Source organism: Streptomyces sp. NPDC005878 (assembly GCF_040629815.1).
Classification (GTDB): Bacteria; Actinomycetota; Actinomycetes; order Streptomycetales; family Streptomycetaceae; genus Streptomyces.
The window spans coordinates 112,087-215,189 of the sequence record NZ_JBEXWK010000011.1 but is presented as its reverse complement, the minus strand read 5'-3'; the positions used below and the strand labels follow the sequence as shown (position 1 = coordinate 215,189).

Sequence of the window (103,103 nt, the reverse complement as noted above, 5' to 3'; positions counted from 1 at the left end):
CGTATCGCCGCTTCGAAGAAGACCCTCGCGGGTGCCGTCGTCGCCGTCGGTGCCGCCGGTTCCCTGCTCGCCACGGTTCCCGCTCAGGCCGCGGCCCCGACGAGCGCCAAGGCGATCGCCCAGCAGATGATCAAGGACCCGGCGCAGTTCGCCGCCTTCAACAACATCGTGTCCCACGAGAGTGGCTGGGACCACACCGCCACCAACACCTCCTCGGGTGCCTACGGCCTGGTCCAGGCCCTGCCGGGTTCGAAGATGGCCTCGGCCGGTGCGGACTGGAAGACCAACCCCGCCACCCAGATCAAGTGGGGCCTGGACTACATGAACGACCGCTACGGCAGCCCCGTGGGCGCCTGGAACTTCTGGCAGACCCACCACTGGTACTGAGCCACCTCCGGGTGAGCCGTTCTCGGTAGCAGACACACAAAGACGCTCGGCTGGGACTACCCCGCCGGGCGTCTTCGCGTATACGGGGCGGTGGAGTGCAGGGAGGCGGGAGGCGGGTGGTGTCCGACGTCTGCCCGTGACCGCGCGACAGCGGACGGGCAACCCTCCGGTCCGGTGCATGAGCATCCGGTTTGCCGGGTATGGCCTGGAGCGTAAGTGAGTGCTGTGCCCGCTGTGCCTCAGGGAGCTGCCCATGTCGACCGACGCGATCGTGATGCTGAGGGAAGGCCACAAGGAGATCAGGCGACTGATCCGCTCCTACCGGGTCGAAGGACGGACCGAGGCGGTGGAGCCCTTCCTGCGGGCACTGACCGTGTACACATTTATCGAGCGGGAGGGCATGTACCCGCGCGTCTGTGTGCTGCTTCCGGAGACCGAGCCCGACATCCTGGGCTTCGTCGAGGAGCATCACATCGCCGACGTGCTCGCCGCCGAGCTGTACGACATGCGTCCCGGCGAGGTCGCGTTCGACGCCAAGGCCCGTCTGCTGATGGACATCGTCGAGCGGCACATGGACGCGGAGGACCACCGGTGGTTCCCCCGCGTACGGGCCGGGGTCGGACGCAGGGAGTTGCAGGAGATCGGCGCCTGGATGACGCGGCTCGCCGAGCGTGCTCCCCACCGCCCGGTCCGTCCGTCCGCGCACGCCATGTGGGACGCCGTGGCCGCGTGAGGTGAGGGGCCGTGGCCGAGCGGTGCCGGTACTCAGCCGCCCGCAGCGGGCCACGGGTCCGGTGGCCGGTCAGCCGGCCGGGCGCAGGTCGGTGACGACCCGGAAACGCTCCAGTACCACCAGGGTCTCGTCGTTCACGGTGAATGCCGGGTCGTCCAGGGCCGCGCGCATCTCGGTGCTGTGCCAGAACGACTCGTGGTTGGCCCGCCACTCGGCGATGCTGGTGTCGCCCTCGCCCTCATCCACCACATGAGCGAAATCCACCTGGGCGAGCGGTACGACCCGCACATCGGTGACCTCGGTGACCGCCACCGGACGGCCGTCGGAGTCGATCACCACGGCGCGGCGCCCGATGGACGGCAGCGGCTCGCCCTCGTGCTCGTAATCGATCACGAGTCCGGTCGTGGAGGTCTTGGAGCCGTCGAGGACGGCCGCGACGAGCCGGTCGCGCAGCGGGCCGGGAAAGGCGAACTCGGCCCGGGGGAGCAGCGCGATGTCATCGGGGGCGTGCGGCGGCACGGCGTCGGTGGTCATGCGGTCACAGTAGCGACCCGCCCGCCAGGCTCGGTAAGCCTTTACGCGGGCTGATCGCCGCCGATGTTCCCCGGAAGTTCCGCACCTCCCCGGCGCCGAACTACCCGTGAACGCCCGGGCCCGCGGCCGGTCGGGTCGGCCCCCGCCCGGTGGGACGGGAGCCGCGGGCCCTCGCTACTCGCTCTTGCAGGCGGTGACGTTGTCGCTGGTGCCGGGTACGGCCGCGGCGCGTGCCGCCTGGAAGTTGGCCTCGAACGCGCTGTAGACGGAGGGCGTGGTGATCCGCAGCATCGCCTCGTCGTTCTCGCGCAGCGCCGGACCGCTCCAGTTGTGGCTGCCGGTCCACATCAGCTTCTGGACGGTCCCCGCGTACATGCCGTCCACCATCACGTTCTTGGAGTGCACGATGCGGTTGGGGGTGGTGCTGTCGGCGTCGTCATCGTGCTGGTAGCAGCGGTTGGTGATGCCGGAGACCCCGTGCAGGGCGTTCCACGTCCCCGTGTCCGTCTCGCTGTAGACGAGGTCCACCAGGCACCCCGCCCCGGCGAGCGCGCGCAGCTTGTCGGCCACGGCCTGGCGGCTGATCTTCAGCATGGCCGCGTGGACGGTCGTCCGGTGCGCACCGGCGTCGTCGGTCCAGCGGCAGGTGATGTTGTCCAGCACGTTCACGACGGTGTCCGTGGTGGCGTCGGTGCCCGCGCGCGGGAAGAAGTAGTACTTGTAGTCGCCGGCGTTGCCGTACGTGTACGTCCAGGCGGCGCGGTTCTGCGCGGGCAGCTTGTCGAAGTAGGAAAGGTAGCCGTTGTACAGCTCGGTGTTGCCCACGACGGTGACCGAACTGTTCCAGTAGCGGGAGTAGTTGGACGGCGTCAGGTTCGAGGTGAGCTGCACCACGACGTTCTTCTGGGCTCCGCCGCCGACGCTGCCGACCACCAGGAACTTGTTGTGGTTGATGCCGCTGCCCGCCGGGCCCAGACAGGAGCTGCCGGTGGCGCACAGCTTCACGTACGAGCTCTTCGTGGTGTCCGTACCGAGAGCGGCCTTCAGGATGTCGTACGCGGCCGGGTAGTCGCGGGTGCTCGCGTCCAGGACCACCTTGACGCTGACGCCCCGGTCCGTCTTCGCGGCGACCAGTTCGTTCGCGACGGTCTCGTCCCACAGGTGGTACATGGCCAGCCGCAGCGAGGTTCCGCTGTCGGCGTTGGTGACGACCGAGCGCACCTGGCTGCGGATGGCCTGCTGGGCGGCACTGTCACCAGTCGGATCGTTGAAGACCGGCCCGGTGGTGACCGTGGCGGCGCTCGCGGTGTCCACGGGCCCCACGAGCATCCCGGTGAGTACCCCCGTGGCGACGGCGAACGCGCCAAGAGCCGTACGCAGTCGGCCCGGTATACGGATGAGTTTCATGTCCCTCCCCAAGGTGAACGGCAAATCCCGCGCATCCTAGCGGCGCACGGCCATCGGCCCCGCTCCCGGCGGTGGCGGGGTGATTGCGGTGGCGGTGGTCGTCGCGGCACTCGGCCAACACATCCCGCGCTCGGCGCATCAACCGCCGCGCGCACGGTACACGTGAGGTGATGCGGGGCACGGTCCCGCCGCACGACGAGGAGGTGGCCGCGCCATGACGCAGCCGATGGGCCGGACGCTGGACGAACCCGGGGTGGATCCCCGGGTCCTCGAAAACCGGCGTCCCCAGCCGTCCGCGACACGATGAGCCCTACACAAGCCGCTCTGGCCGAGTCGCTGAGTATGAGCAGGGAAGTGACGGCCGGCCTGGTCCTCGCCGCACTCCTGCTCGTCGCGGCGGCCGTGGGGGCGGTTGTCCTGACCGTCCGGCTGGTCCGCGCCCGCAGACTGCTGCGGGACGCCGGTATCCCCCTCACCCACAAGGCCGCCTACTGGGGTGCGCTGCTGTACGTGATCAGCCCGGTCGACCTGCTCCCCGACCCTGTCTACCTGGACGACATCGGCGTCCTGCTCCTGGCGCTGCGCACCCTGCACAGTGCGGCCTCGCGGGGGAAAGGCGAACTGGACTAGGCGGTTGGGTGCCCCCGGGCCGGTCTCAGGCCGGCTTGCGCCATACGGAGATGTGCTTCGCGGAGTCCTGGGTGAACGGCGTCCCGTCCCAGTCCGCGACCCGGCGTTCTGGTTCGAGACCGGCGAGGCGTGCCATCAGGTCGAGCTCCGCCGGCCAGGCGTACCGGTGGCGGGAGTTGCCGCGGCGGTAGGTGCCGTCGTCGCCGTCGCGGGTGAAATGGTGGGAGACGAGGATCTGCTCGACCAGGTCGAAGGTGTCGAAGCCGAGATGCCGTTCGGACACGTCGAAGGGCACCGCGACCTGCCCGGGAGGCAGGAACCGCAGCGGCGGCACACCCAGCTCGATGACGAACCGGCCACCGGGAGCCAGATGACGGGCGGCGTTGCGGAAGCACGCGACCTGCTCGTCCTGGGTGAGCAGGTTCGTGATGGTGTTGTAGACGAGGTAGACCAGGCTGAACTCGCCGGGGACGACGGTGGTGGCCATGTCCCCGATGACCACCGGCAGCGTGGCCTCGTCCGTCTTGCGGCGCAGGACCGCCGCCATGTGCTCGGACAGCTCGATGCCCACGACCGGCACACCGCGTTCGCGCAGGGGAACCCCCACGCGTCCGGTGCCGATGGCGAACTCCAGAGCGCGGCCGTCCCCGGCGAGCTCGGCCAGGAAGACGAGGGTGGGTCCGAGAACGGCGGCCGAGGACATCTCGGTCTCTTCGGCGTCGTAGCGGTCGGCGGTCGCACGGGTCCAGAGTTCGCTGCTCGTCACGGGCGGCCACTCTGCCGGGCGCCCCGGGGTGCTGTCGACGCATTTACCTCCGCGCCCCGGGCCCGCGTTTCCAGCCGACTCGGTGCGCCGGAGGCTGGACCTTTCGGGTGTATCCCGTTCGCCCGGGAATGAGCGGGCACGTGCCGGTGTTCGAGCTGGTCATGAAGGCAATTGTGCTGGAGAAGTACGGTTCTGCTGACGACCTGCGCCTGGTGGACCTTCCCGATCCGAAGGTGGCGCCCGGCGAGGTCCTGATCAGGGTGAAGGCGGCAGCCATCAACCCCGTCGACTGGAAACTGGCCGCCGGGTATCTCGATCCCATCATGGAAGTCGCGTTTCCGATGATCCCGGGGTGGGACGTCTCGGGCGTGGTGGAAGCGGTCGGCCTGGACGTGCCCGAGTACCGGGTGGGCGACGAGGTGTTCGGCTATGTGCGCAAGGACTGGGTGGAGAAGGGCGCGTACGCCGAGCTCGTCGCCGCTCCCGTACGTTCCGTGGCGCGCAAGCCCGCCGCGTTGAGCTGGGAAGAGGCGGCCGGGGTGCCGCTGGCGGGGCTGACGGCCTACCAGTCGGTCCACCGGGCCGGGGTGAAGTCGGGCGAGACGGTGCTGGTGCACGCCGCCGCCGGTGGTGTCGGGGCGTTCGCCGTGCAGATCCTGGTGGCCCTCGGCGCCCGGGTGATCGGCACCGCGAGCGAGCGCAACCACGAGTTCCTGCGCGGCCTCGGCGCCGAGCCCGTGACGTACGGGGACGGCCTGGAGGACCGGGTGCGCGCGCTGGCCCCGGAGGGCGTGGACGCGGCGCTCGACTTCGTCGGGGGCGGTGTCGTCGATCTGTCGCAGGCCCTGCTCAAGCAGCGCGAACGCATCGTGTCCATCGCCGACCAGGCCGCCGTGGAGCAGGGCGGGCACTCGCTCTGGGTGCGTCCGGACAGCGAGGACCTCGCCGAACTCGCTCGGCTCGCCGACGCGGGGAAGCTCTCGGTGCACGTCGAGAAGACCTTCCCGCTGGCCGAGGTGGCGGACGCCTGGCGCCTGAACCAGGAGGGCCGCACCCGCGGCAAGATCGTCCTCACCGTCTGACATCGCGTCGCACCGTCTGACAGCGCGTCCGCTGCGGCAGGGCCGCCGTCCCGGGCCGACCGAGGCCGTCTTGACCGGTCGGCGGACAGGACGGCGGTCCTGTCCGCGTGCGCCCGGCGGCCCGGACCGCGCCCGGCGCCGGCCGCGGCGGGAACGGAACGGGCTGCTTCCCAGATCGTGATCATGCTCAGTAGGCTCGGGGCGGCGGCACCGCTCGGACGGCGGGCCGTCGCCGCCGCCGACGAGAGGGACCCGCGATGGACCGGACCGTGACGAAGCTGCCCAGCACCGGCCGGGGCGTCCTGGTCACCGGGGCCTCACGGGGCATCGGCCGGGCCGTGGCCGCCGCCTTCGCCCGGAGTGGCGACCGGGTGGCCGTCCACTGCTCCACCTCCGGGCCGGACGCCGAGAAGACCCTCGCCGCACTGGAGGGCGAGGGACACGTACTCCTCGCCGCCGACCTCGCGGACCCGGACGGCGTCGAGGAACTGGCGGCCCGGGCCGAGGAGGCGCTCGGCGGGGTGGACATCCTGGTCAACAACGCCGCCGTGATGGTGGCCCACCCGCTCGCCCGGACCTCGTACGAGCACTGGCAGCAGGCCTGGCGGCAGACCGTCGACGTGAACCTCCTCGGTCCCGCCCACCTCAGCCACCGGGTGGCGAGCCGGATGATCGAGGCGGGCCGCGAGGGGCGGATCGTCAACATCGGCTCGCGCGGCGCTTTCCGGGGCGAGCCCGACCATCCCGCCTACGGCGCCACCAAGGCCGCCCTGCACGCCCTGGGCCAGTCCCTCGCGGTCTCCCTCGCCCCGCACGGGATCGCCGTGGCGTCCGTCGCCCCCGGGTTCGTCGCCACCGAGCGGGTCGCGGACCGCCTGGAGGGACCCGAGGGAGAGGGCATCCGGGCCCAGAGCCCCTTCGGCCGCGTCGCCGATCCGGACGAGATCGCCGCGGCCGTGCTGTATCTGGCCTCCCCGCAGGCCATGTGGAGCTCGGGCACCGTTCTCGATGTCAACGGCGCCTCGTACTTGCGGACCTGACACCCACCCCGACCCGCGCCCGCCTTGGAGCCCACCCATGCACCCCTTCGATGTAGAGACGCTGCCCGCAGGTCCTTGGCGCAACGGCGGCGGCACGACCAGGGAGATCACCTCACGGCCCGCGGGCACCGATGCGTTCGGGTGGCGCGCGAGCGTCGCCGACATCGGCCGGGGAGGTCCGTTCTCGGCGTTCGCGGGGGTGGACCGGACCCTCACGCTGCTGGCGGGAGACGGGGTACGGCTGACCTCCGCCGGTGCGTTCGACCGGCTGCTGGTGCGCGCGGGGGAGCCGTTCGCGTTCTCCGGCGATCTCGCGCTCACCGCCGAACTGCCGGGTGGCCCCTGCCGGGTGCTCAACCTGATGGCGCGGCGCGGCCACTGGACGGCCCGGGTGGACCGCGTCACCGGGCCCGTCGCGCCCGGCCCGGGGCACTCCGGGGTGCTCCATGTGCTGAGCGGCCAGTGGCAGGCCCCGGGCCAGGCAGCGGCGGACGGCTTTGTCCTGACGACCGGTCAGGGCGTGTGGTGGGACGGCGACGACGACGCGGCGGGGCCGGTGGCACCGCTCTCGCCCGACGCCGCCGCCCTGTGGGCGGATGTCGTGCCGACCGGGTGACACCAGGTCAGACGTCCGCCCCTGCCCGCTCACCGCTCCCGGACGCGGCCGGGTGGACGGTCTGCGCGGGCGGGTTGGCCGTACGCCTCGCCCAGAGCCAGTACAGGGCAGAGGTGACGCCCAGACCGACGATCCACGAGATGTCGGCGCCGTCGAGCTTCTTGGTGATCGCGCCCGTGTACAACGTGGTGGCCAGGAACGGGACCTGCACGGCGACGCCGACGAGGTAGCAGGTCAGCGCCGTGACGTTCCACCGCCCGTAGCGGCCGTCCGGGTCGTACAGGGCCGGGATGTCGACGCGTTCGCGCGAGAGCAGGTAGTAGTCGACCAGGTTGATCGCGCTCCACGGCGTGAACACGGTCAGGAGCAGCAGCACGAAGTTCTTGAAGTTGGTCAGGAAGTCATCGCTGGCGGCGAGGGCGATGACCATCGACAGCGCGATGAAGCCGACGATGTACGCGGCGCGGACCGCGGCCGAGATGTGTGAGCGGCGGTCGAACGCCGTGACGGTGGTGAGGATCGACATGAAGCCGCCGTAGGCGTTGAGGCAGTTGACGGTCAGCTTGCCGACCACGATCACCAGGTAGATGAGGAACGCGAGGAACGCCGGCCCCGCCAGATCGCCGAGGAAGCCCACCTGGTCCGGCAGGAAGGCCTTTCCGGCGACGGCCGCGGTGAGCGCGCCCAGCGTCATGGCCCACTGGGACCCGATGACGGAGCCGAGGAAGGTGGACCAGAACGTCGCACGTGTGCTGGTGTCACGGGGCAGATAGCGCGAGTAGTCGGCGACGTAGGGGCCGAAGGTCAGCTGCCAACCGGCCCCGAGACCCACGGCGAGCAGGAACGTCGCCGCCTCGAACCCCTTGGTACCGACGTGCGCGCCCACGTCGTACCGCGTGAACAGCCGCAGCAGCAGATATCCCAGGCCGAGCGCGCCGACGACGGTGGCGACGCGGCCCGCGATGTGGATGAGGCGGTAGCCGGTGATGGCGACCACCGCGGTCAGCGCCCCGAAGACGAGGATCCCGGCGTCCGTCCCGATGTGCAGCATCTCGGACACCGCCTGCCCGGCCAGCACACTTCCGGTCGCGGCGAAGCCGAGATACATCAGGATCACCAACACCAGCGGCAGGACCGCCCCGTACACGCCGAACTGCGCCCGGCTGGAGATCATCTGCGGGACGCCGAGGCGCGGACCCTGGGCGGAGTGCAGGGCCATCACGGTGCCGCCGAGGGCGTTGCCGATCAGCAGCGCGGGTATCGCCCAGAGCGCGTCGGCACCGAAGACGACCGACAGCGCGCCGTCGACGATCGCCGTGATCTGCATATTGGCGCCGAACCAGAGGGTGAACTGGCTGCGCGGCGTGCCGTGCCGCTCGGTGTCGGGGACGGCCTCGATGGTGCGCCTCTCCACCGCGAACCGGTCCCCGGGGGCGTGCTGTACGGGCATGTCGGTGGCCTTTCCCCGCGGCTGTGACGGCGCGTCTCGATGAGCTCCGCCGTCGACCTGGTGGTGCTGCGCCGAATCTGGCATGGAGATGAACAAACATCAAGATCCTGAATGGCACATTTCACCTCGGGGGCGCGCGTGCGTTCCCTCAGCCCTGCCCGTACGGGGCCGCCGCCTGCCCGTACGGACTCACCGCGTGCGGGGGCGGGCCCTGCGAGCCCTCCGGGAACGCGCGGTTGACCGCGGCCATGCGGTTGGTGACGTGCAACCGCCGGTAGGCGTTCTCCAGGTGCTTGCGCACGGTCCCCTCGGACACGCCCAGCCGGCGGGCGATCTGGACGTTGGTGTGTCCCGCGGCGAGCAGGCGCAGCAGTTGCCATTGCCGGGGCGTGAGCCGGGGAGCGGGGTGCCGGAGCCGTTCGGCCTCCAGGTATGCCTGGTGCAGATGGGGCCGCAGCAGGGTGAGCACCGCGCGGTCGCGTTCGGAGAAGTCCCGGCCGGGCCCGCGGAACAGGAACAGCCGCAGGGTCCGGCCGGGGCCACGGGTCCCGGGCGTCCCGGCGGGCATGCAGAGCGTGAGTTCGTGCTCGATGCCCAGAGGGCGGTAGTAGTCGGTGTACATACCGGTGGCGTGCCACTGCCGGGCCGAGTAGAAGTCCGCGATCGTCAGGACACTGCGCAGGTCGGCGCTGCGGTCGGGGTAACTGCACGGCGCGCAGTCCCAGTAGTGCTCCCAGTGCGTCGAGTCGGCGTCCTCATCCGGTGCCTCGTCCTCGCCGGAGCCGGCCTGTGCCAGCCACCACGTGCGCCGGTGACTGTCGAACCCCGCCACGGTCAGTTCGTCACACGGGATCTGCCGCATCAGATCGTCGAGCAACGAGGGCGGCAGCCCCTGGGCCGGTATGTCCGTGCGGGTCTTGGTGACGATCCCCGCCAGGGCACGCAGATCCAGGTCGCTGAGCGACAGCGAGCTCCCCATGAGGTCCCCCTCGTCCGCGGGCCGGTCCCAGGCTACTCGGCCGCCCCGGGCCCCGGGCATACGCAGACCCTCGTATGGCGGCCGGTGTACGGATCCGCCGATGCTGGGCGCCACCGGCCGTGGCACGGTCCGACAGGGCCGGAGCCGACACCCGACGTGACCGGCCGGGGCCCAGGAGGGGAGACGATCATGCGAGTCCGCGACAAGATCTTCGGAGGCGTGCTGGCGGCGGTCCTGACCACCGTCGTGAACCTGGCGGGAGCGGGAGCGGCCGACGCACACCAGCTCGGACCGGCGCTCGTCGCACCGGTCGAGGCGGGCGCGCCCACGGGGGAGGGCGCCGCCGCCGCGGCCACACCCCTGGTGTTCGACGTCAACGGCACGTTCACCGACGGAGGCACGGCGAGACCGGTGATCTCGGACGTCAACGACATCCTGACGGTGGACATGTCCTCCCAGCACCGTCCGACGGCCTCCGGTGTCGTCATCACCAGTGACACCATCCTGGTCACCTTCCCCGACGACGCCACGTACAGCGCCAAGTTGCAGGCACCGGACCTCATCAGGTGGTCCAACGGTTCCACCTGGCAGAAGCTCACGCTCAGGGTGCCCGACGTGAGTGACGAGACCCGGACCGTGGCCACGTCGGTCCTGACCTCCGCGGGCTTCGTCCTCGGCACGGTGAGCACCGTCGTCGACACGACGTGCAACCACGACAGGACCGTCTCCGGTCAGAGTCCGGCCGCGGGCACGCCCGCCCTCCCCGGAACCGCGGTGAACCTCACGATCGGCGTGCTGCCGCCCAGGGGGACGTGCCGGTGAGACGTCCGTCGTGAAACCGCCGGGGAACCGGCTGCCCGCGCGGGCAGCCGGTTCCCCGCTGCCCGGCCCGGTGGCCCGTTCAGATCAGACTGCGGGCCTCGTACGAGGCGGCGGACCAGGCAGCACCGTTCGGTGCCGGGGTGAGCGTCACGGTGAGCAGGCTCCGGCCGCGGGTGTAGGCGGCGGGCAGTTGGTAGGTGTCGTCGAGCCAGCGCCGGTCGGTGTTGGCGAGAGGCTGGTACCAGTCGCCCAGCCGGTGCCCGTCGACGCTGATCTCCGCCTGCTGCGGGGCTTGTTGCTGGTCGGAGGTGCGCCGCAGCTCGACGCCTTTGTTGCGGGGGTCGATGGTCAGGGTGAAGGACACGGGTGTGCGGGTGGCCCGGGTCGGGGCGCGCAGCCGCGTGGGTGTACGGGCATCACCCTCGAAGGCGGAGTCGAGCACGGGGAGCGGGCTCGCGGCGTCGGAGGTGTACCGGTGAGCCGCTTCGCCGGCGAGATCTCCCAGGTGCAGCACATCGCTCGTGTACGAGGCGGTCGTGGAGGTGCCGTACCAGAACGCGGTGGAGGAGTAGTCGGCCTGACGGTCGTTCATCGGACCGTGCTCGATCGAGTAGTCGATCGACTCGGTGAAGGCCACCGAGTCGTGCAGCTGGAGGCGGTAGGCATCGGTGCAGTCACGCCCGGTCGCGCAGCCCGAGGAGGCGGTGAGGTGGGTGGGGTTCCCGTTGAAGGGCTGGGTGTAGGGGCCGCGGTTGAAGTACCAGCCGCTCTGGTAGAAGTCCTCGGTACCGGTGCCGTGGATCTGGGGGGTGCGTGCCCCGTCGACGTACACCCGTTCGTCGCCCTCCAGATAGGTACGGTCCGTGTCACCCCGCATGCTGTGGCTGACGCCGACGAACTTGCCCCGGCCCTGCGTGCGCAGGAACGACCAGCTCGTGCCGGCAACGGTCGGTCCGGCGTGGGACAGGGCGTGGAAGCGGCCCTCGGCTCTCGTACGCACGGCCTGGGCGTGGGCGGGGGAGGGGGCCGTGCTCACCGAGGCGCTGCCCGCGGTGACCGGGATGTCGGAGCCGTTGTAGAGCTGCACATGGGCCCGCGTCGAGAAGGGCATGGGCCACCAGGCGCGGAAGGTCCGCGTCTGGGGATCGGTGGCGAACATGAGGGCCCGCACCGGGGCCAGGGCCTGCCCCGCGCCGAAGAACTCGCCGAGCGGGGCGTCGACGGTGCGCTGACCGTCGAACGAGATCAGCAGGCGGAGCGCGGTGAGCAGCGTCCGGCCGGCCGCCGGCGCGGTGGGTTCGCCGCCCCCGGGGACACGGCCACGGCCCGCCACCCTCCGCGTGGCGGCGCCGGACACCTGCGGGAGGTGGATCTCCAGTGCGGTGAGGAGTCCGGGCGTCAGGGAGGTGGCGAGCGTCTGGGTGGCTCCGGGGGCGAGGCTCAGGGCCTGGGTGGTCGTACGGGTTCCCGGCAGCGCCGGTTTGGGGTCGCGGGTGCCGGCCGCTTGGATGAGGGCGACGACATCCTGGGCCGTGTCGTGGGGGTCGAAGGTGACGATCCCGTCGGCGTCGGCGAAGGAGCGGTACGACACGTGGTAGAAGAGGGGATTGTGCTGGGTAGTGATGCGCATGGACTCGCGGAACGGCATGGGCACTTCGATGAGCACGCCCCCCGATGACGCCGCGGCGTTGGCCACCAGGGGCGGTGCGAAGGGCGCGCCGAGCCGGCCGTTCACCACATCCTGAAGCGGCGCGTCCAGGACCTTCTTGCCGTCGAGCTCGATGGTGAGCGTGCCCGTGCGGGTCACATCGCCCTCGTCGCGGGTGAACCAGATGGACCCGATCTCGCCCGCTCCACGGTGCTCCGCGATCACGCAACCGCCGCCGCTGGAGCGCAGACACGAGTAGGTGCCGAAGAAGCCGTCCTGAGCGTTTCCCCCGGCGCGGTCGAAGCTGGAGAACTGCAAGGTGCGCACACCCGAGGGAAGAACCGGAAGACGGTCGAGACGGCGCAGACTCTCCCATCCCACGGGCCCCTTGGTACCGGGAGCCGGGGCGTTCACCGCGGCCGGCGCGTTGTCCGCGGTCGCTTCCGCCATCGCCTCCGCGTACGCCGGCAACAGTGCCAGGACGACGGTGACAGCCATCGCCGTCGCGCGGGAGAACCAACTGGCACACGTCATGCCGACCTCCAGAACAACATGGGCATGGAGCGTCCCGAGGTGCGCCCGCGTCAGGCGCGCCGGGAGCCACGGCCGCGTGACATGGCAGCGTGTGACAGTGTGCCCGGGGAAGGCACGGCGGCGGGTGACCTCACCACGGCGAGTCCTGGTGCGGCAGGGGTGACGGTCGGTCCGCTGGGCGCTGAACTCCTACGGGCTCGACCGGCTGGAGGAGGGCGGCCGGCGGACACGCGGACAGCGGTGGCCCGCCCGACAGGCGGGCCACCGCGTTCCCCCACCCAATCGGTCAGAGCTTCAGGCGGTGCACTCCTCCCTGGACCGTGCCCACGTACAGCCAGCCTCCGGAGGCGGCCAGGCTGGTGGCGTTGAGGTTCTGCAGGCCGGTGGAGACGTTCTGCCAGCTGTGGCCGCCGTCCGTGGACCGCAGGACGCCCCGGCCGCCGCGCGGCAGGGCGGAATCCCAGTAGCTGGTACTGGCCGCGTAGAGGGTGCCGCCCACCTCCTGGATGTCGTTGACGCGCAGCGGCAGTTTGCCGGTGTCGGCGGTGCGGAAGGTCCGGCCGCCGTCGGTCGAGACCCTGATGGCGTCGCCGCCGGTCAGCATCTTGGCGCCGGCGAACTCGATGGTGTCCACCCGGCCGTCGGCGATCCTGGTGATGTCGTCCCCCGCGTTGTCGGAGCGGTAGAGGCCGTCGGGGGTGCCGAGCCACAGCCGGTCCGGGTTCTTCGGGTCGCCCGCGACGGCGGTGAAGTACGTCTGGTCGTGCAGGAGGTTCTTCCAGGTGGAGCCGCCGTCCTCGGTGGAGAACAGGCCCTTGCCCAGGAGGTTCGCGTACGAGACGTACACGCGGTCGGGGTCGGCGGGGTGCACCGCGAGGGCCAGCACCGTGCCGTTGCTCTCGCCCTTCTGCTGCCAGGTGGCGCCCGCGTCGCCGCTGCGTTCCAGGTGGAAGTCGCCCCAGGCGCCGCTGCGCACCCGCCACACGGTCCGCGAGTCCTTGGCGGAGGCCTGGAGCAGCCGGGTCGCGACGCCGAGCCTGCCCTCACCGCCGGTGGTGCCCCACTCGGCGCCGGAGACCGGCAACCGCGAGCGGTGGGTGCCCTGCGGGCCGGCCGCCAGCAGGCGGTCCCCGCTCAGGGCGAGGGAGTTGACGGTGCCGCCCTGGACGCCGATGCGCCGGTAGTCCTCGCCGTCCGGTGTGCCCCGGTAGACACCGGCCGCGTCCGCGGACACGGTCAGTGAGCCGTCGGCCCAGCGGGTGAAGTCGGAGGTGGTGGAGGCGGGGTTGGCGGCCGGGATGGTGCTCCAGCGGCGGCCGTGGTCGTGGCCGACGCGGATGTCCTCGCCGTAGCCGACGTACAGGTCACCGCCGCTGAGGGTCAGACCCGTACCGCCGTATGCGCCGGTGTCCAGGGTGGCCCAGGTCCTGCCGCCGTCGAAGGAGCCGACGACGCCGGACCCCACCTCGTACATGGCCACGACCCGGCTGTCCGCGACGACGTCGACGGAGACCCGGTTGCCGGTGGGCTCGTACACCTTGGTGGCCCTGCCGAGGGTGCCCGAGGCCAGTCCGTCGCGCTTCCACAGCGACTTGCCCGTCGAGAAGTAGACGCTGTCGCCGCCGATCGCCACGTCGTAGACGCGGTCGGCGGGGATGCCGTGGGGTTCGGTGGCCCAGGTGTCGCCGCCGTCCCGGCTGATCAGCAGGTCGGTGGCGGTGACGGCGAGGAGCATGCTCCCCGTCTCGTCGGTGAGGAGGTCGATGACGCGCCCGTCGGGGGTGTCGAGGGTCTGCCAGGTGCGGCCGCCGTCCTGGGTGCGCAGGATCGAGCCGGTGCGCGGAATGCCGGACGCGCTGTTGGCCGCGTACCACCAGCGCTGGGGGTCGTGCGGGTCGATGACGGTGAAGGCCGGGCCGCTCGCGTCGCCGAGCGGCAGCCTGGTGTGCTGCTTCCAGGTCGCGCCGTTGTCCTCGGTCGACCAGGGGCCCGCCTTGTTGTACTGGGTGAGGACGGCGGCGCCCGGGGCGCTCGGCGCGGTGGTGACGTCGCCGCTCTCGGAGTTGGGGCCGACGGGCTGCCAGCGGGAGGTGCGGCTGCTCGTGGGAGTGACCTCGAAACCGTCGCGGTTGCCGGTCAGCGTCTTGCCGTCGGCGGTCACGCCTTCGGCGGACACCAGGTGGGCGCCCTCGCCCCGGCCGGTGATCTCCGCCTGGTAGACGTTCTCGGTGCGGAGCGTGGTGGTGACGGTGTAGGGCCTGCCGTGCGGCGGGGTGACGGTCAGGACCGGCGGCTTCGCGAGCGGGGCGGGGCTGAGGACGACGGCGGTGGACGTGCCGTCGCTCGGGTCGGGGCCGGTCTGGAGGAACATCTTCCGGACGACGAGGAGGTACGGGACGCGCAGGGCGGCACCGTGCTCGGGCGTGACCGTGACCGTACCGGTGATCTCGGCTTCGCCGTCCGGGCGGGCCGCCCGCAGGGTCACCGTCGCCGTCGCACTGGCGCCGGCCGGGATGCGCAGGGTGTCCAGGCTGATCCTCGCCGGGCCGCTCGCCTTCAGGCGGACCGTGCGCGTCCTGGTGCCGGAGTTGGTCACGGTGAGCTTCTTGGCGGCGCCGACCGTGTGCCGGGCGAGGTCGGCGAGGGCGTACGAGAGGGTCGCCGGGGTGGTGGTGATGCCGGTGTCGGCCGTGGCGGCGGCAGCGGCGACGTCGAGGCGGCCGGAGCCGACGGTACTCGTCCCGCCGTCCTTGAGCTGCCGGGTGGATCCCACCAGTTCGGAGGTGACCTTCGCCGGGGTCTCGCCCGGGTGCAGTTGCCGCAGCAGGGCGGCGGAGCCGGCGACGTGCGGTGCCGCCATGGACGTACCCGACATGCGGTAGTAGCCGGGGGCGTACAGGGACGCGGGGACGGTGGAGCGGATGTCGAAGCCCGGCGCGACGAGGTCCGGCTTCAGACCCCACCGCAGGTCGGGACCGCGCGAGGAGAACGAGGCGATCGCGTCGGTGGCGTCCGTGCCGCTGACCGTCACCTCGACCCTGCCCTGCGCCAGTCGGCGGCCGAGCTCGGCGTACTGGGTGGAGTCCATGCCCAGCATGACGATCGTGTCCATGCGCAGGGAGTCGCCCGAGTCCTTGAGGGAGGTCCGCGCGGCGAGCGGCACGGTTCCGTCGCCGGAGGGGGCCTGGGGCCGGTCGGGCAGGCCGGGCTGGGCCCGGGACTGCGGACCCGGTGCGGCGAGCACGGGGCCACCGCCCCCGGACGGTCCGCCGATGAGGGCGATCGCACCGCGGCGCTCGGCCTCGCGGGCCATCTCGATCTCGGTCATGTACAGGTCCTGCGAGGACTGGGCGACCAGCATGTCGACCCGGACGGCCTTGCCCTCGACATCACCGGCCCGCTCCCAGTCCTCCGCGGTGCCCCGCCCGGCATCGACGAGCGCGGCGGTGACCGGCTTGGCGGGCGGGTTCGCGGAGACCAGTCCGCGGTACGCCTGGATCTTCTCGCCGCCCCGGTACGCGGCGCTCGGTATGCGCAGCCCGCTGACGGAGGCGCCGACCGCGATGACGCCGTCGCCGGCGGCCGGGGTGCTCACCGTGCCCCTCCTCGGCCCGTCGTTGCCGGCGGAGGCGACCACGACAACTCCCGCCCGGGTGGCGGCGGTCGCCGCCGCGCCGAGCGGATCGGTGCCGTCGCCGTAGCCGCCGAGGCTCATGTTGATGACGTCGGCGCGGTGCGGATTCGCCGGGTCGACCGCGGCCTCGATACCGGCCACGATGTCCGAGGTGTAGCCCTCGCCCGCGTCGTCCATGACCTTGTACGCCAGGATGCTCGCGCCCGGCGCCACACCGGTCACCCCGCCCTTCTGGGCGGCCCGGCCCGCGATGATGCCGGCGACGTGCGTGCCGTGGCCGTTGTCGTCCATGGGATCGGTGTCGCCATTGGCGAAGTCGTAACCGGCGACGACCTTGTGGCCCTCGCCGAACCCGCCGCCGAGGTCGGGATGGGTGTAGTCGACCCCGCTGTCCAGGACGGCGACGGTGACGCCGTGGCCGTCGGCGCCCTTGCCCGCCGGGTCCTTGCGGCGCCACACCTGCGGGGCGTTGATCAGCGGCACGCTCGCGTCGGTGAGGAGGCGCATCCTGGTGTCGGGGACCACGGACACCACCCCGGGCAACCGCTTCAGCGCGGTGACCTCGGAGGCCTTCACGGTCACCGCGACCGCGTTGAGCAGCAGGTTCAGGGTGCGTGGCGAACCGGTGCGCACACCGGCGGCCTTGGCCCGGTCGAGGAACGACTTCTGCCGTCCCGCGACGGCGGCGCGGTCCGTGCCGACCGCCCGGGCGTCGCCGGCGCGCAGAGCGCCCTTCCCGGTAGCGGCGGCCGCCCCGGACAGCGTGACGATGACGCGCCGCTCCGGATCCTGGTGGGGGTCCGCCGTGGCGGACTGGGGTACCGCGGACAGCAGTCCGCCGAGGACAGCGACCGCGAGTGCGGCGGTGAGAGATCTTCGAGGGGTCATGCCAGACCAAGTAATCGGAATCCAGTGGTCCAGACAACGATTTGGCCTGGCCCATTGCTGCCCCTGGCACCTACGGGCCAGGATCCTGATCATGCCCCAGCTGACCGCCGCCGGGATCGATCCCTTCGACGAGAGCGTCTACCGAGCGATCCTGGTCCGCCACACGGCCGCTCCCGCGGAACTGGCCGAGGACCTGTTCTGCTCCACCGAGCGGGTGGCCCGCGCCCTCGACCGGTTGCGCGAGCACGGCCTGGTGGGCCGGCTCGCCGGAACGCGGCGCCGCTACGCGGCCATCGAGCCCGGCGCCGCCCTGGAGTCCCTGGTCCGCTCCCGTACCGCCGACCTCGACGGCGTACGGGCCGCGGCGGGCGAGCTCTCCCGGCTCTTCACCACGGCCCAGCAGGGCGGCTCCGAACAGGTGGAAGTCATCACCGGCGGCGAGGCGTTGGGCCGCTGGTTCGTCCAGCTCCAGCAGGAGGCCCGCGAGGAGGTCATCACGCTGGACCGCCCGCCGTACGCCCTCACCACCTCCAACCCGGTGGAGGCGACGGCCCTCACCCGTGGTGTCCGCTACCGCGCCGTGTACGCCCCGGAGGCCCTGGAGTGGCCCGGGGTGCTGGGCGACATCCGCGAGCTGGTCACCCATGGCGAGCAGGCCCGGGTCCTGCCCGGTCTGCGCATCAAACTGGCCATCGCGGACCGGCGCCTCGCCCTCATGCCCCTCTCCCTCGACTTCACGGCCGAGGTGCGCGCGGTGGTCATCCGCCCCTCCGCCCTCCTGGACGGGCTGATCGACTACTGGGAACTGTGCTGGCGCACGGCCACCCCGCTGGACGCGCCCGGCGAGGACCCTCTCGGCGAGGAGGACCGCCAGATGCTCACCCTGCTGGTCAGTGGCCTCAAGGACGAGGCGATCGCCCGCCAGCTGGGCTGGTCCGTGCGGACGATGCGACGCCGGATCAGTCGCCTCCACGAGGAGCTGGGCGCGGCCAACCGCTTCCAGGCGGGGGTGATCGCGGCTCGGCGGGGGTGGATATGAAGGCGGCGCGGCGCGGGGGAGCGCGTCGGACCGCGGAAACCCGCGGGACCACTGGCCGGGTTTGCCCGCGGGCCTGCGCGGTCATACGGCATGGCAGCCCCGGCCCGCCGTGACGCGCGGTGCCATCCGGGCTCACGACCGCCCCCCCGGGGCTCTCCCGCCGCCAGAAGAAAGCCCGAGCGCAGACGTGACCACGCAGACAGAGAAGCCGTCGGCCGACGCGACCGAAGCCCCGCTCAAGCGGGTCCTCGGCACACGCCTGCTGTACTTCTTCATCCTGGGCGACGTCCTGGGAGCGGGTGTCTATGTGCTCATCGGACAGGTGGCGGCGGAGTCCGGCGGCGCGGTGTGGGTCCCGCTGGCCGTGGCCCTCTGCCTCGCGCTGCTGACGGCGGCCTCCTACGCCGAGCTGGCGACGCGGTACCCCCGGGCGGGTGGCGCCTCGTACTACGCGACGCTCGCGTACGGTCCGTTCGTCGGCTTCTTCACCGGGTTCTGCATGCTGGCAGCGGGGATCGTCTCGGTCGCCGCACTGGCGCGAGGCTTCGGCGGCACCTATCTCACCGCCTTCGTGAACCTGCCCGTGGCGCTGGTCGCCGTCCTGTTCCTGGCGGCCCTCGCCCTGCTCAACGCGCGGGGCATCAGCGAGTCCACCCGGGCCAACGTGGTCGCCACGGTCATCGAGGCCAGCGGCCTGCTTCTCGTCATCGGGCTGGGCGTGTGGCTCGTCGTCGTCCGCGGCGAGGGGGACCCGGGACGGCTGGTGCAGCTCGGCACACCCGGGAGCGGCCCGGTGTCCGCCGCGCTCAGCGGGGCGGTGCTCGCCTACTACTCCTTCGTGGGTTTCGAGACGTCCGTGAACGTCGCCGAGGAGACCCGCGACGCCCGCCGCGCCTATCCGCGCGCTCTCTTCGGCGCCCTCGGCACGGCCGGGTTCGTGTACGCCGCGGTCGGCGCGGCGGCCTCCGCCGCCGTACCGACCAGCGTGCTGGCGGGTTCCGACGGCCCGCTCCTGGAAGTCGTGCGCGCGGCCGGCGCCGTACCGGAGTGGCTGTTCTCGGCCATCGCCCTGGTCGCGGTCGCCAATGGAGCGCTGCTCACCGGCATCATGTGCTCCCGCCTGGCCTTCGGCATGGCGCGGGAACGGCTGCTGCCGGCGTTCCTCACCCGGGTACTGCCCCGGCGCCGCACGCCGTGGGCCGCCATCGCCACCACGACGGCGCTGTCCCTGCTGCTCGCGCTCACGGGCGACATCGAGTCCCTGGCCGCGACCCTGGTCCTCCTGCTGCTGGTCGTGTTCTTCACGGTCAACACCGCGGTCCTGGTCCTGCGCCGCCGCGACCGGTCGGGCAACCCGGACCACTTCCGCGCCCCGGCCGCGATCCCCGTCCTGGCAGCGCTCTCCTGCGTCCTGCTGGCCACGCGGATCGAAAGCGGGGTGTGGCTGCGCGGGCTGGTCCTGCTGGCGGCGGGCGGAGCCCTGGGCCTCCTCTCCACCGCGCTCTCCCGCCGTACGGCCTCCGCGGTGCGTCGATCACGGTGATCAGGCAATGAACAGGTCAAGCGTCTCTCAACCGGGTCAAGTTTCGGGCTCCGGCGGAATTCCCGGGGGCTCATCGGAATAGTCGCCTCGGGAAACAGGTTCGAGTGACACGTACCCGGCCCGGGTGCCGCCGCCGACCTCGTCCCGCCACCGGAGGCCCCCCGCATGCCCCAGCCGACGACCGACCAGCAGGCCGCGCCGCGCGGCATACGCGGTGTCGTCCCCGTACTCGCTTTCGCCGGCATCACGGTCGCGGTGATGCAGACGCTGCTCGTGCCGGTCATCAAGGACCTGCCGGAGCTGCTCGGCACCTCCCCCTCCAACGCCACCTGGGTCATGACCTCGACCCTGCTCGCCGGCGCCGTGGCCACCCCGATCATGGGACGGCTCGGCGATCTGTACGGCAAGCGCCGCATGCTCCTGACCAGCCTCGCCATCATGGTCGTCGGCTCACTGATCGCCGGTTTCACCAGCGAACTCCTCGTGATGATCGTCGGCCGCGCCCTCCAGGGCTTCGCCATGGGCGCCATCCCGCTCGGCATCGGCCTGATGCGCGACGAGCTGCCCCGCGAGAAGCTCGGCTCGGCGATGGCCCTCATGAGCTCCTCCATCGGCGTCGGCGGCGGACTCGCGCTGCCGCTCGCGGCCCTGGTCGCCCAGCACACGAACTGGCACGCCCTGTTCTTCGGCTCCGCCGGCCTCGGCGTGGTGGCCATCGTGCTCACCCTCCTCGTCGTCCCGGAGAGCAAGGTCAAGGCGGAGGGCACCTTCGACGTGTTCGGCGCGCTCGGCCTCTCCGCGGGGCTGATCCTGCTGCTGCTCCCGATCACCAAGGGCAGCGACTGGGGATGGGGATCGGCCACCACGCTCGGCCTGCTCGGCGCGGCGGTCCTGGTCCTGGTCCTGTGGGGCGTGATGGAACTGCGCGTCAAGGCGCCCCTGGTGAACCTGCGCACCACCGCCCGGCGCGAAGTGCTGCTCACCAACCTCGCGTCCATGATGGTCGGCGTCGCCTTCTACGCCATCTCGCTCGTACTCCCGCAACTCCTCCAGCTGCCGTCGGCCACCGGCTACGGCCTCGGTCAGTCGATGGTCGTCGCCGGACTGTGCGTGGCGCCGCTCGGCCTGACGATGATGCTGACCGCGCCGGTCTATGCCCGCCTGTCCGCCAAGTACGGCCCCAAGACCACCCTCATCCTCGGCATGCTGATCATCGCGGTCGGGTACGGGGCGGGGCTCGGCCTGATGAGTGCGGCCTGGCAGACCATCGTCATCGCGGTCGTCGTAGGCGCGGGCATCGGCCTCGCCTACTCCTCGCTGCCCGCGCTCATCGTCGGTGCGGTCGACCCGTCCGAGACGGGCGCGGCCAACGGCCTCAACACCCTGATGCGCTCGATCGGTACGTCGGTGTCGAGCGCCGTCATCGGCATGGTCCTCGCCAATACGTCGCGGGACTTCGGCCCGGTCGCCCTGCCGACCATGCACGGCTTCCGCGTGTCCTTCCTGATCGCGACGGCCGCGGTCCTGGGCGGTCTGGTGTTCGCCGTCTTCCTGCCCAAGGGCCGTCCCGCCGCCAAGCCCCAGCTGCGGGCCAGCAGCGAGGAGGACGCGGCGCTCGAACGGGCCACCGAGGCGCTGGCCGCCTTCCACGGCCGCGTCGTCGGCGCGGGCGGAGCGCCCGTCGCCCACGCCAAGGTCACGCTGATCGACCGCCACGGCCGCCAGGCGGGCACCGCCCGCACCGATGAGAGCGGCCGGTACGCGGTGGCCGTCCCGCAGGGCGGCCCCTACGTCCTCGCCGCGACGGCCGCGGGCCACGAGCCCCTGGCGTCGTCGGCCACCCACCACGGGGGCGAAGGCCCGGTCACGGTGGACCTGTCCCTGGCCACGCCCGTCACGTAGACGGGGAGTGTGAGGGCCCGCGGGCGATCTCTTTGGTACGGAAGGGGAATGAGGGGCGGGAGTGCGGGCAAAAGGCTGGTGCTTGTACAGCCCACGTAGCAGCGACGAGGAGGCACTTCCCATGCTCATGGCGCACCCGGCCGTACTGAACAACCTGGTCGAGCAGTACCTGACGCTGCGAGCCCTGCACGCCGACAGCGGTACGGAGGCGGCGCGCCAGCGGATGAACGACGTCGCCTACACCCTGTGCATCGCGACCGGCACCCGCGACATCGACGCCGCCCTCATCGCCGCCCGCCACCGGCTCCCCGGGGCCCGCCCCACCGACGACTCCCTCCTCGCCGCCTGACGCTGCCCGGACCCGCCCGGGCAGCCGGGTGCTCAGTGGCCGCCGCGCGGCTCGAAACAGCCGGTCTCCCCGCGCAACCGGCGTCAGGAGACCGTGGCGGTCGGTGGCGTCCAACGCTGGTTGCGGGGTGCCGCGCTGGGAATGTCGTAGTCCTTCTTCAACGTGTCCGGGATGGCGTAGTGCATGACGCGTCCACGCGTGAGGGAGGACAGCTCGAGGACCGAGGTGAGGTGGCCGAGGCGGTCCAGGGCCCAGGCTCCGAGCGGGGAGCGGTCCTCGATGGTCTCCAGGACGCCGAGAAGGTGGGGAACGGCCTTCACGAGGGTGTCCCACCGAGTACGGGGCACCTGGAGCCAGTCGGCGCAGGTGTCGCCGACGAGGTGGCGGATGAGGGCCGAGACGATCGGGTCGAAGAGGGTGCCGGGCACGACCTCCTCGTAGAGGTCGATGAGCTGGCGGGTCAGGAGGGTGCCCTCCGGTGAGGGCCCCATGTGCTGGACCATGTACAGGTCGAGGAACCGGCGGGCCTCGTCGAGGGTCTTGGGCACGGCGTCCTGGTCGACGCCGAGCATGGCACCGACGACGCGCCAGGCGTAGTAGTACGCCTCCGCGCCCTGCGCCGACATGTGGATGCCGAGGCGGTGCAGGCTGTCCAGGACGAGCAGGGAGAAGAACATCTGCCCGCCGATCATGTCCTCCTGACAGATGGGCGTCCCGTAGGTGTTGGTGTCCCAGAGGTTCTCGCGGGCCAGGTGGTGGCGGATGGAGGCGTGCAGGAGGCGGACCTTCTGGGCGGCGGGGATGAACCGGCTGCCGGCCTCGAAGGCGTCGGGCTGCATCAGGTAGACGGTGAACTGCCCGGTCTCCGCCATCCGTTTGGACGGGTACTTCAGCCCATGCGTGGTCGACAGCAGTTTCGCCACGCGCGGTACGAGATAACACGCGGGCATGGAGGCGAAGGACAGCGCGGTGGAGATGTGCACGTTGTTGTCGATGAAGAACAGCCGGGCCTTCTCCATCTCCCCCCAGTCGACCCACGCCGGAACCGTTCGCGTGGCCTCCAGATATTCGCGCGCGACGTCGGGCAGGCCCTCGGGCAGGGGGGCGCCGACGGTGGAGACGTACCGCATCAGGGTGTTGAACTTGCCCACCTCCCCGCGCTCGAAGAGCGTCGCGACGGTGGCGTCGGCCAGCTCGTCACCCGCCTGCCGGAGGGCGGACATGGATGCCTCGGTGTACGTCATGGCGGGGTTCCTTCTTCCAGGAGGGGCGTCGACGAGGGGGCGGGAGGGGCCTGCCGGACTCACAAGGACAGGTGGCGGGGCGCCGGGAGTGCCGTGAGACGCGCGGACCGGGCGTTCAGGACAGTCGGACGGCCGCCGAATGCGCCAGGGCGGTGAGGGCCGTGACGGCGTGCGCCGGTACGTCCAGCTCGTGGAGGGCGTCGAGAGCCTCCTCGACGCGTGCGCCGATCATGTTCTCGATCTGCTCCGGGGCCCCCAGACGGCGCATGACCGCACGGACCGCGTCCAGATCCTGTCCGCCGAGGTCGGGTCGGCCCAACAGGGCGCACAGTCCCTCTCGTTCGCGCTCGTCGGCGAGGCGCCAGGTCTCCGCCAGCAAAGCCGTGGGGCGCCCGCCGCGCACGTCGTCGATGTTGGCCTTGCCGGTGCGCTCCGGGTCGCCGAACAGGCCGAGCAGGTCGTCCCGAAGCTGGAACGCCTCGCCCAGGGGCAGCCCGTACGTGGAGTAGCCCTCGCGCAGCCTGGTGCCCGCCCCGGCCAGGGCGCCGCCGATCAACAGGGGCTGCTCGACGGTGTACTTGGCGGTCTTGTAGCGGATCACCTTCAGCGACACCGCGGTGTCGGGAGGCTCCCCGGTACGCAGCAGCTCCAGGCACTCGCCCGCGATCAGCTCGCGGGCCATCACCGACCACAGCGGACGAGCCCGGGCGAGATACGCGGCGGGCAGACCGCAGGTGGCGAAGAGCTGTCCCGCCAGGGACATCAGCAGGTCCCCGACCAGCATGGCCAGCGACCGCGCGGTGGCATCCGCGTCCGGGCGCCGCGCCACGGCGTCGCGCAGGGCGGTGTGCACCGTGGCGCGCCCGTGGCGCAGCGGGCTGTCGTCGATGAGGTCGTCGTGCACGACCGCGGCGGCGTGCACCAGCTCCATAGAGGCCGCGGCCCGCACCAGCGCGTCGCTGTCCGGCTGCCCCACAGCGCGCCAGCCCCAGTAACAGAACGCCGCCCGTAGCCGTTTGCCCTCCGCGACCGCTGCCTCCACCTGCTGGGCCACCGGCGCGAGAGCCGGGTCGATGGCCGTGAAGTCGTCGGCCTCCTGCGCGACGAAGTGGTGCAGTACGTCGTCGACGCGGGCCTTGAACGTCGCCGGACCCCACTGCTCAGACGTCATCGACGCCCTTACCGGCCAGGACGTGGCGGGCCAGGATCTCCAGATGGGCGGGCGGTACGGATGCGTACCGGTCCAGCACCAGACGTCCCCGTGCGACCAGGTCGTGCTCGGCTTCCGCCGCCACCTCGGCGGCGTCCGAGCGGCGCAGCAGCCCCCGGACCGTCCCCAGGGCCGTGCCCAGCGTGCTCACGGCCAGATCGGCCAACCCGGCCGCCAGCAGCACCGCTTGACCGTCCAGGCCCTCGCGCCGTTGCGTTTCGTGCGACATACCGTCTCCCCAGCACCAGTCCGCGGCATATTCGGACGGCATGGTTCACGCGCCGCCCCCCAAAGGATCGCGTCACCCGGGCCGCGAAACCGGAAGAACTCACGATCGGGTGAGCGCATCGCTCGGCCGTACGGATCGGACCGCTCGGGCTGCGGCACGGCACTGGGGCGGAGAATTACTCGGATCCGAGTAGTCTGTTCCAAGTAAGCCACCGAGGCCGCCGACGCGACTGGAGCGCCCCATGAGCACCCGCCACCCGCCCGCTCCCGCCGAAGGACCGAAGCCCCCGAAACGCCCCGCCAACACGCTCGCTCTCGCCGTACTCGGCCTGCTGCTGGAGCAGCCCATGCACCCCCATGCCATGGCCCGCACGCTCCGCGAGCGCGGTATGGAGCGCGCGTTCAAGCTGACGACCGGATCGCTGTACGACACCGTCCGCGCGCTCACGCGGGACGGGTGGATCGAGGCCGACGGCACCGAGCAGGTCGGCAACCGCCCGGCTCGCACCGTCTACCGCCACACGCCCGCGGGGCGGCACGGCTTCACCGACTGGCTCGACGAGCTGATCCGCGAGCCCTCGCCCGAGTATCCGCGCTTTCTCTCCGCCGTCGGGTACCTCGGAGCGCTGGGCCGCGTCCGCGCCGCCGGGGGGCTACGGGCGCGGGCCGCCGCACTGAGGGCGCGGATCGCGGAGGGCGCCGAGGCCTACCGCGCGGCCCGCGAGGACCACCACGCGCCGCGCCTGTTCGTCATCGAGGCCGAATACGCCGCCGCCATGGCGGACGCCGAGCTGGCCTGGGTGGAACGCACCGCCGACGAGATCGAGCGCGGAACCCTGACGTGGCCGGAGGGGACGGACGATGAGTGACACCGTGGCGAAGGGCGGGGGAGCGGGAGAGGGGGGAGAGGGCGCGGCCGACGGTGTCGACGTCGACGTGGTGATCGTCGGCGCGGGACCCGCCGGGCTGACACTCGCCGGGGAGCTGGGACGCGGCGGGGTCCGGGCGCTGGTCCTGGAGCGGGAGCCCGAACCGCCGCGCTTCTGCCGGGGGTTCAACCTCAACGCCCGGAGCCTGGACCTGCTCGACCGCCGGGGTCTTGCCGCCCGTTTCCTCGCCGAGGGGCCGACGGTGTCCACGACCATGTTCGTCGGTGCTTCCCGCCTCGACCTCGCCGCCATGCGTACGCGGCACCCCTACGTCCTCGGCATTCCCCAGACCCGAGTCGAGGAGCTGCTCGCCGCGTGGGCCGTGGAGTCGGGAGCGCGTATCGTACGCGGCCGGCGCCTCACCGGGCTGCGGCCGGACGGTGACGGTGTGACGGTCGAGGCGGACGGCGCGGACGGCCCGTCCACGCTGCGCTGCCGTTGGCTCGTCGGGTGCGACGGCGGCCGCAGTACGGTACGGAAGGCCGCCGGAATCGGCTTTCCGGGAACGCCCGCACGGAAGTTCACCCTGCTCGGCGACGTGGTGCTCGCCGACCCGTCCACCGTCTCGTTCGGCCCCAACGCGGGCCCCGAGGGACGCTCGGTCTTCGCGATCCCGCGTCCCGGCTACGTCCGTCTGGTCACCGTCGACCCGGCACCGCCCGAGGACCCGCACGAGCCGGTACCGCTCGGCACCTTCCAGCGCGCGATCGACGCCGCGCTGGGCCACCGGGCCGAGATCGCCGAGGCACTGTGGCTGACCCGGTTCGGGGACGCGGCACGGCTCGCCGACCGGTTCCGGGCGGGCCGGGTGCTCCTCGCCGGGGACGCCGCCCACATCCACCCTCCGGCCGGCGCCGTCGGCGTCAACGCGGCGATCGACGACGCCGTCAACCTCGGCTGGAAGCTCGCCCTGGTGGCGCGCGGGCAGGCACCGGACACCCTGCTCGACACCTATCACGACGAACGCCACACGGCCGGTGCCCGCCTGCTCCGCAACACCCGCGCGCAGACGGTACTCGCCGAAGCGGATGGCGTGGACGACCGCCTGGCACCGGTCCGCGATCTGCTCTCCGAGCTGGCCGGGTCCGAGGACACGGCCGGGCCGCTGGCCGAAACGATCACCGCTGTCGGCACCCGTTACCCCGCCTCCGGAGACCCCCGGCACCCCTGGGCAGGACGGTTCGTGCCGGACATCCCGCTGGGCCCGGACGGCGAGGACAGCCTCATGGCGCTGCTGGCCCGTACAGCCGGGGGCGCCCTGCTGCTCGGCGGTACGTCAGCCGTGCACGCCCTCTCGGCCGCCGCCCGTCCCTGGGCGGACCGGGCCACCACCGCCCGTACCCGCCCGCGGGGACTGGAGCACGCTCAGGCGGTCCTCGTCCGTCCCGACGGGCACGCGGCGTGGATCGCGGCGATGTCCACGCCGGTGGAGGCGGCGGCACAGGAGTTGCGGGAGGCTCTGGCGTACTGGTTCGGGAGCCCGGTCGCAGCCTTGTGACGACGCAGGAAGGAGGTTCGGGTCGGAACGGACCAAGAGCGGTGCAGCGGCCGCTTCCCAGCGCGGCGCGTCGTTCACCCCCTGGTGTGGTGGACGCGCCGACCCGATGCCTTCCACCATCGCGGTAGGCCACCCTTCGTCGGATGAGTGGCCTTGTCCCCGGAGCGCGCGTGCGGCGCACCGGGATCGTGTACCTGACCCTGCTGGCCGTGGGCACCGGGGGAGCGCTTCTGGTCGCCCCGCGGATGGAGGACCCGGCGTCGGTACTCGTGGCGCTGCTGCCGACCTGGGCCGGTGCCTATCTGGCCTGGAGCGCCTACCGGGCCGACCGGGCCGAGGCGGTCGTGGCGTGCGGCGACGCCGAGGTCGCCGGGCGGCTCGCCGACGCCGTGCGGCGGCAGTGGGAGGCCGAGGCGGCGATACGGAGCCTGGCCGACCCGTACCCGCTGCCCGTCGCCTGGCGCGGTGCCGACGCGGATCTGGCCGATGCCTCGGACTGCGAAGCGCTCGTCGGGAGGGACGACGAGATCGCCGACGTCTTCACGCGGCGCGTCCCGTCCCGTCGGCTGCTCGTCCTCGGCGAACCGGGGTCGGGCAAGACCCTGCTGCTGGTGCGGCTGGTGCTGGCACTGATCGAACGACGGCGGGCCGACGACCCGGTGCCGGTGCTGTTCTCGCTGGCCTCCTGGGATCCGGCGGCGCTGGACCTGCGTACGTGGATGGGGCGCCGGCTCGTGCAGGACCACCCGGAACTGGGCGCTCGCGCGGCCGACGCGTACGGGGAGGTCAGCCTGGCCGACCTGCTGCTGGAGCGGCGCCTTGTCCTGCCGGTGCTCGACGGGTTCGACGAACTGCCGCCCGCGGCGGGAGCGTTGGCCCTGCACCGCATCAGCGAGGCCCTGCCGTACGGCTGCGGCCTGGTCCTGTCGAGCCGTCCCGCCGAATACCGGGCCGCCTTGCGGCCGTGCGGCGCGGTCCCCGCCCGGCTCGCGGAACTGGCCGGCATCCACCTCCAGCCGCTGCGCGCGGAGGAGGTCGCGGACTACCTGCGCCACGATTCCGGTGGACCACGTGCCCCGGCCGCCGAACGCTGGAGCGCGGTGACCGGGCGGCCGGGAGTCTCCACGCCCGTGGCACAGGCCCTGACCAGCCCGTTGATGGTGTCTCTCGCGCGCTTCGTCTACAACCCTCGCCCCGGGGAGCGGCACGAGAGGCTGCCGGACCCCGGCGAGCTGCTGCGGCTGGACTCCCGGACCGCCGTGGAGCACCACCTCCTCGACGCCTTCGTCGACGCCGCGTACCGGCCCCACACCCGCCGCCCCGCCCGGTGGAGCGCGGACCGGGCCCGCCCCGCGCTGCGCCACCTCGCCCGGTACATGGAGCGCGGACGCGACGGCACCGCCGAACTCGCCTGGTGGAAGCTGCGGCACGCCGCTCCCACCGGGCTGCCGTCCGTATTGGCCGGGGTGCTGCTGGGCACGGTGGCCTGGCTGCTGGAGGGCACCTGCATGGAACTGACCCACCACTTCACCCCGGACGGCGCGCCGGTGAGCTGGGACCAGCGCGGCGGTCTGGGGGTGATGGCGGCCGGGATCTGCGGCGGTCTGGCGTGCGGTCTCGCGGCGGCCCTGACCGCCATGGTGCTGTGCGTCCTCGCCGCCGCCCCGGAGGTGACCGCGGAGCTCGTGCTCAACCGCCTGGCCGACGGAGCCACCCTGGCCCTGGCCGGGGTGATCATCTCCGGTGTCGCCTCCGGCGGTCTGTCGCGCTTGCGACGGCCCGCCGACTGGGACCGACGGGCCCTGGCGACCGCGCTCGTGGGCGCCGTCTGTTACGCCGGGGCCTTCGGCAACGGCTGCGGCACGGTCCACGCCCTCCTCTACGGTGTGGCGGCGGCCGCGGTCGACATGGACGGTGGTCGCACCGAGCTCGCCTGTCCGGCCGCCCGGGTGCGCCGGCACTGGAGCGGGCAGAGCCTCGGCCGCGGACTCCAGGTCGGTCTTCTCATCGGCGGCAGCATCCTGCTGGAGGGCCTGCTCTCGGACGTCATGTCGGGCGGCGACGGCGTTCAGTACATCGCCCCGCCCGATCCGCACGCGGCGTTCTGGGCGGCCGTGCAGACGGGCACGGTGTTCGGTGTGGCCTGTGTACTCGTGCACGGCCTGCGTGCCGTCCCGGTGGACCTGGGCGCCTCGGTCGACGCCCGCGTCCTGCTCGCCAACGACCGCCGCACCCTGGTCACCTGCGTCCTGACCGCGACGGTCGTCGGCGCGACGAGCATCGGGATCCAGAGCTGGTGGGCCGTGCTGACGGGCTCGACACGCGTGTGGGGAGCCGAGGCGGCCGGCGGCCCCGTGTGGGGTTTCGTGGTCGGGCTCATCCCGGCCGTACTGACCGGCCTGGCCATCGGGATCCGGCAGGCCGCCTGGGGCCACTACACCGTCGCCCGCTGGTATCTGGCCCTGCGCCCGGGACTGCCGTACGACCTCATGGCGTTCCTCGCCGACGCCCACGACCGGGGCGTGCTCCGGCGGGTCGGCGCCGTCTACCAGTTCCGGCACATCGAGTTGCAGCACCGGCTCGCCGCCGAGGAAACCGTGGGCGAGCGGGGAGCGGTGAGGGGTGATCGGTGATCCGCAGAGCGGGCCGACGGGCTCACCGCCCCCCGGCGACTACCGGCCCGTACTCACACGCCCCGCGCCCGTTTGCGCTCCTCGCGGGCCTCACGCCAGTTCCGGCCGGCCCTCCGGGCGCGGCTGGTGGACCAGTCCCGGAACTTCCACAGGGCCACCACGAGGGGGGCCAGGATCACCCCGATGAGCAGGGAGCCGCCCCACCCCTTGTCGGAACGGAAGTGCAGATAGAGCACCTCCAGCACGAACGCCAGGAGGAGCAGGAGCGCCAACTTGACTGGTTTGGGAACGTTCATAGACGTCAACTGCCCCCGATCCAGGGGCATATGAGCACGACCGCACACACCGAGCAGTCCCGCCGGAGCGCCGCGCCCGGAGCGGACCGCGTGGCCGTGCTCGCCCCGCTCTGGACGGGAGCCAGTGGACCCGGCAAGGGCTGCTCTCCATGGTCGCGTTCGGCGAGTCGGTGATCCTGCATAAGGTGTGCGGCATGAAGAAGACCCGATCTCTGCTCGCCCTGGTGCTGGGGACGTCCGCCCTGGTCGTGGGCGCTCCCGCCGCCGCCGGCGCCGACCCGGTGCCGCTCGTCACCACCGGTGCGGTGTTCAACGACCCGACGGGGAACACGGCCGCCCAGGACGCGGTGTTCGGCCATATAGCCCGACTCGTCGACGGGGCCCCGAGGGGCTCGGACATCAAGATGTCGATGTACGTGCTCGGCTCGGACTACCTCGCCGCCCGGCTGACCGCCGCACACCGGCGTGGGGTGAACGTCCGGGTCGTCCTGGACAACGAGAGCCTGCTGCACTGGGCGGGCAAGGTCACGTATCCGAAGCTGGTCGAAGGCCTCAAGCCCGTCGCGGGGTCCGGCACTTCATGGGTGCGGGTCTGCGCGGAGAACCAGGCGTGCCTCGCCCAGGACCCCGCCCCGGCCGACTCCTTCCACGGTGTCAACCACAACAAGTTCGTGCTCTTCTCGCGCACCACCGGCAGCGGTGCGGGCACGGTCCCGGTCGACGACGTGGTCGTGCAGACGTCCGCCAACCAGACCCCGTGGGACCGCCAGCACGCCTTCAACGACGCGCTGACCGTGGCGGGCAACACCGCGCTGTACGCCGCGTACACCGGCTACTTCGACGACCTCGCCAGTGCCCAGGCCGGGACGAAGGCGCAGGTGGCCGACTACCCGACGGAGTATCCGGCGGGCAACGCGAAGGCGTACTTCTTCCCCCGGGCCGCCTCCGACCCGATCCTCAACATCCTCGACACCGTCGACAACCCGGTCAACGGGCAGCCCGCCTGCTACGGGAACTCCCCGGGCCACGGCACCGAGGACGGCCGCACCGTCATCCGGGTGGCCATGCACCAGATCACCCGGCCCGAGGTCGCCAAGAAGCTGTGGGAGCTCGACGACGCGGGCTGCTACGTCGACATCGTCTACCGCTACCTCGACGTCGCGGGAGCCGGCACGGCGATCGCCGACCAGCTCTCCAGGCCGACCAGATTCGGCGGGATCTCCCTGCACCGCCTGGACGACGCCGATGACGGCGACGGTGACCCGAACACGCGGAACGCGATGGCCACGCACTCCAAGTACCTTCTGATCGACGGGACGTATCTGGGCAAGCCCGACCAGAAGCTCGTCTTCACGGGCAGCCACCCGTACACGAAGAGCGCGTTGACGACGAACGACGAGGCGCTTCTCAAGTATGACGACGCGGCGGTGCACGACGCCTACCGCGAGAACTTCCGCACCCAGCGCGCGATGGCCGACCAGCAGACGGCCCGAGCCGGGTCCGCCGACTGACCGACGGATCTTGTCGGGAGATGCTGTCGCCTTTGTCTTCGAAAGTTTCGAATCCAGTGGTGATACCGTTGCCGACCCCGGAACCGGGCTGATGCTTGGTCAACCGTTCGGGGATGTCTTGTGCGGCGGAGCCGTACTGGAGCGTTCGACCAGGCTGGTGGCGAGGTCCACCCGGCGGCTGCCGGGGCGTGTGCCGCGGGCGAGGTCGATCACCATGCGGGCCGCGACCTCGGCCATCTCGGTCAGTGGCTGGCGGACGGTGGTGAGCGGCGGCCCGACCCAGCGGGCCAGCGGCAGGTCGTCGAAACCGACCACGCTGAGGTCCTCGGGGATGCGCAGCCCCAGCTCGCGGGCCGCCTCGTAGAGCCCGAGGGCCTGGAGGTCGTTTCCGGCGAACACGGCGGTCGGCCGGTCGGGCAGGTGCAGCAGCTCCCGTCCGATCCGGTGCCCGGCCTCGTGGTGGAAGTCGCCCTCGCGGACCAGCTCCGGGTCGTAGGCGATACCCGCCATGTCGAGGGCCGCGCGGTAGCCGTCGGCCCGCGCCCGGCTGCACATCATGTGGCCCGGGCCGCCGATCAGCCCGATCCGGCGGTGGCCGAGGTCGAGGAGGTGCCGGGTGGCCGCCAGGCCGCCGTCCCAGTTGGTGGTGCCGACGGCCGGCACCTCCTGGCCGGGGTCGCCGGCCGGGTCCAGCACCACGAACGGGATGTCGCGCCCGGCGAGTTGTTCCCGCTGGGAGCGGTCCAGGCCGGACAGGACGAGCAGCACGCCGGTGGGTCGGCGGGCGAGCACCCCGTCCACCCAGGACTGGCCGGGGGTGAGCCGTCCGGAGGATTCCGAGAGGACGATGCTCAGGCCTTCCACGCGGGCCACGTTCTCGACGCCGCGGATCACCTCCATCGCCCAGACGCTCTCCAGCTCATGGAAGACGAGTTCGAGCAGCGGGCTCGCCTGCGTGCCGCGCCGCCGCCGGTACCCGTGCCGACGCAGCAACTCCTCCACCCGCTCCCGGGTGGCCGGGGCGACGTCGGCCCGGCCGTTCAGGACCTTCGAAACAGTCGGAGCGGAGACACCCGCCTCCTGTGCGATCTCAGCGAGCGTCGCCGCTCTCTTCACGTCTTACCTCCTGCCCCGCCCCGCTGGGCGAGCCGCGCGGTGGATGGCCGACGGCACGGATGCTAGCCGCTCGGCCGCTGAGCCCGGATCCCGCCGGGACTCTTGACGGGCCGTGAGGTCGGCCCTAGGGTCCCCGCAACATTCGCTCATCATTGCGCAACATTCGAATGAGGGGTAGAGCATGGGACTGAGACTCGCCGCGATCGCCGCCACCACCGCACTCGTCCTGGGCACGACCGCCGCGTGCGGATCGGACGGCGGATCGTCCGGCGCCGGTTCGGGGACGATCCATGTGATGGTCTACGGCGACGCCGCCAACAAGGTCGAGAAACAGATGGCCGAGACCTTCAACAAGACCTCCAAGGTCAAGGTGGTGCTCGACACCGTCCCCGGCGCGGACTACCAGCAGAAGTTGCAGACCGTCATCAATACCTCGCACGCCCCGGATGTCTTCTTCAACTGGGGAGGCGGGTCCATCCAGCCCTTCGTCAAGGCCGGCCTGCTGCTTCCGCTGGACGACTTCATCGCCAAAGACCCGGGCCTGAAGAGCAACTTCCTGCCCTCGGTGTTCAACTCGGCCGTCGTGGACGGCAAACCGTACGGAATACCGATGCGCGGAACTCAGCCCGTGCTGCTGTTCCACAACAAGAAGGTGCTCGCCGACGCCGGTCTGACCCCGCCGCGGACCTGGGACGAGCTGATCGCCGCCAGCAAGGCGCTCAAGGCCAAGGGCGTCACCCCCATCGCGCTCGGCGGCGCCGACCAGTGGCCCACCCTGATGTGGTTCGAGTACCTGTACGACCGTATCGCCGGACCCGGCCTGTTCTCCCGGGCCCTGAACGGCGACCGGGCCGCCTGGGCGAGCGAGGACAGCCGCAAGGCACTGGCCACCCTCAGGCAACTGGCCGACTCGGGCGCGTTCGGCCGCACCTTCGACTCCGTGAAGTTCACCGACGGCGGCTCCGCGGCACTGGTGGCCAGGGGCCGGGCCGCCTTCGAGCTGATGGGCTCCTGGTACTACTCCACCCAGCAGGAGGCCAACCCGGACTTCGCCAGAACCGGCCTCGGCTACACCGGCTTCCCGAGTGTGAGCGGGGGCAAGGGTGACCCGGCCGACGTCGTGGGCAACACCAACAACTTCTACTCGATCCTGAAGAAGACCAAGCACCCGGAGGCCGCCGCCGCGTTCCTCAAACTGATGTACTCCAAGGAGTTCGTCCAGGCCCAGCTCGCCATCGGCAACCTGCCCACCACCGTCAACACAGTCGACTTCCTGGACAAGGCGGCCAGCCCCGCGTACTCGAAGTACCAGTACGAGCTGGTCAAGGCCGCGCCCGCGTTCCAGCTCTCCTGGGACCAGGCCTACCCGCCGAGCGCGTCCACCCCCCTGCGCACCGCCGTCCAGCGGTTCTTCTCCGGCAAGCTCGACGCCGACGGCTTCATCAAGGCCATGCAGGCCTTGCCCGCCTCATGAGGGCCGCCGCGAAGGCCGGTACGGGTGTGATCCGCCCCGGCTTCGTATGGGCGGCGCCCGCCGCGGTGTTCTTCCTGCTCTTCGCGATCCTGCCGCTCGTCCTGGTCGCTGTGCTCTCCTTCACCAGCTGGGACGGCATCAGCGAGCCGCACTTCAACGGCCTGGCCAACTGGACCGCGCTGATCCACGACCCGGTGATGACCCAGTCGGTCGGGACCACCCTGCTGCTCACCGGCCTCGGGGTGGTCACCCAGGCACCGGTCAGCCTGCTCCTCGGCGTCTGGGCCGCCGGACACCAGCGCAACCGGGCGGTGCTCTCCGCGATCTACTTCATACCGCTGCTGCTGTCGGCCACCGCCGTATCCGTGGTGTGGCGGGCCGTCCTGGACCCCAACTTCGGCGTGCCCTCCCAGCTGACCTGGCTCTTCGGCGACGGCAACCTGCTCGGCAGCCGCAGCGGCGCCCTCGCGGTCCTCACCTTCGTGGGCGTGTGGCAGTTCACCCCCCTGCACGCCCTGATCTACCAGGGCGGCGCCCGCGCCATCCCCCAGGTCCTCTACCAGGCCGCCGCCATCGACGGCGCGGGCACCGTACGGCAGTTCTTCCACATCACCCTGCCGCAGTTGCGCAACAGCATCATCACCTCGACGGTACTGATGGTCGTCGGCGGCCTCACCACCTTCGACACCGTCCTCATCATCACCCAGGGCGGCCCCGGCACCGACAGCACAGTGAGCGCCTACTACATGTACCAAAAGGCCTTCAAGAGCTACGACTTCGGCGCCGCGTCGGCCATCGCCCTCGTCCTGGTCGTCGTCGCCACCCTGATCTCGCTGGCCATGGTCAAGTTCTCCGGCTACGACCGGATGCGCGGCACGACGGAGGGCCTGTGATGCGCGGGCGCCCCAACTACCTCGCGGGCCTGGGCTCGCTGGTCTGGCTGCTGCTGGTCGGCCTGCCGCTGTACGTGCTGGTGCTCGCCACCCTGCGCACCCGCGCCGACTACTCCACCAAGGGCCCGCTCAGCCCACCCGCCGAGTGGACCGTCCACAACTACCTCACCGACCTGTCCAACGGCTTCGGCCGGGACTTCCTCAACACCCTCACCGTCACCGCCGGCGTGGTCGCGATCGTGCTCCTGGTCGTCCCGCCGCTCGCGTACGCCATCGTACGAGCGCGCGGCCGAGCCACCGGCTGGGTGTTCCGGCTGTTCCTGCTGGGCCTGGCGATCCCCGCGCAGGCGGTGATCGTGCCGATGTTCTACCTGATCAGCAAGGCCGGGCTGTACGACCACCTCATCGGCGTCATCCTGCCGACCGCCGCCTTCTGCCTCCCGGTCTGCACGCTGGTCCTCACCGGCGCGATGCGCGACATCAGCCCCGAGCTGTACGAGGCCATGGCCATGGACGGGGCCTCACCGGGCCGCGTCTTTCGGCAACTGGTGCTGCCGCTGTCCAGGGGCGGCCTTTCCTCCGTCGTGGTCTTCGCCGCCCTCCAGGCGTGGAACGGCTTCCTGTTCCCGCTGATCCTCACCCAGTCCGAGTCCACCAAGGTCATCACCCTCGGCCTGTACGACTTCCAGACCGAGCACGGCGTCGACGTACCCGGACTGCTCAGTGCCGTGGTGCTGTCCATGCTTCCCCTCTTCGTCGTCTACCTGTTCGCCCGCCGCGCCCTCGTCCAGGGCCTGACGGGAGTGGGAGGAAAATGAGCGGCACCCTGAACCCCGAGCCCGACACCACTCCGAACCCCGAGCCCGACACCACCCCGACCCCCGCCCCCGACGGTGTTCCCGCCTGGCGGGACACCACCCTCAGCCCGGAGACCCGCGCCGACGCGCTCATCGCGGAGATGACCCTGCGGGAGAAGGCGGCCCAGCTGTTCGGCGTCTGGGTGGGCGCCAGCGACGAGGGCGGCGACGTCGCCCCGCACCAGCACGAGATGGAGGAGCCGCCCGACCTCGACGCGTTGCTGCCGTACGGGCTCGGCCAGGTGACCCGGCCGTTCGGCACGGCACCGGTCGACCCGGCGCTGGGCGCGCTCTCGCTGCTGCGCTCCCAGCGCCGGATCGCCGCCGCCAACCGCTTCGGCATCCCCGCCCTCGCCCACGAGGAGTGCCTGGCGGGCTTCGCCGCCTGGGGCGCGACCGCCTACCCCGTGCCCCTCTCCTGGGGCGCCGCCTTCAACCCGGCGCTGGTGCGCCGGATGGCCGCCGCGATCGGCCGCGACCTGCGGGCCGTCGGCGTGCACCAGGGCCTCGCACCCGTCCTCGACGTGGTGCGCGACGCCCGCTGGGGCCGGGTGGAGGAGACCATCGGCGAGGACCCGTATCTGGTCGGTACCATCGCCACCGCCTATGTGCGGGGCCTGGAGTCGGCCGGCGTCATCGCGACCCTCAAGCACTTCGCCGGGTACTCCGCCTCCCGCGCCGGACGCAACCTCGCCCCCGTCGGCATGGGCCCGCGCGAGCGCGCCGACGTCATCCTGCCGCCGTTCGAGATGGTGCTGCGCGAGGGCCGCCCCGGCTCGGTCATGCACGCCTACACCGACACCGACGGCATCCCCGCCGCCGCCGACGAGGCACTGCTGACCGGACTGCTCCGGGACACCTGGGGCTTCGAAGGAACGGTTGTCGCCGACTACTTCGGCATCGCCTTCCTCAAGACCCTGCACGGCGTGGCCGAGGACTGGTCGCAGGCCGCCGCGCTGGCGCTCACCAGCGGCGTCGACGTCGAACTGCCGACCGTGAAGACCTTCGGACAGCCCCTGCTCGACGCCGTCGCCACCAGGCTCGTACCGGAGCGGCTGATCGACCGGGCCCTGCGCCGGGTGCTGGTCCAGAAGGTCCGGCTCGGGCTGCTGGACCCGGACTGGAACCCCGTGCCCGACGCCCTCGACCGCGCCGATCTGAGCGCCCCCGAAGCGCTGCGCGGCCTCGTCGACCTCGACCCGCCCGCCAACCGCGCACTCGCCGCCGAAGTCGCCGAGCAGGCCGTGGTGCTGCTGCGCAACGACGGCGTACTGCCGCTGGGCCGCCCGGCCCGGATCGCCGTGATCGGCCCCAACGCCGACGAGCCCACCGCGGTGCTGGGCTGTTACTCCTTTCCCGTACATGTGGGCCGCCAGCATCCGCAAGCGCCCCTCGGCATCGAACTGCCCACCCTGCGGCAGGCGTTGCACGAGGAGCTCCCCGACTGCGAGGTGCGGACGGTACGCGGGGTGGGGGTCGACGACGACGACACGAGCGGCATCCCGGGGGCCGTCCGGGTCGCACGCGGGACCGACCTGGTGGTGCTGGCCCTCGGCGACCGGGCCGGACTCTTCGGCCGCGGCACCAGCGGCGAGGGCTGCGACGCCGCGTCCCTGGAACTCCCTGGGCGTCAGCGCGAGTTGCTGGACGCGCTGCTGGACAGCGGAACCCCTGTCGTGGTCGTCCTGCTGGCGGGACGGCCGTACGCGCTGGGGCGCGCGGTGAGCGAGGCGGCGGCGATCGTGCAGTGCTTCTTCCCGGGCGAGGCGGGGACCCGGGCCGTGGCGGGCGTGCTCAGCGGCCGGGTCAACCCGTCCGGCCGGCTGCCGGTCAGTATCCCCGCACACCCCTGCGTCCAGCCCTCGACCTACCTCGCCGCGCGGCTCGCCCAGGCGAGCGAGGTCTCCAGCACCGACCCGACGGCTGCCTATGGTTTCGGGCACGGCCTCGGCTACAGCGAGTTCACGTGGTCGGGGCTGGCGGTCGAGGCCGCGGAAACCGGCACCGACGGGGAGTTCCGGCTCGCCTTCGAGTTGCGGAACACGGGGGACCGGGCGGGCACCGAGGTCGTCCAGCTCTATCTCCACGATCCGGTGGCAGCCGTGGTGCAGCCGGTGCAGCGGCTGGTCGGGTACCACCGCGTCGCGCTGGCCGCGGGCGCCGGGTGCCGCGTGGAGCTGGTGGTACCCGCCGACCTCGCCTCCTTCACCGGTCGTGAGGGGCACCGGATCGTGGAGCCGGGCGCGCTGGAACTGCGGATCGCCGCCTCCAGCACCGACGCCCGCTTCCGCGTACCGCTGCGGCTCACCGGCCCGGTGCGCCCGGTCGACCACACCCGCCGCCTCCACCCGACCATCACCGTAAGGGCCACCCATCCATGAACGGTTGTCGGTGGTCGGGGCCCGCTGGGTCCGTGAACAGCACGGCACCGACGCCCCGCTCTCCTGGCGGTTGCGGACCGGTGGGCCGGAGGGACTTGTCCACACCCGGCCCGCCGGGACTTCGCGGGCCGACCCGCCCTACCCGGCTGATCCCGCCTCGGTGGTGATCAGTGGGAGGACCACCAGGTCGACGGCGTGACGGCGGTGAAGCCCAGCGACTCGTACAGGGGACGTCCGAGCCGTGAGGCGGTGAGCGTCACCGGCAGATGCGCCATGGGTGCCAGCGACCCGAGCATGACGGCCCGCCCGGCACCGCGGGAGCGCTGGGTCGGCGGCGTGCCGACCCAGTAGTGGCTGCCGAACCCGTCGTGGACGACGGTGACGCCGGCTCCGACCGCCTCACCGTCGAGAACGGCGAGGTACACGTCCACACCCGGCTGCTCGATCAGCGTCGCGGGGAACATCTCGCCGGGGCGGTACGGCGTGAATCCGTCCAGATCGAAGCCCGCGATCACGATCTGCTCGGCGCTCTCCAGCTCCCGCGCGCCCTGGACCCGGACCACCTCGATCGCCGGGGCGGGAACCGTGCCGGGCGGCCGCACCATGATCGGCATCTGCCAGTTGCGCAGCCCCAGATGGCTCAGGTCGGTGGAGCTGAACGGATCCTCCGCACCCACCGGCCCGCTCGCCCGGCCCGCCAGCTCGGTCAACTCGGCCAGCTCGTCCGAGTCCAGATCGGGCTCCTGCACCAAGAACCGCGTCCCGGCGCGCTCATCGCCCATCACCGCGAGGAAGCCGCGACGCTGGATCACCTCGTGGCCACGGGACTTGCCGGTCGCTGCCCAGAACGCGGCGGAGTTGCGGGCCTGGTGTATGGCCGCGTCACCCGGGGCCGGGGGATGATTCGAGGGGCCCTGACCGATCCGCTCCTCGGCGCGGCGGTCGGGGGTGGTGTGCGAGGTGTCGGCCATGGGTGGCTCCTGTTCGGTCACGGTGCGATGGTCCGGGCAGGGGACATGCGAAGCCCGGGGAAGCCGACCCCGGGCCCTCTCCATACCTCCTGCCTAACCGCGCAATGTCCCGCACAACTGGACCGATCTCAAACGAATTTCCTGACTGAGGGCAGCTACCGGATTCGCTCCCTGAAGCGCCGGTCACTGCCGCGACGCCTTCCGCGAGGCAGCCTCCTCTGGGTGGAACCGCGACTGGTGTTCGTGCAAAAAGGCGTCGAGGGTGCGGGGGCGGCGGCCGAGGATGTCGGCGACCGTGGTGGTGGGGGTTTCGGGGCGGGCGAGCGCGAGTTGCTGGATCTCCACCACGTGGTCGGCCAGCCACGTGGGCATGTGGGCGTTGCTGATGAGGTTGTCGCGGAGTTCGTCCGGCGTGAGGTCCACGTAGCGGACCCGTCGACCCGTCAGGACGGACAGCCGGTGGGCGAGTTCGACGTAGGAGACGGCTTCCGGTCCGGTCAGTGTGTAGGTTCCGCCGGCGATGGCGGGCCTGGTGAGCGCGGCGACGGCGACGTCCCCGATGTCGCGGCAGTCGATGTGGTTGCAGGGTGCGTCGCCCGTCGTGCCGAGGATGACGCCCCGGGAAGCGGCGGGTGCCAGGCGCAGGAGGTTCTGCATGAAGGCGTAGGGGCGCAGGATGGTGTGGGTGAGGCCGCTCGCGCGCAGGTGTTCCTCCACGGCGTGGTGTCCGCGCGAGATGGCCACCGGGGAATCCGGTTCGGCGGCGGGTGCGGAGATCTTGACGATGTGTCCGATGCCGGCGCGCGCAGCTAGGTCGATGACACGGGTCTCCAGCGCGACCTGTGCCGGGCTGTTGGCCAGGGCGAGGAAGAGCTGGTCGGCGCCCTGGAAAGCGGTGTACAGGGAGTGCGGGTCGGTGGCATCGGCGTACCGCACCTCACAGGGCGGCTGTGCGCCGGTGGTGCCGGGGATGGGCTGGTGAGGAGTACGGGTCAAGGCGCGGACGGGCAGGCCGAGGGGGAGAAGGCTGTGGAGCAGGGCGTTGCCGGTGGCTCCGGTTGCTCCCATGACGACGATCATCGTGTGCTCGTTTCCTGGTGACTTCCCGGCAATGGGCGCTGCCGGACGAGGTGGGCTGGAGAGGCGCGGGACAGGTGTCCCGGCGGGGTGGGCTATGCCGGGGGCGGTGGGGTGGTGCTGCGCCAGCGCAGCGTGACGATGGTGGTCGCGAGGGCCGTGGAGAGGGGCAGGTCGGTACGCAGACGCTCCAGCCACGGCGTTGCGGTGACGGGGGTGTGGGCGGGGAGCCACTGGGCGGCGAACCAGCCGAGCAGGGCTGCCGCGCCGGTGGTGATGATGACGAGTGCCGTGGTCAAGGCGGTACGTGGTACGGCGACGGTCCAGGGCCGGGGCAGCCCGCCGTGCCGCAGCCAGATGCCGACCAGCAATGCCACCACGGCCGAGGTGCCGGCGATGGAGGTGCAGGCGGCCAGGACGAGGTCCCGTTGCCCGGTGACGATCCCGGGAGCGCCCGCCATGAGCGCGGGGGCGGCATAGGCGGTCAGTACCTCGCGCCAGAGGAGGAACGGCCGTGATGGCCGGGAGGATGGTCGGTTCCGGTGGGCCCTGTCCCTGGTTGCGGGCATGCCGACCTCTTTCTCGTGGGGGAGTGAAGTGAAGGGGCGTTGTGCGCGGGCGGGCAGGCGCTCCCACTCTTGCGCAAGGTAATTAGGAGCCTAACTACTACTGCGTGAAAACGGCCCAGCCCGAAGGCGGGGCCGAATTGGCCGGGGTCGGGTCAGTCGGCGGCCAGGGCCGCGCTGCCGCGTACGACGCGGGCGAGGAGATCCAGGAACACCGCACGCTCGTCGGCGGAGAGCCCGCCCACCATCGCCTCCAGTCGCCGGAAGTGCTCGGAGGCCATGTCGCGCAGGCGCTGCGCCCCGCGTGCGGTAAGGATGGCCACCGTGCCCCGCCCGTCCTCCGTGGAGGGGCGGCGGGCGATCAGGCCTTCGCGCTCCAGGCCGTCCAGCAGGCCGGTAACCGTGGCCCTGGAGACTCCGAGGTCGGTTGCGAGGTGCGAGGGGGACTTCTCCCCGCCGTGGTCTTCGAGGTCGGCGAGGAGGCGGTAGCGTCCCGTCGACAGGCCGAACCTGGCGAAGTGCGCTTCCGCCGCCCGTCCGACCCTCGCGCCCGCCGAGATCAGACGCACCGCGACCAGCACCGCCTGCGGGTCGACATCCAGGCCGTAGTGCTCGACCTGCCGTCTGGCCTGGTCCAGCGTGGGTGCTTCTGCCTGGATGTCGTCCCTCGTCATGCGGGTAATATGGCGCCTAATCACTTCACCTGTCAAGGGCGCTTGGGAACTACTGGGTGGCGCTCGGTACGTCGAGGGGGTTGGAGGGGGCCTTCGCCTTGGCACTCTGCATCTGCTCGCCGAGCTCGGTGAGGCGGTTGCGGCCCATGGCCTTGCGGACGTCGGGGAACCAGTCGTCCTCCTCCTCTTCCACGTGGTGGCGGACGTTCTCGATCAGGACGGTCATCTTGGCCTTGAAGCGCTCGTCGGCCGGGTCCATCTTCTTGAGTTCGGCCAGCATCCACACCACGGCATGGTGTTCCTCGACGCTTTCGAGGATGTGGTCGGTGGTGTCGGGGGCGGACTCGCGGGCGGCGGGGTAGAAGATCTCTTCCTCGATGAACGCGTGAACGGTCAGTTCTTCGATGATCTTGTCCGCGAGCTCGCGGCGTTCGGCGTGGTCGTCGTCGCCGGTCTTCTCGAACTGCTTGAACAGCTTCTCGACGTTCTTGTGGTCCTCACGCAGCAGCACGATGGCGTCCATGAAGGAGCTTCCCTTTCCTGGTCTGGCCCCGGGGTTCGGATTCCGACTCCGGTTCCGGTGTTCCGTGAGGATCCGGTTCCCCGGTTGCCCACATTGATGCGCCGCGGGGGAAGGGGCCACTCCCATGGGTCCAGGCTGTCGGTTGTGGCGATGCGCTCGCCCTACTTCAGAGGTAATGGCCTCGCCCCGTCTGTGGGGGCAAGCTGGGTGATCTCGCCGCGTCGACGGGACGCGGGCCGGGAGGGAGAGGTCATCGTGTCCACAGCCGCACCCACGAACACACGCGCCGTGGTCGAAGAGCTGCTGCGCAGGATCGGGGAGGGCGACCCCGACCGCATTGCCGAGCTGTACGCCGAGCGGGCCGACTGGAAGCTGGACTGGCCGGAGGCCGAGCACGGCCGGGCTGCCACACCGTGGATCCGGAACCGGTCCACCCGTGCCGACGCGGCCGCCCACTATCGCGAGCTCGCCGCGCACCACATGCCGGAGCACGCGGCGACGGAGATCGAGCGCGTCCTCGTCGACGGAAACGACGCGGTCGTGCTCGGCGAGATCCGCCAGACCGCCCGGCCCACCCGACGTGCGTATCGCGCGCGGTTCGCCCTGCATCTCACCGTCGAGGGCGGCCTGGTCACCCGGCACCACGTCTACGAGGACAGCCTCGCCGTCGCCCAGGCCTTCGAGGCGGAGGAGCGCTGAGGGGCGTAGACCGAAGGTGATGGTCTCGGTCACCGTCCCTCAAGGAGCACACCGGCGGCACCACGGATGGAGCCGCGTGCGCGGTGGGCCCGCATCACTCCGCGTCCGGCAGCGCCAGGCACAGTGCCTCCAGCGCGGCCTCGAAGGCGTGGTCGGGCGGGGTCCCGTACCCGATGACGAGGCCGTCGCGCGGTGGCATGTCACTGTGGGGGTGGCGGTAGGCGGCGAGGCCCTCCAGGGCGAGTCCCTGGCGGGATGCCGCGCGTACCGCGCTCGGCTCGGTGCCCGGCGGGAGGCCGAGGACGGCGTGCAGGCCGGCGGCGATGCCGTCGATCCCGATGTGGGGCGCCCTCGCCCGCAATGTGGCGACGAGCCGGTCGCGTCGGCGGCGGTAACTCAGGCGCATGCGGCGCAGATGCCGGTCGTACGCGCCGCAGGCGACGAAGTCGGCGAGGGTGAGCTGGTCCAGAGCCCCGGTCCACATCTCGCGGTCGCCCTTGACGGCCAGGAGGTCACCCACGAGGTGGCCGGGCACCGCCATCCAGCCGATGCGGAGCGCGGGCGACAGGCTCTTGCTGGTCGACCCGATGTAGACGACACGGTCGGGATCGAGGCCCTGGACGGCGCCGACCGGCTGGCGGTCGTAGCGGAACTCGCCGTCGTAGTCGTCCTCGATCACCAAGCCGCCCGTCGCCCGCGCCCAGTCGATCACCGCGGCCCTGCGCTCGGGGTGCAGAGGCCCTCCGGTGGGGAACTGGTGGGCCGGAGTGAGCAGCACCGCTCCCGCACCCGTCGTCGGCAGCTCGTCGATCACGGCTCCCCGCGCGTCCACGGGCAGCGGCACGGTGCGGCGCCCGGCCGCGGTCAGCAGGGAGCGATGAAAGCCCAGTCCGTACGACTCGACCGCCACCTCGCCCTTCAGGACCTGCCCGAGCATGCTCAGCGCATGGGCGAAGCCGGCGCAGATGATGATCCGGTGGGGTGAGGTACGCACGCCCCGCGCCCGGGCCAGGTATTCCGTGAGCGCCGTCCGCAGCTCGACGCGGCCCTGCGGATCGCCCACGCCGAACGCGTCGTTGGGCGCCGCGTTCAGCGCCCGCCGCGAGGAGGTCTGCCAGGCCGACCTGGGGAACGCGGCGGCATCCGGCGAGGTCGGCATCAGGTCGTAGGCGGGGCGGCGCACCGGCGGCGCCGATCGGCGCGGGCGGTCCGAGGGCAGCGGTGTGCTGCGCCGGGCGACGCGGGTGCCCGACCCCTGGCGGGCGGCGAGCCAGCCCTCCGCGACCAGTTCGCCGTACGCCTCACCCACGGTGTTGAGGGCGATCCCGAGGTCCCTGGCCAGACTCCGGTACGAGGGCAGGCGGGTGCCGGGTGCCAGGCGGCCGGAGCCGATGGCTTCACGGAGGGCGCGCATCACCTGCTCGCGCAGGGTGCCCTCGCCGCTCAGCTCCAGGTGGAAGTCCGTTCCCGATCCCGGTTCGGGGCCCGATCGCGAGGGCGGCCCGGCGTCCGCCCCGGCAGCCACAGAGTCACGGCCTTCAGCAGAATTGCCCCAACGATTCGACATGAGAATGCACCATACCGGGGGGCTAATCCGCTCCTACCGTTCTCGGTATGACAACCGTTCAGATTCCGCAGCGCATGAACTTCGCCACCGTCGCCCCCAAGGTCTTCAAGGCCGTCCTCGCCCTGGACGCCGCCGCCCGCCAGGGCCTCGATCCGGTGCTGCTCGAACTCGTGCAGATCCGCGCGTCCCAGATCAACCGGTGTACGTACTGCATCGACTACCACACGGGTGACGCCCGCAAGGCAGGCGAGAGGGAGGAGCGCATCTACCAGCTCAACGGCTGGGAGGAGTCCAGCCTCTACACGGCCGAGGAGCGTGCCGCGCTCGCCCTGACCGAGGCCGTCACCCGGCTGCCCGACGGCGTTCCGGACGCCGTGTACGTCGAGGCCGCTCAGCACTTCACGGAGCAGGAACTGGCCCAGCTCATCGCCCTCATCTTCACGGTCAACACGTGGAACCGGATGAACGTCACCACGCGCAAGACCCCGGGCACCCAGTAGCCCCCTTCCGCCGCATCACGGCACGGACCTACGTATTCCGCAACTCCTGCCCCCGCCACGGGCGGTGGCCGCCGTCAGGCCGGTCACCGCCCGTGGCGCGTCCCGGCCACCCACGGCCCCGCGCCGCCCGACCCGTGCCGCCCATGCAGGCGGCCCGGCCCGAACCGGTACCCGTACCCGTCTCCGTACCCACGCCTGGTACCCACGCCTGAAAGGACGGCCGACACCGTCATGACAGTCCTCACCGACAACTCACCTCCCACGCATCGGCGTTCACCCACCAGGGGCTGGCTCGCCGTCCTCGCCGTGACGTTGGGCATCTTCTCGCTGATGACCTCCGAGCTGCTGCCCGTGGGGCTGCTCACCCCGGTCGGCACTGACCTGGGCGTCTCCGCGGGCACGGCCGGACTCATGGTGACCGTGCCCGGGTTGGTCGCCGCGGTCGCGGCGCCGCTGGTCACCGTGGCCACCGGCCGCTTCGACCGCCGTCTGGTGCTGGTCCTCCTCGTCGGGCTCGTCGGGGCGGCGAACCTCGCGTCCGCGTTCGCCACCGACTTCACCCTGGTGCTCGTGGCGCGCTTCCTGATCGGTATCAGCGTGGGCGGCTTCTGGTCGCTCGCCGGAGGTATCGCCCTGCGGCTCGTTCCGGAGAAGCAGGTTGCGCGGGCGACCGCGGTGATCTTCGGCGGTGTGGAGACCGCTTCCGTCCTCGGTGTGCCCACCGGCACCTTCATAGGTGACCTCGCGGGGTGGCGCACCGCGTTCGCGGCCGTCGGCGCACTGGGGCTGCTTGCCCTCGTCTGCATGGTCCTTCTGCTGCCCGAGCTGCCACCGCGGCGCACTCTCAGGCTCGGCGACCTGCCGACGGTTTTCAGGGCCAACTCCGGTGTACGGGTGGGTGTCGCCCTGACGTTCCTGATCATCACGGGGCACTTCATCGCCTACACGTTCGTCCGCCCCCTCCTCCACGAGCGCGGCGTCGGTGACAGCGGTACCAGCCTGCTCCTGCTGGTCTTCGGTCTGGCCGGGATCTGCGGCAACTTCGCGGCGGGCGCCCTGGTCGCCACGCGGCCGCGCCAGACCATCGGCGCCGTGGCCCTGCTCCTGGCGACGGCCATGACACTGCTCGCCCTCACCTCCGCCGGTGTGGTGGTCTCCGCGGGGGCGCTCGTGCTGTGGGGCCTGGGGTACGGCGCGGTTCCGGTGACGCTCCAGACGTGGATCCTCGGTGTGGAGCCCCGGGCGACCGAGGCGGTGTCCTCGCTGTTCGTCTCGACGTTCAACCTCTCCATCGCCCTGGGCGCTCTGCTCGGCGGGGTGGTGGTCGAGTCGCTGGCGGTCACGAGTGTGCTGTGGATCGGCTGCGGGCTCTCGCTCCTCGCCCTGGCCACGGGGCCGTGGCCGAGGAACCTGCTGATCCGGCGCCCGGCTTCGAAGCGGTGGGCCGGGACCACCCCACCGGGCCGGTGATCGGCCGGGAAACGCTTGGCGGCCGTGGTCTTGTCATGGTGAGATCACCAGATGCTCGGTTTCCTCCTCCGTCTCCTCCCTTACTGGGTCCGCGAGCCGTTGCTCATCGTGCTCGGGTCCGTTCTCGGCGTACGCCTCGTGCATCTCGCCGGCCGCGACCAGGACCCGGTCATGGCGGGGCTCGGTGCGGTGTTCCTCGTGTTCACCGCGATACGCGTCCACGCGGTGCGCCGTGCCCTGCGCGCACGCCGCGACCCGGGCCCGCCGGTCCCCGAGGCGGAGGCCGAGGAGGCGGTCGACGGCGCCGCCCAAACGCAGGCCCCGTCCGCGCCGCTGCCCGCTCCGGGCACTCCGGAGAAGCAGCCCCACGTCTGGGGCCAGGCCGTCGCGGCGGTGGCCGTGGTCGGAGCACTCGTGGCCGCGGTATGGGTGGTCCCACGCGTCCTGCCGTCCTCGGAGGACAGCGCGTCGCACCCCGCGTCGTGCCCGGCGGGCGAGCGCAAGGAGCTGCCGGCGGCGTACAAGGCGACACCGCGGGCCGTCAGCGGTGGCCAGCTGTGCACGGCGCTCAACCGGCCCGACCTCGCCCAACTGCTCGGCACGCCGGGAGAGACCGCGACCACGGCCTCCGGGACCAGCAACACCGCCCCTCTGACGGGCGAGAAGATCCCCTCGCCCGAGGCCGAGGTCAGGTTCGGCACCTACACCGTGCATCTGTCGGCCACGTACAACAGGCTGTCGGTGGCCCAGTACGGCAAGTTGCTGAAGGTCGGCAACGAGAGGGACCTCAAGACGCTGACGGTTCTCGGCCGGCCGGCCACCTTTTCCTCGGACCACACCATGGCGTTCAAAATCGCCTGGGGAGGTGGCTCGTCCCAGGCCGAACAAGGCCCCCTGGCCAGGACGCTGTCCGTGGCCCTGGACCGGAAGGACCAGGGCGGTTACTACGAGGTCACCGTGTGGAGCACCACCGGCGCCCTCCCGGACGACAGCGTTCTCGTCGGCATCGCCGAGAAGGTCCTCCCGACGATCCCCGAGCGAGCAGCCGCCCGGCAAGACGCGCCCATGAGTTGACCGGTCCTTGAACCAAGGGCGCGGGCGATGGGGCGGCACAGGTGGCCACGCCGGACCATGGCGTGGGCGGAGCGGCGATCAGAAGAAGTGGCGGACGAAGACGTCCGACTTGCCGTTGGTGTCGCCGGGCACGATGTCGTCCGCCGTGGACGCGAAGACCACGTCGCGCCCGTCGGCGCCGACCGCGTCGGTCCCGGCCGAGGCGGGTCGGGTGGAGACGATCTCCTCGGTGCCCGTGCGCAGGTCGCGCAGGACGAGTGACGGTCCCGTCGCGTCCTGCGGGGCGTACAGCAGGTAGCGGCCGGTGGGATCGACGGCCACGCCCCGTACGTTCGGTACGAGCTCGGCGGTGCCCGAGCGCAGGTCGTGGACGTAGGTGTCGGTGCCGGAGAGATAGACGACCGTGTTGCCGTCCTTGCTGAGCTGGACGAGTGTCGCCGCCGCGGAGGGGCCCTCGACGGGGCCGGAGGTGGTGCCGCCGGTCCGGTCCCGTACGAAGACGTCCCGCGTCCTGCCGTCCTGGTAGGCGACATAGCGGCCGTCGCCGCTGATGGAGGGGCGGGAGGGGGCGGTGTGGGCGAGGTCGGCGACGGTCTCCTTGGCTCCCGTCTTCGCGTCCTGAACCTCGATGCGTTGGCTGGAGGACTGCTGCTTGAGGATGGCAAGGGCGATATGACGGCCGTCCGCGCTGAGCGACGGCTGGTTGCAGCTGTACGCCGAGCAGTCGGCGGAAGCCGTCCTTCCCGTACTCACCTGGTACTGGCGGATCCGCACGTTGTTCACCCACTGCACCGGATAGGCGACGTACTCCCCGTCGTCGCTGATCACCGGGGGCTGGAGGGCGGTCAGGTTCCCCATCCGCGTGGTCTGCCTTGTCTGCTGGTCGCGGATGTACACCCGGTCGCTTCCCGTCGTGCCGTCCGGGGTCAGGTTCCTCGCCGACGACGTGAAGACGATGTGGCGGCCGTCGGGTGTGATCGAGGCGCCGGCGGAGTTGTCGTCGGCCTCGGCGTCGTCGGGCGCGACGCTGATCCGCTCGACGCCGGCTGCGAGGCCGGGCACGACGCCCGCCACCGCTGCCGGCTCGGCCGAGGCGGCAGCGGGCAGCAGCGCCGTCACCGCACCGGCCGCGACCGCCGCGCGCAGGGCAACGGTCGCTCTGCGTCCGGCGCGTCCGGTGGTGCTCCGGTTCGTGTTTCTCCTCATGGTTTCCCCCTTGGAAGGACCGGTCTCTCCTCCGGCTCCCACCGGAGGAGCACGAGCATCGGGCGGGCGCGACGGGACCGCGGATCGACGCGTCACGTGACACGCTCAGTTCAGGCCTGCCCCCTGGTTCAGGCCTGCCACATCAGCCAGGGGTCGTCGCGGCAGTCCTGTTGCAGCACCGGCTCGTTCCCGCGCGAACCGGCGCGGGAACCGGCGCACTTGCCGCTGTGGACATTGACCAACTGCCAGGCCCGGAAGGCACTGCGGTAACGCAGCGTCCAATACTGGTCGGGGTACAGGCCCTGCCGGTCGCCGCACAGGTAGTGGGTGACGGCAGCGTCATTGTCGACTTTGGCCCCCTCGACGGACAGACACAGACCGCTGAACCGGTTGCGCACGGAGTAGACAGCGGGCGACCCGGCCGACTCCCGGGTGAGGTGCCACTGCTGTTCGGCGTCCTCACCGCAGCCGATCTGCACCATGCCCGCCGCGGGGGTCTGGCTCCCGGACGGGACGGACAGACACAGATGGCTGCCCGCGTTCGCCAGCCGGAACAGACCGTTCGGGGCGTCCGGCACCTCCGGCGTGGGTCCGGGAGCCGGAGCCGAGTCGCCGGGGGCGGGCGCAACCGCGGTCCCCGGGGCGGACGGCGCCACGAACCCGCCTTCCCGGGCAGGCGCCGCCGGGGCCACCGGAGGCGGTGTCTTCGTCGGGGAAGGGCTCACGGGGGAGGGGCTTTCGGGCGAAGGGGTGGCGACCGGAGTCGCGGATCGTCCCGTAGCGCCGGGGGACGGCTGGTACTGCAACCGGTACGGCTGGACGCCCCGGGAGACGGGCGCGGGCCGGGCGGCACGCTCGCGTTGAACGACCACCACGGCCGTCACCGCCGACACCGCGACCGCGAGGACGGTGAACACCGCGAGGACGGCGGTCACGGCCAGGGAGGTACGCACCGGGCTGTGACGCGGGGCGGCGACGACGAGCTGCCCGGTCGCCCCCGGCACCACCGTCGCCGGGGGCGAGGCCTCGTACGGCAGCGGCGGCAAGGCCGTGGGGGTGATGACGTGCGCCGCGGATGGGCGGTCGGTGCGCTCCAGGACAACGCCTCGCAGCGGCGGGTCGGCCGCGGCCCGGTGCTCCCGCCACAGGCACTCCACCTCGTGCCCGCAGTGAGCCAGCCCGTCGGCCGTGCGCGCCAGCGCGAGCACCAGATCGGTACCGGCCGTCACCGGCGTCGCGGACCCGGCGGGGAGGGCGGCACGGCTCGCCGCCCGCGCCCGCCCGAGGATCTGCCGGGCGCCGTCGTGGAGGAACCGTACGGCCTCCAACTGCCGCAGCGCCCGGTCCACGAGTGCGTCGGCCGCCGGTTCGGCGTGCGTGTCCGACCGCGGGGAGGGCGTGGGCGCCGACATACCGGCCGTCCGGGCCGCCTCGGGCCGCTCCTCCGGGTCCGCAGTAGCGGCCCGGAAGACGTCGTTGTTCCCGAGCAGTGCGCTCAGGAGGGCGAGGAGGCTGCGGACGAGTCCTTCGGCCTCCGCGAGATCGGCCTCGGCCCGCCGTAAGGCCTCGTCGAGTTTGAGACCGGGCGCCGCCTCGGTCTCGGCGACGAGCGCCGCCTCGTGCAGCCGGTGTGCCCGCTGGAGCAGCGTCTGCCGTCCGCGCGGGTCGCGCACCCGGTCCCGTACCACGGCGTTGAGCCGGCCGAGGGGAATGACCCGGACGCCGCTGCGGTATTCGCTCCACGTCGTCTTGCTGCCGCCGTACCGCTGAGCGAGCTCACGGACCGTCAGTTCGGCGGTGAGTTCCCCCAGAAAACCGGCCAAGGCGTCGGCTGCTCGCGTCGCGCCCTTCGGTGCCCCTTGTGGTCGTCCTCTTCTGCGCACGGTCGGTCCCCCCGAGATGCCCGCGGACAACCCCCATTGTCCGACCCCTCGACCTGAGCCGACCTGCGCGGATCGCATCGGGGCCACGCGGCCGACTCCGCTCCCCGGCAGTGTCGGGCCGTGGAACGCCACCAGGGAACACCCGTTCCCCGGTGCCGTCCAGCGCATGGCCCGCCGTTGTCTCGATTGCATCGGACAATCGGCGGGCGTGCGACCCACTCGTCACCGGCTCGGCGGCCCCGCCGGCCGGACTTCTCAGGAGGTTGGTGAACAGCGTGAGAACGCTGGTGGGACAGGTTTCCCGGATCGCCGCCGCGGTCGTGGCGGCGTCCGCGCTGACACTCGTCGGGGCGAACGCCTCGACGGCCGCGACCGGACCGACCGCGTCCGCGTCCGCGTCGACCGCCGTGGCCCGGGGGGCGACGGGCGGTGACGTCCTCGGCCGGCCCGGCGACGCGAAGACCGCCCGCGTCCAGGCCGTCTACACCCGCAGGATGAGAAGCGTCGCCACCCATCTGTGCGTCGACGACAGCAACATCGGCCTGCGCCACTTCGGCTGCCAGGACCCGTACGGCCCGTACGCCAACTTCCAGCGGTTCCGTCTCGACACGTACTGAGCGTACGGAGCGTGTGATGCCGCTCTGCTGGAGCGGCGCCCCGGCGGGCGAGAGCTGTGCGGTGCGGGTCGGGGGAGCGCATCGCACAGCTCGGCCGCGTGCTCGGCCGCGGTCAGGGAGGCGGGCTGTTCCGGCGCGTGCCGCGGTCACGGGTCGGCCACGAGGCGCGTCGGTCCGTCCGGATCCGTCTCGGGCTACGCGGGGCCGTCCGAGTCCTCGAAGAGGGTGAGCATCCGGCTGAGTACGCGTACGCAGGCGTCCACGTCGGCCACGGTGAGATCGTCCGCCGCCTCGCGGAGCAGCGTGTGCTCCCGGGCGAGGACGCCCTCGATCGTCGTGTGACCGGCGCCGGTCAGCCGGATCAACGAGGACCGGGCGTGCGCGGGATTCGGTACGGCCTCCACGAGACCGTCCGTCGCGGCGTCGTTGACCATCCGCTGTACGAACTGGCGGCTGATCGACTGTTCCCGGCCCATGTGGGGGACGGTCATCGGTCCGTGTTCGTGGAGCAGGGCGAGCACGGCGCGCACGCCCACGGACAGGCCCGGCGGGGCGTCCTGCTCGATCTGCCGCTGGACGCGCCGATAGAGCGGTCCGACCAGCGCGAAGACCGCCATGAGCCGCGGACCTGCCTCGTCGGGGGGCAGCGGGCGTTGTTCTTCCCTCACACGCCGATGATAGATGACACCTCAGTTGTCATCGCTCCCGTCTCATGACAACCTAGTTGTCATGAGTGAAGCTCTCGGTCTCGACTTCTTCGCCTCCTTGGACGGTGCCCTCGCCTACCGCGACACCGGCGGCAGCGGTGTCCCCGTCGTCCTGCTCCACGCGGGGTTCCTCGACCACACCATGTGGGACGAGCAGGTCCCGCCCCTGGCCCAGGCGTTCCGTGTCATCGCGCCCGATGCCCGTGGGCACGGCTGGTCCGCCAACGCGAACCGCCCGTTCCGCCAAACCGACGACCTCGCCGCACTGCTGCGCCACCTCGAAGCCCACCCCGCCGTCCTCGTCGGCATCTCCATGGGCGCGGCGATCGCCGTCGCCACCGCGTTGGAGCATCCCGCACTGGTCCGGGCTCTGGTCATCACCGGCGGCGGCACGGACGAAGGCGCGTTCACCGAACCCTGGTCCCGGCAAGTCCAGGCCGCGCAATTCCAGGCCCTGGCCGCCGGAGACATCGAAGGCTGGCACGAGGCGGGCGACCTCTGGGCGCACGGCCCCGAACGCGCGCGGGACGCCGTCCCTCCCCAGACCTACGCCCGCCTGCGCGAGATGCGACGGCGGACCATCAGCAAGCACAGCCCCGGCGAGCCGGACCACCGCGTCGTGGTCGCGGACCTCACCGCGCGAGCGGGTCGGATCGCCGTGCCCGTGCTCGCCCTCAACGGCGCCCAGGACGCACCCGAACTCCGGGATATGGCCGAGTACATCGCCCGAGCAGCACCCCTCGGCAGGACGGCCGTGATCGACGGCGCCGCGCACTTCCCCAACCTGGACCGTCCCGAGAGCTACACCCGCATCGTCGCCGACTTCGTCCACAGTCTGCCCTCATCGGACCCATCGGCCCAGGAGCCGGCCGGCCGCCTCTGAGGACGCCTCGGCCCGGGTGCAGGGGAAGCGGCGGAAGCCGCTCCTTCCTACCCGCGGCCCGCCGATACCGGCCAACTACCTTCGATTTGAAGGTCTTTGATTGTTTCGACAAGGCCGGGGACAAGGTACTGGTCAAGGACACCGAAGCGGACCACAAGTCGGCCGTGGGGCTGTCCCGGTACAACTACAGCCGCCCGGCCGACGGTTGCCGCAACGCGCTGGGGCACGGCAAGTGGGCGGAGTGCAACTACAACATGCGCGAAGAGGGATACCTCCAGCTGGAGAACGCCAGGTACGACGGCGACACCGGCAAGTGGTACTACCCCGACCCGCGCGTGCTCTCCATCTGGCTCCCCATCGGCTGACGGCCCGACGGTCTGAAGGAGAAGCTCCGCCCCGCCCCCCGCACCGCAACAGCGGCGTCGGCACCAACCCTGCTTCACTCGGCATCCGGGTCAGTCGTCGGAATTCCCTTCGACGGTCCGATCCTCGCCGGTGAGGCGGGCCAGGAGCGCACGGGCCTCCCGGGTGCGGGGGTGGTCGGGGTGGAGTGACTGCTCGCAGGCCGTCACGGCCCGGTGAGCGGCGTCTTCCGCCTCCTGGTGGTGGCCCAGATGATGCAGGGCGGTGGCCGTGAGGATGTCGGCGGCTCCGCTGGAGGCACGGCTCCCCGTTGGGGAAAACCGACGTGTCTCGGCCAGGGCTTCCTCGTAACGGCCCTGGCCGTTCAGACTGCCCACCAGGAGGCGGCGGAGCGCGGCTTCGCCGAGTCCGTCCGCGCGCGGCAGGTTCCCGCGGGCGATGGCCTCCGCTTCCTCGTGGCGGCCCTGCCCGTTCAGCGCCGCGGCCAGCTTGGCCAGGGTGAGCAGCTCGGTCTCCCACACCTGCGCGAGGTGCGCGATGCGGACGGCGGCCCGCAGGATGTCCCGTGCCTCGGACTCCGCTTCCTCATACCGCTCCTGCTGGACGAGGATCTCCACGTGGCTCGCCCGGACGGCCAGCACGAGCGCCCGTTGAGCCGGGTCGGCACCCGCGGCCCGCTCCATATCCGCGATCAGCGCTTCCACCTCGGGCAGCACGTCCAGCCCCCGCCCGTGAGCGACGGCCGCGGCCAGGGCGAACGCCCTGGCCAGCCGGGCCGAGAGGGCGGCGGAATCCGCGCCCGGTACGGGTGGCATCGTCGCGAGGTACCGTCCGCCCTCCTCGGCCTGCTCGAACTCTTCTGCCGCGTACAGCTCCCGGACCCGGTTCAGGACCGCGCTGTGGGCGGGTGCCAGTCTGCCCTCGGTGCGCCGGTGCCGCAGACGGCCCCACTCGGCTCGTATCCCTCTCACACCGGGTGAGGCTACGCGACGGGGGTGACACCACGACAGCAACGTCACGGTCCTCCCTCGACTCACCGGCGCCGTCCCCATGCGGGGGAGCGGAGGCGGGCTGGTCACGGCTCCGCCGTACCCGAGGGATCCGACCGCGCGAGGCCGGAGTCCTCGCCCCGCCCGGGTGCCCCGCTCGGACGCCCCGCCCGCCATCTGCGTGGAGACCGTGTGAAGAAAATGATCATGAAGGGCCGGTGGCGTTTACCCTCGCCGAATGAAACTCCTGTTCGGACGAAGAAGTCGTCTTACGCAGTTGGCGCTCGGGGCGACCGTGGCCGCCTCCGTCCTGCTGCCCGTCCAGCCCGCCCAGGCCGCCTCCGGCCTGGACCCGTTCGCCGCGAACTTCAGGCTCACGCGCGTGGACGGGGACAAGACCAGCCTCATCAACTCGGCCGAGGCCTCCGGAGTCGCCAAGGCGTCCGTCACCGACGTCCTGGGCACCCGTACGGGACGCCCCGGGCTCTGCCACGCCACCGGCCTCAACGGTGCCCTCAAGCCCGACGGTTTCTGCTGGGATGACGAGGACGACAGGTCCAACTACGCCGACAGCGCCGGTGGTTGGATGCCGCAGGGCTTCGCCGGCTCGCATGCCGCCACCCCCGACGGGCTCTACCAGGGGCGTTCCCTGACCGCCACCTCCTGGTACCACGGCACGTATGTCGAGGGCCGCACTCCGTCGACCATCGAGGACTACGCGAGGGTGTCGATCGCGGAGTCGGCCGGCGGCCAGGTCAAGTACGGGCACATCGCGCTCGTGGAACCGACCAGCGGCAACTTCAGGCCGCTCCAGTACCCCTCGCACTCCGACGGCGTCGCCTGGTACGGCAACCGGCTGTTCGTCGCCAACGGCGCGGAACTGCAGGTCTTCGACCTGACGCGTATGTGGCGCATGACCGACACCACGAGCGCTTCCACCGGTCTGGCCGCGGGCAAGACCTCCGCCCGCTACCACCTCTGGGCGATGCCGCTCGTCGCGCGTTACAGCACGGTCAGTACCGCCCAGGTCGACAAGCTCTCCTCGGCGTACGTCAACAACAGCCCCCGCGCCTGCGGCCCGGCCGTCGCGGACCAGCTGTGTCTGAGCAGCCTGAGCATCGACAGTTCCGGTGCGGCGCCCGTCCTGGTCTCGGCGGAGAACCGGGGCAGTGCGGGTGCGCGCATCGTCCGCTGGCCGCTGTCGGCCCTCGGGACCGGCCTGCCCACCACGGTCGCCTCGGAGACCACGGGCTACATCTCTCCCGTCTGGGGAATCCAGGGCACGGCCACCGACGGCAGCACGTACTACATGAGTGGTACCTGCCCCGATTACTGGCCGGGCGGCACCGGGCTCTACTCCTGCATCCACGTGGCCAAGCCGGGTGAGGCGCCGCACGTCCTCACCCAGGCACCCCAGCTGACCCAGGGCCTGTCGTGGGACCCGCACGCCAAGCGGCTCTGGGGCGCCAACGAGGCGCTGGTGGACTCCAGCGGGCCGCGCCGGGTCGTCTTCAACGTCGACCCCGAGGCGGGCAAGCCGGTCGACGGCTGGAGCTGGCTCACCAACTTCCACGTGGCGGGCTCCGTCTGCGCGACGCCCCAGGGCAACGGCACCGCCAACGGCACCCCCATCACCGTGTGGACCTGCACCGGCTCGGACAGCCAGCGGTGGAAGTACGAGAACGGCCTGATCGTCCACAAGGCGAGCGGCAAGTGCATCACGCCCGAGGCCAACGGCGCCAACACCAACGGCGCGCTGCTGACCCTGTGGACCTGCAACCCCGCGAGCGACGTCCAGAGGTTCGCCCCGGCCGCGGACGGCGTCGCCGTCAACGCCTACGGCAAGGCCATCACGCCCAAGAACAACTCCTTGGGCAACGGCGTCTGGCTGACCCTGTCGACCCTGGGCACCCCCATGCCCGAGAGCCAGGACTGGGTGGTGAAGGGCTTCTAGCCCACCGGTTTCCAACCCCACCCCCTCAGACGCGGGCCCGAGGGATGCCGGTGCATCCCTCGGGCCCGCGCGCGCAACCTCTCGGGCCGCCCACCGGGGCACTCCCCCCCATCACTCCGCTACGGGACCGGCGATGCGCTCGATCCGCGGCTGGGCGAGCTTCGCGTAATCCGCGCCGGACATGACCAGCGACCGGTCCAGGCGAGCGGCGTTGAAGTACAGGCGGGGCCGGGCGACGACCTCGGGGTCCGTGATGAGTTCGAGGTCGGGGTCGAAGCTGAAGGGCAGGACGGTGCCCGGGACGGCATGGGCCAGTCGCTCGGCCGTGGCCGCGTCACAGAAACCCACGTACCGTGCCGCGAACAGCGCGCGGACGGCCCCGAGGTCCACGCGCCGGTCACCGGGGACGACCGCGAGCACGTAACGGGTGACCCGCCGGTCGACCTTGACGATGAGAACGAGGCACTTCGCCGCCTCCGACACCGGGTGTCCGCGCAGTGCGCTGACCGTTTCGGTCGTGCCCTCCGGTGCGTGGTCCAGGACCTTGTACACGGTGGCCGTGCTGTCGAGCAGGTCGATCAGACGCTGGTAGGTGCCGTTGTCCGGCATGGTGACTCCTCTTGTCGCGTGGTGCGGTGGGCGCGTTCGATGCTCTGCCCCCAGTACGTGCCGGTGACCATGAGCGCCGCCCCGAGACCCGCGAGGGCGGTGACCTTCTCACCGCCGAGGCCGATGCCCACCGCGACGGCCCACACCGGCTCGGTGCCCAGGAGCAGACTGGCCCGGCTCGCCGAACTGTTCTGGACCGCCCAGGTCTGCGCGAGGAAGGCGAACACGCTGCAGAACAGGGCCAGATAGACAAGCTGGCCCCAAACCGCGGCATCGACGTGCGTCAGTCTCGGCAGGCCGCTGGAGGCCGGCACGGCCAACAGCACCGCGCCGAGAACCGTCTGGACGGCCGTGAGCTGCAAGGGCCGGAGGGCGCGGCCCTTCGTCAGATGCCCCACAAGCGCGACGTGCACGGCACGCACCACCGCGGCGGCGAGCATCAGCAGGTCGCCGAGGCGGGGGGCGTGGAAGCCGCTGCCGGACATGAGCAGGGTGACGGCCAGCAGACACACACCGGTGGCGGCGAAGAAGCGCGGAGGCAGGGGACCGTTGCCTGCGGTGCGGTCCAGCAGGGGGGTGAGCACGATGGTGAGGCTGATGATCAGGCCGGCGTTGGCCGCGCTGGTGTGCGCGACCCCGTAGGTCTCGAGGACCAGGACAGCCGCCTGGGTGACTCCCAAGAAGGACCCGACGCGCACCTCGTCGCGCGTGCAGCGCGGCTCCCGCCGGGCGGCGACGAGGACGAGGCAGGCCGGCCCCGAGATCGCGTACCGCGCGAACAGCACCACCAGGACGGGCAGCGCGGAGGTGGCCGTCTTCGCGGCCAGGTAGCTGGAGCCCCAGACGATGGCGACAAGGAGAAGCACTGCGTCAGTGCGGCGGGAGTGGAACACCCCCCTACGCTCCATTGCTTCCACCATGAAGCCAAGGCCGTACTTCTTAAGAGATCTTGAAGTATCCCTACACTGTGGGCGTGAACGAACGACAGTTGCAGATCTTGCGGGAGCTCGGCGAACTGGGAAGCGTCACCGCGACCGCCGAGGCGCTGCTGATGACTCCCTCCGCGGTCTCCCAGCAGCTGCGCCTGCTGCAACGCTCGATCCCCGTCCCCCTCACCGAGCGCGAGGGACGGCGGCTGGTCCTCACCGACGCCGGCACCGCCCTGGCCGCTGCGGCCATCGAGGTGGAGACCGCGCTGGCCCGGGCACGGCACACCATCGAGGAATTCGTCGACCAGCCGGACGCGGAGGTGTCCGTGGCGGCCTTCCACAGCGCGGCCTCCGCGTTCTTCCCCCTCCTGCTGCGCGGCCGGACCGGCTCCGGGCACCCACGGCTCTCGTTCGCCGACGAGGACGTCGAGCAGGAGCACTTCCCGCGACTGACCCGCCACTACGACCTCGTACTCGCCCACCGCCTCGACCAGGCGCCACCCTGGCCCGGCACGGTCACCGCTCGTACGCTGCTGCGCGAACCGCTCGACATCGCCCTGCCGGCCGACCACCCCCTGGCCGCCAAACGACGCCTCACCCCGCGCGACGTCGCCGACCAGCCCTGGATCACCGTGCACGACGGCTTCCCCCTGATGGCGACCATCGACGCCATCGCGAACGCCGCGAACCGACGGCTCGACATCGTCCACCGCATCAACGAATTCACCGTGGTCGCCGAGGCCGTGGCAGCCGGGGGCGGCCTGGCCCTGATGCCCCGCTGGACCACGCGCCCGCACCCGGCACTGGTTTTCCGGCCGCTCAGCGGCGTGCACACCCGACGCCACATCGACGTCCTCCACCGCCCCGAACGCTCCGCACGCCGAGCCGTACGCATCGTGCTCGACGAACTCGACCGGGCGGCCGCAACGATCCGGAGCCGAGACGCCGGCGCGGGTGGTACCGGTGCGGAACGGGCACTTCCAGGACAACCCTGACCGGTTCGCCCGTCCGCCACGCGGATCTCATCCCGCCTGATTCGGCGCCCAGTTGCTGTACGTTGCGAGTCATCGAGTCCAGATGGCGTGAGGGGCAGGTGGGGGACGGTGCTGGCCGAGACGCTGACTGCACTGGCCGCGGCGAGCGGCGGAGCGGTGGTCCAGGCCGCGGGAAACCGACGCGTGGCACGCGGTCCGGGAACGGGTCGCCGCACTCTTCGGCCGTGGGGACGCGGAACGCGGGCGCGCCGAACTGGAGCGGCTGGACCGCACCGCCCGGGCACTGGAGCCGGGTGCGGCCGCGGACCCGGACCGGGAGCTGCTGCGTCAGGAAGGGGCGTGGCAGGAGCGGTTCGAGGCCCTGCTGGAGTCCTTGGACGCGCGAGAGCAGGAGCGAACGGCCCAGGACCTGCGCGCCCTGCTGGCCCTCGTCGCCGGCACGGGGGACGATGTGGCCCTGGCGACGGGGAACGCCGAGGCCCGGGACGGGGGCAGCGCGGTGACAGGGATCAGGCGGGTGGACGGCGGACGGCCGGCCCGAGCGGTGAACACCGGGGACGCGCACGCGACCGGTGCGGGATCCAGTGCCGTCACCGGCATCGTGGCCGAGTAGCGACCGGAGCGGCGCGATGGCGAAGTGGCGATGGGGCAGAAGGTACGACCTGGGCAAGCGCACCCTCGCGGGCGGTACGGTCGGCGGGGACGCGCCGGAGCAGCAGGTGTCGGGCAGCGGAAACGCGATCGCCGCGAACGGCGGCATCGCCGTCACGGGCATCTACAACGATCATTCCAGCGTGGTGCTGCCACCGGAGGCCGGACCGTGGGAGCGGGACGCCGGGCCCTCCGCCTGTACAACCGGACCCTCTCCACGTGCCGGCGAGCGTTCGGCGACAACCATCCTCTGACGCGTGAGGTCCGCCAACACCTGGTGGCCCTGCGCGCCACCAGACCGTGAAGCCCACCGGGCCGCGAACCGTATACCGCTCTCCATTTCACGCGGCCCGCCGCGAGGGACCACTCACCTGGGTCCTCCCGTACCGCGGGCCACGTCACCAGGGGTCGCTTCCCAGTCCGCCCGAAGGTCGCGGGCATGGACCGTGATCGTGGCGTCGGTCAGGGCGATCTCGTGGACGCAGCCGCCGTCGTCGGCGGGCAGGATTTCGTCGAGGAGCACGGCGTCGCACCGCATCCAGTCGATGCCGTGGTCGTAGGAGACGGAGAAACGGACGACGCCCTCGTAGGCGATACGAAGGCCCGTCTCGTGTTTCCACTGGTTGGGCGCGAATACGAGGGTGAGTGTGCCGCTCTTGTCCGTCGCGATCCGGATCTCGGAGAGCTCCAGGTCCTTCACGCAGCACGCGGCGTCGCGCCGGTAGTGCTCGGCGTCGGAGGCGAACGCGCGGGCACCGGGCGGCAGCGCCTCAGCGAACTCCGGGAGCGCGGCCAGGTATGCCCGCGCGTCCGTGAAGAACCCCTGGAGCTCGTCGTCCCAGGCGGTCTTGATGTATTTCATGTTCCCCTTGCTGCCCGATCCCGATAGGGGGTGTTGCCCCCGCTGGTCGCGAACGTCAGTAGTACTCCTCACGCTCGCGGTCCCGGCCCGTCGGTCCCGAGGACCGCGCCGAGACAGCTTGCCGACTCGTGGGCAACGACGAGTTGATCGCCGGGCTGATCAGCAAGGGGGAGAGGCCGCTGGTGCCGCAAGGCCTCCAGGAGCCGCACGATGCGCACGAGCGAACGGCAGGTTGCACTCGAAGAGCGTGCGAAGCGACTGATGCCGCTCCCCGTGATCGGCCGGCCGGAACGCTGTGTCATGCTGTCCGGCCACGGCGACCCTGATCGCCATCGCTGCACACCAGGAAGAGTATCCATGCGCATCCCATGGCGCCGACGCCCCATAGGGCGCTCCCGGCGATTCCTCGACATCGCGGGTCTCAAGCCTGGGTCGGTGGACAGCACGGACGATCTGGAGGTATGCCGACAGGTCGCCTTTCGCGCAGCCGAGCGGGACCTCGGTGTGACCACCGAGATTCTGGCGTTCGTCGAGGAACTGCTGGAGGACGAGGCGGAGTACGAGTTCGCCGTCGCGTTCCTGGAAAACCTCCAGAACGTCGCCTCCCACGGACTCGACACGTTTCGGTCGCTCGACGAGATACGTCCGCTGCTCGGGCCCCGGAGCCTGGTCTGCTGGGACACCGTGGCCACTTTCTGGGACGCCGTCGCCGACTGGCGGCTTCGCAGCGGCGTGCCGCTGGAGTCTTCCGCCCAGATCCTCAGCGTTCAGAACGAACACCTTCGGATGCTCCTGTGGACCGCGAACAGAACCCTCGCCAGCGGCGGGAAACTGGGGATTGCCGACGCTGTGCGCTACGAGAAGGCCGTGGGGTCGCCCATGCCCGGGTACAGCCACATCGATGTAGCACTCCGCATCGCGGGCCAGAGCCCACTCTGACCCGTCGGCCCGCCCGCACGTCAGCCCACGGCAGCAACCCCGAAGCGCGGCGCTGCCGTCGGCTGAGAGTCGGGTCAGGAAAGTGTGTCCAGCACCGGCGCGCCATAGGCCGCGGCCATGGGGGAGTTGCCCGTGGTGACGAAGTCGCGGATGCCCGTCAGGTAGGTGTCGCGGTTGATCAGTCCGTCCTGGTCGGTATCCAGAGCGTCGAATGCCGCGTCGACGTCGGTCTCCGCGTTGCCCGCCGTGGTGCGCAGGCGGGCGAACTCGGCACGGTTCAGTTGTCCGTCGGCATCGGTGTCGGCGATGTCGAACAGCGACCCCAGAGCCCGTCGACAGGAGCGCTCGAAGGTCTCGTGGCCGACCCAGCCGCGGTATTCCTCGAAGGTGACGCGTCCGTCGTGGTCGGCGTCCATGTCCTCGAAGACCGCCTCATGGGCCGCCCGGGACTCGGTGACGACCGGGTGGAGCGCGTCGCGGCCCATGGCGGAGGCCACGCGGTCGACCCGTGCGAGGTATTCGGCGCGGGTGATGACGCCGTCGCCGTCCACGTCCAGCATGGCGAAGATGCGGTGTTGCGGTGAGTCAGACACGTACGGCCTCCAGGTGCCCCAATGACGCTCCGGGCAGCCGACCGACCGCCCTGCCGTTACTCTCCCTTCGGCCGCGCGTCCTATGACGGTGGTGGGGCTGTATGGGGAGTGAGGTTTCGTTTCTGCTTGGGCCGTGTGGGTGAGTGGGCGAGTCGGCGAGTTGTACGGCAGGCAGCGGTATGGGGGTTAGGACCTCCCTGGCTCCGCCGGTCCCACCTGTCCCGCCGCCCAGGGCCTGCTCACCAGTCTGCGCGCGAGCGCCCGCCCATGGCGTCCCCGGCCCGCGGTGGGCCCACGGTGCTCCCTCCCGTGGGCCCTGACTTACGCCCTAATCCCCGCCGCCGTCTCCACCGCCGCTGTCCCCGCCGCCTCCATCGCCGCCACCGCCCCCGTCCCCGCCGTCTCCGCCGTCGGAGCCCCAGCCGTCCGAGCCGCCCGGTTCGTTGTCGTCGCCGCCACTGCCCAGGTTGCTGAACCAGGGGCGGTCCCAGGCGTCATCGCTTGCGACCGGTTCGCCGGCCCTGGCGGGCTGGCGCTGAAGCCGGAAACGGGCCGTCCCCGTCGTGTCGCCCACACCGAAGGCGACCGCGAAGACCTGGGCCATCACGGCGTCCAGCGGGTCCGGGCTCTCGTAGCGCACGGGCGCCAGGGGCAGCAGCACCGTGCCGGGATCGAGGTCGGGACGGCGCGGAGGACGCTCGATCAGGGCGACGCGACGCTCGTCGCGCAGCACCCAGGAGCTCGCGTGGTTCGCGCGTCGCAACTCCCAGACTCCCTGGGGCAGCCGCGCCTGTACGTAGCTCTTGGACTTGCGCAGCCTCTTCCTCAGGACAAGGGCGGCCGGTACGTCCCCGACGGTCATCCGCAGCCCCTGCGCCTGGTCGCCGATGCTGCTCAGGAAACCGTGCGGCGCCCGTATCCGTACGGGAGGAGCGCCCGGCCCCCACACATCGACGCGTACCAGTCGGCGGTCCACTGCCACGGCCACCGGGCCGGCGGGTCCGTGGGCGTACCGCCGGGCGATCCACAACGGCACACCCTCCGCCCGCGCCCGCTCGACGAGGGCGTGCAGCTGCGCGGGACCGCCGCAGTGCCGTACCGCCAACTCTCCCAAGCGGTGAGCGAATTCGGCTGCCTGACGTACTTTCACCGGCGTGGTGGTGCCGGTGACGCGCGTGACCGGGATGATGCCGCCGTCGGCGGCCAACCGGTCCAGCGGACGTTCCGTGCCGCCGCCGCCGAGCCACTGGCCGCGCTGGAACGCCTCGGCCATGGCCGGCAGGTTCAGCTCGCTCAGCGGCGTGACCCTGCCGCCCCGACGCAGTTCCTCCTCCGTCAGCTCGACGGTCCGCGCCAGCGGATTCCACGACCGTTCCGTGTAGAGCGCCTGGCTCATGCCATCTCCCCCGTGTCCGTGCAGTACAGCGACCGAGCCTATCGATCTTCAGGACGCGCTCGGACAGCGACCGGTTTCCGGGGGCGCCCCCCTCAGTGCCTGGCCACATAGTCGTCGAGCGTCTCCAAAGCGCCCCAGGCGCGGTCGAACATCGCTGCGAAGTGCGACAGGAACACCGGCCCTTCGACACTGAATCCCGTGAGCTGCTGACGGCCGGCGCCGGAGAAGGTGAGGAAGGAGACGGAGTCGTCCAGCAGAGCGGTGTTGTGCCAGGCGTAGGAGCTGTTCCAGGGCATCACCCGGGCCTCGTAGGCGTACACGTCCCTGGTCTCTGCCTGATGCCGGTGCAGCCAGGCCAGATACGCGGGCGGCGGTGTGCCGTTGCGCTCCGGAACTCCGATGATGCGCCGCACACTCGTGGACTCGTCGGCGTGTTCCCTGGCCCACTGCAACACCGCCTCGTAGTAGGCGGTCACCTCCGAGGAGACCCAGTGGTCCGGAGGATGCAGCCGTACGTACGTGAGGCGGATCTCATGGCGGGCAGCGCGAACGCGGTCGGTCGCGGCCCGGTACAGGGCGGGAGCGTCCGCGTAACAGACCATGGTGGCCTCGTACGTCCGCAGCGGGGCGTCCCCGGGCCCGGAAGGGTGCTTCAGGTCGTCCTGCTCGGTCCGGACGGCTCGCCAGAACTCGCTCCACCACCCCCAGTCCCCGCCCAGAGCGGTGACCAGCCGACGGGTGAGGGTCTCACTGGGCAGGCGTTTGCCGTGGAGCGCCTCGGAGACCGTCGCCAGGCTGCACTGTGCTCGCGCGGCGATCGTCTTGAGCTGAGGGTCGCCCGCGCTGATGCGTAAGCGCCGCAACTCGGCGGCGAACCGCTGTACGGGTGGCAGCGACCCGCGTGCGTGGTCCTCCACGTCGCCTCCGCCCCCCGGCACCGCCCCGGATGACCGCGATACTCGCACCCGGCACACCTCCGGCGGGGAACTTCGCCGAAATCCACTGAAGAAGACCGAACTTCTGCTCCCTTTCCCGGTCTCTCGGAGCTCGTGGGATTCCGTGGACGGTCGGCACCACGGCCGGTGGAATGGGGGATGTCCGGTTCACCAGCCTCAGGAAGGTGAGATACCCATGTCCATCGACTTCGCGGGGTCGCTCCGCCGCCATTACTCGTCGTTTCTGGCCGTCCTGGTGACGGGCGTCGTCCTGATCATTGCCTGGGGCGGCACATCGCCCTCCACGGCCGTCGGCCTGAACTGCGTGCTCGGTGTCGCGGGCCTGGTCAGCGCGTACGCCCTCGCACCGGCGGCGGGAGCGGTCGCCCAGCCCTGACGGGAGGGTCCGTTACGCCCGACACGACGGGGAGGCCCACGGGGCTCGTGCCTCCCGGCAGCCACGTGCGTCAGTCAGAAGGCGTAGCGCACCCGCAGCCAGGGTGTGCGCGTCTCGATCATGCGGGTCAGGGTCTCCACGGCCTCATGTTTGACCCCGGTGCGGTAGCGGACGTTCCACGCGCCGTTCTCGGACTGCTTGGGCTGCTGGAGGTCCCCCCGCCACAGCACCTCCTCGGCCCGGGGGTGCCAGCCGAGGTTGACCTCGTGGAGGTCCTGGTTGTGGGTGAGCATGATGATCTCCGCCGCGCTCTGGTCCTTGACCCGGCGCGGCAGTACGTCGTCCATCATGCGCAGCAGATCGTCCCAGTCCTCTCGCCACCCTGGCCGGAGCACCACCGGGGACAGGTTGAAGTGCACCTCATAGCCGGCGTCCAGGAAGTCCGCGGCGGCCTCGAGGCGATCGGGGACGGGGCTGGTCCGGATGTCGAGGAGGCGGGAGTCCTTGGGCGGCATGAGGGAGAAGCGGATCCGCGTGCGGCCCTGGGGATCGAGTCGCAGGAGGTCCGGGTTGACCAGCTTGGTCGCGAAGGAGGCCTTGGCGGTGGGCCAGCGGCGGAAGGCGTGGACGAGGTCGGCCGTGTTGTCGCTGATCAGGTCGTCCACCGAGCAGTCGCCGTTCTCTCCGACGTCGTAGACCCAGGCCTGCTCGTCGCACTGGTTGGGTTCCGTCTTGGGGCCGGCGGCCGTGATGTGGCGGCGCAGGGCGCCGAGGACGCGGTCGACGTTGGTGAACACGGTGATGGGGTTGGCGAAGCCCTTGCGGCGCGGGACGTAGCAGTACGCGCAGGCCATGGCGCATCCGTTGGACAGGCCAGGAGCGATCCAGTCGGCGGAGCGGCCGTTCGGCCGGACGGTCAGGGAGGTGCGCTCGCCCAGGACCAGCGTCTCCCGCTTGATCCGTACCCAGCGCTCCACGTTTCCCTCGTTGCCGTGCAGGTGGGGGATGCGCCAGTGGGAGTCCGTCTCGATGAGCCGGGCGTCCGGGAAACGGGCGATGATCTGGCGGCCGCGCCAGGACGCGGCCGCGCCGGGCTCCGCGTGGATCTCCGTCACGCGCAGGAGCCGGCGTGCCTCCGGTCCGTCGCGGAACGGCCGCGCCTGCTCCGTTTCCGACGGCGCGGCCGCGGCCATGAGCTCCTCCATGCCGAACAGGCCTTCGGCCTCATCACCCGGCTCCTGGGAGCGCCGTCGCATCTCCACTCCGTTCCGCTTCCTGGTGCCCTGCTCCTCGCGCCCTGCCCGTCCTGTGCGAAAGCCCCGGTCGGCGAGGCGGCGATGGTGGCGATAGCAGCAAGGGCGAGGATGGCAGCGCCGACAGGGAGGCTTCGCGTCTTTCGGCCTAGTTTAGGTGGTTTCCTTCTCGTCATCCCGTGTCGGGTGTGTGCGCCTGTCTTTCGCTGCCCGGCGGCCCCGGATGCGCCCCGCCACGTTCGCCCCCAGGGTGGAGAGCGGTTCCCCAGCAACGCCGGACCGGCCGGGAAAGGAGTGGGCGATGGCGAAGAAGAGGAAGAAGCCCCCGGGGCAGCAGGAGCTTTCCCGGGGCGACGAGGTCGTCTGGCGCAGTCACGGCAGCGAAACCGAAGGCACGGTGGAGCGGAAGCTCACCGAACGCGCCCACGCCGCCGGGCGTACGGTCGCCGCCTCGCCGGACGACCCGCAGTACGAGGTGCGCAGCGAGAAGTCGGGGCGGACGGCCGTGCACAAGCCCGGCGCGCTGAAGAAGAAGCGGTGACGCACGTCCGAGTGCGGCATGCGGCGGGCCCCGACCCGGGAGAGTGGGTCGGGGCCCGCGTACCAGGCGTGCGTGCCGCGTCAGTGGCGGAACGCGTCCTTGGCGGACTCCTTGGCCTGGCGGGCGTCGCCCTTGGCCTGGTCGGCGCGGCCTTCCGCAGTCATGCGCTCATTGCCCGTGGCACGGCCGACGGTCTCCTTGACCTTGCCCTTGGCCTGCTCGGTGTGGGCCTTGGTCTTCTCCTCGCCCGACATGCGGACCTCCTCGTCGTAGAACCGGATGGTCGTATTCGCCCTGCTGCTCGCATCGGCGGTCCGTAAACCCCATGCCGAAACCCCGTGCCGTGTCGATGTCGGTCACGAGGTGGGTTTCCGTACGCGGGCCAGGAGGGTGAGTGCCTCGCCGAGGCCGCGCGGGCGCAGCAGGCCGTGCGTGGCCGCGCGGTGGCCCCAGCCGGGGCCCGCGAGCAGGACGGCGGGGCCGCGCCGCGCTCCTCGCATGCCCCAGTGCGTGTCGGCGATGTGCTGGGCGAGGGGGAGGCTGGCGGTCGAGCGGGTCTGGGACCACAGCACCACCGCCTCCGGACCGGTACGGCGCACCGCGGCCGTCAGTGCCTCGGTGGGTACGGCGCCGCCGAGGATGCGGACCGCGGCTCCGCGTACGCGCAGCGCCGCCTCCAGCGCCTCCAGCGGCAGGGTGTGCTGCTCGTCGGGGAGGCAGGCGAGCAGGGTGGGAGGGGCCTCGCGCGGCGGCCGGGGACAGGGCAGCAGGAGCGGGACGCTGCGCAGGGTGGTGGAGATGAGCCACGACAGCATGTGCTCGACCTCCACGTAACGGTCGCCGCCGGACTCCCACTTACGGCCCACCGCGTACAGGGTGGGCATCATCATCTCCTCCCACGCCGTCACCACGCCGTGCTCCTGGAGGAACGCGTTGAGGCTTGCCTGTACGGCGGGTGCGTCGAGGCGGACGGACGCGCGGGCCAGGCCGCGCGTCTCGGGGCGAATCGTGCCGAGCGGCAGCGGACTGCCACGCGTCGGCGCGGGCAGCGGAACGGGTGTGGGCCACGGCTCCGAGGCGCCCTCGGGATGCGGCGGCACGGCGTCGGGGGTGTCGTTCGCGGCCGCGGGCCGGCCGGTGTCCGGTGCGGGGGCCGCGGCGTCGGGCCGGGAGGCGGCCTTGGCGGCGCGGGCCGCCTCGGCGGGAGGTATTCCCCGGGCCGTCAGACGGCACATCTCCTCGACCAGGGCGATGTCCCGCGTCTTCCAGCGGCGGTGGCGGCCGCCCTCGTGCTGCGCGGGCCCGAGCCCGTAACGGCGTCCCCAGGACCGGATGGTCATCGGTGAGACGCCGAGCCGCTGGGCGAGTACGCCGGTGGTGATGCCGATGTCTTCGGAACGAGCCGTCCCGAGCGTGTGGTCGGTGCTCACCCGCGCACTATACGACGCACATCCGATGCGAGTTGAGGTCGTCGGCAGGGCTTTGCAGGCTGGGGGAGCGGCGACCGCAACCGGCGGAAGCCGTACCACCGGTCCGCCCGTCGCCCGCCATCTGCGGCGCGCCCCGGTCGCGTTGGAGTGGCCTGACCGAGGAGGAGCACCGATCATGACCGCATCGTGGGCCGCATGTCCCGGGACCGCCGACGGCGGTACGCCCGGGCCACCGTCGGAGGTTCCGGCCCAGGGGGTGCTCGGTGACGAGGAGTTGGCCGAGGGGTTCGCCCGCGGCGAAGAAGCGTGCCTCGTCGCCGCGCATCAGCGCTGGAGCGCCATGGTCTACAGGTTGGCGCAGCGGGCGCTGGACGACGCGCGCGAGGCGGAGGACGTCACGCAGTCCGTTTTCCTGGCCGCCTGGCGCGGCCGCTCCACGTATGCGCCCGCGCGGGGCGTCCTGGCCGGCTGGCTCGTCGGGATCACCCGGCGCAAGATCGCGGACACGCTGTCCGCCCGGACGCGCCGCGCCGAACTGGTCAGTGCGGCCGGGGCCGTACTCGCGCAGCACGAGCACGATCCGGGGGCGCGGCCCGAAGCCGTGCTCGACCGGGTGCTGGTCCGGCAGGAGCTGGCGAAACTTCCCGCGACGCAGCGCCGCGTCCTCGGGCTCGCCTACTACGACGACCTCACGCACACCCAGATCGCCCAGGTGACGGGGTGGCCGCTCGGTACGGTCAAGAGCCACGCCCGCCGCGGCCTGCGCACGCTCGCCCGCTGTCTGCGGGAGAGCGGTGCCCCGGCCTGACAGCTCACCGATGCGCGATCGATGCGGCGGCGGTCGACTCGCCGAGGCGGATGTCGCCCGGACTCCACGAAGCCGGTGCCCGGCTAGTGTCCGCCCGCTGGACCCCATGAAGCCGGATCCCGGCTAGCGTCCGCCTCCGCCCCTCCGCCCAGCGCTCGCAGCAGCGGCCCACGTCCTCGGTCGGGGACGGTCCACAGGGGCTCCCCGCGTACGTTCCACTGGGTCAGGAGCGCGTTGGCGGCGAGGAATCCGGTGGTCGCCGCCCGCTCCATCAGTGCCACGGGCAGGTCCACCCGCACCAGGTCCCCGGCCACCACCAGACGCGGATCGGAGGTGTGCACCGGTGGGCGGTCGGGATGTCCGCCGACCGGGAACAGGGGACAGTCGGCGCGCCACTCGTGGCGGACGTCGACGATCTCGGCGGCGCGGGTCTCCGGATACACCAGGTGCAGTTGGTCGAGCAGGCGCTTCTGTTCCACGTCCTGGGCCCGGTCCGGTTCCAGCGCGTACGCGTGGAGTTCCACGACGGATCCGCCGGTGCGCGCCGCCCACCGGGCCGCCTCGCCGTCCCAGCGGTCCAGCACGCTGACGTTGTCGAGGTTCGCGTACCCGCTGGTGCCCAGGAAGCCCGGCCGGTCGCGGGCTACGGGCCGGTCCAGCCACAGCCGGGTGACCAGGAAGGGCGGGGCGTTGCGCAGCCGGGCGACGCGCTCGCGCCACGCCGGGTCGCCCAGCCGGTCGCAGCGGCCCACCAGCGAGCGCAGTCCGCCGGTGTCCAGGGCCAGGACGACGGCGTCGTGGAGCTGCTGGTCCCCGGCGCCCGTGGTCACCTCGTAACCGCCGCCGGGCAGCGGGTCGATGTGTTCCACGGGGCTGGTGGTGCGGACATCGGCGCCGTGCCGCTCCAGGTGGGCGGCGAGGGGGTCCCAGAGGGCCTGGGTGAAGGGCGCGTCGGGCACGTCGAAGAGCAGGCCCTCCGAGGAGCCCAGGAAGTAGATGTGGAACATCAGCGCCATCTCGGCCGCCGACAAATGGCGCGGGTCGGCGAAGAAGCTGCGGGAGAACACCTCGAACGCCAGATGGCGGGCGCTGGGCGGGAAGCGGATGTCCGCCAGGAAGTCGTGCGCGCTGGTGCGGTCGAGGCGCAGGTAGATGTCGGGGACGCGGACGTCGAGGAGCGGCAGGGCCGCGGCCGGGTTCATCCGACGCAGGTCGCGCAGGCCGAAGGAGGGGCTGAGCGCGGCGAATCCCAGGGCGCTCCAGGGGGGTGTGCGCGGCACGCGGCGGAAGCTGTCCCGCATCCCGTCCCGGTGCCGCAGCGGGTAGTCCGGCAGCGGGGTGAGCCGGGCGAGGGAGGGGTCGGCGCGCCGCAGCAGGCTCCGCAGGTTGTAGTACTGGCGGAAGAAGGCGTGGAAACCGCGGCTCATGGTGGCCCGTGTCCCGTCCCTCAGCCGGGTGGGCCAGGCACCGACCCGGCCGCCGAGGTAGGGCTCCCGCTCGTACAACGTCACGGCCACGCCCCGCTCGGCCAGCGCAGTCGCGGCGGCCAGGCCCGCGATACCGCCCCCCACCACCGCGGTGCTCGGCCGGTCGCCCTGGATACGCGCGGCTCCGGCCAGCGGCGGGAGCGCGCGGGCCCGGCGGTCCCGGCCGGGGCGGGGGGCCGTATGGCGGCGCGGGCGGGTCATCGCGCTCCCTGGGCGGGAGCCTCGGCGCGGCGGGCGACGAAGGTGTGGGTGATGCCGGTCTGCCAGCCGGGCAGGGGCAGCACGCGCACCGGGTCGAACCCGGCGGTGCGCAGGCGGGCGGCGAAGCGGTCCGCGGTGTCGAAGTCGGTGACGCTGCGCCACAGATGGCGGTAGAGGTCGCCGTCTCCGAGCGCGCCGGCCAGGGGCTGGACGAGGCCGCGGCACACCAGCGTCCACACCGCCCGGTCCGTGCGGCGGCCGCTGAGGGTGTACTCGTGCACGCCGAGGCGGCCGGACGGGGCGAGCAGGCGGTGCACGGCGTCGAGGACCGGGCCGGGGTCGGAGAGGTTGCGGAAGAGGTAGGCGGCGAACACGGCGTCGAACGGGCCCTGGACACCGGCCTCGGCGAGGCGCTCGGCCGGTGCGTGGACGAAGGTGACATGGGAGGGCCAGGGTTTGGCGGCGGCCCGCTGGAGCATGCCGGCGGAGGCGTCCACGGCCGTGATGGCCGCGTCCGGCAGGACGGTGTGCAGAGCGGCGGTGGAGGCACCGGTGCCGCAGCCGAGGTCCAGGACGCGCAGGCCCGCGCCGCTGCCGGTGAAGCCCAGGCGCCGCACCGAACGGCGCAGGTGGGAGTGGTAGCCGGGGTTGATGGCCACCAGAGCGTCGTAGCTGCGGGCGGCGTGGTCGAACGCCAGGGCCAGGTCCTGGTCGCGCAGCAAGGTCATGCGGTCTCCCGTGAGCGGTGTGCGGTCAGGTGCGGTCGTAGGGGCGGCGGGGCAGGAAGGGCAGCTCCAGGGCCGAGCGCAGCATGGGGGCCACGGGGGTGCGCAGCCCGATGGCGAGGTCCTGGTGGAGGCGGGTGCGTCCGTCCAGGAACCGCAGGAGCCGCCCCAGCGGCACGCCGGCGAAGAGACGGGCGAAGAGCTCCGGTCCCTCGACCCGGCCGCTGTCCAGGGCGCGCAGGAGTACGGCGTCCATGGCGCGGGAGCGGGCCGAGTGGGCGGGCGGCGGCACGGGTCTGCGGCCCTGGTGCAGTGCCGCGGCCACCGCCCGGGTCTGGCGTTGCAGTCCGGCGAAGGTGTACCCGGTCGCGGGGCGGGTCGCGCCGCCCGCGGCGCCGATGCGGAACACGGACGCGCCGGTCTGGCGGGTGAGCGGGGCGTCCGTCATCGGGATGACGCCGGTCTCGGTGGAGACCACTTCCAGCTCGCCGAGGCCGAGCACGGCGGTGGCGTAGTGGCGTACCGCCGCCTCGTACTGAGTCGGCGTCAGCACCTGAGGCGAGAACTCGGTGTACTCCACCAGGGCCTCGTGGGGCGTGAGGGGCAGCACGTAGCCGAAGGACAGACCGCGTGCGGGCTGCGGGGTGCGGAAGTCCATCAGATCGGCGGTGGCCGGGTCGAAGGCGGGACGCGAGGTGCGGACGAAGCAACCGTGGAAGTGCTGGAGGAGGGTGGTGCGCGCGGCGGGCAGGCTGTCCAGGGGGCGGGAGTCGAACACCCAGCGGGCGCGCAGCACCCGCGGGCGGTCCTGGTCGTCGCGCAGATGGACGCGAGCCCCGAGGTGGCTGTCCTCCACCGCCTCGACGGTGGCCTCCAGGCGCCGGACGGCCGGGTGGCTCGCCAGTTGTCCGGCCACCAGCGCCTCGAACGCGTCCGACCTGATCATCTTGTACCGCAGGGGCGCGATGTCGCCCTCGACGGGTGCGCCGGTGCGCGGCCGGGTGCGCAGCCGCTGCCACGACGCGGTGACCGCCGCGTCGAAGCGGCCGGGACCCGGTTCCCAGAAGCACCAGGTCCGGCGGGGCGGGCGCAGCGGCCCGGGTGGCGCGTCGATGAGGGCGACCGTGCGGGGGCGCGTCCGGAAGCGGGGGGCGGACAGCCGGTGCGCCAGGGACAGTCCGGCGGCTCCCGCGCCGACGATGGCGACGTCCACCTCGTACACGGCGGCCTCCTTCTTCCCGTTCTTCCAGCTTTCGGTGACGTCCCGTCCCCAGCATTCCTGTCCAGGGGCGCGATCGGATGCAGGCCACTCGCCCGGGTGACTGCGCTCCACCGGTGCGCGAACCGGCCAGCGGCGGGAAAACATGCGCCAGTGTCCGTGGCGCAGGTCGCCCCCGGTGCATCCGTGCCGGTCGTCCGGCCCGTAGTGAGGGGGACGAAGCGATGCACGCACCATGACGAGAGGAACCGGGATGCGCCGCTCACCGGCGACCGATCACACCACGGACGACGCCCCGTCCGTGCCGCGCACGGCAGCGGTGTCGGCTTCCACCGCATGGGTGCGGCCATATGGCCGCACCCGCGCGTCAGCGGGCCACGCGCGTCGCGTCACCGCGCAGTCGCCGTGCGCGGCGGCCGCCGCGGCACACCGGGTGGACCAGGACGTGCGGGCCGCCGTGGGCCGCGTACTGGAGCAGGTGCTGGCCGACCGGGTGGCGCGGGCACGGGTACTGGATCCGCTCTTCGCCGTGGACATCGCCGAACGGGTCGCGCGGTTCAGCCGGGGCGGCGCCCGGAGCCGTTCCCAGCTGCTGTGGTGGTCGCTGCGGGCGTGCGGCGGCGCGGACGGGCTGCCGGTCGCGGCCGCGCTGCGGATCGGCGCCGCCCTCGAACTGCTGCAGACCTGTGCGCTCATCCACGACGACGTCATCGACGGATCCGCCCTGCGCCGTGGGCGGCCGACCCTCCACACCGACGTGCGCGAGCAGTACGCCCACACCGTCCCGCCCGCACGACTCGCCTCCTTCGCCGGCGCCTCCGCGATCCTCGCCGGGGACCTGGCGCTGTCCTGGGCGGACGACCTGCTCGCCGAGTCGCCCCCGGCACCCGGGACCGCCCCGGCGGTGCGCCGCCTGTGGAGCGACATGCGGACGGAGATGGTCGCCGGGCAGTACTTGGACGTCCACGGTCAGGCCACGGCTTCGCACTCGATGCTCCGCGCGCGGCGGACCGCGTGCCTCAAGAGCGCCCGCTACTCCGTCGAACGGCCACTCGCACTCGGTGCCGCCCTGGCAGGTGCGGACGAGGCCACGCGGCGCCAGCTGGGCCGCGCCGGTCAGCGCGTCGGGATGGCCTTCCAACTGCGCGACGACCTCAATGACGTCTTCGGCGACCCCCGGATCACCGGCAAGCCCGCGGGCGGCGACATCCGCGAGGGCAAGCCGACCTATCTGATCGCCCTGGCCAGGGAACGGCTCGAAGCCGTCGGCGACCGGCACGCCCTGGCCGTACTCGAAGGCGCCCTGGGCCGCCCGGACCTGACGCGGGACCACCTTGACCAGGTCCGCCAGATCCTGACGGCGACGGGGGTCAGGGACAGCGCCGAGGCCCGGATCGAGGAACTCGTCACCCAGGGGCTGCGCCACCTCGACAGCGCCGGCCTGGACCGGGTCGCCGGACGGCGGCTGGGCGAGCTGCTGCACACCGTGGCCGGTGCGGGAGGAGGCGGTGGCGGTACGCGGGCAGCCGGCGGGGACGGGCAGCGCGGTGGCCCGGGGTTCGTGGAGCGCGGTGACGCGGCCCTGGAGAGCCACGGCGAGAGGGCGCGTCCGTGACGCGCTCGGGGCCGGGGCGCACCGATCACGTGGTGGTCGTGGGAGCCGGGCTCGCCGGGCTGTCCGCCGCCCTGCACCTGCTGGGCGCCGGACGGCGGGTGACGATCGTCGAACGCGAGACCCGGCCCGGCGGCCGCGCCGGAAGCCTCCACCTCGGCGGCTACCGGCTCGACACCGGTCCCACCGTCCTGACCATGCCCGACCTCGCCGACGAGGCCTTCGCGGCGGTGGGGGACAGCCTCCACCGACGCGTCGAGCTCATCGCGCTCCACCCCGCCTACCGCGCGGCCTTCGCCGACGGCAGCGGCCTCGACGTGCACACCGACGCGGAGGCGATGAGCGCGGAGGTCGAGCGCTTCGCCGGGGCCCGGGAGGCAGCGGGCTACCGCGACCTGCGTGACTGGCTCCAGCGCGTGTACCGCGCGCAGATGCGCCGCTTCATCGACACGAACTTCGACTCGCCGCTGAACCTGCTCACCACCGACCTGGCGCGGCTGGCCGTCCTCGGCGGGTTCGGGCGACTCGACGCCCGCGTCGGGCGCTTCCTGAAGGACGAGCGACTGCGCCGCGTGTTCACCTTCCAGTCCCTGTACGCCGGAGTCCCCCCGGCCCGTGCGCTCGCCGCGTACGCGGTCATCGCCTACATGGACACCGTCGCCGGGGTGTACTTCCCCCGCGGCGGCATGCACGCGCTGCCCCGGGCCATGGCGGCGGCCGCGGTGGACGCGGGCGCCGAACTGCGCCTGGGACAGGAGGTGGTACGCCTGGAACGCTCCGGCAGCACCGTCACCGCCGTCGTCACCGACCACGCGCGCATCCCCTGCGACGCCGTCGTCCTCACCACCGATCTGCCCGTCGCCTACCGGCTCCTCGGTCGCGCTCCCCGGCGGCCGCTGCGGCTGCGGCACTCGCCGTCCGCGGTGGTGCTGCACCTGGGCACCGACCGGACCTGGCCGGACCTGGCCCACCACACCCTCTCCTTCGGCGCGGCCTGGCACAGCACCTTCGACGAACTCACCCGCACCGGGCACCTGATGAGCGACCCCTCCCTGCTGATCACCCGGCCCACCGCCACCGACCCCGACCTGGCGCCGCCCGGCAAACACCTGCACTACATCCTCGCGCCGTGCCCCAACACCGACATCGGACCCGATGCCACCGCGTGGAGCGGCCTCGCGCCGCGCTACCGCGACAGCCTCCTGCGGGAGCTGGCACGGCGCGGCCTCGACGGCATCGCGTCAGCCATCGAGGAGGAGTGCCTGGTCACCCCGGCCTCCTGGCACGCGCTCGGGCACGCCGCGGGCACCCCCTTCTCCGCGGCACACACCTTCACCCAGACCGGCCCCTTCCGGCCCCGCAACCTGGTCCACGGCACCGACAACGCCGTCCTCGCGGGCTGCGGCACCACACCGGGCGTCGGCGTGCCCACCGTGCTGCTCTCGGGCAAGCTCGCGGCGGTGCGCATCACCGGGGCCGCCCGCGCACACCGGCACGGCCGCCGTGTCCGTCCCCAGGAGAGCCCCGCATGACCGATCGCGAACTCGACGCCGCCGGCATCACCGACCCCGCACTGCGCCACGCCTACCGGCAGTGCCGCCGGCTCAACGCCCGTCACGGCAGGACCTACTTCCTCGCCACCCGCCTCCTGCCCGTGGAGCACCGGGCGGCCGTGCACGCCCTGTACGGATTCGCCCGCTGGGCCGACGACATCGTCGACACCCTCGACCCCGCCGTCGGCGTCGAACACCGCGACGCCGCCCTCCGTGCCCTGCACTGCACGCTGGCCGAGGGCCTGCGGGGGAGCGGCAGCAGTGAGCCGGTGGTGCTGGCCCTCGCCGACACGGCACGCCGGTACGCCATCGACCACCGCCTGTTCGCCGACTTCATGGCGGCGATGCACGCGGACCTGTCGGTCACCGGCTACGCCACGTACGCCGATCTGCGCGCCTACATGCACGGATCCGCGGCCGTGATCGGACTCCAGATGCTGCCCGTCCTGGGCACGGTCGCGCCCCGGGAGGCGGCCGCGCCGCACGCGGCGGCGCTCGGAGTCGCCTTCCAGCTCACCAACTTCCTGCGCGACGTGGGCGAGGACCTCGACCGCGGCCGGGTGTACCTGCCCGCCGACCTGCTCATGGCGCACGGCGCCGACCGGCCGCTGCTGCGGTGGAGCCGTGCGACGGGCCGCCCCGACCGGCGCATCACCGCCGCGCTGCGCGAGTTCGAAGCGCTGACCCGAGGCGTCTACCGCCAGGCCGTACCCGGCATCCCCATGCTCGCCGACGTCTCGCGGCCGTGCATCCGTACCGCCTGCGTGCTGTACGGGGGCATCCTGGACGCCGTGGCCGCGGACGGGTACGCCGTGGTGCACCGCCGCGCGGCCGTGTCCCGCGGACGCCGTGCCACGGTCGCCGCCGACGGGCTCGTGCGCGTGGCGGCGGCGCGGCTGCGTGTGCGCGGGCGACGCCGGGCCGCGTACGTACCGCAGTCACCTCCGTCCGAAAGCTCGCGCCACCCCGTTCACGAGGAGGTCGCATGAAGCCCGACCCCGCGCCCCGGCGCGCCCGGCTGCCCCTGTCCCTGCGCCGGCGAGCGCTTCCCTGGGGGCAGCAGCGCCCCACCTGGCGCGACGCGAAACCGGGCGTGATCGCGGCGGCCGTCAAGCGCGCCCAGGCGCGTCCCTCGGGGAACTGGTACGTCGTGGGGGCCTCGCACCATCTGGACGGCGGCCGGCCACTGGCGCGGACCGTGGCCGGGCACGAGGTCGTCGTCTGGCGCGACGCCGAAGGCCGTGCGGTGGGAGGGCCCGGCATCTGCCCGCACCTCGGGGCGCCGCTGAGGGACAGCCCCGTCACCTGCGGACGCCTGGTGTGCCACTGGCACGGACTCGCCCTGGACGGCACCCCGTACGCGGGCTGGAGCCCCTGGCCCGTACACGACGACGGGGTGCTGGTGTGGGTCCGCCTGGACGAGGCGGGAGGCGAACCGCCGCTCGACGCGCCCGTCCTGCCCGTCCGCCCCGCACCGGCCGGTTCCGTGTCGGCCGTCTACACGGGCGTGGGGACGTGCGAGCCCGAGGACGTCCTGGCCAACCGCCTGGACCCCTGGCACGGCGCGTGGTTCCACCCGTACTCGTTCGTCGATCTCACCGTGCCGGCCACACCCGGGGGCAGTCCGGACGAGGAAGGCGACGGCTTCACCGTGGACGTCTCGTTCAAGGTCGCCGGACGGCTGGTCGTACCGGTACGGGCGGTGTTCACCGCGCCCGAACCACGCACGGTGGTCATGCACATCACCCAAGGCGAGGGCGCCGGCAGCGTCGTGGAGACGCACGCGACCCCACTGGGACCCGATGAGCGGGGCCGCCCGCGCACCGCGGTCGTCGAGGCGGTCGTCGCCGCATCCGACCGCGTGGGTTTCGCCCTGGTACGCCGGGCCGCCCCGGTCCTGCGTCCCTTGATCCGCGCCGCCGCCGGACGGCTGTGGCGCGACGACCTCGCCTATGCCGAACGGCGCTGGCACTTGCGTTCCACGGGCCGCTTCCCGGGCTGATCGTCCACGCGTACGGAAGGGCTCTCAACCGGGCCCGCCTCCCACCTCGGCACCGACCCGATCTCCTCTGCAACGGTCGAGGACTCGTACCCGTACAACACCGAGATCGACGAGAAGATGGGCCACGCAGGTACCGCCGCAACGGCAACCCCTGTCCTCCTGCCGGGGGAAACCCGGGGAAGTCCTCCCATTCGCCGGACGGAGCTGGGATCCTGACCTTGGTGGTCCGATACTGGGCACATGATCCACGGGGGAGCCGGATGGCCGAGGTACGGATCAGCGCGGGGAGCGCCGCGAGTGCCACGGCCCTGACCGGGTGGCTGCGCCGCGACCCGTCCGTGGCGCGTGCGGGCATCACCATCGAGCCCGCGGACACCGCCACGTCACCGGCGACGACCATGGGGTCCCTGGACACCATCATCGCCGTGGCGAACAGTACGGTCGGCGTGCTCGGGCTGTTGGTCACCACGGCCGCCTGGCGACGTCCCCGAGGCGTGCGGAGGCCGACCGTGCGGATCACCGAGAGCGACGGGACGATCATCGAGGGGACGGCTGAGGAGGTCCTGCGCATCCTGCGGGCCCGCGAAGATCGGGAGCCGTCCGACACATGACCACTCTGCTGTCCGACCCGGCGGCCTCCCGGGCGGTCCTCGTCGGCGTGTCCCGGTACACGGCGGCCGGCCGCCTGGCCCAACTTCCCGCCGTGCAACGGAACATCATCGCTCTGCGGGACGCTCTGTGCGACGACTCCGTGTGGGGCCTGGCCCCGTCGAGCTGCCGCGTTCTCGACGGCGAGGCCGACGGCGGTGACGTCATGCGCGCCATCCACGCCGCGGTGGGCGAAGCCACCGACACGCTGCTCGTCTACTACGCCGGGCACGGCCTGCTGCACCCGGACCGCCCCACCGAACTCCACCTCGCCCTGCACGACTCCAACGAACAGCAGATGTGGCGGTCCCTGCCGTACGCGCACATCCGCGACGAAGTACGGTCGGCACACCGGCGCCACGGCCTCAAGTGCGCCATGGTCCTCGACTGCTGCTTCAGCGGAGCCGCGGTGGAAGGCGGTATGAGCGCCCCCGAAACCCTGCTGCGGCAGGCCGCCGACATCGACGGCGTCTGCGTCCTCACGTCGAGCGCGGCCACCGAGGTCGCCTACTCCCTGGTCGACGAGGAGCTGTCCGCCTTCACCGGAGCGATGCTCACACTGCTGCGCACGGGCGTGCCCGACGCCGGGCCGGTCCTCGACTTCGGCACCCTCCACGCCCGACTGCATCAGACCCTCAGTACGCGCGAGCACCCCCAGCACCCGCAGATCGGCGCCCACAACTCGGGCGAGCGGATCGCCATCTTCCACAACCTCGCGTTCAGCGCGCCGACCCCGCACGAGGCCGATCGCGAGCCCGGCCCACCGCAACCACTGCCCGCCACCCGGCTGTTCGGGCGCGAGCGTGAACTGCGGGAGCTCACGGCGCTGGCGGCCGAGGGACCGGGCGTCCTGGTCGTCCATGGGCCTCCCGGAGTCGGCAAGTCGGCGCTCGCCGCGGAACTCCACCGCCGGCTCACCGACGATCACGAGAAGCCCGGGACCGCGGATGTGGCGGTGCCCGTCGTCCTGCTGGACGACATCACGACCCTGGCGGACCTCTCCCGGACCGACGCGACACCGCACGACACGCTGGTCGTGGTCACCAGCCGTGCCTCACTCGCCGCCGCCCTCGCACCCCATCAGGTGCGCCACTACGCCCTCGCCCCGCTGCGGGTGGCCGACGCGGTGGCGTTGCTCCAGGACATCAGCGGACTCACCGGCCACGCGGACGAACTCGCCGAAATCGCCGAACTGCTGAGCTGTTTCCCGCTCGCCCTGCGCCCCATCGCCGCCCGGCTCCGCCGCACCCCGCCCGACCTGCTCCTCGACGCGATGCGGGAGTCGGACCGGCCGCTGCAACACCTGCACGACGACGACGATCGCGTCCGTACGGCCTTCACCGTGTCGTACGAAGCCCTCGGCGCCCAGCAGAAGCAGGTGCTCCAGGACTGCGCGAGCCATCCCGGTCCGGACTTCGACCGCCACTCCGCCGCCGCACTGTGCCATCTGCCCCCCGGCATCTGCGGACTGATGCTGGAAGAGCTGGTCGACGTCGGCCTCCTCCAGCGCGCGGGCGGTCGTTACGCCTTCCACGATCTGTACCGCGGCTATGCACGCCCCACGCCCCCGACGGTGGTCCGGCGGCGGGCCTCCCTGTATCCGCATCTGCGCAGTCGGCTGGGGCCCGTGCGGGACGACAGCTCGCGCGCGTGGCGGGCCGCCGCGCTCGGGGAGTTGCGCGCGGCGGCAAGGGCGGCGCGCGAGGACGGGTGGAGCCTGGCGGCCCAGCTGAGCTGCGACGTGGCCGGCGCCCTGCATGCGGAGGAAAGACCCGCCGAAGCAAGGGAAGAGGCCGAGGCCGCCTATCGGTACGCCACGAGCAGGAGCGACAGCATGGGAACGACCCGGGCCCGGGCCACACTGGCCCTTTCGGGCACCCAACTTCGCCCGTCTCGCCCACCGTTGAGCCCATCCGATTCCTGGGCCACCCGCCAGGACGTGGGAGCCGCCCTGGTACGCGCGGCTGCGCGGGCCCCACAGGACGCGGCCGCGCACGGCCGGCACCTCATGGACCTCGCCGAACGTGCCCTGGCCGCCGACCTCGTCGACGAGGCCCTGCGGTTCCAGACCGAGGCACGCTCCCACGCGGAGGAGAGCGGGGAGCAGGGGCTGCTGGCCGAGTGCCTCGTCGGTGAGGCGGCCCTGCGCATCTACGCCGGGCAGCATCCGGAAGCGGTGGAACCGGCCCGACGAGCGGCCCTGCTGCTGGACGAGCGGGGCGATCGGGAAGGGGCGGCACACGCGTTCGCGACGGTGGCCGAGGCGCTGCGCAAGACCGGGGACCCGGAGAAGGCGTATCCCCCTGCGCGCCTGGCACTCGACCGGTTCGCGGCGATCGACGATCCCGCCGCGCTCAGCTACGCCTACCGCCTCCTCGCCAAGGTCGAATGGGCCCGGGGCAACCACGCGTACGCCCGGCGGCTGATGGAACGCGCACACCAGCTGCGTCACGGCCCCGGAATCGAGGAAGGCCCGTCCACCAGAGCCATCGCCCATCCGTCGTCCCGGGCGGTCCGCATGGGCCACACCAGGGGATTCTCGGAGCCTCCGGCAACTCCGGGCCTGACCGAGCCTCAGCGACCCTAGACGCCAGCCGGTCACCGGTTCGCCCCGTGGGGCGGGCGTCGGGAGCGTAGCCTGCTGCGCGGCGCGAGCGGCAAGGACGCCGCGCGCACGTCCGGATCCCGTACGAGGAGTGCTCAGCCATGCGCATACCCAGACCCTCCCGCCGGAGGGGCCGCAGAGCCGCTGTCATGGGCGCGGCCCTGGCGGCCGCCCTCACCCTCGCGAGCTGCCAGGACGGCAACCCCGTCGCGACTTCGCCGCCGCCCGCGGTGACCGCCGCGGCCACCTCCGCCAGCGCGTCCCCCTCCCCGTCCTCATCCCCCTCCTCTCCGCCCGCGCCGCCCACCAGCTCCTCCGCTCCTGCGCCCACGCCGAGCCGCGCGAGCGCGAAGCCGCACACCCCGGCGCCCTCCGCCCCCAAGCCGCACGCCCCGAGGACACCGGCCCCGGGCAGCCACGCCAGCACGACGGCCACCACCTCTGCCCACTCCGGCAGTTGCGAGATCGTCTCCAACGCCGGCAACTGCTACAACGCCGGTCAGTTCTGCCGCAAAGCCGACCTCGGGAGGTCCACCGATGCGGCGAACGGCAGGACGATCTACTGCCGGATCGTGAGCGGCCGTCCCCACTGGCAGTACTGACCTTCCTGGGACGGTTGCACCATCGGGTGGAAATGATGCCCGCGGTACTGCCCGTTCAGCCCTTTGTTGCCGAGGCGCGTGGCCGGTAAATGGAGTAAGGGAAGCAGCATCAGGCATATCTCGATCTGGACATTCATGGGGGTAATTCAGGCCCAGAGGGTCGTAGATGATTGCCGTATGCAGCTGCCTTGCGTGATATTCGTCAGGCAAGTCCGAGAGACGAGACTGCGGAAGGGCTGCACGGGGGTATGCGAAGAATTTTTCGGCAGGCCTCCGCTGGTGCGGTCATGACGCGGCCTCCCCGTTCGGCAATCGAATGAAGGAGAACTTGTGATCTCAAAGACGAAGAGGGTCGCCCGTTCCGTGATCGTGGCGTTGGCAGCCACTACGGCGATGACGGTCGCGATGCCCACGGGCAACGCGTTCGCCATCAACCACGTCGAGTGCCGCGGCGGGGAGAACTTCCTGAAGATCTGGTCCCACCTGGACCGCAGCAGCGTGGACTGCTACGCCAACAAGGGCCGGATGTCCTTCGGTAGTTGGTGGGTCGACCGCATCTCGACGGGCAACAACGACCTGATCTACTACGACGTCAACGGCGACTCGGTCCGCATCAACCGGTGGACGGACATTACTTTCCCGAACCGTCCGCCGCGGATAAAGGACATCGAAATCCTTTGACGCGCGAGCGGATATACCCCCGGCGCTGAATTGCCTATGGGGGTAAATGCTCTCCGCCGGGCTGACGGATGCAGGCCACGCGAGTCCCGCGTGGCCTGCGTCTGCATCGGCGACGCCATGAAATTCCCAGTTTCCAGGGCGGCGGCCTTCTGCCAGCGCTGCGGCTCTCTGTGCGATTCCGTAACCGCAGCCCCGATCGACTGGAACAGGGTGCGGGCGCGGTCGTCGGCCCTACCGGCGTCCTCGCCCCAAGCGCCCGGTCACCGGCCTCGGGCTCGGTAGCATGCGGCGCATGGCCATCAGACTTGAGAACGTCGGCATCGCTGTTCGCGACCTCGAAGAAACGATCTCCTTCTTCACGGATCTCGGCCTCACGGTCGTCGGCCGTGACACGGTCAGCGGCGAGTGGACCGACACCGCCGTCGGGCTCGACGGCAACCACGCCAAAATCGCGATGCTCCAGACGCCGGACGGTCAGGGGCGCCTCGAACTCTTCGAGTACATCCACCCCGACGCGATCGAGTCCCAGCCCACTCGTCCCAACGACATCGGCATGCACCGCGTCGCCTTCTCCGTCGACGACATCGACAAGGCCCTTGAGACAGCCGCGAAACACGGATGCTTCCCGCTTCGCGGTGTGGCGACCTACGAGGACGTCTACAAGCTCACGTACGTCCGCGGCCCCAGCGGCATCCTCGTGATGCTCGCCCAAGAGCTGAAGACGAACTGACGGCCGATCGGATCAGATGCTTCGGGGTGCCGGGGACGACGCCGGAGGCGCCAGGGGTGCCGTCATCCGCTCGTACCCGCGCCGCTGTAGACGCGTCAGTCGCTGAACAAGGAGAACCGCGAGGAGCGCGGCCACGAGGTTCAGGGCGTCGACGCCGATCCAGACGCCCGAAGTCCGGTGTACCGAAGCCATCTCATCGCCTGCTGCGGGCAGGCGTGAACCGATCACGAGCAGCACCTTCGACACGACCCAGGCGGCCCACCACGCATTGAGAAGCGTGAGCGACGGCTTGCGTGGCGCGTCGTCGTGGCGTGCGGCGTCCCCGCGGGCGGACCTGTCGCTCGCGTAGATCACCTCGCGTGCGATGAACCATGGCATCACGAGGTTCACCAACGGTACGAACCAGGCCCCGATGGCCCAGCCGGGTCCCGTGGAGCACGTCTGCGGCTCCAGGGCGTCGGCGTTGGTCCGGACCCGGTGGAACCAGGCGATGAAGACGCCGGCCGTCACGGTCATGGCCCACAGTTGCAGGCTGCCGGCCGTGCTGTGTCGGTCCCGGTCAGCGTCCAGCAGGGCGAAGGCCTTCGCGTCGTAACCGTCGTGGACCAGCGGCCGTCCCGAGTGCCGGAAGGCGCCGATGTCGGCGACGAGTCCGTAGGCGGCAGCGACGGCGGCCAGCGCGAGCAGCAGTGTGACGGCCATGGCCAGCCCTCGTACCGGGCGGAACCTGGGCTCTCGTGCCGCTGCCGTGCGGGACGGCACAGTGTCGCCGTCGAGTCCGGCGTACGTCTCGAACCCCTTGGCCCAGTCCTCCTCCTCGGACTCGCCAGCTCTCAGCGGTGCACCAGCCATGTTTCCGAGCCCCCTTTGATCGCGCCCCGCCTCCGGGTTGGCGCGCCAGCGGACTGTACGACACCGCCCGCGCGGCGTCCACGTTCCTGCCTTTCGTCCGCCGGCGGGGACCGCGGACGGGAGGTCGGGCGATGATGCGTCGCGCGGTGGCTCATAGTTGACATTCCGAGCCGAACCTCGCGTCCGCGTGCCAGGATCCGTTGGGCGGTGCTTGGCCGCCACGCGACCTCTTGGGGTAGATCATGTCCGACAGGCAACTCGGCACGGTGAAGTGGTTCAACGACGAGAAGGGGTTCGGTTTCATCACCCCGGAAGGGGGCGGGGACGACCTCTTCGTGCACTTCAAGGCCATCGAGAGCGACGGTTTCAAGTCCCTCAAGGAGGGCCAGAGGGTCTCCTTCGTCACTGAGCGCGGTCAGAAGGGCATGCAGGCTGCGCAGGTACGTCCGGAGTAGCCCGCTTGCGGACTGAGTGCCGCAGGCGGCCAGTTGCGCCGGCTGCGGCACTCAGTCAGGCACCCGGTGGGGGCAGCGGCCACCGCTCTCTCAGCCGCGCGGTCTGACCGTCCAGCCCCCGTCATCGTGCGGGCGCGGAAAAACGGGTGCGCCGGGGCCTGGTGCCGTAAGACGATCGGGTATGACCTGGCATCTCACGGACGACGTCGAAACCTTCCTGGTGGCCGCGGACCCCTTCCTCGCTGCCGACCCGGCCCGCAACACCGTGTTGCTCACCCTCGGCGCGGGGGCGCGCGAAGGGCACTGGCCAGGAGCCCGGTTCGGGTGGTGGACCGGGCCGGGGCAGACAGTGGGCGGCGCGTACGTCCAGACCCCGGGGATGCCGCCTGTGCTCGGCACGATGCCGGACGATGCAGCCCGCGAACTCGCCGGCGCGTTGCGCGGAGAGACGCTGGTCGGGGTGAACGGCACCACGGCCACCGCTCGCGCCTTCGGGGAGGCCTGGGGGCCCTACCGGGTGGACCGGGAGGAGCGACTGTTCGAGCTGGCGACGCTCGCCGAGCCGGCGCCGGTCGCGGGCCGCGCCCGTATCGCGACCGAGGCGGATCTCCCGGTGGTCACGGAATGGATGACCGCGTTCCTCGACGAGCTGGCGCTGCCGACCGCGCTCGGCGCCGCGGCTGCCGCCGCCCGGCGTACGGCCGCCGGACAGCTGGTTCTGTGGGAGACGGAGGACGGCCCGGTGTCACTGGCCGCCGCCTCGGGGGTGCTGGCCGGCCAGTCCCGTATCGGACCGGTCTACACCCCGCCCGCCCTGCGCGGCCGTGGCTTCGCGGCCGTCGCCACGGTGGCCGCGACCCGCCTTGCCCTGGGGTGGGGAGCGGCGCGGGTGGTGCTGTTCACGGACCTGGCCAACCCGACGAGCAACGCGCTCTACCGGCGGCTGGGGTACCGGCCGGTCCAGGACCACCTGGTGCTGGACTTCACGGGTGAAGGCGGCTGAGGCCGAGACGGCCGAGCTGGCCAGGATGCCGTGCCCGGCGCACCTTACACGTGCGATTTCGCATGTTTGGCCCGTTATGCGTAGTGATGTTCATGCGGGGTACGACAGAAGCGAGCCCACGTTGCCGTGGCGTGGAGGTGAGCGGCATGGGTGCAGGCAAGAAGGTCAAGAACGTTGGCAAGACGACCAAGGGCAAGGTGAAGGAGACCACGGGCAGGGCTGTGGGAAACGAGAGTCTGGAAGCCAAGGGGCGGGGAGAGCAGGCGCTGGGTGACGTCAAACAGGCCGGTCAGAAGGCCAAGGACGCACTCAAGCACTGACCAAGCGTTGACGCTCAAGCAGTGATAAGCATTGGCGCTCGGGTGTCGAGAAGGCCGGCGGAGACGTTCCGCCGGCCTTCTCGCGTTTCGCACGCGGGCACCTGCACGCAGAAAGGCACTCCGGCGGACACTCCGGCAGGTCGGCGCGCGCTACCCGCCGGTATCACGCGGAACCCGCCGGTATCACGCGGACCGTGAGCGTCGGCGCCGCCGGGGCGGGGAGGGCTCGTACTCCTCGTCCTCGTCCTCCTCCTCGTCCGGTTCGCCCTCCGGCTCGTCCTCTCCGGCGTACTCCGCCTCCTCATCCTCGTCCGCGTACTCCCCGTCGTCCTCATCCTCGTCCGCGTACTCGTCCTCCTCCTCGTCCGTCTCGGCGCCGTCGTCCTGGTCGGCGTACTCGCCCTCCTCCTCGTCTTCCTCTTCCTCCTCCTCGTCCGGGTTCTCGTTCTCTTCGTCCTCCAGGGCTTCTTCGTGGGTCCGGACGACCTCGCCGTCGCGGATCTCGCCGCGCCAGCCTTCCGGTTCGTCGGTGGTGAGGGTGGTGTGGCGCAGGAAGTTCTTGAGGTCGAGGCGCAGGCGGCGGCCCTGTGCCCGCCACAGGTTGCCGGTCTTCTCGAAGAGCCCGCTGGGGTAGTACTCGACGACGATGATGATGCGGGTCAGTGTCGGGGCCAGCTCGTGGAAGCTGACGCAGCCCCGCGTGGTGCCCTTGGCGCCCTCGGAGGTCCACACGATGCGGTCGTCGGGTATCTGCTCCTGCACGGTGGCTTTCCAGCTCCGCGTGGAGGGACCCACCTTGACCTTCCAGTCGCTCTCCGTTTCCTCGCCACGGGAGACATCACGGACTCCCTTGGCGAATCCGCTGAAGTCCTCGTACTGGGTCCAGAAGTCGTACACCGTACGCAGGGGGAGGCCGACGTCGAGCGCCTCGACGATGTTGACCACCTTGCCGCCGCTCTTGCGGCCGCGGCCCTTGCCGCCGCCGCCGAGGCCCGAGACGGTGTCGGTCACCTTGTCCTTGAGGTTGCCGAGCTTCTGTCCGGCGAAGGCCTTCAACGGGGAGTCGCCCTCAAGGAGGCGACCGCCGATGCCGGCGACGTCGGAGAGGGAGCCGCCGTTGTCGGCGACGTCGTAGAGCTGGTCGGTGAGGTCCGAGAGTTTGTCCGTGACCTTGTCGGCGAGCTGGTCGGCCTGGGCGCCGAGGTACCCGGACGCTTCCTTCAGCAGCTGGTCCAGCCCCGAGGGCTGGGACGAGGAGCGGTTTGAGGTTGCCATGGCCTACCTCCGCGTGGCCGTCTTGCGAGCCGCGGTCTTCTTCGCGGCCGTCTTCCGGGCCGGGGTGCGGCCGGTGGTCTTCTTGGCAGAGGCCTTGGATGCGGCGCTCTTACGTCCCGGGCTACCTCCCGGGCTACGTCCCGGGCTCTGCGCGGCCGTCTTCTTGCGCGGCGCGGCACTGCTCTTCTTCGCGGCCGGCTTCGACGGGGCCGTCCGGGATGCGGTGCTCTTCTTGGCGGGTGCGGCCGCGCTCTTCGACGCCGTCCTACTGCTGGCGGCTTTCCTCGTCGTCGTCCTCTTTGCCGGGGCCTTCTCCGCCGTCTTCTTCTGCCCGGTCCTCTTCGCCGGGGTCTGCTTGGCCGTGGTCTTCTTTGCCGTGGCCTTCTTGGCCGGCGGGGAACTCTTCGCCGGAGTCTTCTCGGCGGGGGCGGCTTTCTTGGCCGGTGCGCGCTTGGCGGTCGCTGTCTTCTTCGCGGGGGCCGCCGCCCTCTTCGCGGGGGCGGGACGCGCTGCGGCCTTCTTGGCGGGGGCGGAGGTCCTGGTGGCGCGGGCGCGGGCCGGAGTACGGGTCCGGCGCGGCGGCGGGGGAGGCGGTTCTTCCTCTTCCTCCTCGGGCTCCTCTTCTTCCTCTTCCTCCGCTTCGTCCTCGGGCTCGCCGCCCTCTTCGTCTTCCTCCTCCTCGTCCTCCTCGTCGTAACGCTCCGCGTTTACGTCTTCGTCCTCGTCCTCGTACGGCTCCTCGTCCTCGTCGGACTCCTCTTCCTGACCCTCGTCCTCTTGGTCCCGGCCGCGACCGGCGCCGCTGCGGGACAGTTCCAGGGTGCGTTCGTGGAGGGAGCCGGCGAGGTCGGTGAGCTTGCGGTTGGCGGCCGTGGCCAGCGCCTGACGGCCGGCGTCGAGGGCTTCGCCGCGCAACTGCTCACCGAGGTCGGCGAACTGCGGCATCTCCTTGAGCCGGGAGGCGCCTTCCTTGAGCAGCTGCCCCGGTCCGAGCCCGAAGCGGCGTCCGGCGAGATAGGTCGCCGCGGTGAACGCCAGGCGACCCTTCTTCGTTCGGCCGAGTACGTAACCCCCAGCCAGCGCGGCTGCGAGCGCGATCTTGCTGGTGTCCTCCATGATCATCCCCTACCAGGGCGCTGACGGACTGAATACTCGCCCGAGGGCGGCGGCTGCGACGTCGTGCCGCCCATCGAGGAGTGGGAGGTCCAGCCTGGGCGGTCCTCGAAAAACTTCTGCCCCTACGGCGAGACTTATACATGAATATGGTGACATTCTAGGTTCTGTGAGGCGGTCTTCCCAAGGGAGGGATCCATGACCGCAGCGGAACCAGCACACCCCCGACGCGCCTCGTCGCACGCCGCCGGTGAGGACGGAGCTCCGGAGAGCACAGCGCCCCGGCGCGCCGCACCCCGCCACCGTTCCGGCAGGCCCGGCGCGGCGGCGGCGATGCGCGCCGCGGCCGACCAGCTCGCCGAACTCCTGGGCCGTTTCCCCGAATCGGTCTCCTCGCTCAAACCGGCCGAGGGCGGCTGGGAAGCGCAGGTGGAGGTGGTGGAGCTGGAACGGATCCCGGACACCACCAGCGTGATGGCCAGCTACCGGGTCGCGCTGGACGAGGAGGGCGAGCTGATCTCTTACGAACGCACCCGCCGCTACAGCCGCGGCATGATCGACCGGCAGACCTGAACCGTCGCCGGCGGAAGGAGGCACCATGACCATGGTGCCGCAGGGCGGCAGCCCCGTCGCGCGAGGGCAAGGGGGCGGCGGCACGGGCAGCCTCTACGACGTCTTGGAACTCATCCTCGACCGCGGGCTGGTCATCGACGTCTTCGTCCGCGTCTCGCTGGTGGGCATCGAACTCATCAAGATCGACGCCCGGATCGTGGTCGCCAGCGTCGACACCTACCTCCGTTTCGCCGAGGCCTGCAACCGCCTCGACCTCGAATCGGGCCGCAAGGCCCCCGCCCAGCTGCCGGAGGTCATGGGCGACATGCTCGAGGGCGGCGCGCGGGGGAAGACCAAGGGAGCCCTCGGCGGGGCCGCGGAGGCCGTGACCGATGCCCTGTCCGGCAAGTCGTCCAAGTCCGCGCAGCCGGAGTCCGCCGAGCCGGAGGAAGAGGAAGAGGTCGAGGAGGCACCCAGGCGTCGCCGGCCCTCCCGGCGGCCCGTACGGCGGGAGCGGGAGAAGGAGTAAGCGATGCCCCTCTACGTGTACTCGATCACCGCCCAGGACCACCCCCGCCGCCTGGACGGGGTCAGCGGTGTCGGATCCGAACCCACAGCGCTGCGGAGCGTCGCCGCCGGTCCCCTGTGCGCGGTGGTCAGCGACATCAGCGAAGAGATCCGGCCCAAACGCCGGGACCTCACCGCGCACCAGGAGGTCCAGGAGCGGCTGATGGCCGACGGCTCGGTCCTGCCGCTGCAGTTCGGGTACATCGCCACCGACGACCTCGCGGTCCGCCAGGCCCTGGAGAGCAACGCCGAGAGCTACCTCAGCACCCTTGAGCGCCTCGACGGCTGCGCCGAGTACCACGTGCGCGCGTCGCAGACCGATGAGACGCCCCTGTTGCAGCAGATACTCGACGATCTGCCCGAGGCACGGGACCTCAACGAGCGGATCCGCGGCGGCGACCAGGACCCGCGCCTGCCCCTGGCCCTGGGGGAACTGGTCGCCCGCGAGGTGGAGGCCCGGCAGGAGACCCTGGCCGCAGGCATCACAGAAGCACTCGTCCCCTACGCCCGTGAACACATCGCCCGGCCGCCCGCGTCGAACGATCTTCTCAATCTCTCGCTGCTCGTACCGGACGGGCAGCAGGACGGTCTCCGCGCGGCTGAGGCCGAGCTGGCCCGCGGGATCGGCGACGGTGTCGACCTGCGGTTCTCCGGCCCCCTGCCGCCCTACAGCTTCGTGTGATCCGGACCGGCGCCGGCGCCGGCGTCGGAACCGGACCAACCGCATCGCAGCATCGCAGCGCCACCAGGGAGAGGAGGGAGACCGGATGGGACTGCTGACCAGCCTCTTCACCCTGCCCGTCGCTCCGGTACGTGCCGTCACCTGGGTCGCCCAGCGTGTGGTCGACAAGGCCGAGGAGGAGTACTACGACCCGGCACCGGTCTGGCGCCGGCTCGGCGAGCTGGAGCAGCAGTTGCTGCGCGGTGAGATCGACCAGGAGACCTTCGACCGCCAGGAGGACGAGCTGCTCGACCGGCTGGAAGAGATCTCCGAGTTCCGGCAGCAACTGCCCTGAGGACACCGGGAGCCACCCGTGAGCGAACCTTTGCCCGGCCGACCCGGATCCTTCGCCTCCCGCGCGCCGACGCCGTACGGGCAGAGCTCCTCGTCCAGCCTCGCCGACATCCTTGAGCGGGTGCTGGACAAGGGCATCGTGATCGCCGGGGACATCCGCATCAACCTTCTCGACATCGAGCTGCTGACCATCAAACTCCGCATCCTGGTCGCCTCCGTGGACAAGGCCAAGGAGATGGGCATCGACTGGTGGGAGCACGACCCGTCCCTGTCGTCCCGCCACACCGGCAGCCCCCTGGAGCAGGAGAACCGCCGCCTGCGCGCCGAACTGGAGGCGCTGCGTAAGGGGCGGACGGGCGGCCGCGAGCTTCTGGAGAACACCGAGGAGACCGGCGGAGCGTCCGGCGGAGCACCCGGTGGGACGACACGGGGGCGCCCGCAGTGAACACCGGACAGGACACCCTCACGTACGTGTATGCCGTCACCCGGCAGACGGAGCCGCTGCGGGGACTCCTCGCCGAGCTCCGGGGCGTCGGCCGGACTCCCGTCGTACTGCTGGCCGCCGACCCGGAGACCGGGCCCAGCCCAGCCGCCGGGTCCACGTCTGCCGCCGGGCACGCCCCTGCCGCCGGGGCCGTTCCCGCCCCTCTTGCCCTGGTCGTCAGCCCCGTGCCGTACGACGACTTCAACGAGACGGCTCTCAAGGACCACTTCGAGGACCTGGAGTGGCTCGAAAGCGTCGCGCGCGCCCACCACGAGGTGGTGCAGGCCATCGCCACCCGGGAAACAGTCCTGCCCCTGCGCATGGCCACCGTCTACCGGGACGACAGCCGGGCCCGTCTGGCACTGACCGAACAGCAGCCCGTATTCGCGCGACGCCTGGCCGAGCTCGACGCCCATACCGAATACGGCGTCAAGCTCTACCTCACCCGCGCGGCCCCGCCGCCCGCCGCCGCACCCGTCGGCAGCGCCGACGGGCCCGGCCCCACCACACCGGGCAAGGCATACCTACAGCGCCGCAAAGCGCAGCACCACGCCCGCGAGACGGTCTACCAGGAGGCGCGGCAGGCGGCCGCGTCCATCGAGGTGATCGCCGCGGCCTACACCCCGCACCGGGTCCGGCACGCCCCCCAGAGCGGAGCCCTCACCGGTCCCCGGGAAGACCGCCGGGAAAACGTCGTCAACGACGCGTACCTCGTGCCCGACGGAGACGCCGACCGGTTCCGGTCCGACATCGAGCAGGCCGCCCGGGAGTTCCCCGGCATCCGCGTCGAGGTGACGGGCCCCTGGGCCCCGTACTCCTTCGCCATGACAGCCGATGAGGCGGCGGACCAGAGCGGATCCGAGGGGCAGGGGCCATGACGCCCGCGGAGCCGGGCGGGCCGCCGCCCTACCGCGAGCCGTTGCCCGGCCGCCAGGTCGCGCTGGTCGACCTCCTCGACCGGCTGCTCAGCGGGGGAGTGGTCGTGGCGGGCGACATCGTTCTGTCGATCGCGGACATCGACCTCGTCCGCATCTCGCTGCGCGCCCTCATCGTGTCCGTCAGCTCCCAGACGGCTGACTCCCCGACGGCTGACTCCCAGAGGGATGCCTCTTTGGCGGATGCCTCCCGGGCGCACGACCTTCCGGCAGGCAGACGTGGACCGTGACCACTCCCAAGAGCCCCGCAGCCCCGGCGCCGACCCAGGCCTGGACAGCGTGGGCGACACCATGGCGCGGGCGTTCCGGCTGGTCCAGGCGCCCCCCACCTCGCGCGACGCCGGAGCGGGCGATCCCGCCCACCGCATCCACACCGACCCCGAAACCGTGGGGGAGGACCTCCTCAAACTCGTCCTCACCCTCATCGAGCTCCTGCGCCAGCTCATCGAACGCCAGGCCCTGCGCCGTGTGGACGCCGGCGACCTCACCGACGACCAGGAAGAAGAACTCGGGGCCACCCTCCTCGCCCTCCACGACAGCCTCGCCGACCTGTGCGCCGAGCACGGCTACTCCCTGGAAGACCTGAACCTCGACCTCGGCCCCCTGGGCACACTGCTCCCGCGCGAGGACTGACCGCCCCCTGCCCGCCCCGCCCCCACTTGCTGCACCTATCGAGATTCGATAGATTTACATCGCAAGTCGATGGAAGGGTGGGACATGGGAAAGCTGACCGTGCGTGCACTGTCTGCCGTGCTCTGGGTGGTGCTGACCGGTACCGCGCTCGTGCAGGTGCTGATGGTGTGGACCTTGGCCGGCGGAAACGACCCGGAGGACGGATCGCTCCCGTTGACCGCGCTGCGCGTGATCACGATCCTGGGCATGATCTCGGTCCAGGTCGCCCTCGTCTGCGTAGGGCGGCTGGTGACGATGGTGCGACGCGGCACTGTGTTCTCCCACGCCGCCTTCCGGTACGTGGACGGTGTGATCGGGGCGATCGTGGCGATCGCTCTGCTCTGGTTCGTGGTCACGGCCATCAACGCGCCGGGCCAGCGCGAGGACCCCGGCGTCACTCTCATCATGGGCGGGATCGGTGTGGCCATCCTGGGGGTCGCGCTCATCGTGCTCGTCCTGCGGATGCTGCTCACCCAAGCCGTCGCGCGCGACATCCAAGCGGCCCGGATGCAGGCCGAGTTGGATGCGGTGATCTGATGCCGATCGCCGTCGACATCGACGTGATGCTGGCCAGGCGGAAGATGTCCGTGGGTGAACTCGCAGAACGGGTGGGCATCACCCCCGCCAACCTGGCTGTGCTCAAGAACGGCCGCGCCAAGGCGGTGCGCTTCGCGACCCTCGCCGCGCTCTGCGAGGTGCTCGAGTGCCAGCCGGGTGATCTGCTGCGCTGGGAGGCCGAGGAGGTCGAGGAGTCCGAGGAGACGGAAAAGGCGGTGGACGCGGCAGGCGTATAGCGCGCCCTTCCGGGATCAGTCACCCGCCGGACGGCAAGCAAACCCGTCCCCCGGACTTGCGGGCAACATCACCGCGCACCGCCTGTTCGACGTACTCAATGGGCTCCCCAGGGGGCACTGGGGGCGGGCCGGGGCCGGGCCCGTGGTGGTCACCTGCGCCTACCCGACCAGCGAGCGGGCGCAGGCGACCACCGTCAAACAGTGGACATCACGGAGAGGACCTCAGGCCCAGGGAGAGGTCACGATCCACGTCGTGTCGTCGGCCCAGGCGGTCGCGCTGTCCCAGGCGTTCGGACCGCCGTGGCCGGCGATGTAGGTGGCGTAGTTGTAGTGGCGGACGAAGTCGCTGGGGTAGTTGGCGGACCGGAGCGAGATCCCCTGACCGTGGTGGCCTGCCTGCGGACAGAAGGTGGCGTCCAGCCGGGACAGGCCGTCACCGATGCTGTCGACGCGTAGCCGGTAGTCGTAGTGGCGCAGGTACTGTCCCGGCTTGTCGGCGGATTCGAAGGAGACGCACGAGGCGTCGCCCAGGCCCGCGCGCACGATCCAGGTGGCGGCGGCCTTGTCGGCAGCCGGACTGGAGGACGAGGTCGCGGCGATGACGGCGTTGCTGTCGGAAGCGTTGTGCCGGAGGTAGTCGTTGGTGCAGCAGGTGGTGGTGGCGCGCAGGGACACCCTGGAACCCGTGGTCGGGGCGCCCGCCACGGGGGACGTGGCGTACCGGGCCGCGTTGATGTCGGCCTGTACGGCGTTCTCGGTTGCGGCGGTCGGATAGCCGGACGTCATGACACCCTCGTAGAAGGTGCCGGCGGAGCCGTTGCTGTTGTCGCCGCCGATGCCGAGGATGATCGCCCCCTCCTTCTTCATCGGGTTGTACCCGGTGGCGTTGGGGCGGGGACCGTCGTACGAGGTGGACAGGCCGCCCGACTGGGCGTTCCCGGACCGGATGGCCCAGTGGTTCGGTTCGCCCTTGACGACGGCGGTCAGGAACCGGTGGCCGACGCTGGGATTGTTCGCGTTGTAGCCGCGGTTGACTCCGGAGAACAGACCGTTTTCGAGGTCGGCCATGACCCAGGGGCCGTTGCCCGTTCCGTAGCCCCAGCTCTTGCTGTTGCCGAAGTAGATGGTCTCCATCGTGCCGTTGCCGTTGTCCCGGCTGTTGGTCTCGGCGTTTCCGTAGTCGAAGCAGCAACCTCCGTTGTAGTGGGTGCCGTCGAGGACTGCGTACATGCCTTCCGGCCGGTCGCCGGTCGCGATGCCGTTGGTGTTGTTGTTGCGATACCCGGTGCCAGGCGCGATGAAGACGCCGTACGCCTTGTGGCCGCCCACGGTGACGGGCGCGGCGGAGGCTTCCGCGAGGTTGTCGTAACCACCCGCGGCGGGGCCCTGGAACCCTCCGGGCGGCGCCTGGGTGAGGTGGTTGCCGCGGCCGGACTGGTCGTAGAGAACGGTGATGAGGCAGCTCGTCCCCGCGCAGAACGCGTCCTGCGCGGCGGCGTCGGCGTAACCGCCCGCGCCGAGGGCCCCGATGTCCCGCACGGAACCGTCCGAAGCGCGCTTCACCTGGTACAGGCGGCCGCTGTAGGCGGAGTACAGGGCCCGGGTCGTGCTGTGCGCGGCCACACAGGGTGTGCCCCCGGCGGCGTACAGGTCACAGGGCAGCGACCCGGCGGCCGCCGCCCTGTTGCCGGCGGACACCTGCCCGCCGAGCAGAGCCGCGGCCATGGCCAGCACGAGTGCCAGCAGAGCGAGCGGCCTGGCCGGCCTTGAGCGAACCAATCCCACAGACATGGTTTCTCTCCCGGAGGTGGGTGAGGAGGGCACCGTTCACCGGGGAAGGTGAAGGAGCCTGAGAGTCATGCTCATGACATCCAATTGTTCGAGGTTTCGAACGATGGTCGCAATTACGGACGAGGATTGATGATTGGGTAACTCCCTACGGCTGTCAACACTTTGCACGCGTTCGACCGGCGCAGGCCGCCCCGCACCGGTCGATGTCGACAACGGGCCATCAGTAGAACGCAGTCGAGTCGGCGGACCAGGGCCTTGCGTCGGCGGATCAGAGCTGCGTCAGAGGACCACAGCCACGTCAGCGGATCAGAGTCCGCAGGACGGGCACGCTGCCACCGGCGGTGAACAGACCCGCGAGAATCGCGTCGGCTACGCGGCCGTTGTCCAGGAAGGTGAGGCCGCCGACCACGAGTCCCATGATGAACGCCGTCAGGAGGACGAGGGCGGTGTGCATGGTCACGAAGGGACTGGGTGGCGGCGACGTGCGGGGCGGGATCGGGGAAGGTACGGAACTCACGTGCTGCTCCAGAGGCAGGATAGGAGACGGGATGACGATGAAGTGACAGAGCTCCTGTTGCGTGCGGCGTCTGTTCGCGGCTCGGCGGCCACAGGTGCTGGGACGCGTGTGGATCAGCCGGGTTCGCCGCACTCGTACAAGGGCAGTTTGCCGAGGTAGGCGTCCGTACGGTGCCCGAGCGAGTCCACCGCGACAGCGGTGAGTCGCAGCTTCACGGTCTCCAGATGCTTGGGCGTCGCTCGGTAGTCCGGGACGTCGAAGCGGATGGCGTCTCCGTCGGCGACTCCAGCGTCCGATACGTACGTCCCGTCGGTGGGGTGTTGGATGTACAGCGTCAGGTGGGAGACGCCCGAGGGGTCGGACGCCGCGAGCCACACGCTGTAGGTGGTGGGTGTTCCGGCTGGGCCACAGGTCTGCATCTGAACGCCGTGGTAGTCGAGGACCACCTGCCCGACCGCGTTCGTACTGATGCGGGTGAGGGACACAGCAGGGCCGGTGGTGTCCGGCGGCGGGACGACTACACCGGCGTCTTCGCCTTTGCGGGGGTCGCTGTGAGAGCTGTTGGCGCTGTCGCCATTACCGTCGCCGTGACTCTTGGTGAGACTGCTGTCGTCCGAGCGCCCCTGGTCATCACCCCCCGTGTTGCCGGTGGTCTTGCCGTGACCGCTTCCGCTGCTGTCGTCCCCGCCGTGGCCGCTGTCTCGGCTCCCGCTGCTCTGGGAGCCATGGGAGCCGTTTCCGTCGCTGCCGCTGCCGCTGCCGCTGCCGCCGGGGTTTCCGTTGCGGTCCCTGTCGTCGGCGCTGTGACCAGATGCGTCACCGCGTTTACCGGCGTCCTTGATTGATGGGTGGCCGGTGTTGCCACCGGGACTGCCGGGGCTGCCCGGGGGAGTGTCGGAGGGGGCGACGATGCCGGGTGCCAGTGCCCGCAGAGGTCCGGCGAAGTCCGACCCACTCTTGTGCAGGGCCACGCCCACGACGAGTCCGGCGACGACGCATGCGCCGATCGTCGTGGAGACACGGTGCCTTGGGCGACGGGAGGGCTGCTGGTGTGAGTACCACGCTCCCACAGGGCGGTCGAGCGGGTTCCGGCCACTGCCCTCCCGCCGTGTCCCGCGACCGTCGCTGCGAGCGGCCGCGCGTGGCGTGCCGGGACCACCGGTACGTCGTAGCTCGCGCACACGCGCCTTTGCTCCGGTGCCTTCCGTGCCCAGCTCGTCGCAGACGTTACGGATGCGGTCGCGCATGGCGGGAGAGGGAAGCAATACCGGCAGCGTCCAGACGAATTTGTGCTGCGAGGGTGCTTCCCACTCCGTCCGAAGCGGTTCACACCCCGGCTCCTCGCATCCCTTCAGGTGCGACTCCACGCTCGCCACCAGGGCAGGAGTGACATGCGTCGCCGAGCTGGCCAGTTCCTGCCTCAGCTCCCGGCACTCGACCGACGCTGCCTGCCACCGCATCACCAGGAGCGCGGCCTGCGCGCTCTTCTGCGCCCGCATCTTCCTCTGGGAGAGCGTGTTCTCAGTGATCCTCAGCTCTCGGGCCTGCTCCCTCGTGGACCGTCCAGTTACTGTTTGCTCCAATGCCAGTTCCAGGGTCTGGCATTCGCGCTCGTTCAGGGCCGACAGGATCCCGTCCCACAGCTTCTGGGCGGCCAGTTGCTCCTCTGCCTGCCGCAGAGGCACACAGGTCTCCGGATCGGGGTCCCACAATTTGCTCAGTCCCCTGCGCTCCGACGCCAGTTGTCGGAACCTCGTCGCCACCAGGTTGTGGACGGCCTCCTTCAGCCATGCGCGCGGATTCGCGACCGGCTTCCTGGAACGCAGCAGTGCCTCGTACGCCAGCGCGACCACGTCTTCAGCCTCGGCCCACTGTCCCGCCCCCAGCCTCCGCCGGGCGACCACCTTCAGCCACTTGGTGTAGGACCAGAGGATCTCCGTGGCTTCGGAGTCCCCCTTCCGGAACCGCTCGACGAGTTCGCCGTCATCCATGGTCATCGCTTCCCGCCTCTCTTCCCTGGTCGGTCACACCGTCCTTGAGGTGCGTCATCGACAATGAGGTCGCATGGGCCGCCCGAGGTCTGACAGCTGGCACCCCCATATTTTCTGGAGAAACGGTTTCCCAGCGGATTTCCAGTGCCATGCAAGGAATTTGCGGTACATCGCCAGTCACGCCGTGTGGACGTTGACGGAAGACGCCTGATGAGGATTCCGGGGTCCGCTGTAGACGAGTCACCCCGGCGTATGTACGGCAGGTAGGCGCGCGGGTTGTGCGCCGGGGCTCGTCAACGTGGTCCGGTATCACCCGTGGAGCGGGACGCGGGGACGACAGGCCCGCTCCCGACCTTTGGGCGGCGCCTGATCCTTTGGGGGAGTGGTCCCTGCCTCCGCTTACGCCCGGCCCGGCCGGTAGACGCTCAGATCCCCGTAAGTTGCCAACACCCCGGCCACGTCCCCGGGTTGGTGCCGCAGCGTCGCGTCCAGGAAGGCGAGTGTGGTCGCGGCGACCACGTGGGGGCTCTCCGTGCGGCCAAGGGAGCCGACCATCGAGGGCACGGGGGGCAGGTACAGGGGGGCGTCCATGAAGGTGAGGTGGGCGGCGCCGGGGATGGTGAGCCGGTAGGTCGTCGAGGTGCTGAGCTTGAGGACCTGGGTGAGGCGCGGTAGGTAGCGCGGGTCGGTTTCCGTGCCGATGGCCTGGGTGAGCGCGAGCGCCGGCTGGTGGAAGGGGAGCAGGGCGGGGTCGCGCGGATAGCCGTCCAGATTGATGACGGCGGCGAACCGGCGGTCCTGGCGGGCTGCTTGCAGGGCGGCACCGCCCCCCAGGGAGTGGCCGGTCACCGCGGCCCGGCCGACGTCGAGGTGTCCCGTCAGCGGGCCGTCGATTTCGCCTCGGTCCATGCGGCCCAGCTGGGTGAGGACGAAGCTGAGGTCCGCGGCTCGCACCCGCGTGGTTTCGACGGCACGCCTGTCGTCTTCGTCGTCGTCGCCCGTGGTAGCGATCCTGGTGTTGATCGTTCGGCCGTCGGTGAGGACGACGGCGGCGGAGTCGTACGGGTGGTCCAGGGCCGCGACCACGTAACCGTGGCTGGCCAGTTCCTCCGCCCAGGCGGTGTTCTGGGTACGTACGCCCCCCAGCCCCGGGGAGAACACCACGAGCGGGAACTTCGCGTCGGCGCGGGCCACCGGGGCGTCGAAGACCGCGTGGGTGTGGGCACGCGGGACACCGTCGACCAGGAAGCCGGGCAGGCCGCTATAGCGCGCGAGGGCATGGGAGACCGTGCGTGCCTCCTGCTCCGTGCGGCCGAGGTACCGGGCTCGCGGCGAGTCGGCGGGCATCTTCCGCGCGGGGTACCAGAGCTGCACCACGACCGTGCGCCGGTCGTCGGGTTCGGGAGTGGCGGTCTCGGAGCGGTCCGGGTCGGTCCACTGCATCACGCGGGTGCCGACAGCGAACTGGCCGGTCGGCGTGGGGAACACGGGGACAGGAAAGGCCCAGGCGGCAACGGGACCCGTGGCGATCAGGGCGACGCACGCGACCGATCCCGGCAGCGCGAGCCACCATCGTGCCCGTCTCACCGGCCGGCCGGTACGTCGGCGGATCAGCGGAGAGACGGCGAACGGCAAGGCGAGGGCAGCGCCTGCCAGTACCGGCAGCATCTGCCAGCGCAGCCCCACCACACTCAGTACGGCCGCGGACAGGACGAAACCCGCTCCCGCCGCGATCGTGACGGATGGGCGAGCGGCGGGGGGAAGCCAGCGCGCCAGCACCAGCGTGACGGCGCCCAGCAGAGCAAGTACTTCCAGGGGAGACATGTGCAGTCCCGTGATGATGTCGGTCACCCGTCCATCCTCGGCGCGGGGCACATACCGTCACATCGGTCCCGGGTCGTCGGCGTGTGCGACCGGAGTCGCACTCCCAGGGTTGTCCCGTGTGCGATCCCCGTCGCATCCAGGCATGTCACGGGTGCAACCGGAGTGGCAATCGAACGCGGCAGGTCAGCGCTGGCTTTGCGACCACGGGAGGGGGTCGGACTCCTCCTGCGGTCGTACGTCGGCACCGCACCATCAGACGCTGGACTCATGCGTGCGCACCGGACCGCGGCCTACGGTGACAGGGCCGCGCGTGGTACGTGCCGGGCAGCGCGGGGCGTCCCCTTCCCGTGCTCGACCCGGCTCCGGCTGTACGAGGTGGCAGTCCCGACCGGGGCCACGATGACGTTGAGTCGACAGGAACATGTGATGACCGAGGCGGCTGCGGAGACCGGCAGTGCTCACTCGACTCGCCCGATTCACCCGGTGGGTTTCCGGGACCGGGTGCTGCGCGCCTCGACGGCCGTACGGCTGACGAGGTGTGCCGGCCCGGCCGTAGCACGGGCGGCGCGACCGATCAGCGCTGCTCGGCGCCGCTGCTCCCGGGTGCCGTCCACGGTGTGGGATTCGCTGCTGCCGGCACTGCTCCTCCTCAACATCATGACCACGTTCGAGCCGCACGCATGGCCCGTCGCCATGACCCTCACCGCGGCTCTCGCGCTGCCCCTGGTGTGGCGGCGCCGGGCCCCGCTCACGGTGTTCGGCGTCGTGGCGGCCGCGGCCTTCGTCCAGTGGCTGATGGACGTCCAACTGCCGGCGGACGTCGCCCTGCTGGTGGCGCTCTACACGGTGGCCGCGAACGCGGGGCGGCGCGGCACACTGGTCGCCGGTGCCGTCGTGGAGACGGGAGTCCTGCTGGCCTGTCTGCGCTGGGTGGCGGAAGACGCGTTTCTGACCCCCTTCGTGGCGGTGACCGCGATGGTGGTCGCCGCCGCCGTCCTGGGCGTGAACATGCGGACCAGGGGCGACTACCTCGCGGCCGTGGAGGAACGGGCCACCCGCCTGGAACAGGAGCAGGACCAGCAGGCACGGCTCGCCGTCGCCGAGGAGAGGACCCGTATCACCCGGGAGATGCACGACATCGTCACCCACAACCTGTCCGTCATGGTCGCCCTCACCGACGCCGCCCTTTACGCGCAGCACCGGTCGCCCGACAGGGCCACCACCGCGATGCTCCAGATCTCGGAGACAGGGCGGCAGGCCCTCACCGACATGCGGCGGTCCCTGGGTGTCCTGCGGGCCGACGAACCGGACGCGGAGCGTCACCCGCTGCCCGGCATCGCGCAACTGCCCTCCCTCGCCGAGCAGATGGCCGCCGCCGGGTTGCCGACCCGTCTCGACGTCCACCGCGATCACACCGGCATTCCCGCCTCAGCGCAACTCACCGTCTACCGCTTGGTACAGGAAGCCTTGACCAACACCCTGAAGCACACCCCGCCGGGCACGCACGCGGAGGTCCGGGTGCGGTGCTCGGCCGAGACCGTCACCGTGGACGTCACCGACAACGGCCCACCACCCCCACGGCCCGACGCCACGCCGTCCGGCGGGCACGGCATCGCGGGCATGCGCGAGCGCGTGGCGGCCTACGGGGGAAGCGTGCGGGCAGGACCGCTCCCGGCCGGCGGCTGGGGCGTTCATACCCGTCTCGACCTCGGCAGCGGAGAAGGGCGATCCACATGACGATCCGTATCCTGATCGTCGACGACGAAGCGCTGCTCCGTATGGCGTTCAGCACGGTTCTGGAGGCGCAGCCCGACATGGCACCGGTCGGCGAGGCCGCGGACGGCAGCGAGGCCGTACGCCTGGCCCGGGAACTGCGGCCGGACGTCGTCCTCATGGACGTCCGGATGCCCGGGACCGACGGGATCGAGGCGACCCGGCGGGTGATGCGCGCCTCGCCGCGGAGCAGAGTGCTGATCCTGACCACCTTCGACCTCGACGCATACGCCTTCGCAGGACTCAACGCCGGGGCCTCCGGTTTCCTGCTGAAGAACACCAGGCCCGAAGAACTGCTCACAGCGATACGCAACGTGGCCGCGGGCGACGCGGTGGTCTCCCCGCGGATCACCCGCCTGCTGCTGAAGAACCTCCGCCGGCACATCCCCGAGAACGGCGCCCCTGGCCCCGACGAGCGGCTGCAACGGCTCAGCCCCCGCGAGCGCGAGGTGCTCATCGAGGTGAGCCGGGGCCTGACCAACACCGAGATCGCGACCACGCTGCACCTCGCGGAGGCCACGGTGAAGTCCCACCTGGGGCGCATCCTGCACAAGCTCGAACTCCGCGACCGGATACAAGCCGTGATCTTCGCCTACGAGAGCCGTCTCATCCATCCGGCATGATGTGACGGGCCTGATCCGGCGGGCCCGCTGCCGACGTGCCGGGCCGCCCCAGGGCGAACACGTCGCCCCCGCGTGGTGGGTTCACGCGTCCATGCCGGTCAAGGCCCGGCAGGTCGTGTGGCTCCCGGGCCTCGTCGTCCGGTCCGCGGGCGGCGCCCGCCGAGGGTCACTTCTTGCCCTTCAGTGCGGCCACGTCCTTGGCCAGCCCCGTCATCTGGGTGGTGAGTACGCCGATCTGCTTGGACAGGGCTGCCAGAGCGTCCGTACTGCCGGTGCTGCCGACACTGCCGTTCCGGTGCGCGCGGCCGCGCACTCGGACGACACCGGCGGGGACCCCGCTGATCTGGATGCCCACCTCGTGCCACGCCGCCAGGACGGCCGACTGCTCGGTGCTGTTGTCGCCGTACAGTTCCGCGGCCTTGTGGTAGGTGGTGTTCGCGAATTCCTGGAACTGGGTCTCGGCGCTGGAAGCCTTGAGGGATTCGTACCAGATGGCTCCGGCGGCCTCCCAGGCGAATCCACCGATTCCCGCGGCGGTCAGGTAGAACGCCTTGTTGGGAATGCCGGAGTTGATGTGCACCCCGCCGTTGTCGCCTCTTTCCGAGCTCGGCAGATGGACGAACCTGCTCATGTGGTCGGGCTGGGGGTCCTTGCCGAACAGGGCGTTGTCGTATGCCTGGCCCGGGGCCTTCATCGACCGCAGGGCGTCGGCGTCGATCCCGGGAGTGAACACATCGGGACCGATCAGCCAGTCCGCCTCCTCGACCGACTGCTTGAGCGACCACTGTTTCACCAGCGACCCGAAGACGTCCGAGGCGGATTCGTTCAGGGCGCCCGGCTGGTCGTGGTAGGCGAGACCCGCGGTGTTCTCGGTGACACCGTGGGTCAGTTCGTGGGCGATGACATCGAGGGACCCGGTGAAGTCGGTGAAGATCTTTCCGTCTCCGTCACCGAAGACCATCTCCTGCCCGTCCCAGAAAGCGTTGTTGTACTCCACGCTGAAGTGGACGTATCCGTCCAGGCGCATCCCGCGGTCGTCGATGGAATCGCGGTTGAACACCTCGTGGTAGAAGTCGTGCGTCGTGCCGAGGCCGTTGAACGCCCGATTGACCGCGTCGTCCGTCGACGCCGGCCCGTCTTCCGGTCGGGCCACGATGGCTGAGGGAAGCATTCTGCCGTTCTGGCAGTCGAACACGGTCCGCCGTCCGTTGCCGGGCGTGGTGACGCCGGAGAAGCCCGCCCGGATCGCTCGCTCACCGCGCAGTCCGGCGGTGGTCAGCAGGGTGTCCAGCGCTGCTTGGTGGACTTCGTTGTTGTCGCTGCGCAGGAGCTTCTCCAGAAGCAGCGGAGGGATGATGCAGCTGATGTGGCGGGTCCTGGTCATGGGGTGCCTCGTGCGAGGAGGAGCGGTCGCGTGGGCTCGCTCATCGGGTGTTCCGGTGTGGTTGTTCTGCGTTGATCCGCGTGTTCCAGAACAACCCTGGGCCGACGCCGCCAACCCCCGCCGGGACAGGCGTACGCTCATACCGGGGCAGGGTCGGCGGGGGTGCCGTGGCCGAACGGCGGCCGCGTCCGGTGCCTGTTCCGAGGGCGAGGTGGCGTACGGTCCGCGGGCTCCGCCGTACGCGCGCGGCCCTCGTGTCCGCGGGGTGCATGACCGCAGCGGTGAAGACGTGTCTCCTTCGAGTATCCATTCGTGGGCCGCGACTTGCACTCCGAGCGGGGCGGGATGCCGCGCTCCTCTGTCCGACGGTGGACCTTCTCCTGCGGTCGTCGAGTGGCCCTGCCGTGGGCGCTGGTACGGAGAGGGGTATTCGTACCCGTCAGGCGTCGGCCCCGTCCGCTCCGTACCGGAGGCCGTCGAGGAGCAGGTCGAGGAGACGGTCGGCCCGTTCGCGCTGGTCGGGAGCGCTGGTGATCAGTGCGACACCGGCCAGGCTGAAGCCGACGTCGAGGGGATCGACGTCGGGGCGTACCAGACCGGCTTCCGCTCCGGCATGCATCAGCGTGGTGAGCGCGGTGCCCAGCTTGTCGAGGGTTTCGGCGAAGGGGTCCGCGCCGGATGCGACCGCGGCCCGCAGTGCGTCCGCCATGCCCTGCTTGGCAGCCACGTAGTCGATGAAACGGTCCATCCAGAGACGGAGTGCCCGGTCCGGCGCATGATCGGC

101 protein-coding genes (1 of these 101 running past the window's edge) are annotated in these 103,103 nt (G+C 71.4%); 58 read left to right on the top strand and 43 right to left on the bottom strand.

The window, feature by feature from the left end; translation table 11 throughout:
- Both ABZ404_RS19295 and ABZ404_RS19290 read left to right on the top strand, forming a co-directional pair.
- On the top strand, window positions 1-387 hold a 387-nt coding region (locus ABZ404_RS19295), incomplete at its 5' end, for a transglycosylase SLT domain-containing protein (RefSeq protein WP_358990593.1).
- Window positions 388-640: 253 nt separating this feature from the next.
- The gene (locus tag ABZ404_RS19290; protein WP_358837283.1) at window positions 641-1,120 is read left to right on the top strand and encodes a hemerythrin domain-containing protein; all 480 of its coding nucleotides are present in this window, start codon (window positions 641-643) and stop codon (window positions 1,118-1,120) included.
- Window positions 1,121-1,189: 69 nt separating this feature from the next.
- Here the strand turns inward: ABZ404_RS19290 and ABZ404_RS19285 are convergent, their stop codons facing one another.
- Both ABZ404_RS19285 and ABZ404_RS19280 read right to left on the bottom strand, forming a co-directional pair.
- Window positions 1,190-1,654, bottom strand: a complete 465-nt coding sequence (locus ABZ404_RS19285; protein WP_358837284.1) for an ASCH domain-containing protein — start codon at window positions 1,652-1,654, stop codon at window positions 1,190-1,192.
- Window positions 1,655-1,828: 174 nt separating this feature from the next.
- On the bottom strand, window positions 1,829-3,061 hold the full coding sequence (locus ABZ404_RS19280) for a phospholipase D-like domain-containing protein (RefSeq protein WP_358837285.1): 1,233 nt from the start codon (window positions 3,059-3,061) through the stop codon (window positions 1,829-1,831).
- A gap of 342 nt (window positions 3,062-3,403) precedes the next feature.
- On the opposite strand from ABZ404_RS19280, the gene ABZ404_RS19275 reads away from it, so the two are divergent.
- The gene (locus ABZ404_RS19275; RefSeq protein WP_358837286.1) at window positions 3,404-3,691 is read left to right on the top strand and encodes a YkvA family protein; all 288 of its coding nucleotides are present in this window, start codon (window positions 3,404-3,406) and stop codon (window positions 3,689-3,691) included.
- Between the two features lie 25 nt (window positions 3,692-3,716).
- Here ABZ404_RS19275 and ABZ404_RS19270 read toward each other — a convergent pair whose 3' ends face one another.
- Complete coding sequence (locus ABZ404_RS19270) at window positions 3,717-4,457, bottom strand: class I SAM-dependent methyltransferase (protein WP_358837287.1); 741 nt, start codon at window positions 4,455-4,457, stop codon at window positions 3,717-3,719.
- A gap of 161 nt (window positions 4,458-4,618) precedes the next feature.
- Between ABZ404_RS19270 and ABZ404_RS19265 the strand changes: the two genes are divergently transcribed.
- From ABZ404_RS19265 to ABZ404_RS19255, 3 genes are all read left to right on the top strand, one after another.
- On the top strand, window positions 4,619-5,539 hold the full coding sequence (locus ABZ404_RS19265) for an NADP-dependent oxidoreductase (RefSeq protein WP_358837288.1): 921 nt from the start codon (window positions 4,619-4,621) through the stop codon (window positions 5,537-5,539).
- A gap of 257 nt (window positions 5,540-5,796) precedes the next feature.
- Window positions 5,797-6,579 (top strand): SDR family oxidoreductase, encoded by a 783-nt coding sequence (locus ABZ404_RS19260; RefSeq protein WP_358990591.1) that lies wholly within the window; start codon window positions 5,797-5,799, stop codon window positions 6,577-6,579.
- Between the two features lie 37 nt (window positions 6,580-6,616).
- On the top strand, window positions 6,617-7,195 hold the full coding sequence (locus ABZ404_RS19255) for a HutD family protein (protein ID WP_358837384.1): 579 nt from the start codon (window positions 6,617-6,619) through the stop codon (window positions 7,193-7,195).
- Between the two features lie 7 nt (window positions 7,196-7,202).
- Here ABZ404_RS19255 and ABZ404_RS19250 read toward each other — a convergent pair whose 3' ends face one another.
- Both ABZ404_RS19250 and ABZ404_RS19245 read right to left on the bottom strand, forming a co-directional pair.
- Window positions 7,203-8,645, bottom strand: a complete 1,443-nt coding sequence (locus ABZ404_RS19250) for a cytosine permease (protein ID WP_358837383.1) — start codon at window positions 8,643-8,645, stop codon at window positions 7,203-7,205.
- A 148-nt stretch (window positions 8,646-8,793) separates the two neighbouring features.
- Complete coding sequence (locus ABZ404_RS19245; RefSeq protein ID WP_358837382.1) at window positions 8,794-9,624, bottom strand: response regulator transcription factor; 831 nt, start codon at window positions 9,622-9,624, stop codon at window positions 8,794-8,796.
- A 189-nt stretch (window positions 9,625-9,813) separates the two neighbouring features.
- Here ABZ404_RS19245 and ABZ404_RS19240 point away from each other — a divergent pair, with 189 nt between their 5' ends.
- Window positions 9,814-10,446, top strand: a complete 633-nt coding sequence (locus ABZ404_RS19240; RefSeq protein ID WP_358837381.1) for a PASTA domain-containing protein — start codon at window positions 9,814-9,816, stop codon at window positions 10,444-10,446.
- A gap of 79 nt (window positions 10,447-10,525) precedes the next feature.
- On the opposite strand, the gene ABZ404_RS19235 is transcribed toward ABZ404_RS19240, so the two are convergent.
- Complete coding sequence (locus ABZ404_RS19235) at window positions 10,526-12,628, bottom strand: glycoside hydrolase family 172 protein (RefSeq protein WP_358837781.1); 2,103 nt, start codon at window positions 12,626-12,628, stop codon at window positions 10,526-10,528.
- Window positions 12,629-12,914: 286 nt separating this feature from the next.
- Window positions 12,915-17,150, bottom strand: a complete 4,236-nt coding sequence (locus ABZ404_RS19230; RefSeq protein ID WP_358837100.1) for a S8 family serine peptidase — start codon at window positions 17,148-17,150, stop codon at window positions 12,915-12,917.
- Window positions 17,151-17,241: 91 nt separating this feature from the next.
- Between ABZ404_RS19230 and ABZ404_RS19225 the strand changes: the two genes are divergently transcribed.
- From ABZ404_RS19225 to ABZ404_RS19210, 4 genes are all read left to right on the top strand, one after another.
- A complete protein-coding gene (locus ABZ404_RS19225) occupies window positions 17,242-18,189 on the top strand; it encodes a helix-turn-helix domain-containing protein (RefSeq protein ID WP_358837099.1) in 948 nt (315 codons plus the stop codon).
- A 187-nt stretch (window positions 18,190-18,376) separates the two neighbouring features.
- Window positions 18,377-19,732 (top strand): APC family permease, encoded by a 1,356-nt coding sequence (locus ABZ404_RS19220; RefSeq protein ID WP_358990588.1) that lies wholly within the window; start codon window positions 18,377-18,379, stop codon window positions 19,730-19,732.
- 165 nt (window positions 19,733-19,897) lie between these two features.
- Complete coding sequence (locus ABZ404_RS19215) at window positions 19,898-21,634, top strand: MFS transporter (protein ID WP_358837186.1); 1,737 nt, start codon at window positions 19,898-19,900, stop codon at window positions 21,632-21,634.
- A gap of 121 nt (window positions 21,635-21,755) precedes the next feature.
- Window positions 21,756-21,983, top strand: a complete 228-nt coding sequence (locus tag ABZ404_RS19210) for a DUF5133 domain-containing protein (RefSeq protein WP_358837187.1) — start codon at window positions 21,756-21,758, stop codon at window positions 21,981-21,983.
- Window positions 21,984-22,066: 83 nt separating this feature from the next.
- Here ABZ404_RS19210 and ABZ404_RS19205 read toward each other — a convergent pair whose 3' ends face one another.
- From ABZ404_RS19205 to ABZ404_RS19195, 3 genes are all read right to left on the bottom strand, one after another.
- On the bottom strand, window positions 22,067-23,227 hold the full coding sequence (locus ABZ404_RS19205) for an oxygenase MpaB family protein (RefSeq protein ID WP_358837188.1): 1,161 nt from the start codon (window positions 23,225-23,227) through the stop codon (window positions 22,067-22,069).
- Window positions 23,228-23,342: 115 nt separating this feature from the next.
- A complete protein-coding gene (locus ABZ404_RS19200) occupies window positions 23,343-24,398 on the bottom strand; it encodes a polyprenyl synthetase family protein (RefSeq protein WP_358837189.1) in 1,056 nt (351 codons plus the stop codon).
- Window positions 24,388-24,666 (bottom strand): polyprenyl synthetase, encoded by a 279-nt coding sequence (locus ABZ404_RS19195; RefSeq protein ID WP_358837190.1) that lies wholly within the window; start codon window positions 24,664-24,666, stop codon window positions 24,388-24,390. Before ABZ404_RS19195 ends, ABZ404_RS19200 begins: the two co-directional genes overlap by 11 nt.
- A gap of 241 nt (window positions 24,667-24,907) precedes the next feature.
- On the opposite strand from ABZ404_RS19195, the gene ABZ404_RS19190 reads away from it, so the two are divergent.
- The 3 genes from ABZ404_RS19190 to ABZ404_RS19180 all read left to right on the top strand — a co-directional run bounded on the left by ABZ404_RS19190 (window position 24,908) and on the right by ABZ404_RS19180 (window position 29,725).
- Entirely contained in the window at window positions 24,908-25,534 is a 627-nt protein-coding gene (locus tag ABZ404_RS19190) for a PadR family transcriptional regulator (protein WP_358990585.1), read from the top strand.
- A complete protein-coding gene (locus ABZ404_RS19185; RefSeq protein ID WP_358990583.1) occupies window positions 25,527-27,092 on the top strand; it encodes an FAD-dependent monooxygenase in 1,566 nt (521 codons plus the stop codon). The genes ABZ404_RS19190 and ABZ404_RS19185 overlap by 8 nt, the downstream gene beginning before the upstream one ends.
- 143 nt (window positions 27,093-27,235) lie before the next feature.
- Window positions 27,236-29,725: an NACHT domain-containing protein gene (locus tag ABZ404_RS19180; RefSeq protein WP_358834566.1), complete on the top strand. Its 2,490-nt coding sequence runs from the start codon at window positions 27,236-27,238 to the stop codon at window positions 29,723-29,725.
- 53 nt (window positions 29,726-29,778) lie between these two features.
- On the opposite strand, the gene ABZ404_RS19175 is transcribed toward ABZ404_RS19180, so the two are convergent.
- Complete coding sequence (locus tag ABZ404_RS19175; RefSeq protein WP_358834567.1) at window positions 29,779-30,021, bottom strand: hypothetical protein; 243 nt, start codon at window positions 30,019-30,021, stop codon at window positions 29,779-29,781.
- Window positions 30,022-30,215: 194 nt separating this feature from the next.
- Here ABZ404_RS19175 and ABZ404_RS19170 point away from each other — a divergent pair, with 194 nt between their 5' ends.
- A complete protein-coding gene (locus ABZ404_RS19170) occupies window positions 30,216-31,532 on the top strand; it encodes a phospholipase D-like domain-containing protein (protein WP_358834568.1) in 1,317 nt (438 codons plus the stop codon).
- Between the two features lie 99 nt (window positions 31,533-31,631).
- Here the strand turns inward: ABZ404_RS19170 and ABZ404_RS19165 are convergent, their stop codons facing one another.
- Window positions 31,632-32,648 carry a LacI family DNA-binding transcriptional regulator gene (locus ABZ404_RS19165; RefSeq protein WP_358834569.1) on the bottom strand — a complete coding sequence of 339 codons (1,017 nt, stop codon included), beginning with the start codon at window positions 32,646-32,648 and terminating at the stop codon, window positions 31,632-31,634.
- 181 nt (window positions 32,649-32,829) lie between these two features.
- Between ABZ404_RS19165 and ABZ404_RS19160 the strand changes: the two genes are divergently transcribed.
- From ABZ404_RS19160 to ABZ404_RS19145, 4 genes are all read left to right on the top strand, one after another.
- On the top strand, window positions 32,830-34,122 hold the full coding sequence (locus tag ABZ404_RS19160; RefSeq protein WP_358834570.1) for an extracellular solute-binding protein: 1,293 nt from the start codon (window positions 32,830-32,832) through the stop codon (window positions 34,120-34,122).
- On the top strand, window positions 34,119-35,015 hold the full coding sequence (locus ABZ404_RS19155; protein WP_358834571.1) for a sugar ABC transporter permease: 897 nt from the start codon (window positions 34,119-34,121) through the stop codon (window positions 35,013-35,015). Before ABZ404_RS19160 ends, ABZ404_RS19155 begins: the two co-directional genes overlap by 4 nt.
- Window positions 35,015-35,833 (top strand): carbohydrate ABC transporter permease, encoded by an 819-nt coding sequence (locus ABZ404_RS19150; RefSeq protein WP_358834572.1) that lies wholly within the window; start codon window positions 35,015-35,017, stop codon window positions 35,831-35,833. Before ABZ404_RS19155 ends, ABZ404_RS19150 begins: the two co-directional genes overlap by 1 nt.
- Window positions 35,834-35,973: 140 nt before the next feature.
- On the top strand, window positions 35,974-38,253 hold the full coding sequence (locus ABZ404_RS19145) for a glycoside hydrolase family 3 N-terminal domain-containing protein (RefSeq protein WP_358834583.1): 2,280 nt from the start codon (window positions 35,974-35,976) through the stop codon (window positions 38,251-38,253).
- A 167-nt stretch (window positions 38,254-38,420) separates the two neighbouring features.
- On the opposite strand, the gene ABZ404_RS19140 is transcribed toward ABZ404_RS19145, so the two are convergent.
- The 5 genes from ABZ404_RS19140 to ABZ404_RS19120 form a co-directional block, all read right to left on the bottom strand.
- Window positions 38,421-39,245: a GNAT family N-acetyltransferase gene (locus ABZ404_RS19140; RefSeq protein ID WP_358834573.1), complete on the bottom strand. Its 825-nt coding sequence runs from the start codon at window positions 39,243-39,245 to the stop codon at window positions 38,421-38,423.
- A gap of 162 nt (window positions 39,246-39,407) precedes the next feature.
- Window positions 39,408-40,292 carry an NmrA family NAD(P)-binding protein gene (locus ABZ404_RS19135; RefSeq protein ID WP_358834574.1) on the bottom strand — a complete coding sequence of 295 codons (885 nt, stop codon included), beginning with the start codon at window positions 40,290-40,292 and terminating at the stop codon, window positions 39,408-39,410.
- 104 nt (window positions 40,293-40,396) lie between these two features.
- Complete coding sequence (locus ABZ404_RS19130; protein ID WP_358834575.1) at window positions 40,397-40,870, bottom strand: hypothetical protein; 474 nt, start codon at window positions 40,868-40,870, stop codon at window positions 40,397-40,399.
- Window positions 40,871-41,022: 152 nt separating this feature from the next.
- Window positions 41,023-41,541, bottom strand: coding sequence for a MarR family transcriptional regulator (locus tag ABZ404_RS19125; RefSeq protein WP_358834576.1), 519 nt, complete (start codon window positions 41,539-41,541; stop codon window positions 41,023-41,025).
- A gap of 49 nt (window positions 41,542-41,590) precedes the next feature.
- Complete coding sequence (locus ABZ404_RS19120; protein ID WP_358834577.1) at window positions 41,591-42,064, bottom strand: hemerythrin domain-containing protein; 474 nt, start codon at window positions 42,062-42,064, stop codon at window positions 41,591-41,593.
- Window positions 42,065-42,319: 255 nt separating this feature from the next.
- Here ABZ404_RS19120 and ABZ404_RS19115 point away from each other — a divergent pair, with 255 nt between their 5' ends.
- Window positions 42,320-42,763: a nuclear transport factor 2 family protein gene (locus ABZ404_RS19115; protein WP_358834578.1), complete on the top strand. Its 444-nt coding sequence runs from the start codon at window positions 42,320-42,322 to the stop codon at window positions 42,761-42,763.
- Between the two features lie 94 nt (window positions 42,764-42,857).
- Here ABZ404_RS19115 and ABZ404_RS19110 read toward each other — a convergent pair whose 3' ends face one another.
- Window positions 42,858-44,288, bottom strand: a complete 1,431-nt coding sequence (locus tag ABZ404_RS19110; RefSeq protein WP_358834579.1) for a PLP-dependent aminotransferase family protein — start codon at window positions 44,286-44,288, stop codon at window positions 42,858-42,860.
- A gap of 89 nt (window positions 44,289-44,377) precedes the next feature.
- Here ABZ404_RS19110 and ABZ404_RS19105 point away from each other — a divergent pair, with 89 nt between their 5' ends.
- From ABZ404_RS19105 to ABZ404_RS19095, 3 genes are all read left to right on the top strand, one after another.
- A complete protein-coding gene (locus ABZ404_RS19105; RefSeq protein ID WP_358834580.1) occupies window positions 44,378-44,830 on the top strand; it encodes a carboxymuconolactone decarboxylase family protein in 453 nt (150 codons plus the stop codon).
- A gap of 231 nt (window positions 44,831-45,061) precedes the next feature.
- Window positions 45,062-46,300, top strand: a complete 1,239-nt coding sequence (locus ABZ404_RS19100) for an MFS transporter (protein ID WP_358834581.1) — start codon at window positions 45,062-45,064, stop codon at window positions 46,298-46,300.
- A gap of 51 nt (window positions 46,301-46,351) precedes the next feature.
- Window positions 46,352-47,374, top strand: a complete 1,023-nt coding sequence (locus ABZ404_RS19095; protein WP_358990580.1) for a DUF6215 domain-containing protein — start codon at window positions 46,352-46,354, stop codon at window positions 47,372-47,374.
- A gap of 78 nt (window positions 47,375-47,452) precedes the next feature.
- On the opposite strand, the gene ABZ404_RS19090 is transcribed toward ABZ404_RS19095, so the two are convergent.
- A complete protein-coding gene (locus tag ABZ404_RS19090; protein ID WP_358837696.1) occupies window positions 47,453-48,580 on the bottom strand; it encodes a hypothetical protein in 1,128 nt (375 codons plus the stop codon).
- 128 nt (window positions 48,581-48,708) lie between these two features.
- Window positions 48,709-50,403 (bottom strand): RICIN domain-containing protein, encoded by a 1,695-nt coding sequence (locus tag ABZ404_RS19085; RefSeq protein ID WP_358990578.1) that lies wholly within the window; start codon window positions 50,401-50,403, stop codon window positions 48,709-48,711.
- A 326-nt stretch (window positions 50,404-50,729) separates the two neighbouring features.
- Between ABZ404_RS19085 and ABZ404_RS19080 the strand changes: the two genes are divergently transcribed.
- The gene (locus tag ABZ404_RS19080) at window positions 50,730-51,080 is read left to right on the top strand and encodes a hypothetical protein (RefSeq protein WP_358990575.1); all 351 of its coding nucleotides are present in this window, start codon (window positions 50,730-50,732) and stop codon (window positions 51,078-51,080) included.
- Window positions 51,081-51,274: 194 nt separating this feature from the next.
- On the opposite strand, the gene ABZ404_RS19075 is transcribed toward ABZ404_RS19080, so the two are convergent.
- Window positions 51,275-51,697 (bottom strand): MarR family transcriptional regulator, encoded by a 423-nt coding sequence (locus ABZ404_RS19075; RefSeq protein WP_358837347.1) that lies wholly within the window; start codon window positions 51,695-51,697, stop codon window positions 51,275-51,277.
- Between the two features lie 112 nt (window positions 51,698-51,809).
- Between ABZ404_RS19075 and ABZ404_RS19070 the strand changes: the two genes are divergently transcribed.
- Window positions 51,810-52,670: an alpha/beta hydrolase gene (locus ABZ404_RS19070; RefSeq protein ID WP_358837343.1), complete on the top strand. Its 861-nt coding sequence runs from the start codon at window positions 51,810-51,812 to the stop codon at window positions 52,668-52,670.
- Between the two features lie 86 nt (window positions 52,671-52,756).
- Window positions 52,757-53,035 (top strand): hypothetical protein, encoded by a 279-nt coding sequence (locus ABZ404_RS19065; protein WP_358837344.1) that lies wholly within the window; start codon window positions 52,757-52,759, stop codon window positions 53,033-53,035.
- A gap of 90 nt (window positions 53,036-53,125) precedes the next feature.
- On the opposite strand, the gene ABZ404_RS19060 is transcribed toward ABZ404_RS19065, so the two are convergent.
- The gene (locus ABZ404_RS19060) at window positions 53,126-54,004 is read right to left on the bottom strand and encodes a hypothetical protein (RefSeq protein ID WP_358837345.1); all 879 of its coding nucleotides are present in this window, start codon (window positions 54,002-54,004) and stop codon (window positions 53,126-53,128) included.
- A 256-nt stretch (window positions 54,005-54,260) separates the two neighbouring features.
- Here ABZ404_RS19060 and ABZ404_RS19055 point away from each other — a divergent pair, with 256 nt between their 5' ends.
- A complete protein-coding gene (locus tag ABZ404_RS19055) occupies window positions 54,261-55,976 on the top strand; it encodes a ricin-type beta-trefoil lectin domain protein (RefSeq protein ID WP_358837346.1) in 1,716 nt (571 codons plus the stop codon).
- Between the two features lie 111 nt (window positions 55,977-56,087).
- On the opposite strand, the gene ABZ404_RS19050 is transcribed toward ABZ404_RS19055, so the two are convergent.
- Window positions 56,088-56,585 carry a YbaK/EbsC family protein gene (locus tag ABZ404_RS19050; protein WP_358835461.1) on the bottom strand — a complete coding sequence of 166 codons (498 nt, stop codon included), beginning with the start codon at window positions 56,583-56,585 and terminating at the stop codon, window positions 56,088-56,090.
- On the bottom strand, window positions 56,555-57,493 hold the full coding sequence (locus ABZ404_RS19045; protein WP_358835460.1) for a DMT family transporter: 939 nt from the start codon (window positions 57,491-57,493) through the stop codon (window positions 56,555-56,557). Before ABZ404_RS19045 ends, ABZ404_RS19050 begins: the two co-directional genes overlap by 31 nt.
- 65 nt (window positions 57,494-57,558) lie before the next feature.
- Here ABZ404_RS19045 and ABZ404_RS19040 point away from each other — a divergent pair, with 65 nt between their 5' ends.
- From ABZ404_RS19040 to ABZ404_RS19030, 3 genes are all read left to right on the top strand, one after another.
- Window positions 57,559-58,509: a LysR substrate-binding domain-containing protein gene (locus tag ABZ404_RS19040; RefSeq protein ID WP_358835459.1), complete on the top strand. Its 951-nt coding sequence runs from the start codon at window positions 57,559-57,561 to the stop codon at window positions 58,507-58,509.
- A gap of 373 nt (window positions 58,510-58,882) precedes the next feature.
- On the top strand, window positions 58,883-59,122 hold the full coding sequence (locus ABZ404_RS19035) for a hypothetical protein (RefSeq protein WP_358835458.1): 240 nt from the start codon (window positions 58,883-58,885) through the stop codon (window positions 59,120-59,122).
- 16 nt (window positions 59,123-59,138) lie between these two features.
- Window positions 59,139-59,414: a hypothetical protein gene (locus ABZ404_RS19030; protein ID WP_358835457.1), complete on the top strand. Its 276-nt coding sequence runs from the start codon at window positions 59,139-59,141 to the stop codon at window positions 59,412-59,414.
- A gap of 113 nt (window positions 59,415-59,527) precedes the next feature.
- On the opposite strand, the gene ABZ404_RS19025 is transcribed toward ABZ404_RS19030, so the two are convergent.
- Window positions 59,528-60,022, bottom strand: a complete 495-nt coding sequence (locus ABZ404_RS19025; protein ID WP_358835456.1) for a hypothetical protein — start codon at window positions 60,020-60,022, stop codon at window positions 59,528-59,530.
- Window positions 60,023-60,232: 210 nt separating this feature from the next.
- Between ABZ404_RS19025 and ABZ404_RS19020 the strand changes: the two genes are divergently transcribed.
- Entirely contained in the window at window positions 60,233-60,961 is a 729-nt protein-coding gene (locus ABZ404_RS19020) for a hypothetical protein (RefSeq protein WP_358835455.1), read from the top strand.
- 74 nt (window positions 60,962-61,035) lie between these two features.
- Here the strand turns inward: ABZ404_RS19020 and ABZ404_RS19015 are convergent, their stop codons facing one another.
- From ABZ404_RS19015 to ABZ404_RS19005, 3 genes are all read right to left on the bottom strand, one after another.
- On the bottom strand, window positions 61,036-61,554 hold the full coding sequence (locus tag ABZ404_RS19015; protein WP_358835454.1) for an EF-hand domain-containing protein: 519 nt from the start codon (window positions 61,552-61,554) through the stop codon (window positions 61,036-61,038).
- A 328-nt stretch (window positions 61,555-61,882) separates the two neighbouring features.
- Window positions 61,883-62,950: a hypothetical protein gene (locus tag ABZ404_RS19010; protein WP_358835453.1), complete on the bottom strand. Its 1,068-nt coding sequence runs from the start codon at window positions 62,948-62,950 to the stop codon at window positions 61,883-61,885.
- 92 nt (window positions 62,951-63,042) lie between these two features.
- Window positions 63,043-63,867, bottom strand: coding sequence for a helix-turn-helix transcriptional regulator (locus tag ABZ404_RS19005; RefSeq protein WP_358835452.1), 825 nt, complete (start codon window positions 63,865-63,867; stop codon window positions 63,043-63,045).
- Window positions 63,868-64,081: 214 nt separating this feature from the next.
- Here ABZ404_RS19005 and ABZ404_RS19000 point away from each other — a divergent pair, with 214 nt between their 5' ends.
- On the top strand, window positions 64,082-64,282 hold the full coding sequence (locus tag ABZ404_RS19000) for a hypothetical protein (protein WP_358835451.1): 201 nt from the start codon (window positions 64,082-64,084) through the stop codon (window positions 64,280-64,282).
- A gap of 74 nt (window positions 64,283-64,356) precedes the next feature.
- On the opposite strand, the gene ABZ404_RS18995 is transcribed toward ABZ404_RS19000, so the two are convergent.
- Entirely contained in the window at window positions 64,357-65,538 is a 1,182-nt protein-coding gene (locus tag ABZ404_RS18995; RefSeq protein ID WP_358835450.1) for a spore photoproduct lyase family protein, read from the bottom strand.
- Between the two features lie 298 nt (window positions 65,539-65,836).
- On the opposite strand from ABZ404_RS18995, the gene ABZ404_RS18990 reads away from it, so the two are divergent.
- Window positions 65,837-66,076 (top strand): DUF2945 domain-containing protein, encoded by a 240-nt coding sequence (locus ABZ404_RS18990; RefSeq protein WP_358835449.1) that lies wholly within the window; start codon window positions 65,837-65,839, stop codon window positions 66,074-66,076.
- Between the two features lie 80 nt (window positions 66,077-66,156).
- Here ABZ404_RS18990 and ABZ404_RS18985 read toward each other — a convergent pair whose 3' ends face one another.
- Complete coding sequence (locus tag ABZ404_RS18985) at window positions 66,157-66,330, bottom strand: CsbD family protein (RefSeq protein WP_358835448.1); 174 nt, start codon at window positions 66,328-66,330, stop codon at window positions 66,157-66,159.
- Between the two features lie 102 nt (window positions 66,331-66,432).
- Complete coding sequence (locus tag ABZ404_RS18980; RefSeq protein ID WP_358835447.1) at window positions 66,433-67,506, bottom strand: MerR family transcriptional regulator; 1,074 nt, start codon at window positions 67,504-67,506, stop codon at window positions 66,433-66,435.
- Window positions 67,507-67,681: 175 nt separating this feature from the next.
- Between ABZ404_RS18980 and ABZ404_RS18975 the strand changes: the two genes are divergently transcribed.
- Window positions 67,682-68,314: a sigma-70 family RNA polymerase sigma factor gene (locus tag ABZ404_RS18975; protein ID WP_358835446.1), complete on the top strand. Its 633-nt coding sequence runs from the start codon at window positions 67,682-67,684 to the stop codon at window positions 68,312-68,314.
- Between the two features lie 83 nt (window positions 68,315-68,397).
- Here ABZ404_RS18975 and ABZ404_RS18970 read toward each other — a convergent pair whose 3' ends face one another.
- Genes ABZ404_RS18970 through ABZ404_RS18960 form a run of 3 tightly spaced genes read right to left on the bottom strand, consistent with a single transcriptional unit; the run spans window position 68,398 to window position 71,949 of the window.
- Window positions 68,398-70,002, bottom strand: coding sequence for an NAD(P)/FAD-dependent oxidoreductase (locus tag ABZ404_RS18970; RefSeq protein ID WP_358835445.1), 1,605 nt, complete (start codon window positions 70,000-70,002; stop codon window positions 68,398-68,400).
- Window positions 69,999-70,730, bottom strand: a complete 732-nt coding sequence (locus ABZ404_RS18965; RefSeq protein WP_358835444.1) for a class I SAM-dependent methyltransferase — start codon at window positions 70,728-70,730, stop codon at window positions 69,999-70,001. The genes ABZ404_RS18970 and ABZ404_RS18965 overlap by 4 nt, the downstream gene beginning before the upstream one ends.
- A gap of 25 nt (window positions 70,731-70,755) precedes the next feature.
- Window positions 70,756-71,949: a lycopene cyclase family protein gene (locus tag ABZ404_RS18960; protein ID WP_358990572.1), complete on the bottom strand. Its 1,194-nt coding sequence runs from the start codon at window positions 71,947-71,949 to the stop codon at window positions 70,756-70,758.
- A 232-nt stretch (window positions 71,950-72,181) separates the two neighbouring features.
- Here ABZ404_RS18960 and ABZ404_RS18955 point away from each other — a divergent pair, with 232 nt between their 5' ends.
- The 9 genes from ABZ404_RS18955 (at window position 72,182) to ABZ404_RS18915 (ending at window position 82,379) form a co-directional block, all read left to right on the top strand.
- Complete coding sequence (locus ABZ404_RS18955; RefSeq protein WP_358832626.1) at window positions 72,182-73,561, top strand: polyprenyl synthetase family protein; 1,380 nt, start codon at window positions 72,182-72,184, stop codon at window positions 73,559-73,561.
- Window positions 73,558-75,090, top strand: coding sequence for a phytoene desaturase family protein (gene crtI, locus ABZ404_RS18950; protein ID WP_358832625.1), 1,533 nt, complete (start codon window positions 73,558-73,560; stop codon window positions 75,088-75,090). Before ABZ404_RS18955 ends, crtI begins: the two co-directional genes overlap by 4 nt.
- Window positions 75,087-76,100, top strand: coding sequence for a phytoene/squalene synthase family protein (locus ABZ404_RS18945; protein WP_358832624.1), 1,014 nt, complete (start codon window positions 75,087-75,089; stop codon window positions 76,098-76,100). The genes crtI and ABZ404_RS18945 overlap by 4 nt, the downstream gene beginning before the upstream one ends.
- Window positions 76,097-77,113, top strand: coding sequence for a DUF5914 domain-containing protein (locus ABZ404_RS18940; RefSeq protein WP_358832623.1), 1,017 nt, complete (start codon window positions 76,097-76,099; stop codon window positions 77,111-77,113). Before ABZ404_RS18945 ends, ABZ404_RS18940 begins: the two co-directional genes overlap by 4 nt.
- Before the next feature lie 260 nt (window positions 77,114-77,373).
- Window positions 77,374-77,724: a hypothetical protein gene (locus ABZ404_RS18935; RefSeq protein ID WP_358832622.1), complete on the top strand. Its 351-nt coding sequence runs from the start codon at window positions 77,374-77,376 to the stop codon at window positions 77,722-77,724.
- The gene (locus ABZ404_RS18930) at window positions 77,721-80,348 is read left to right on the top strand and encodes a tetratricopeptide repeat protein (RefSeq protein ID WP_358832621.1); all 2,628 of its coding nucleotides are present in this window, start codon (window positions 77,721-77,723) and stop codon (window positions 80,346-80,348) included. Before ABZ404_RS18935 ends, ABZ404_RS18930 begins: the two co-directional genes overlap by 4 nt.
- Window positions 80,349-80,467: 119 nt before the next feature.
- The gene (locus ABZ404_RS18925; protein WP_358832620.1) at window positions 80,468-80,968 is read left to right on the top strand and encodes a hypothetical protein; all 501 of its coding nucleotides are present in this window, start codon (window positions 80,468-80,470) and stop codon (window positions 80,966-80,968) included.
- Between the two features lie 330 nt (window positions 80,969-81,298).
- Window positions 81,299-81,649 (top strand): beta/gamma crystallin domain-containing protein, encoded by a 351-nt coding sequence (locus ABZ404_RS18920; RefSeq protein ID WP_358832619.1) that lies wholly within the window; start codon window positions 81,299-81,301, stop codon window positions 81,647-81,649.
- A 292-nt stretch (window positions 81,650-81,941) separates the two neighbouring features.
- Window positions 81,942-82,379 (top strand): VOC family protein, encoded by a 438-nt coding sequence (locus ABZ404_RS18915; protein ID WP_358832618.1) that lies wholly within the window; start codon window positions 81,942-81,944, stop codon window positions 82,377-82,379.
- Between the two features lie 12 nt (window positions 82,380-82,391).
- Here ABZ404_RS18915 and ABZ404_RS18910 read toward each other — a convergent pair whose 3' ends face one another.
- Window positions 82,392-83,231 (bottom strand): DUF4328 domain-containing protein, encoded by an 840-nt coding sequence (locus tag ABZ404_RS18910; RefSeq protein ID WP_358832617.1) that lies wholly within the window; start codon window positions 83,229-83,231, stop codon window positions 82,392-82,394.
- 242 nt (window positions 83,232-83,473) lie between these two features.
- Here ABZ404_RS18910 and ABZ404_RS18905 point away from each other — a divergent pair, with 242 nt between their 5' ends.
- From ABZ404_RS18905 to ABZ404_RS18895, 3 genes are all read left to right on the top strand, one after another.
- Window positions 83,474-83,686, top strand: a complete 213-nt coding sequence (locus ABZ404_RS18905) for a cold-shock protein (RefSeq protein ID WP_358832616.1) — start codon at window positions 83,474-83,476, stop codon at window positions 83,684-83,686.
- A 181-nt stretch (window positions 83,687-83,867) separates the two neighbouring features.
- Complete coding sequence (locus ABZ404_RS18900; RefSeq protein ID WP_358832615.1) at window positions 83,868-84,689, top strand: GNAT family N-acetyltransferase; 822 nt, start codon at window positions 83,868-83,870, stop codon at window positions 84,687-84,689.
- A gap of 146 nt (window positions 84,690-84,835) precedes the next feature.
- Entirely contained in the window at window positions 84,836-85,009 is a 174-nt protein-coding gene (locus ABZ404_RS18895) for a CsbD family protein (protein WP_358832614.1), read from the top strand.
- Window positions 85,010-85,192: 183 nt separating this feature from the next.
- Here the strand turns inward: ABZ404_RS18895 and ABZ404_RS18890 are convergent, their stop codons facing one another.
- Both ABZ404_RS18890 and ABZ404_RS18885 read right to left on the bottom strand, forming a co-directional pair.
- Window positions 85,193-86,284, bottom strand: coding sequence for an SRPBCC family protein (locus tag ABZ404_RS18890; RefSeq protein WP_358832613.1), 1,092 nt, complete (start codon window positions 86,282-86,284; stop codon window positions 85,193-85,195).
- Between the two features lie 3 nt (window positions 86,285-86,287).
- Entirely contained in the window at window positions 86,288-87,400 is a 1,113-nt protein-coding gene (locus tag ABZ404_RS18885; RefSeq protein WP_358832612.1) for a histone protein, read from the bottom strand.
- Between the two features lie 195 nt (window positions 87,401-87,595).
- Between ABZ404_RS18885 and ABZ404_RS18880 the strand changes: the two genes are divergently transcribed.
- The 10 genes from ABZ404_RS18880 (at window position 87,596) to ABZ404_RS18835 (ending at window position 92,416) form a co-directional block, all read left to right on the top strand.
- Complete coding sequence (locus ABZ404_RS18880; protein ID WP_358832611.1) at window positions 87,596-87,970, top strand: gas vesicle protein; 375 nt, start codon at window positions 87,596-87,598, stop codon at window positions 87,968-87,970.
- 25 nt (window positions 87,971-87,995) lie between these two features.
- On the top strand, window positions 87,996-88,478 hold the full coding sequence (locus ABZ404_RS18875; protein ID WP_358832610.1) for a gas vesicle structural protein GvpA: 483 nt from the start codon (window positions 87,996-87,998) through the stop codon (window positions 88,476-88,478).
- A 3-nt stretch (window positions 88,479-88,481) separates the two neighbouring features.
- A complete protein-coding gene (locus ABZ404_RS18870; protein ID WP_358832609.1) occupies window positions 88,482-89,198 on the top strand; it encodes a GvpL/GvpF family gas vesicle protein in 717 nt (238 codons plus the stop codon).
- Window positions 89,199-89,283: 85 nt separating this feature from the next.
- On the top strand, window positions 89,284-89,532 hold the full coding sequence (locus tag ABZ404_RS18865) for a gas vesicle protein GvpG (protein ID WP_358832608.1): 249 nt from the start codon (window positions 89,284-89,286) through the stop codon (window positions 89,530-89,532).
- Window positions 89,533-89,550: 18 nt separating this feature from the next.
- Window positions 89,551-89,976 carry a gas vesicle protein gene (locus ABZ404_RS18860; RefSeq protein ID WP_358832607.1) on the top strand — a complete coding sequence of 142 codons (426 nt, stop codon included), beginning with the start codon at window positions 89,551-89,553 and terminating at the stop codon, window positions 89,974-89,976.
- Window positions 89,973-90,893, top strand: coding sequence for a GvpL/GvpF family gas vesicle protein (locus ABZ404_RS18855; protein WP_358832606.1), 921 nt, complete (start codon window positions 89,973-89,975; stop codon window positions 90,891-90,893). The genes ABZ404_RS18860 and ABZ404_RS18855 overlap by 4 nt, the downstream gene beginning before the upstream one ends.
- Window positions 90,890-91,180 (top strand): gas vesicle protein, encoded by a 291-nt coding sequence (locus ABZ404_RS18850; RefSeq protein ID WP_358832605.1) that lies wholly within the window; start codon window positions 90,890-90,892, stop codon window positions 91,178-91,180. Before ABZ404_RS18855 ends, ABZ404_RS18850 begins: the two co-directional genes overlap by 4 nt.
- Window positions 91,170-91,583 carry a gas vesicle protein K gene (locus ABZ404_RS18845; RefSeq protein WP_358832604.1) on the top strand — a complete coding sequence of 138 codons (414 nt, stop codon included), beginning with the start codon at window positions 91,170-91,172 and terminating at the stop codon, window positions 91,581-91,583. Before ABZ404_RS18850 ends, ABZ404_RS18845 begins: the two co-directional genes overlap by 11 nt.
- 84 nt (window positions 91,584-91,667) lie before the next feature.
- On the top strand, window positions 91,668-92,159 hold the full coding sequence (locus tag ABZ404_RS18840; protein WP_358832603.1) for a DUF2975 domain-containing protein: 492 nt from the start codon (window positions 91,668-91,670) through the stop codon (window positions 92,157-92,159).
- Window positions 92,159-92,416 carry a helix-turn-helix transcriptional regulator gene (locus ABZ404_RS18835; RefSeq protein WP_358832602.1) on the top strand — a complete coding sequence of 86 codons (258 nt, stop codon included), beginning with the start codon at window positions 92,159-92,161 and terminating at the stop codon, window positions 92,414-92,416. Before ABZ404_RS18840 ends, ABZ404_RS18835 begins: the two co-directional genes overlap by 1 nt.
- Window positions 92,417-92,638: 222 nt before the next feature.
- On the opposite strand, the gene ABZ404_RS18830 is transcribed toward ABZ404_RS18835, so the two are convergent.
- From ABZ404_RS18830 to ABZ404_RS18815, 4 genes are all read right to left on the bottom strand, one after another.
- Complete coding sequence (locus ABZ404_RS18830) at window positions 92,639-94,141, bottom strand: alpha-L-arabinofuranosidase B (RefSeq protein WP_358832629.1); 1,503 nt, start codon at window positions 94,139-94,141, stop codon at window positions 92,639-92,641.
- A 364-nt stretch (window positions 94,142-94,505) separates the two neighbouring features.
- Window positions 94,506-94,667: a hypothetical protein gene (locus tag ABZ404_RS18825; RefSeq protein ID WP_358832630.1), complete on the bottom strand. Its 162-nt coding sequence runs from the start codon at window positions 94,665-94,667 to the stop codon at window positions 94,506-94,508.
- 170 nt (window positions 94,668-94,837) lie between these two features.
- A complete protein-coding gene (locus tag ABZ404_RS18820; RefSeq protein WP_358832601.1) occupies window positions 94,838-96,721 on the bottom strand; it encodes a sigma-70 family RNA polymerase sigma factor in 1,884 nt (627 codons plus the stop codon).
- A gap of 393 nt (window positions 96,722-97,114) precedes the next feature.
- Window positions 97,115-98,566, bottom strand: coding sequence for a hypothetical protein (locus ABZ404_RS18815; protein WP_358832600.1), 1,452 nt, complete (start codon window positions 98,564-98,566; stop codon window positions 97,115-97,117).
- 630 nt (window positions 98,567-99,196) lie between these two features.
- Between ABZ404_RS18815 and ABZ404_RS18810 the strand changes: the two genes are divergently transcribed.
- Both ABZ404_RS18810 and ABZ404_RS18805 read left to right on the top strand, forming a co-directional pair.
- Window positions 99,197-100,276: a histidine kinase gene (locus ABZ404_RS18810; RefSeq protein WP_358832628.1), complete on the top strand. Its 1,080-nt coding sequence runs from the start codon at window positions 99,197-99,199 to the stop codon at window positions 100,274-100,276.
- Window positions 100,273-100,935 carry a response regulator transcription factor gene (locus ABZ404_RS18805; protein WP_358832599.1) on the top strand — a complete coding sequence of 221 codons (663 nt, stop codon included), beginning with the start codon at window positions 100,273-100,275 and terminating at the stop codon, window positions 100,933-100,935. Before ABZ404_RS18810 ends, ABZ404_RS18805 begins: the two co-directional genes overlap by 4 nt.
- Before the next feature lie 166 nt (window positions 100,936-101,101).
- On the opposite strand, the gene ABZ404_RS18800 is transcribed toward ABZ404_RS18805, so the two are convergent.
- Both ABZ404_RS18800 and ABZ404_RS18795 read right to left on the bottom strand, forming a co-directional pair.
- Window positions 101,102-102,319 carry a M4 family metallopeptidase gene (locus ABZ404_RS18800; RefSeq protein WP_358832598.1) on the bottom strand — a complete coding sequence of 406 codons (1,218 nt, stop codon included), beginning with the start codon at window positions 102,317-102,319 and terminating at the stop codon, window positions 101,102-101,104.
- A 439-nt stretch (window positions 102,320-102,758) separates the two neighbouring features.
- Window positions 102,759-103,103, bottom strand: partial view of a TetR family transcriptional regulator gene (locus ABZ404_RS18795; RefSeq protein ID WP_358832597.1) — the 3' portion only. The gene runs 240 nt beyond the window's last position; the window shows 345 of its 585 coding nt (coding positions 241-585); its start codon lies beyond the right edge, outside the window; the stop codon is at window positions 102,759-102,761.

Coding starts and splice junctions, on each gene's coding strand:
- ABZ404_RS19290 (WP_358837283.1), top strand. CDS start 641: ATGTCGACCGACGCGATCGTGATGCTGAGGGAAGGCCACAAGGAGATC.
- ABZ404_RS19285 (WP_358837284.1), bottom strand. CDS start 1,654: ATGACCACCGACGCCGTGCCGCCGCACGCCCCCGATGACATCGCGCTG.
- ABZ404_RS19280 (WP_358837285.1), bottom strand. CDS start 3,061: ATGAAACTCATCCGTATACCGGGCCGACTGCGTACGGCTCTTGGCGCG.
- ABZ404_RS19275 (WP_358837286.1), top strand. CDS start 3,404: ATGAGCAGGGAAGTGACGGCCGGCCTGGTCCTCGCCGCACTCCTGCTC.
- ABZ404_RS19265 (WP_358837288.1), top strand. CDS start 4,619: ATGAAGGCAATTGTGCTGGAGAAGTACGGTTCTGCTGACGACCTGCGC.
- ABZ404_RS19260 (WP_358990591.1), top strand. CDS start 5,797: ATGGACCGGACCGTGACGAAGCTGCCCAGCACCGGCCGGGGCGTCCTG.
- ABZ404_RS19255 (WP_358837384.1), top strand. CDS start 6,617: ATGCACCCCTTCGATGTAGAGACGCTGCCCGCAGGTCCTTGGCGCAAC.
- ABZ404_RS19250 (WP_358837383.1), bottom strand. CDS start 8,645: ATGCCCGTACAGCACGCCCCCGGGGACCGGTTCGCGGTGGAGAGGCGC.
- ABZ404_RS19245 (WP_358837382.1), bottom strand. CDS start 9,624: ATGGGGAGCTCGCTGTCGCTCAGCGACCTGGATCTGCGTGCCCTGGCG.
- ABZ404_RS19240 (WP_358837381.1), top strand. CDS start 9,814: ATGCGAGTCCGCGACAAGATCTTCGGAGGCGTGCTGGCGGCGGTCCTG.
- ABZ404_RS19235 (WP_358837781.1), bottom strand. CDS start 12,628: ATGACGTGTGCCAGTTGGTTCTCCCGCGCGACGGCGATGGCTGTCACC.
- ABZ404_RS19230 (WP_358837100.1), bottom strand. CDS start 17,150: ATGACCCCTCGAAGATCTCTCACCGCCGCACTCGCGGTCGCTGTCCTC.
- ABZ404_RS19225 (WP_358837099.1), top strand. CDS start 17,242: ATGCCCCAGCTGACCGCCGCCGGGATCGATCCCTTCGACGAGAGCGTC.
- ABZ404_RS19215 (WP_358837186.1), top strand. CDS start 19,898: ATGCCCCAGCCGACGACCGACCAGCAGGCCGCGCCGCGCGGCATACGC.
- ABZ404_RS19210 (WP_358837187.1), top strand. CDS start 21,756: ATGCTCATGGCGCACCCGGCCGTACTGAACAACCTGGTCGAGCAGTAC.
- ABZ404_RS19205 (WP_358837188.1), bottom strand. CDS start 23,227: ATGACGTACACCGAGGCATCCATGTCCGCCCTCCGGCAGGCGGGTGAC.
- ABZ404_RS19200 (WP_358837189.1), bottom strand. CDS start 24,398: ATGACGTCTGAGCAGTGGGGTCCGGCGACGTTCAAGGCCCGCGTCGAC.
- ABZ404_RS19195 (WP_358837190.1), bottom strand. CDS start 24,666: ATGTCGCACGAAACGCAACGGCGCGAGGGCCTGGACGGTCAAGCGGTG.
- ABZ404_RS19190 (WP_358990585.1), top strand. CDS start 24,908: ATGAGCACCCGCCACCCGCCCGCTCCCGCCGAAGGACCGAAGCCCCCG.
- ABZ404_RS19185 (WP_358990583.1), top strand. CDS start 25,527: ATGAGTGACACCGTGGCGAAGGGCGGGGGAGCGGGAGAGGGGGGAGAG.
- ABZ404_RS19180 (WP_358834566.1), top strand. CDS start 27,236: ATGAGTGGCCTTGTCCCCGGAGCGCGCGTGCGGCGCACCGGGATCGTG.
- ABZ404_RS19175 (WP_358834567.1), bottom strand. CDS start 30,021: ATGAACGTTCCCAAACCAGTCAAGTTGGCGCTCCTGCTCCTCCTGGCG.
- ABZ404_RS19170 (WP_358834568.1), top strand. CDS start 30,216: ATGAAGAAGACCCGATCTCTGCTCGCCCTGGTGCTGGGGACGTCCGCC.
- ABZ404_RS19160 (WP_358834570.1), top strand. CDS start 32,830: ATGGGACTGAGACTCGCCGCGATCGCCGCCACCACCGCACTCGTCCTG.
- ABZ404_RS19155 (WP_358834571.1), top strand. CDS start 34,119: ATGAGGGCCGCCGCGAAGGCCGGTACGGGTGTGATCCGCCCCGGCTTC.
- ABZ404_RS19150 (WP_358834572.1), top strand. CDS start 35,015: ATGCGCGGGCGCCCCAACTACCTCGCGGGCCTGGGCTCGCTGGTCTGG.
- ABZ404_RS19145 (WP_358834583.1), top strand. CDS start 35,974: ATGACCCTGCGGGAGAAGGCGGCCCAGCTGTTCGGCGTCTGGGTGGGC.
- ABZ404_RS19135 (WP_358834574.1), bottom strand. CDS start 40,292: ATGGGAGCAACCGGAGCCACCGGCAACGCCCTGCTCCACAGCCTTCTC.
- ABZ404_RS19130 (WP_358834575.1), bottom strand. CDS start 40,870: ATGCCCGCAACCAGGGACAGGGCCCACCGGAACCGACCATCCTCCCGG.
- ABZ404_RS19125 (WP_358834576.1), bottom strand. CDS start 41,541: ATGACGAGGGACGACATCCAGGCAGAAGCACCCACGCTGGACCAGGCC.
- ABZ404_RS19120 (WP_358834577.1), bottom strand. CDS start 42,064: ATGGACGCCATCGTGCTGCTGCGTGAGGACCACAAGAACGTCGAGAAG.
- ABZ404_RS19105 (WP_358834580.1), top strand. CDS start 44,378: ATGACAACCGTTCAGATTCCGCAGCGCATGAACTTCGCCACCGTCGCC.
- ABZ404_RS19100 (WP_358834581.1), top strand. CDS start 45,062: ATGACAGTCCTCACCGACAACTCACCTCCCACGCATCGGCGTTCACCC.
- ABZ404_RS19095 (WP_358990580.1), top strand. CDS start 46,352: ATGCTCGGTTTCCTCCTCCGTCTCCTCCCTTACTGGGTCCGCGAGCCG.
- ABZ404_RS19090 (WP_358837696.1), bottom strand. CDS start 48,580: ATGAGGAGAAACACGAACCGGAGCACCACCGGACGCGCCGGACGCAGA.
- ABZ404_RS19075 (WP_358837347.1), bottom strand. CDS start 51,697: ATGGCGGTCTTCGCGCTGGTCGGACCGCTCTATCGGCGCGTCCAGCGG.
- ABZ404_RS19070 (WP_358837343.1), top strand. CDS start 51,810: ATGAGTGAAGCTCTCGGTCTCGACTTCTTCGCCTCCTTGGACGGTGCC.
- ABZ404_RS19055 (WP_358837346.1), top strand. CDS start 54,261: ATGAAACTCCTGTTCGGACGAAGAAGTCGTCTTACGCAGTTGGCGCTC.
- ABZ404_RS19050 (WP_358835461.1), bottom strand. CDS start 56,585: ATGCCGGACAACGGCACCTACCAGCGTCTGATCGACCTGCTCGACAGC.
- ABZ404_RS19045 (WP_358835460.1), bottom strand. CDS start 57,493: ATGGAGCGTAGGGGGGTGTTCCACTCCCGCCGCACTGACGCAGTGCTT.
- ABZ404_RS19030 (WP_358835457.1), top strand. CDS start 59,139: ATGGCGAAGTGGCGATGGGGCAGAAGGTACGACCTGGGCAAGCGCACC.
- ABZ404_RS19025 (WP_358835456.1), bottom strand. CDS start 60,022: ATGAAATACATCAAGACCGCCTGGGACGACGAGCTCCAGGGGTTCTTC.
- ABZ404_RS19020 (WP_358835455.1), top strand. CDS start 60,233: ATGCGCACGAGCGAACGGCAGGTTGCACTCGAAGAGCGTGCGAAGCGA.
- ABZ404_RS19010 (WP_358835453.1), bottom strand. CDS start 62,950: ATGAGCCAGGCGCTCTACACGGAACGGTCGTGGAATCCGCTGGCGCGG.
- ABZ404_RS19000 (WP_358835451.1), top strand. CDS start 64,082: ATGTCCATCGACTTCGCGGGGTCGCTCCGCCGCCATTACTCGTCGTTT.
- ABZ404_RS18995 (WP_358835450.1), bottom strand. CDS start 65,538: ATGCGACGGCGCTCCCAGGAGCCGGGTGATGAGGCCGAAGGCCTGTTC.
- ABZ404_RS18990 (WP_358835449.1), top strand. CDS start 65,837: ATGGCGAAGAAGAGGAAGAAGCCCCCGGGGCAGCAGGAGCTTTCCCGG.
- ABZ404_RS18985 (WP_358835448.1), bottom strand. CDS start 66,330: ATGTCGGGCGAGGAGAAGACCAAGGCCCACACCGAGCAGGCCAAGGGC.
- ABZ404_RS18975 (WP_358835446.1), top strand. CDS start 67,682: ATGACCGCATCGTGGGCCGCATGTCCCGGGACCGCCGACGGCGGTACG.
- ABZ404_RS18970 (WP_358835445.1), bottom strand. CDS start 70,002: ATGACCCGCCCGCGCCGCCATACGGCCCCCCGCCCCGGCCGGGACCGC.
- ABZ404_RS18965 (WP_358835444.1), bottom strand. CDS start 70,730: ATGACCTTGCTGCGCGACCAGGACCTGGCCCTGGCGTTCGACCACGCC.
- ABZ404_RS18955 (WP_358832626.1), top strand. CDS start 72,182: ATGACGAGAGGAACCGGGATGCGCCGCTCACCGGCGACCGATCACACC.
- ABZ404_RS18945 (WP_358832624.1), top strand. CDS start 75,087: ATGACCGATCGCGAACTCGACGCCGCCGGCATCACCGACCCCGCACTG.
- ABZ404_RS18940 (WP_358832623.1), top strand. CDS start 76,097: ATGAAGCCCGACCCCGCGCCCCGGCGCGCCCGGCTGCCCCTGTCCCTG.
- ABZ404_RS18935 (WP_358832622.1), top strand. CDS start 77,374: ATGGCCGAGGTACGGATCAGCGCGGGGAGCGCCGCGAGTGCCACGGCC.
- ABZ404_RS18930 (WP_358832621.1), top strand. CDS start 77,721: ATGACCACTCTGCTGTCCGACCCGGCGGCCTCCCGGGCGGTCCTCGTC.
- ABZ404_RS18925 (WP_358832620.1), top strand. CDS start 80,468: ATGCGCATACCCAGACCCTCCCGCCGGAGGGGCCGCAGAGCCGCTGTC.
- ABZ404_RS18915 (WP_358832618.1), top strand. CDS start 81,942: ATGGCCATCAGACTTGAGAACGTCGGCATCGCTGTTCGCGACCTCGAA.
- ABZ404_RS18910 (WP_358832617.1), bottom strand. CDS start 83,231: ATGGCTGGTGCACCGCTGAGAGCTGGCGAGTCCGAGGAGGAGGACTGG.
- ABZ404_RS18905 (WP_358832616.1), top strand. CDS start 83,474: ATGTCCGACAGGCAACTCGGCACGGTGAAGTGGTTCAACGACGAGAAG.
- ABZ404_RS18900 (WP_358832615.1), top strand. CDS start 83,868: ATGACCTGGCATCTCACGGACGACGTCGAAACCTTCCTGGTGGCCGCG.
- ABZ404_RS18895 (WP_358832614.1), top strand. CDS start 84,836: ATGGGTGCAGGCAAGAAGGTCAAGAACGTTGGCAAGACGACCAAGGGC.
- ABZ404_RS18890 (WP_358832613.1), bottom strand. CDS start 86,284: ATGGCAACCTCAAACCGCTCCTCGTCCCAGCCCTCGGGGCTGGACCAG.
- ABZ404_RS18885 (WP_358832612.1), bottom strand. CDS start 87,400: ATGGAGGACACCAGCAAGATCGCGCTCGCAGCCGCGCTGGCTGGGGGT.
- ABZ404_RS18880 (WP_358832611.1), top strand. CDS start 87,596: ATGACCGCAGCGGAACCAGCACACCCCCGACGCGCCTCGTCGCACGCC.
- ABZ404_RS18875 (WP_358832610.1), top strand. CDS start 87,996: ATGACCATGGTGCCGCAGGGCGGCAGCCCCGTCGCGCGAGGGCAAGGG.
- ABZ404_RS18870 (WP_358832609.1), top strand. CDS start 88,482: ATGCCCCTCTACGTGTACTCGATCACCGCCCAGGACCACCCCCGCCGC.
- ABZ404_RS18865 (WP_358832608.1), top strand. CDS start 89,284: ATGGGACTGCTGACCAGCCTCTTCACCCTGCCCGTCGCTCCGGTACGT.
- ABZ404_RS18850 (WP_358832605.1), top strand. CDS start 90,890: ATGACGCCCGCGGAGCCGGGCGGGCCGCCGCCCTACCGCGAGCCGTTG.
- ABZ404_RS18840 (WP_358832603.1), top strand. CDS start 91,668: ATGGGAAAGCTGACCGTGCGTGCACTGTCTGCCGTGCTCTGGGTGGTG.
- ABZ404_RS18835 (WP_358832602.1), top strand. CDS start 92,159: ATGCCGATCGCCGTCGACATCGACGTGATGCTGGCCAGGCGGAAGATG.
- ABZ404_RS18830 (WP_358832629.1), bottom strand. CDS start 94,141: ATGGCCGCGGCTCTGCTCGGCGGGCAGGTGTCCGCCGGCAACAGGGCG.
- ABZ404_RS18820 (WP_358832601.1), bottom strand. CDS start 96,721: ATGACCATGGATGACGGCGAACTCGTCGAGCGGTTCCGGAAGGGGGAC.
- ABZ404_RS18810 (WP_358832628.1), top strand. CDS start 99,197: ATGACCACGTTCGAGCCGCACGCATGGCCCGTCGCCATGACCCTCACC.
- ABZ404_RS18805 (WP_358832599.1), top strand. CDS start 100,273: ATGACGATCCGTATCCTGATCGTCGACGACGAAGCGCTGCTCCGTATG.
- ABZ404_RS18800 (WP_358832598.1), bottom strand. CDS start 102,319: ATGACCAGGACCCGCCACATCAGCTGCATCATCCCTCCGCTGCTTCTG.